106 protein-coding genes, 2 tRNA genes and 2 pseudogenes are annotated in these 112,806 nt (G+C 60.0%); 54 read left to right on the forward strand and 56 right to left on the reverse strand.

What is annotated here, in order from left to right; genetic code table 11:
* Positions 1 to 160: 160 nt before the first annotated feature.
* From hutH to hutC, 8 genes are all read right to left on the reverse strand, one after another.
* Positions 161 to 1,684, reverse strand: coding sequence for a histidine ammonia-lyase (hutH, locus tag ACLD1X_RS17350; protein WP_429369705.1), 1,524 nt, complete (start codon positions 1,682 to 1,684; stop codon positions 161 to 163).
* Between the two features lie 168 nt (positions 1,685 to 1,852).
* Positions 1,853 to 2,683, reverse strand: coding sequence for a quaternary amine ABC transporter ATP-binding protein (locus ACLD1X_RS17355; protein ID WP_008018926.1), 831 nt, complete (start codon positions 2,681 to 2,683; stop codon positions 1,853 to 1,855).
* A complete protein-coding gene (locus ACLD1X_RS17360; protein ID WP_008018927.1) occupies positions 2,680 to 3,531 on the reverse strand; it encodes an ABC transporter permease in 852 nt (283 codons plus the stop codon). Before ACLD1X_RS17360 ends, ACLD1X_RS17355 begins: the two co-directional genes overlap by 4 nt.
* Before the next feature lie 70 nt (positions 3,532 to 3,601).
* Entirely contained in the window at positions 3,602 to 4,570 is a 969-nt protein-coding gene (locus tag ACLD1X_RS17365; protein ID WP_111286787.1) for an ABC transporter substrate-binding protein, read from the reverse strand.
* 69 nt (positions 4,571 to 4,639) lie between these two features.
* On the reverse strand, positions 4,640 to 6,112 hold the full coding sequence (locus ACLD1X_RS17370) for a purine-cytosine permease family protein (protein WP_429369708.1): 1,473 nt from the start codon (positions 6,110 to 6,112) through the stop codon (positions 4,640 to 4,642).
* A gap of 181 nt (positions 6,113 to 6,293) precedes the next feature.
* Positions 6,294 to 7,976, reverse strand: coding sequence for a urocanate hydratase (hutU, locus tag ACLD1X_RS17375; protein ID WP_008018930.1), 1,683 nt, complete (start codon positions 7,974 to 7,976; stop codon positions 6,294 to 6,296).
* 476 nt (positions 7,977 to 8,452) lie between these two features.
* A complete protein-coding gene (locus tag ACLD1X_RS17380) occupies positions 8,453 to 9,022 on the reverse strand; it encodes a HutD/Ves family protein (RefSeq protein ID WP_429369710.1) in 570 nt (189 codons plus the stop codon).
* Complete coding sequence (hutC, locus tag ACLD1X_RS17385; RefSeq protein ID WP_162135916.1) at positions 9,019 to 9,729, reverse strand: histidine utilization repressor; 711 nt, start codon at positions 9,727 to 9,729, stop codon at positions 9,019 to 9,021. Before hutC ends, ACLD1X_RS17380 begins: the two co-directional genes overlap by 4 nt.
* A gap of 146 nt (positions 9,730 to 9,875) precedes the next feature.
* Between hutC and ACLD1X_RS17390 the strand changes: the two genes are divergently transcribed.
* Positions 9,876 to 11,240, forward strand: a complete 1,365-nt coding sequence (locus tag ACLD1X_RS17390) for a formimidoylglutamate deiminase (protein WP_429369712.1) — start codon at positions 9,876 to 9,878, stop codon at positions 11,238 to 11,240.
* A 110-nt stretch (positions 11,241 to 11,350) separates the two neighbouring features.
* On the opposite strand, the gene ACLD1X_RS17395 is transcribed toward ACLD1X_RS17390, so the two are convergent.
* The gene (locus tag ACLD1X_RS17395) at positions 11,351 to 11,920 is read right to left on the reverse strand and encodes a lipocalin family protein (protein WP_429369714.1); all 570 of its coding nucleotides are present in this window, start codon (positions 11,918 to 11,920) and stop codon (positions 11,351 to 11,353) included.
* A gap of 30 nt (positions 11,921 to 11,950) precedes the next feature.
* On the reverse strand, positions 11,951 to 12,205 hold the full coding sequence (locus ACLD1X_RS17400; RefSeq protein WP_056725770.1) for a hypothetical protein: 255 nt from the start codon (positions 12,203 to 12,205) through the stop codon (positions 11,951 to 11,953).
* 295 nt (positions 12,206 to 12,500) lie between these two features.
* Here ACLD1X_RS17400 and ACLD1X_RS17405 point away from each other — a divergent pair.
* Positions 12,501 to 13,526: pseudogene (locus ACLD1X_RS17405) on the forward strand (HAMP domain-containing protein); the annotation flags it as partial.
* 90 nt (positions 13,527 to 13,616) lie between these two features.
* Entirely contained in the window at positions 13,617 to 14,381 is a 765-nt protein-coding gene (locus tag ACLD1X_RS17410; RefSeq protein WP_371318464.1) for a methyl-accepting chemotaxis protein, read from the forward strand.
* A gap of 117 nt (positions 14,382 to 14,498) precedes the next feature.
* Here ACLD1X_RS17410 and ACLD1X_RS17415 read toward each other — a convergent pair whose 3' ends face one another.
* The 5 genes from ACLD1X_RS17415 to ACLD1X_RS17435 all read right to left on the reverse strand — a co-directional run bounded on the left by ACLD1X_RS17415 (position 14,499) and on the right by ACLD1X_RS17435 (position 23,688).
* Entirely contained in the window at positions 14,499 to 15,101 is a 603-nt protein-coding gene (locus tag ACLD1X_RS17415) for a DUF924 family protein (protein ID WP_429369716.1), read from the reverse strand.
* 3 nt (positions 15,102 to 15,104) lie between these two features.
* The gene (locus ACLD1X_RS17420; RefSeq protein ID WP_223503431.1) at positions 15,105 to 16,115 is read right to left on the reverse strand and encodes a class 1 fructose-bisphosphatase; all 1,011 of its coding nucleotides are present in this window, start codon (positions 16,113 to 16,115) and stop codon (positions 15,105 to 15,107) included.
* A gap of 305 nt (positions 16,116 to 16,420) precedes the next feature.
* Positions 16,421 to 17,794 carry a DUF3999 domain-containing protein gene (locus ACLD1X_RS17425; protein ID WP_429369719.1) on the reverse strand — a complete coding sequence of 458 codons (1,374 nt, stop codon included), beginning with the start codon at positions 17,792 to 17,794 and terminating at the stop codon, positions 16,421 to 16,423.
* Positions 17,791 to 20,973, reverse strand: coding sequence for a DUF2339 domain-containing protein (locus ACLD1X_RS17430; protein WP_429369721.1), 3,183 nt, complete (start codon positions 20,971 to 20,973; stop codon positions 17,791 to 17,793). The genes ACLD1X_RS17425 and ACLD1X_RS17430 overlap by 4 nt, the downstream gene beginning before the upstream one ends.
* A 264-nt stretch (positions 20,974 to 21,237) precedes the next feature.
* Positions 21,238 to 23,688: a glycogen/starch/alpha-glucan phosphorylase gene (locus ACLD1X_RS17435; protein WP_429369723.1), complete on the reverse strand. Its 2,451-nt coding sequence runs from the start codon at positions 23,686 to 23,688 to the stop codon at positions 21,238 to 21,240.
* A 256-nt stretch (positions 23,689 to 23,944) separates the two neighbouring features.
* On the opposite strand from ACLD1X_RS17435, the gene ACLD1X_RS17440 reads away from it, so the two are divergent.
* Entirely contained in the window at positions 23,945 to 24,382 is a 438-nt protein-coding gene (locus tag ACLD1X_RS17440) for a YkgJ family cysteine cluster protein (RefSeq protein WP_429369725.1), read from the forward strand.
* A gap of 145 nt (positions 24,383 to 24,527) precedes the next feature.
* On the opposite strand, the gene typA is transcribed toward ACLD1X_RS17440, so the two are convergent.
* Both typA and thiI read right to left on the reverse strand, forming a co-directional pair.
* Positions 24,528 to 26,348 (reverse strand): translational GTPase TypA, encoded by a 1,821-nt coding sequence (typA, locus tag ACLD1X_RS17445; protein WP_429369727.1) that lies wholly within the window; start codon positions 26,346 to 26,348, stop codon positions 24,528 to 24,530.
* Between the two features lie 139 nt (positions 26,349 to 26,487).
* Entirely contained in the window at positions 26,488 to 27,942 is a 1,455-nt protein-coding gene (gene thiI, locus ACLD1X_RS17450) for a tRNA uracil 4-sulfurtransferase ThiI (protein WP_322617630.1), read from the reverse strand.
* Positions 27,943 to 28,270: 328 nt separating this feature from the next.
* Between thiI and glnA the strand changes: the two genes are divergently transcribed.
* The 6 genes from glnA to ntrC all read left to right on the forward strand — a co-directional run bounded on the left by glnA (position 28,271) and on the right by ntrC (position 34,184).
* Positions 28,271 to 29,677 carry a type I glutamate--ammonia ligase gene (glnA, locus tag ACLD1X_RS17455; RefSeq protein ID WP_429369729.1) on the forward strand — a complete coding sequence of 469 codons (1,407 nt, stop codon included), beginning with the start codon at positions 28,271 to 28,273 and terminating at the stop codon, positions 29,675 to 29,677.
* A gap of 177 nt (positions 29,678 to 29,854) precedes the next feature.
* Positions 29,855 to 30,277, forward strand: a complete 423-nt coding sequence (locus tag ACLD1X_RS17460; protein ID WP_429369731.1) for a cupin domain-containing protein — start codon at positions 29,855 to 29,857, stop codon at positions 30,275 to 30,277.
* A 25-nt stretch (positions 30,278 to 30,302) separates the two neighbouring features.
* A complete protein-coding gene (locus tag ACLD1X_RS17465; protein ID WP_429369733.1) occupies positions 30,303 to 30,818 on the forward strand; it encodes a DUF4124 domain-containing protein in 516 nt (171 codons plus the stop codon).
* Positions 30,815 to 31,435 carry a DUF4124 domain-containing protein gene (locus tag ACLD1X_RS17470; protein ID WP_429369735.1) on the forward strand — a complete coding sequence of 207 codons (621 nt, stop codon included), beginning with the start codon at positions 30,815 to 30,817 and terminating at the stop codon, positions 31,433 to 31,435. The genes ACLD1X_RS17465 and ACLD1X_RS17470 overlap by 4 nt, the downstream gene beginning before the upstream one ends.
* A 230-nt stretch (positions 31,436 to 31,665) precedes the next feature.
* On the forward strand, positions 31,666 to 32,751 hold the full coding sequence (gene glnL / locus ACLD1X_RS17475) for a nitrogen regulation protein NR(II) (protein ID WP_008018951.1): 1,086 nt from the start codon (positions 31,666 to 31,668) through the stop codon (positions 32,749 to 32,751).
* The gene (gene ntrC, locus ACLD1X_RS17480) at positions 32,748 to 34,184 is read left to right on the forward strand and encodes a nitrogen regulation protein NR(I) (protein ID WP_429369737.1); all 1,437 of its coding nucleotides are present in this window, start codon (positions 32,748 to 32,750) and stop codon (positions 34,182 to 34,184) included. Before glnL ends, ntrC begins: the two co-directional genes overlap by 4 nt.
* 490 nt (positions 34,185 to 34,674) lie before the next feature.
* Here the strand turns inward: ntrC and ACLD1X_RS17485 are convergent, their stop codons facing one another.
* Positions 34,675 to 35,115 (reverse strand): hypothetical protein, encoded by a 441-nt coding sequence (locus tag ACLD1X_RS17485; RefSeq protein ID WP_429369739.1) that lies wholly within the window; start codon positions 35,113 to 35,115, stop codon positions 34,675 to 34,677.
* On the opposite strand from ACLD1X_RS17485, the gene ACLD1X_RS17490 reads away from it, so the two are divergent.
* Positions 35,114 to 35,569 (forward strand): tRNA (cytidine(34)-2'-O)-methyltransferase, encoded by a 456-nt coding sequence (locus tag ACLD1X_RS17490; protein WP_429369741.1) that lies wholly within the window; start codon positions 35,114 to 35,116, stop codon positions 35,567 to 35,569. The genes ACLD1X_RS17485 and ACLD1X_RS17490 overlap by 2 nt on opposite strands.
* Before the next feature lie 132 nt (positions 35,570 to 35,701).
* On the opposite strand, the gene secB is transcribed toward ACLD1X_RS17490, so the two are convergent.
* The 3 genes from secB to ACLD1X_RS17505 are packed head-to-tail and all read right to left on the reverse strand — an operon-like array spanning position 35,702 to position 36,913.
* A complete protein-coding gene (gene secB, locus ACLD1X_RS17495; protein ID WP_057397192.1) occupies positions 35,702 to 36,187 on the reverse strand; it encodes a protein-export chaperone SecB in 486 nt (161 codons plus the stop codon).
* A gap of 56 nt (positions 36,188 to 36,243) precedes the next feature.
* Positions 36,244 to 36,498 carry a glutaredoxin 3 gene (gene grxC, locus ACLD1X_RS17500; protein WP_008018956.1) on the reverse strand — a complete coding sequence of 85 codons (255 nt, stop codon included), beginning with the start codon at positions 36,496 to 36,498 and terminating at the stop codon, positions 36,244 to 36,246.
* 1 nt (position 36,499) lies between these two features.
* The gene (locus ACLD1X_RS17505; RefSeq protein WP_007989216.1) at positions 36,500 to 36,913 is read right to left on the reverse strand and encodes a rhodanese-like domain-containing protein; all 414 of its coding nucleotides are present in this window, start codon (positions 36,911 to 36,913) and stop codon (positions 36,500 to 36,502) included.
* Between the two features lie 153 nt (positions 36,914 to 37,066).
* Between ACLD1X_RS17505 and gpmI the strand changes: the two genes are divergently transcribed.
* The 4 genes from gpmI to ACLD1X_RS17525 all read left to right on the forward strand — a co-directional run bounded on the left by gpmI (position 37,067) and on the right by ACLD1X_RS17525 (position 42,252).
* Positions 37,067 to 38,596 carry a 2,3-bisphosphoglycerate-independent phosphoglycerate mutase gene (gene gpmI, locus ACLD1X_RS17510; protein WP_429369744.1) on the forward strand — a complete coding sequence of 510 codons (1,530 nt, stop codon included), beginning with the start codon at positions 37,067 to 37,069 and terminating at the stop codon, positions 38,594 to 38,596.
* Positions 38,597 to 38,826: 230 nt separating this feature from the next.
* Positions 38,827 to 40,122: a murein hydrolase activator EnvC family protein gene (locus ACLD1X_RS17515; RefSeq protein ID WP_429369746.1), complete on the forward strand. Its 1,296-nt coding sequence runs from the start codon at positions 38,827 to 38,829 to the stop codon at positions 40,120 to 40,122.
* A 31-nt stretch (positions 40,123 to 40,153) separates the two neighbouring features.
* Positions 40,154 to 41,473, forward strand: a complete 1,320-nt coding sequence (locus ACLD1X_RS17520; RefSeq protein WP_429369748.1) for a S41 family peptidase — start codon at positions 40,154 to 40,156, stop codon at positions 41,471 to 41,473.
* Between the two features lie 2 nt (positions 41,474 to 41,475).
* On the forward strand, positions 41,476 to 42,252 hold the full coding sequence (locus tag ACLD1X_RS17525) for a divergent polysaccharide deacetylase family protein (RefSeq protein WP_429369750.1): 777 nt from the start codon (positions 41,476 to 41,478) through the stop codon (positions 42,250 to 42,252).
* Positions 42,253 to 42,381: 129 nt separating this feature from the next.
* On the opposite strand, the gene ACLD1X_RS17530 is transcribed toward ACLD1X_RS17525, so the two are convergent.
* From ACLD1X_RS17530 to ACLD1X_RS17560, 7 genes are all read right to left on the reverse strand, one after another.
* Positions 42,382 to 43,137, reverse strand: a complete 756-nt coding sequence (locus ACLD1X_RS17530) for a substrate-binding periplasmic protein (RefSeq protein WP_429369752.1) — start codon at positions 43,135 to 43,137, stop codon at positions 42,382 to 42,384.
* 78 nt (positions 43,138 to 43,215) lie between these two features.
* On the reverse strand, positions 43,216 to 43,986 hold the full coding sequence (gene hisF, locus ACLD1X_RS17535; RefSeq protein WP_007897430.1) for an imidazole glycerol phosphate synthase subunit HisF: 771 nt from the start codon (positions 43,984 to 43,986) through the stop codon (positions 43,216 to 43,218).
* Positions 43,987 to 43,995: 9 nt separating this feature from the next.
* Positions 43,996 to 44,733: a 1-(5-phosphoribosyl)-5-[(5-phosphoribosylamino)methylideneamino]imidazole-4-carboxamide isomerase gene (hisA, locus tag ACLD1X_RS17540; protein ID WP_007972753.1), complete on the reverse strand. Its 738-nt coding sequence runs from the start codon at positions 44,731 to 44,733 to the stop codon at positions 43,996 to 43,998.
* 42 nt (positions 44,734 to 44,775) lie between these two features.
* Positions 44,776 to 45,033: a DUF2164 domain-containing protein gene (locus ACLD1X_RS17545; protein WP_007989200.1), complete on the reverse strand. Its 258-nt coding sequence runs from the start codon at positions 45,031 to 45,033 to the stop codon at positions 44,776 to 44,778.
* Positions 45,034 to 45,672 (reverse strand): imidazole glycerol phosphate synthase subunit HisH, encoded by a 639-nt coding sequence (gene hisH, locus ACLD1X_RS17550; RefSeq protein ID WP_007989198.1) that lies wholly within the window; start codon positions 45,670 to 45,672, stop codon positions 45,034 to 45,036.
* Entirely contained in the window at positions 45,672 to 46,265 is a 594-nt protein-coding gene (gene hisB / locus ACLD1X_RS17555; RefSeq protein WP_003186751.1) for an imidazoleglycerol-phosphate dehydratase HisB, read from the reverse strand. The genes hisH and hisB overlap by 1 nt, the downstream gene beginning before the upstream one ends.
* A gap of 283 nt (positions 46,266 to 46,548) precedes the next feature.
* Positions 46,549 to 48,213, reverse strand: coding sequence for an OFA family MFS transporter (locus tag ACLD1X_RS17560; protein ID WP_429369756.1), 1,665 nt, complete (start codon positions 48,211 to 48,213; stop codon positions 46,549 to 46,551).
* A gap of 231 nt (positions 48,214 to 48,444) precedes the next feature.
* On the opposite strand from ACLD1X_RS17560, the gene panM reads away from it, so the two are divergent.
* From panM to ACLD1X_RS17590, 6 genes and pseudogenes are all read left to right on the forward strand, one after another.
* Positions 48,445 to 48,849: an aspartate 1-decarboxylase autocleavage activator PanM gene (gene panM / locus ACLD1X_RS17565; RefSeq protein WP_429369758.1), complete on the forward strand. Its 405-nt coding sequence runs from the start codon at positions 48,445 to 48,447 to the stop codon at positions 48,847 to 48,849.
* 78 nt (positions 48,850 to 48,927) lie between these two features.
* Positions 48,928 to 51,162, forward strand: a complete 2,235-nt coding sequence (locus tag ACLD1X_RS17570) for an AsmA family protein (protein WP_429369760.1) — start codon at positions 48,928 to 48,930, stop codon at positions 51,160 to 51,162.
* Positions 51,159 to 52,226: an A/G-specific adenine glycosylase gene (gene mutY / locus ACLD1X_RS17575; protein ID WP_429369762.1), complete on the forward strand. Its 1,068-nt coding sequence runs from the start codon at positions 51,159 to 51,161 to the stop codon at positions 52,224 to 52,226. Before ACLD1X_RS17570 ends, mutY begins: the two co-directional genes overlap by 4 nt.
* On the forward strand, positions 52,223 to 52,495 hold the full coding sequence (locus ACLD1X_RS17580) for an oxidative damage protection protein (RefSeq protein WP_007972770.1): 273 nt from the start codon (positions 52,223 to 52,225) through the stop codon (positions 52,493 to 52,495). Before mutY ends, ACLD1X_RS17580 begins: the two co-directional genes overlap by 4 nt.
* Before the next feature lie 103 nt (positions 52,496 to 52,598).
* Positions 52,599 to 52,674, forward strand: a tRNA-Phe gene (locus ACLD1X_RS17585).
* A 174-nt stretch (positions 52,675 to 52,848) separates the two neighbouring features.
* Positions 52,849 to 53,208, forward strand: a pseudogene (locus ACLD1X_RS17590) (Arm DNA-binding domain-containing protein); the annotation flags it as partial.
* 94 nt (positions 53,209 to 53,302) lie between these two features.
* Here ACLD1X_RS17590 and ACLD1X_RS17595 read toward each other — a convergent pair.
* The 4 genes from ACLD1X_RS17595 to ACLD1X_RS17610 form a co-directional block, all read right to left on the reverse strand.
* Positions 53,303 to 54,316: an alpha/beta hydrolase gene (locus ACLD1X_RS17595; RefSeq protein ID WP_429369764.1), complete on the reverse strand. Its 1,014-nt coding sequence runs from the start codon at positions 54,314 to 54,316 to the stop codon at positions 53,303 to 53,305.
* A 32-nt stretch (positions 54,317 to 54,348) separates the two neighbouring features.
* Complete coding sequence (locus ACLD1X_RS17600; RefSeq protein ID WP_057715327.1) at positions 54,349 to 54,768, reverse strand: organic hydroperoxide resistance protein; 420 nt, start codon at positions 54,766 to 54,768, stop codon at positions 54,349 to 54,351.
* A gap of 206 nt (positions 54,769 to 54,974) precedes the next feature.
* The gene (locus ACLD1X_RS17605; RefSeq protein WP_429369766.1) at positions 54,975 to 55,376 is read right to left on the reverse strand and encodes a helix-turn-helix domain-containing protein; all 402 of its coding nucleotides are present in this window, start codon (positions 55,374 to 55,376) and stop codon (positions 54,975 to 54,977) included.
* 164 nt (positions 55,377 to 55,540) lie between these two features.
* Entirely contained in the window at positions 55,541 to 56,227 is a 687-nt protein-coding gene (locus tag ACLD1X_RS17610) for a hydrolase (RefSeq protein WP_429369768.1), read from the reverse strand.
* A gap of 259 nt (positions 56,228 to 56,486) precedes the next feature.
* Here ACLD1X_RS17610 and ACLD1X_RS17615 point away from each other — a divergent pair, with 259 nt between their 5' ends.
* Positions 56,487 to 56,948 (forward strand): RidA family protein, encoded by a 462-nt coding sequence (locus tag ACLD1X_RS17615; protein ID WP_008020169.1) that lies wholly within the window; start codon positions 56,487 to 56,489, stop codon positions 56,946 to 56,948.
* Positions 56,949 to 56,968: 20 nt separating this feature from the next.
* On the opposite strand, the gene ACLD1X_RS17620 is transcribed toward ACLD1X_RS17615, so the two are convergent.
* Positions 56,969 to 57,937 carry a LysR family transcriptional regulator gene (locus ACLD1X_RS17620; protein WP_008020168.1) on the reverse strand — a complete coding sequence of 323 codons (969 nt, stop codon included), beginning with the start codon at positions 57,935 to 57,937 and terminating at the stop codon, positions 56,969 to 56,971.
* Positions 57,938 to 59,401: 1,464 nt separating this feature from the next.
* On the opposite strand from ACLD1X_RS17620, the gene ACLD1X_RS17625 reads away from it, so the two are divergent.
* Entirely contained in the window at positions 59,402 to 60,481 is a 1,080-nt protein-coding gene (locus ACLD1X_RS17625; RefSeq protein WP_429369771.1) for a hypothetical protein, read from the forward strand.
* A 71-nt stretch (positions 60,482 to 60,552) separates the two neighbouring features.
* Positions 60,553 to 61,359 carry a TSUP family transporter gene (locus ACLD1X_RS17630; RefSeq protein WP_429369773.1) on the forward strand — a complete coding sequence of 269 codons (807 nt, stop codon included), beginning with the start codon at positions 60,553 to 60,555 and terminating at the stop codon, positions 61,357 to 61,359.
* A 48-nt stretch (positions 61,360 to 61,407) separates the two neighbouring features.
* Here ACLD1X_RS17630 and ACLD1X_RS17635 read toward each other — a convergent pair whose 3' ends face one another.
* The gene (locus tag ACLD1X_RS17635; RefSeq protein WP_429369775.1) at positions 61,408 to 61,857 is read right to left on the reverse strand and encodes a carboxypeptidase regulatory-like domain-containing protein; all 450 of its coding nucleotides are present in this window, start codon (positions 61,855 to 61,857) and stop codon (positions 61,408 to 61,410) included.
* Positions 61,858 to 62,111: 254 nt separating this feature from the next.
* Between ACLD1X_RS17635 and ACLD1X_RS17640 the strand changes: the two genes are divergently transcribed.
* From ACLD1X_RS17640 to vapB, 5 genes are all read left to right on the forward strand, one after another.
* Positions 62,112 to 63,170 carry a PDDEXK nuclease domain-containing protein gene (locus ACLD1X_RS17640; RefSeq protein WP_429369777.1) on the forward strand — a complete coding sequence of 353 codons (1,059 nt, stop codon included), beginning with the start codon at positions 62,112 to 62,114 and terminating at the stop codon, positions 63,168 to 63,170.
* A 68-nt stretch (positions 63,171 to 63,238) separates the two neighbouring features.
* Positions 63,239 to 64,201, forward strand: coding sequence for an alpha/beta hydrolase family protein (locus tag ACLD1X_RS17645; protein WP_429369779.1), 963 nt, complete (start codon positions 63,239 to 63,241; stop codon positions 64,199 to 64,201).
* A 38-nt stretch (positions 64,202 to 64,239) separates the two neighbouring features.
* On the forward strand, positions 64,240 to 64,656 hold the full coding sequence (locus tag ACLD1X_RS17650) for a hypothetical protein (protein WP_429369781.1): 417 nt from the start codon (positions 64,240 to 64,242) through the stop codon (positions 64,654 to 64,656).
* 6 nt (positions 64,657 to 64,662) lie between these two features.
* Positions 64,663 to 65,115, forward strand: coding sequence for a hypothetical protein (locus ACLD1X_RS17655; protein WP_429369783.1), 453 nt, complete (start codon positions 64,663 to 64,665; stop codon positions 65,113 to 65,115).
* Positions 65,116 to 65,277: 162 nt separating this feature from the next.
* Positions 65,278 to 65,508 carry a type II toxin-antitoxin system VapB family antitoxin gene (vapB, locus tag ACLD1X_RS17660; protein ID WP_429369785.1) on the forward strand — a complete coding sequence of 77 codons (231 nt, stop codon included), beginning with the start codon at positions 65,278 to 65,280 and terminating at the stop codon, positions 65,506 to 65,508.
* 94 nt (positions 65,509 to 65,602) lie between these two features.
* On the opposite strand, the gene gabP is transcribed toward vapB, so the two are convergent.
* Entirely contained in the window at positions 65,603 to 66,994 is a 1,392-nt protein-coding gene (gabP, locus tag ACLD1X_RS17665) for a GABA permease (RefSeq protein WP_429369787.1), read from the reverse strand.
* A 562-nt stretch (positions 66,995 to 67,556) separates the two neighbouring features.
* Between gabP and ACLD1X_RS17670 the strand changes: the two genes are divergently transcribed.
* The 7 genes from ACLD1X_RS17670 to ACLD1X_RS17700 all read left to right on the forward strand — a co-directional run bounded on the left by ACLD1X_RS17670 (position 67,557) and on the right by ACLD1X_RS17700 (position 73,085).
* Complete coding sequence (locus tag ACLD1X_RS17670) at positions 67,557 to 68,330, forward strand: ABC transporter ATP-binding protein (RefSeq protein WP_007972784.1); 774 nt, start codon at positions 67,557 to 67,559, stop codon at positions 68,328 to 68,330.
* A 13-nt stretch (positions 68,331 to 68,343) separates the two neighbouring features.
* Positions 68,344 to 69,093, forward strand: coding sequence for an ABC transporter substrate-binding protein (locus tag ACLD1X_RS17675; protein ID WP_429369790.1), 750 nt, complete (start codon positions 68,344 to 68,346; stop codon positions 69,091 to 69,093).
* Between the two features lie 78 nt (positions 69,094 to 69,171).
* Positions 69,172 to 69,867 (forward strand): ABC transporter permease, encoded by a 696-nt coding sequence (locus ACLD1X_RS17680; protein WP_429369792.1) that lies wholly within the window; start codon positions 69,172 to 69,174, stop codon positions 69,865 to 69,867.
* The gene (locus tag ACLD1X_RS17685; RefSeq protein ID WP_085717864.1) at positions 69,864 to 70,553 is read left to right on the forward strand and encodes an ABC transporter permease; all 690 of its coding nucleotides are present in this window, start codon (positions 69,864 to 69,866) and stop codon (positions 70,551 to 70,553) included. The genes ACLD1X_RS17680 and ACLD1X_RS17685 overlap by 4 nt, the downstream gene beginning before the upstream one ends.
* Complete coding sequence (locus tag ACLD1X_RS17690; RefSeq protein WP_429369794.1) at positions 70,534 to 71,763, forward strand: methyltransferase; 1,230 nt, start codon at positions 70,534 to 70,536, stop codon at positions 71,761 to 71,763. The genes ACLD1X_RS17685 and ACLD1X_RS17690 overlap by 20 nt, the downstream gene beginning before the upstream one ends.
* A gap of 343 nt (positions 71,764 to 72,106) precedes the next feature.
* Entirely contained in the window at positions 72,107 to 72,931 is an 825-nt protein-coding gene (locus ACLD1X_RS17695; protein ID WP_008019013.1) for an FkbM family methyltransferase, read from the forward strand.
* 78 nt (positions 72,932 to 73,009) lie between these two features.
* Positions 73,010 to 73,085 (forward strand) — tRNA-Thr (locus tag ACLD1X_RS17700).
* A 64-nt stretch (positions 73,086 to 73,149) separates the two neighbouring features.
* On the opposite strand, the gene ACLD1X_RS17705 is transcribed toward ACLD1X_RS17700, so the two are convergent.
* The 10 genes from ACLD1X_RS17705 to ACLD1X_RS17750 all read right to left on the reverse strand — a co-directional run bounded on the left by ACLD1X_RS17705 (position 73,150) and on the right by ACLD1X_RS17750 (position 83,052).
* Positions 73,150 to 73,860, reverse strand: a complete 711-nt coding sequence (locus tag ACLD1X_RS17705) for an SDR family NAD(P)-dependent oxidoreductase (protein WP_429369797.1) — start codon at positions 73,858 to 73,860, stop codon at positions 73,150 to 73,152.
* A gap of 44 nt (positions 73,861 to 73,904) precedes the next feature.
* Positions 73,905 to 74,561, reverse strand: coding sequence for a DsbA family oxidoreductase (locus ACLD1X_RS17710; protein ID WP_429369799.1), 657 nt, complete (start codon positions 74,559 to 74,561; stop codon positions 73,905 to 73,907).
* Positions 74,558 to 74,779 (reverse strand): tautomerase family protein, encoded by a 222-nt coding sequence (locus ACLD1X_RS17715; RefSeq protein WP_111286693.1) that lies wholly within the window; start codon positions 74,777 to 74,779, stop codon positions 74,558 to 74,560. Before ACLD1X_RS17715 ends, ACLD1X_RS17710 begins: the two co-directional genes overlap by 4 nt.
* 217 nt (positions 74,780 to 74,996) lie before the next feature.
* Positions 74,997 to 75,281: a helix-turn-helix domain-containing protein gene (locus tag ACLD1X_RS17720; RefSeq protein WP_057399227.1), complete on the reverse strand. Its 285-nt coding sequence runs from the start codon at positions 75,279 to 75,281 to the stop codon at positions 74,997 to 74,999.
* Positions 75,271 to 75,588, reverse strand: a complete 318-nt coding sequence (locus ACLD1X_RS17725) for a transcriptional regulator (protein WP_429369802.1) — start codon at positions 75,586 to 75,588, stop codon at positions 75,271 to 75,273. Before ACLD1X_RS17725 ends, ACLD1X_RS17720 begins: the two co-directional genes overlap by 11 nt.
* Positions 75,589 to 75,833: 245 nt before the next feature.
* On the reverse strand, positions 75,834 to 77,120 hold the full coding sequence (locus ACLD1X_RS17730; protein ID WP_429369804.1) for an OprD family porin: 1,287 nt from the start codon (positions 77,118 to 77,120) through the stop codon (positions 75,834 to 75,836).
* A gap of 260 nt (positions 77,121 to 77,380) precedes the next feature.
* Positions 77,381 to 78,052 (reverse strand): DsbA family protein, encoded by a 672-nt coding sequence (locus ACLD1X_RS17735; protein WP_429369806.1) that lies wholly within the window; start codon positions 78,050 to 78,052, stop codon positions 77,381 to 77,383.
* Positions 78,053 to 78,281: 229 nt separating this feature from the next.
* On the reverse strand, positions 78,282 to 78,494 hold the full coding sequence (locus ACLD1X_RS17740) for a hypothetical protein (protein WP_108216139.1): 213 nt from the start codon (positions 78,492 to 78,494) through the stop codon (positions 78,282 to 78,284).
* A 244-nt stretch (positions 78,495 to 78,738) separates the two neighbouring features.
* Positions 78,739 to 79,845, reverse strand: a complete 1,107-nt coding sequence (gene aguA / locus ACLD1X_RS17745; protein WP_429369808.1) for an agmatine deiminase — start codon at positions 79,843 to 79,845, stop codon at positions 78,739 to 78,741.
* A gap of 294 nt (positions 79,846 to 80,139) precedes the next feature.
* Positions 80,140 to 83,052, reverse strand: a complete 2,913-nt coding sequence (locus ACLD1X_RS17750; protein ID WP_429369810.1) for an aminotransferase — start codon at positions 83,050 to 83,052, stop codon at positions 80,140 to 80,142.
* Between the two features lie 190 nt (positions 83,053 to 83,242).
* Here ACLD1X_RS17750 and rfbC point away from each other — a divergent pair, with 190 nt between their 5' ends.
* The 4 genes from rfbC (at position 83,243) to ACLD1X_RS17770 (ending at position 87,576) form a co-directional block, all read left to right on the forward strand.
* Positions 83,243 to 83,788 carry a dTDP-4-dehydrorhamnose 3,5-epimerase gene (gene rfbC, locus ACLD1X_RS17755; protein ID WP_429369812.1) on the forward strand — a complete coding sequence of 182 codons (546 nt, stop codon included), beginning with the start codon at positions 83,243 to 83,245 and terminating at the stop codon, positions 83,786 to 83,788.
* Between the two features lie 92 nt (positions 83,789 to 83,880).
* Entirely contained in the window at positions 83,881 to 85,689 is a 1,809-nt protein-coding gene (locus ACLD1X_RS17760; protein ID WP_429369814.1) for a sensor histidine kinase, read from the forward strand.
* The gene (locus ACLD1X_RS17765) at positions 85,686 to 87,080 is read left to right on the forward strand and encodes a sigma-54-dependent transcriptional regulator (protein ID WP_429369816.1); all 1,395 of its coding nucleotides are present in this window, start codon (positions 85,686 to 85,688) and stop codon (positions 87,078 to 87,080) included. The genes ACLD1X_RS17760 and ACLD1X_RS17765 overlap by 4 nt, the downstream gene beginning before the upstream one ends.
* 40 nt (positions 87,081 to 87,120) lie before the next feature.
* On the forward strand, positions 87,121 to 87,576 hold the full coding sequence (locus tag ACLD1X_RS17770) for a YiiD C-terminal domain-containing protein (RefSeq protein ID WP_008003181.1): 456 nt from the start codon (positions 87,121 to 87,123) through the stop codon (positions 87,574 to 87,576).
* A gap of 108 nt (positions 87,577 to 87,684) precedes the next feature.
* Here ACLD1X_RS17770 and cysQ read toward each other — a convergent pair whose 3' ends face one another.
* Both cysQ and nudE read right to left on the reverse strand, forming a co-directional pair.
* On the reverse strand, positions 87,685 to 88,512 hold the full coding sequence (cysQ, locus tag ACLD1X_RS17775; protein ID WP_429369818.1) for a 3'(2'),5'-bisphosphate nucleotidase CysQ: 828 nt from the start codon (positions 88,510 to 88,512) through the stop codon (positions 87,685 to 87,687).
* A complete protein-coding gene (nudE, locus tag ACLD1X_RS17780) occupies positions 88,509 to 89,075 on the reverse strand; it encodes an ADP compounds hydrolase NudE (RefSeq protein WP_008019034.1) in 567 nt (188 codons plus the stop codon). The genes cysQ and nudE overlap by 4 nt, the downstream gene beginning before the upstream one ends.
* Positions 89,076 to 89,163: 88 nt before the next feature.
* Here nudE and yrfG point away from each other — a divergent pair, with 88 nt between their 5' ends.
* On the forward strand, positions 89,164 to 89,826 hold the full coding sequence (gene yrfG / locus ACLD1X_RS17785) for a GMP/IMP nucleotidase (RefSeq protein WP_429369821.1): 663 nt from the start codon (positions 89,164 to 89,166) through the stop codon (positions 89,824 to 89,826).
* Between the two features lie 125 nt (positions 89,827 to 89,951).
* Here yrfG and lysM read toward each other — a convergent pair whose 3' ends face one another.
* Complete coding sequence (gene lysM / locus ACLD1X_RS17790) at positions 89,952 to 90,392, reverse strand: peptidoglycan-binding protein LysM (protein ID WP_429369823.1); 441 nt, start codon at positions 90,390 to 90,392, stop codon at positions 89,952 to 89,954.
* A 128-nt stretch (positions 90,393 to 90,520) separates the two neighbouring features.
* Between lysM and ACLD1X_RS17795 the strand changes: the two genes are divergently transcribed.
* The 4 genes from ACLD1X_RS17795 (at position 90,521) to ACLD1X_RS17810 (ending at position 95,497) form a co-directional block, all read left to right on the forward strand.
* The gene (locus tag ACLD1X_RS17795) at positions 90,521 to 91,408 is read left to right on the forward strand and encodes a LysR family transcriptional regulator (RefSeq protein WP_429369824.1); all 888 of its coding nucleotides are present in this window, start codon (positions 90,521 to 90,523) and stop codon (positions 91,406 to 91,408) included.
* Between the two features lie 92 nt (positions 91,409 to 91,500).
* Complete coding sequence (gene fdhD / locus ACLD1X_RS17800; RefSeq protein WP_429369825.1) at positions 91,501 to 92,340, forward strand: formate dehydrogenase accessory sulfurtransferase FdhD; 840 nt, start codon at positions 91,501 to 91,503, stop codon at positions 92,338 to 92,340.
* Positions 92,337 to 94,685: an FdhF/YdeP family oxidoreductase gene (locus ACLD1X_RS17805; RefSeq protein ID WP_429369827.1), complete on the forward strand. Its 2,349-nt coding sequence runs from the start codon at positions 92,337 to 92,339 to the stop codon at positions 94,683 to 94,685. The genes fdhD and ACLD1X_RS17805 overlap by 4 nt, the downstream gene beginning before the upstream one ends.
* Before the next feature lie 326 nt (positions 94,686 to 95,011).
* Positions 95,012 to 95,497 carry a glycine zipper domain-containing protein gene (locus ACLD1X_RS17810; protein WP_429369829.1) on the forward strand — a complete coding sequence of 162 codons (486 nt, stop codon included), beginning with the start codon at positions 95,012 to 95,014 and terminating at the stop codon, positions 95,495 to 95,497.
* Between the two features lie 75 nt (positions 95,498 to 95,572).
* On the opposite strand, the gene ACLD1X_RS17815 is transcribed toward ACLD1X_RS17810, so the two are convergent.
* From ACLD1X_RS17815 to ACLD1X_RS17825, 3 genes are all read right to left on the reverse strand, one after another.
* The gene (locus ACLD1X_RS17815) at positions 95,573 to 95,995 is read right to left on the reverse strand and encodes an acyl-CoA thioesterase (protein ID WP_429369831.1); all 423 of its coding nucleotides are present in this window, start codon (positions 95,993 to 95,995) and stop codon (positions 95,573 to 95,575) included.
* A 172-nt stretch (positions 95,996 to 96,167) separates the two neighbouring features.
* Positions 96,168 to 97,394: a 3-hydroxyacyl-CoA dehydrogenase NAD-binding domain-containing protein gene (locus ACLD1X_RS17820; protein ID WP_429369833.1), complete on the reverse strand. Its 1,227-nt coding sequence runs from the start codon at positions 97,392 to 97,394 to the stop codon at positions 96,168 to 96,170.
* Positions 97,395 to 97,626: 232 nt separating this feature from the next.
* On the reverse strand, positions 97,627 to 99,561 hold the full coding sequence (locus tag ACLD1X_RS17825; protein ID WP_429369835.1) for a RecQ family ATP-dependent DNA helicase: 1,935 nt from the start codon (positions 99,559 to 99,561) through the stop codon (positions 97,627 to 97,629).
* Positions 99,562 to 100,115: 554 nt separating this feature from the next.
* On the opposite strand from ACLD1X_RS17825, the gene ACLD1X_RS17830 reads away from it, so the two are divergent.
* From ACLD1X_RS17830 to ACLD1X_RS17850, 5 genes are all read left to right on the forward strand, one after another.
* Positions 100,116 to 100,406: a hypothetical protein gene (locus ACLD1X_RS17830; protein ID WP_429369837.1), complete on the forward strand. Its 291-nt coding sequence runs from the start codon at positions 100,116 to 100,118 to the stop codon at positions 100,404 to 100,406.
* Positions 100,407 to 100,810: 404 nt separating this feature from the next.
* Positions 100,811 to 101,110: a hypothetical protein gene (locus tag ACLD1X_RS17835; RefSeq protein WP_429369838.1), complete on the forward strand. Its 300-nt coding sequence runs from the start codon at positions 100,811 to 100,813 to the stop codon at positions 101,108 to 101,110.
* A gap of 194 nt (positions 101,111 to 101,304) precedes the next feature.
* The gene (locus tag ACLD1X_RS17840) at positions 101,305 to 101,553 is read left to right on the forward strand and encodes a type II toxin-antitoxin system RelE/ParE family toxin (RefSeq protein WP_429369946.1); all 249 of its coding nucleotides are present in this window, start codon (positions 101,305 to 101,307) and stop codon (positions 101,551 to 101,553) included.
* Positions 101,554 to 101,555: 2 nt separating this feature from the next.
* The gene (gene nadS, locus ACLD1X_RS17845; protein ID WP_429369839.1) at positions 101,556 to 101,843 is read left to right on the forward strand and encodes a NadS family protein; all 288 of its coding nucleotides are present in this window, start codon (positions 101,556 to 101,558) and stop codon (positions 101,841 to 101,843) included.
* A gap of 101 nt (positions 101,844 to 101,944) precedes the next feature.
* Positions 101,945 to 102,298: a DUF1493 family protein gene (locus ACLD1X_RS17850; RefSeq protein WP_429369841.1), complete on the forward strand. Its 354-nt coding sequence runs from the start codon at positions 101,945 to 101,947 to the stop codon at positions 102,296 to 102,298.
* Positions 102,299 to 102,356: 58 nt separating this feature from the next.
* Here ACLD1X_RS17850 and ACLD1X_RS17855 read toward each other — a convergent pair whose 3' ends face one another.
* The 3 genes from ACLD1X_RS17855 to ACLD1X_RS17865 form a co-directional block, all read right to left on the reverse strand.
* Positions 102,357 to 103,898, reverse strand: a complete 1,542-nt coding sequence (locus ACLD1X_RS17855) for a phosphoenolpyruvate carboxykinase (protein ID WP_429369843.1) — start codon at positions 103,896 to 103,898, stop codon at positions 102,357 to 102,359.
* Between the two features lie 180 nt (positions 103,899 to 104,078).
* Positions 104,079 to 104,981, reverse strand: a complete 903-nt coding sequence (hslO, locus tag ACLD1X_RS17860; protein ID WP_429369845.1) for an Hsp33 family molecular chaperone HslO — start codon at positions 104,979 to 104,981, stop codon at positions 104,079 to 104,081.
* A gap of 215 nt (positions 104,982 to 105,196) precedes the next feature.
* Positions 105,197 to 105,601, reverse strand: coding sequence for an RNA-binding S4 domain-containing protein (locus ACLD1X_RS17865; protein WP_429369847.1), 405 nt, complete (start codon positions 105,599 to 105,601; stop codon positions 105,197 to 105,199).
* 233 nt (positions 105,602 to 105,834) lie between these two features.
* Here ACLD1X_RS17865 and ACLD1X_RS17870 point away from each other — a divergent pair, with 233 nt between their 5' ends.
* Together ACLD1X_RS17870 and rimK are read left to right on the forward strand one after the other, a co-directional pair.
* Entirely contained in the window at positions 105,835 to 106,296 is a 462-nt protein-coding gene (locus tag ACLD1X_RS17870; RefSeq protein WP_196373714.1) for an ATP-dependent zinc protease family protein, read from the forward strand.
* A complete protein-coding gene (gene rimK / locus ACLD1X_RS17875; RefSeq protein ID WP_007972871.1) occupies positions 106,293 to 107,198 on the forward strand; it encodes a 30S ribosomal protein S6--L-glutamate ligase in 906 nt (301 codons plus the stop codon). Before ACLD1X_RS17870 ends, rimK begins: the two co-directional genes overlap by 4 nt.
* 155 nt (positions 107,199 to 107,353) lie before the next feature.
* On the opposite strand, the gene ACLD1X_RS17880 is transcribed toward rimK, so the two are convergent.
* Positions 107,354 to 108,667, reverse strand: coding sequence for an ATP-binding protein (locus tag ACLD1X_RS17880; protein WP_008003227.1), 1,314 nt, complete (start codon positions 108,665 to 108,667; stop codon positions 107,354 to 107,356).
* A gap of 115 nt (positions 108,668 to 108,782) precedes the next feature.
* On the reverse strand, positions 108,783 to 109,523 hold the full coding sequence (gene ompR, locus ACLD1X_RS17885) for a two-component system response regulator OmpR (RefSeq protein ID WP_007972873.1): 741 nt from the start codon (positions 109,521 to 109,523) through the stop codon (positions 108,783 to 108,785).
* 361 nt (positions 109,524 to 109,884) lie between these two features.
* Here ompR and ACLD1X_RS17890 point away from each other — a divergent pair, with 361 nt between their 5' ends.
* Positions 109,885 to 112,209, forward strand: coding sequence for a Tex family protein (locus ACLD1X_RS17890; protein WP_429369850.1), 2,325 nt, complete (start codon positions 109,885 to 109,887; stop codon positions 112,207 to 112,209).
* On the forward strand, positions 112,209 to 112,592 hold the full coding sequence (locus ACLD1X_RS17895) for a PaaI family thioesterase (protein WP_007972875.1): 384 nt from the start codon (positions 112,209 to 112,211) through the stop codon (positions 112,590 to 112,592). The genes ACLD1X_RS17890 and ACLD1X_RS17895 overlap by 1 nt, the downstream gene beginning before the upstream one ends.
* Positions 112,593 to 112,806: the final 214 nt, after the last annotated feature.

Consider the following 112,806-nt stretch of genomic DNA (forward strand, 5'->3'; position numbering starts at 1 on the left):
TTGGGCGAGGCTCAGTTGGCCGGGGATCAGGTTTAGCGCAGTCATTTTGTGCTCCTTTTGAGAGTGGTCATTAACTCACCAGACGCTCCGGAGATGTCCGTTGTCCGTCGCGTCTGCCTTTTGAGGAGCCGCGCCTTGGCACGTTGGTGTTGTGTGGAAATCAGTGCAAATTCGGCAAGGCTTTGTGCAGCAAGGCCGGGTCTTTCAAAACGCCCGCCGCAGCGGCGATGTCCGGTGCCAGCCAGCGGTCCTGGTCGTAAGCCGGAACGCGCTCGCGCAGCAGGCGCCACGCCGCATCGGTGCCGGCGCCAAAACGTTGCGCTTTGAGGAACTCGAACGCCTGGGCCGCCAGCAGGTACTCGATGGCGAGGATCTGCGTGCAGTTTTCCAGTGCGCGGTGCAGCTTCAGCGCGGCGTTGGTGCCCAGGCTCAGGTGATCTTCCTGCAGGCCCGAAGTCACGTAGTTATCCAGCACCGCCGGTTGCGCCAATTGACGGTTCTCCGCGCACAGCGACGCAGCCACGTATTGCACGATCATCATCCCCGAGTTTACTCCCGGGTTGGCCACCAGGAAGGCCGGCAGACCACTGACGTGCGGGTTGATCAAGCGGTCCAGGCGACGCTCGGCGATGGAGCCGATTTCCGCCATGGCAATCGCCAGCAGGTCCGCCGCCATTGCCACGGACTGGCCATGGGGGTTGGCCTGGGACACCACGCGGTAATTGTCCGCGGTGCCCAGCACCAGCGGGTTGTCGGTGGCACCGTTGAGTTCGGTTTCGATCTGCTTGATCGCGTGTACCAGTTGGTCGCGGGCGGCGCCGTGCACCTGCGGGATCGAACGGATGCTCAGGGCATCCTGCGTGCGAATGCCTTTGCTCTGGGCGATCACTTCGCTGCCGTCGAGCAAGGCCCGCAGATTGATCCCGACCTGCTGCATGCCCGGGTGCGGCTTGAGCGCGATGATCTCGGCGTCGAAGGCGTCAATCTGACCGCGTTGAGCTTCGAAGCTCATGGCGCCAATCACGTCGGCCCATTCCAGCAGGCGCGAGGCATCGGCAATGGCCAGGCAGCTCAGGCCAGTCATGCAGGGCGTACCGTTGACCAGGCACAAGCCGTCCTTGGCGCCGAGGCGAACCGGTTGCAGGCCTTCTTCAGCGAGGGCCTGCTGCGCGGAAACGACCTGGCCGCGATAGCTGACATTGCCAACACCCAGCAGCGCGATGCCGATGTGCGCCATGTGGGTCAGGTAGCCCACGGAACCCTGGGACGGCACTTGCGGGGTGATACCACGGTTGAGCAGTGCCAGCAGCGCTTCGACGACCTGACGGTGCAGGCCGGATTTACCGTGGCTGTAGTTGACGATGGCCGCGCACATGATCGAACGGGTCTGCTCGTCGCTCAATGGCGCGCCAACGCCACAGGCGTGGCTGAGCAAGGTATTGCGCGACAACTGGCTGAGTTGTTCGTCCTGCAGCGAGACGTTGCACAGCGCGCCCAGGCCGGTGTTGATGCCATAGGCACGTTCGCCGCTGGTGACGATGCGCTGGACGATGGCCTGGGCGTTTTCGATGCGCGCCCAGATCGGCGCCGACAGCTCAAGCTGTGCGCCATGACGCGCCACGGCGACCACATCCCGCCAAGTGACCTGCGCCTCGGTGATAACGATTTTTTCGGCCTGGGACATCTTCAACCTCATCGTACAAACCTGAATATAGATGCAGCTTCACTGACGCCTTCGCGGGCAAGCCCGCTCCCACAGTGGTTGCTGGTGTACTCAAAACTGGTGTTCGACACAGATCCTTGTGGGAGCGGGCTTGCCCGCGAAAGGGCCGGCCCAGCTACCACAACTTTCTCAGACCACCGCCGCCCGACGCTGCACAAAGCGGTCGACGTATTCATCTGCCGGCGAGTGCAGGATCTCTCTCGGCGTGCCGACCTGGATCAGGCGGCCGTCCTTGAGGATCGCGATGCGGTTGCCGATGCGCACGGCCTCGTCGAGGTCGTGGGTGATGAAGACGATGGTCTTGTGCAGGGTCTTTTGCAGCTCCAGCAACTGGTCCTGCATCTCTGCGCGGATCAGCGGGTCGAGGGCGCTGAACGCTTCGTCCATGAGGATGATGTCGGTGTCCGCCGCCAGAGCGCGGGCCAGACCCACACGCTGACGCATACCGCCGGAGAGCTGATGCGGGTATTTGTTTTCGTAGCCCTTGAGGCCCACGGTGTTGATCCAGTGCAGCGCGCGCTCGGCGCACATGGCTTTGCTTTCGCCACGGATTTTCAGGCCGTAGGCGACGTTCTCCACCACAGTCTTGTGCGGCAACAGGCCGAAGCTCTGGAACACCATGCTGATCTTGCGCCGACGAAATTCGCGCAGGGCTTCCATGTCGTATTGCAGGATGTCCACGCCGTCCACCAGGATCGCGCCGCTCGTCGGGTCGATCAGGCGGTTGAAGTGGCGTACCAGGGTCGACTTGCCGGAGCCGGACAGGCCCATGATCACGAAGATCTCGCCGCTGCCAATGCTCAGCGACAGGTCGTTCACGCCGACCACGCAGCCGGTTTCGGCCAGCACCTGGTCCTTGGTCTTGCCCTGGCCGACCATGGCCAGCGCGTCCTTGGCGCGGTTGCCGAAAATCTTGAAGACGTTCTTGACTTCGATCTTGCTCACGGTTGCGTTGTTCATTTGCTCACCTCATGCCGTGCGCGACCGTACGCCTGTGTAATGCGGTCGATCACTACAGCCAGAATCACGATCGCCAGACCGGCTTCAAGACCACGTCCGACGTTGAGGGTCTGAATCCCCACCAGCACGTCTTCACCCAAGCCACGGGCACCGATCATCGAGGCGATCACCACCATCGACAGGGCCATCATCGTGGTCTGGTTGATCCCGGCCATGATGCTCGGCAGGGCCAGCGGCAGTTGCACGCCAAACAGTTGCTGCCAGCGGTTGGCACCGAAGGCGTTGATCGCTTCCATCACTTCACCGTCGACCTGGCGAATGCCCAGGTCGGTCAGGCGGATCAGCGGTGGTGCGGCGTAGATCACCGTGGCGAAAATCGCCGGAACCTTGCCCAGGCCAAACAGCATCAGCACCGGGATCAGGTACACGAAGCTCGGCATGGTCTGCATGATGTCCAGCAACGGCATCAGCACCGAACGCAGGCGATTGCTGCGTGCCGAGAGAATGCCCAGCGGAATGCCGATCAACACCGAGATGATCGTCGCCACCATCATCAGCGCCAGGGTCTGCATCAGCTTGTCCCAGAGGCCGACCGCACCCACCAGGAACAGCAGGCCGACGATCACCGCCGTGGTCACGACTTTGCGGGTTGCGTGCCAGGCCACGCCCGCCACGATGGCCAGCATCAGCCACCAGGGCGCTGCGCGCAGTAGCCCTTCAAGATTGACGATGGCCCACAACAGGGTGTCGGAGATGTGCCGGAACACGTCGCCGTAGTTGGTGACCAGCGAATCGACCCAACTGTTGACCCAGTCGGCGATGGAAAAGGTAAAGCTTTCGGGAAACATAAGAGACTCTCAATCAAGGGGTTGTGATCAAGCATCCGACTGCCGCTACCGGCAGCCGGAGAGGCCCAACCTACAAGGCCGCGTCGATTTTCTTGGCTGCGTCGTCGCTCACCCATGCGTGCCAGACTTCAGGATGTTCCTTCAAGAAGATCTTGGCCAGTTTTGGCGACTCGATCCGCTCTTTGGTCATGCGTCCCAGGTTCTGGTTCAGCAGGTCGATTGGCAGGTTGACCTTTTCCAGCACGGCCACCAGTTCCGGGGCTTCGTCGTGGAAGGTCTTGGACAGGCCGACCTTGATGGTCACGGTCTTGTCCACGCCTGGTTTCTCTTCGAGTTTCACCACGTCGACCTGGCCCATCAGCGGGGTTGGCGACCAGTAGTAGAACAGGATCGGCTCGCCACGCTTGTAGCTCGACAGCACGGCGGCATCCAGCGCCGGGCCGGTGCCTGGACGGAAGTTGGTGTAGGTGCTTTCCAGACCGTAGCTTTTCAGCATTTCGCTGTTGTCCAGCTCACAGGTCCAGCCAGCCGGGCAGTTGTAGAAACGGCCCTTGGAGGGTTCTTCGGCGTCCTTGAAAATCGCCGAGTACTTGCCCAGGTCAGCAATGTTCTTGAGGTCCGGCGCCTTGGCTTCCAGCTTGCGCTTGGCGTCGCCTTCGATCACGTAGCGCGGTACGTACCAGCCTTCGACGGCACCCACCACTGGCGCGCCGACACCGACGACCTTGCCGGCCTTCTCGGCCTTGTTCCAGACTTCGCTGCGGCCGACCCACTCTTCGGCAAACACCTGGATGTCGTTGCTGCTCAGGGCGTTTTCCATGGTGATGGAGTTGCCTGGCAGGCTGTCGGTCTTGCAGTCGTAGCCTTTCTCCAGCACGACTTGCAGAACGTCGGTCAGGAGCATGGCGCTTTCCCAGTTCAGGCCGGCGAATTTCACCGGTTTGCCCGATTCGCACCAACCCGCCGCCTGAGTGGCGCCAGCGCTGGCCAGCAGGCCCATGGAAAGCAATGTGGTCAGCAGGGTCTTGTTCGATTTCATTGTTGTGACGCTCCTAATCATGAATTGGCTTACGGCAGTCAAGAGGCATCCAGCCCTGTCCACGTCCAATCAGGCCTGCGCCGCAGCGCGACCAGCCTTGCTTGTTTTAGGTTGTACAACACTGTCCTGCTCGACCGGCAGAATCAGTTGATCGGGCACTGTGCCGTGCCATTTTTTTGCACACAGGTAATACAGGGCTGCGGGAATCACCAGGCCGATGATCCAGGAAATATCCACATCACCCAGAGCGGCTACCAGCGGACCGGTATAGAACTTGGTAGAGATGAACGGCAGCTGCACCAGCACACCGAACACATAGACGCTGATACCGAGAAGGTTCCAGCGACCGTAGCGACCGTTCGGATCGGCCAGCGCCGGTACGTCATAGCGCTCGCGAGTGATGCAGTAGTAGTCCACCAGGTTGATCGCGCTCCATGGCGTGAAGAACGCCAGCAGGAACAGGATGAAGGACTTGAACGCGCCGAGGAACGAGTGCTGACCGAGCAACGCCATCAGGGTCGCAGCACCGACGATGACCAGCACGAAGACCAGGCGCTGCAAGCGCGATACCTTCAGGTCACCACGGAAACCGCTGATGATGGTGGCGATGCACATGAAGCTGCCGTAGGAGTTCAGCGTGGAGATGGTGACCTTGCCGAATGCGATGCTGAAGTACAGCAGCGCAGCAGTGGCACCAGTACCGCCCAGACCCACGATGTAGGCCACTTCGTGGCCGGCGAATTGCCCGTTGGCCGAAGCGGCTGCGAACACGCCGAGGACCATCGCCACCTGTGCACCAATGACCGAACCTGCGCCTGCGGCAAAAAAAGTTTTCACCGAGGAAATCTTGCTCGGCAGGTAGCGGGAATAGTCAGCCACATAAGGGCCGAAGGCGATCTGCCAGGATGCCGCGAGCGACACCGCAAGCAAGAAACTGCTCCAGCTGAAGTGGCGGATTTGCAACAGTGCGCCAACGTCCACCTGGCTCATCAGACGGCTGAACAGGTAAACAAAGGCAATCACGCCAATGATGCTGGCAACACGGCCGATCCAATGGATCACCCGATAACCGAGCACCGTGACCAGCACGATGACACTGGCAAAAAGGAGGATGCCGACGGTGTCACTGACACCAAACAACTGGCCCAGCGCCTGACCGGAAAGCACGGTGCCCGTCGCGGTGAAACCGAGGTACATCAGACAGACCAGCACGATCGGGATGGCTGCGCCATAGACGCCGAACTGCACACGACTGGAGATCATCTGCGGCAGGCCAAGCTTGGGACCTTGCGCGGCATGCAGCGCCATGACGCCACCGCCGAGCAATTGCCCGATCAGCAGACCGATCAACGACCAGAACACATCACCGCCCAGCACCACGGCCAGGGCCCCGGTGACAATCGCGGTGATTTGCAGGTTGGCACCCATCCACAGGGTGAATTGGCTAAACAGACGACCGTGTCTTTCCGCTTCCGGGATGTAGTCGATCGAGCGTTTCTCGATCAACGGTTTGCTGCCTGCACGCTCGCTGTTAACAGCCATGGTTCAACCTCTGTGGATTGTTATTGGAATTCGCTGTGAAACCGCTTTGTGTGGAACTGCTTTTTTGTGGGAGCGGGCTTGCTCGCGAAAGCGATGTGTCAGCCAGCACAGATGTTGAATGTGCCGGCCTCTTCGCGAGCAAGCCCGCTCCCACAGGTAAAGCGGTGCCACAGGCTTGGCGTTACTTGCCGGTAATCATCGGCAGGTTCAGCCCTTGTTCCTTGGCGCAGTCGATGGCGATCTGGTAACCGGCATCGGCGTGACGCATGACACCGGTGGCCGGGTCGTTGTGCAGGACGCGAGCGATACGCTCGGCCGCTTCGTCAGTACCGTCGCAGACAATCACCATGCCCGAGTGCTGGGAGAAGCCCATGCCGACGCCGCCGCCGTGGTGCAGGGACACCCAGGTCGCACCGCTCGCGGTGTTGAGCAGGGCGTTGAGCAGTGGCCAGTCGGACACGGCATCGGAACCGTCCTGCATCGATTCGGTTTCGCGGTTCGGGCTCGATACCGAACCGGAGTCCAGGTGGTCGCGGCCGATCACGATTGGTGCGGACAACTCACCGCTGCGCACCATTTCGTTGAACGCCAGGCCCAGCTTGGCACGCAGGCCCAGGCCAACCCAGCAGATACGAGCCGGCAGACCCTGGAAGCTGATGCGCTCGCGAGCCATGTCCAGCCAGTTGTGCAGGTGGGCGTCGTCCGGGATCAGCTCTTTTACTTTCGCGTCGGTCTTGTAGATGTCTTCAGCGTTGCCCGACAGTGCCGCCCAACGGAACGGGCCGATACCGCGGCAGAACAGAGGACGGATGTAGGCCGGTACGAAGCCAGGGAAGTCGAATGCGTTTTCCACGCCTTCTTCTTGCGCCATCTGGCGGATGTTGTTGCCGTAATCGAAGGTCGGGATGCCTTGCTTCTGGAATTCCAGCATCGCCTTGACGTGCACGGCCATCGATTGCTTGGCGGCCTTGATCACAGCTGCCGGCTCGGTCTTGGCACGAGCGCGGTACTCTTCCCAGGTCCAGCCAGCCGGCAGGTAGCCGTTGAGCGGGTCGTGGGCGCTGGTCTGGTCGGTGACCATGTCCGGACGCACACCGCGACGGACCAGTTCCGGCAGGATTTCTGCCGCGTTGCCCAGCAGGGCGATGGAAATCGCTTTGCCTTCTTTGGTGTATTTGGCGATGCGGGCCAGCGCGTCGTCGAGGTCTTTGGCTTGCTCGTCGACATAGCGGCTTTTCAGACGGAAATCGATGCTGACCTGCTGGCATTCGATGTTCAGCGAGCAAGCGCCGGCCAGGGTTGCAGCCAGTGGCTGGGCACCACCCATGCCACCCAGGCCAGCGGTCAGTACCCACTTGCCGGTCAGGTTGTCGTTGTAGTGCTGGCGACCCGCTTCGACGAAGGTTTCGTAGGTGCCCTGGACGATGCCCTGGCTGCCGATGTAGATCCAGCTGCCGGCGGTCATCTGGCCGTACATGGCCAGGCCTTTGGCGTCCAGTTCGTTGAAGTGTTCCCAGCTCGCCCAGTGCGGTACCAGGTTGGAGTTGGCGATCAGCACGCGCGGGGCGTTGCTGTGGGTCTTGAACACGCCGACCGGCTTGCCGGATTGCACCAGCAGGGTCTCGTCGTCGTTCAGGTTGGTCAGGCTTTCAACGATCTTGTCGTAGCATTCCCAGTTACGTGCCGCACGACCGATACCACCGTAAACCACCAGTTCCTTAGGGTTCTCGGCAACTTCCGGATCGAGGTTGTTCATCAGCATGCGCAGCGGCGCTTCAGTCAGCCAGCTCTTGGCGGTCAGCTTGTTACCGCGGGCAGCACGGATTTCAACGTCACGAAACTTAGTAGGTTTATTGTCAGTCACGAAAAGAACTCCTCAGCAATCAATCCAAACCAACCCAGGCAGTGGGCGAGCAAGCCAATGGGCATCAGTGCACACCGGCGAATCAGTGGACGATGGTTGAGTCCTCGTGACTCATACACATACGTCTTTACTTGTACATACAAGCATATGCAATCAAGCGGCCAACTTGTTGGATGCGCATTCAAGAAAAATCCGGAAAGGGCTGCAGAGCGCCTGGAACAAGGGTTTTGGCGTAGATGAATTTTTTCGGGGGGATTTTTTGGAGGATGGGCTGGTTGTTACTTGAGCGTGGTTTTGCGCCACGCTGGGGCGTTCGGTAACAAAGTGGTGCGCGGAGGGAAACGGAATTGAGTACTGCTTTTGTGGCGAGGGGGTTTACCCCCGTCGGGTCGCGAAACGGCCCCAAAAAATAGGGCTGCTACGCAGCCCAACGGGGGTAAACCCCCTCGCCACAAGATGTCCGATTAGCAGGAAAATCAGCGTGCAGTCAGTTCGATCACGCAGCAGGCGGCATTGCTGGTGACGTCCAGCAGGCCCGTGTTACCGACAAGTTGCAGGCAATCATGGCGACCCAGCTGCGAAGCATTGTTACCGACCTTCACCTCAAGCGCATCGCTGACGCTGAACACCAGCACAGTCCCGGCCTCGCTGAAAAACCGCTGCTCACCGCTCAGCCATTGCAGCCGTGCGCTGTAACGCTGTGGTGCGTAGATCAGGTTGAAGTCGCGGATCGGCCCACCCAGCAAGGTGCAGGACACCTGGCTTTCACCGCTGAAGGCAAACGGGTCCAGCGGTAACAACGACCGCGTGACCTGACCATCCACGGACAAGGTCATGCCATCGCCCTGTAACACGGTGATGATCCGCTCGTAACCGGCGAAGGTGGAAAATCCGCCCGACTCGCCGATGTCGGCAATCGACAGGCGCCAGCCAAACCCGTCCAGACCAGTGCCGGCATCGCGGGTGATTTCTTCAGTGCTGCCGCCGCCGTTTTTCCAGGGCATGCGCGGGTAATCGACTGCTCTTAAAACCTTCAGGCTACTCATTTGTGAAACCGACCTTCCAGACGATGACGGGAACCGGGGTGGATCAAGCGGGCGGCGGTCACCGGCTGGCGACCGGACCAGGTGCGGCGACGGATCAGCAGGCACGGCTCGCCCTTTTCAATCTGCAGCAACTTGCACTCGGACGGCTCAGCCAGGATCGCCTCGACCACGTGCTCGCCTTCGGTCAGCGGCGCGACCTGGTTGAGATAGGCGTATGGCGTTTGCAGGGTAAAGTCCTGCTTGAGATAGTCCGGCGCCACCAGCGCATTGACGAAACGGTCTTCGATTTGCACCGGAATATCGTTTTCGAAATGCACGATCAGCGAGTGGAACACCTTCTGCCCTTCGCGCATGTCCAGGGCCAGGGCGCGCTCGGAGCCGGCAGCCTCTTCTTCAAGGGTGATGACCTTGCAGGTGTGGCGATGACCGCGAGAGGCGATTTCATCGGCGATGTTGTGCACTTCGAACAGCGCGGACTGGCTTTTCGGCTCGGCGACGAACGTGCCGACGCCTTGCATGCGCACCAGCAGACCGTCGGCAGTCATCTCGCGCAGCGCGCGGTTGATGGTCATGCGACTGAAGCCAAGCTGGCTGACCAGCTCGCTTTCCGACGGCACGCGGTAGTGCGGCGGCCAGTTTCCACTGTCGATTTGCTGGGTGATCATTTGTTTGACGCGGGCGTACAAGGGCGCCGGACTGTCGCCCATGTTCGCGGCCAACGGAGAAACTGGAGGCGGAGTCGGCACGGTTAATCCTTGTTCGTTGAAAAGAGATTGCTAGCTTGCCGGAGTTTACCGGGCAGGCAAACGTCTGTATATGTATATACAAATAACACACGATGGGGTGCTGAACCATGTCCGCCTTCTTTGCCGAACGCGCGCTGCTGCCTAGTGGATGGGCCAACAATGTACGTCTTGAGGTCAGCGCCGATGGCGTATTGACCCATATCCAGGCCGATTCCCATGCAGATGGCGCCGAGCGGTTGAGCGGCCCGCTGCTGCCGGGCATGCCGAATCTGCACTCCCACGCCTTCCAGCGGGCCATGGCCGGGCTGGCGGAAGTGGCGGGAAATCCGAACGACAGTTTCTGGACCTGGCGCGACCTGATGTATCGCCTCGTCGGAAAAATCAGCCCGGAGCAACTCGGCGTCATCGCCCGCCAGCTGTACATCGAAATGCTCAAGGCCGGTTACACCTCGGTGGCAGAATTTCACTATGTGCATCACGACAGCAACGGTCAGCCTTATGCCGATCCGGCCGAACTGGCCCTGCGTATCAGCCAGGCTGCCAGTTCGGCCGGTATCGGCTTGACCCTGCTGCCGGTGCTCTACAGCCACTCCGGTTTCGGCGGCCAGGCGCCGAACGACGGCCAGCGCCGTTTTATCAACAGCACTGAAAACTACCTGAAGCTGCAATCGCGCCTGCAACCGGTCCTGGCGCAGCAACCGGCGCAAAGCCTGGGTCTGTGCTTCCACTCGCTGCGCGCGGTCACGCCGCAGCAGATCAGCGAAGTGCTGGCGGCCAGCGACAAGCAATGCCCGGTGCACATCCATATCGCCGAGCAGCAGAAAGAAGTCGACGACTGCCTGACCTGGAGCGGTCGTCGCCCGCTGCAATGGCTGTACGAAAACATCGATGTCGATCAGCGCTGGTGCCTGGTCCACGCGACCCACGCCAACCCGGAAGAAGTCACGTCGATGGCCAAGAGTCGCGCCATTGCCGGCCTGTGCCTGACCACCGAAGCCAACCTGGGGGACGGGATTTTCCCGGCAGTGGATTTCCTCGCCCAGGGCGGTCGCATGGGCATCGGTTCCGACAGCCATGTGTCGCTGAGCGTGGTGGAAGAGTTGCGCTGGCTGGAATACGGCCAGCGCCTGCGCGACCAGCGGCGTAATCGTTTGTATGGCGCGGATCAGCCAATGGTCGGCCGCACATTGTTCGATGCGGCGCTGGATGGCGGCGCTCAGGCGCTGGGCCAGCCGATTGGCGCACTGCAAGTCGGCAAACGCGCCGACTGGCTGGTGCTCGACGGCAACGATCCGTATCTGGCGACAGCCAACGGCGACGGGATTCTCAATCGCTGGCTGTTTGCAGGTGGCGATCGTCAGGTGCGCGATGTGCTGGTGAACGGCCAGTGGGTGGTGCGGGATGGGCGGCATGCCGATGAGGAAGAAAGCAGCCGCGCCTTCACCCAGGTACTGCGTGACCTTCTAGGCTGACACCGAAACAATACTGTAGGAGCGAGCTTGCTCGCGATGGAGTGTCAGTCGGCACCAATGCGCCTGATACACCATCGCGAGCAAGCTCGCTCCTACAGGGAATGATGCTGCTAGTCCGAGGTCTTGGCCATCTGCTGTTCCGACGCCCGCCAGATCAGCCGCGTGGTGTCGTAACCCTGCTGACGCGCCTTGCTCAGCAGTTCCTCACGCACCACACCGTTCACGGTCGGCGTGCGCGACAACAGCCACAAGTACTTGCGGCTTGGATCGCCGACAATGGCGGTCTTGTAGTCATCGCTGACGTACAGCACCCAGTATTCGCCCTTCGCCGTACCCGGGATCAGCCTGGAGAACCAGGTATCGAATTCGACCCACAGCTTGTCGTTCTTGCCGGGTTCCTGCGGAAAAGCCGTGCCCTTGACCTCTTCCCATTGCCACTGCGCCGTCAGGCAGCGGTTCAACACGGCAACGTTGCCGTCAGGCTTGAGCGTGTAATGGGCTTCGGATTGCGCGCAGTCGCGCTGGAAGTACATCGGCATGCGGGCCAGCTCGTACCAGGTGCCCTGGTAGCGCTTGAGATTGACGCTTTTGACCGTCTTGGGGGCCAATGAGTCCTGGCCAGGCGTGGCACAGCCGGCCAACATCAGGCCGGCAAAAAGGATGATCAATAACTGCTTCATTATTTTTCTCCCGTGGGCAAACGCCCCGGTTTACTTCAGGCCTTGGCCGGAAAACATCAGCACTTTGTCACCGGCGAACTGCACGCTGATAAAGCTGTTCTTGTCGCCCCAGGTGCAGCTGGACATGCCGAGCGCGCCTGAACAATCGGCGGGTTTGCCCAACAGGGTTTCCACTTCGGCCTTGGCCATGCCGGCCGAGAGCTTCGAGTAGTTTTCCTGATTGACCTTGCTGCAGGCAGCGAGCAACACGCAGAACGAAAGCAGGGCGATGGAACGCAACGACATGGTGAAACTCCGGGGGGCGTAGGGGGTTGGCATGGCTGCCAAGCTGAAGCTTAGAAGAGAAAACCCCTGTGAGGTTCCGTGCCCGGCAGGCTATTTATCGGGCCACTCGTCTACCTTTTGCCGAAAATCAGCCACTTTGCCTGTCAATCGGGTATTTCGTCGTTTTTCAGTAAATCCGCCTAATCTTTGGCGCCGCTCAGTCGACATACAGGCAACGCAAAGCCACGTCGCTGGCATTTGCTCCCCCCTTTTTGTAGACCAGATCCTCTGCGGTAGCTCATCCATGACCAGAAACATGAAGTTCAGCCACAAGATATTGCTGGCTGCCGCCCTCGTGGTGGCCGTCGCATTCGCTTGTTTCATCCTGTTCAACGACTATCGCCAGCGCGAAACCTTGCGCAACAGCACCGAAGCCTCGATGCAGGAACTCGGCAGCCTGACCACCAGCAACATCCAGACCTGGCTGGATAGCCGCATGCAATTGCTGCAGTCCATGGCCCAGCAGATCACCGCCGATGGCAACGCCCCCGCAGGCCTGAAACGGATCATCGACCTGCCCGCCTACACCGGCAATTTCCAGCTGAGCTACTTCGGTGGCGCCGACGGCGTGATGTTCTCGGTCCCGGCGGGCAACCGCGCGGCGGACTACGATCCACGCGCCCGTGGCTGGTACAAGGCGGCCAATAGCGCCCAGCAGACCATCGTCACCGAACCGTACATTGCCGCGTCTTCCGGCAAGCTGGTCATCACCGTGGCCACCCCGGTGCAGCACCAGGGCCAAATGATCGGCGTCGCCGGCGCCGACATCGACCTGTCCAGCGTCAGCGCGATCATCAATTCGCTGAACTTCGGCGGCCACGGTCATGCGTTCATCGTCAGTGCCGACGGCAAGATCCTGATTCACCCCGACAGCAAGCTGGTGCTCAAGAGCCTGGCCGAGGCCTATCCGGGCGACACCCCCAAAGTCAGCCCGGGCATGAAAGAAGTCGAGATCGACGGCAAGCGTCAGTTCATCTCTTTCACCCACGTCAACGGCGTGCCATCGGCGGACTGGTATGTGGCGCTGGTGCTCGACCAGGACACCGCGTTCTCGATGCTCAGCGAGTTCCGCACCTCGGCGATCATCGCCATGGTGATTGCCGTGGTGATCATCATCGCCCTGCTGGGCATGCTGATCAGCCTGCTGATGCAGCCGCTGCTGACCATGGGCCGCGCCATGCACGACATCGCCGAAGGTGAAGGTGACCTGACCAAACGCCTGGTCATTCACGGCCACGACGAATTCGGCGCGCTGGGACTGTCGTTCAACCGCTTCGTCGAGCGCATTCATGCCTCGATCATCGAAGTGTCCTCGGCCACCGGCCAGGTCAACGAGGTGGCGTTGCGCGTAGTGGCCGCGTCGAACTCGTCGATGTTCAACTCCGACCAGCAAGCCTCACGCACCAGCAGCGTCGCCGCCGCGATCAACCAGCTCGGCGCCGCCGCCCAGGAAATCGCCCAGAACGCCGCCCTGGCCTCGCAACATTCCAGCGATGCCCGCAGCCTGGCCGAAGACGGCCAACAGGTGGTGGACAAGACCATCGCAGCGATGCAGCAACTGTCGGCCAAGATCAGCGATTCGTGCGGCAACATCGAAACCCTCAACAGCAACACGGTCAACATCGGGCAGATCCTGGAAGTGATTACCAGTATCTCCCAGCAAACCAACCTGTTGGCACTGAATGCTGCCATCGAAGCGGCGCGAGCCGGTGAAGCCGGTCGTGGTTTTGCCGTGGTGGCCGATGAGGTGCGCAACCTCGCTCACCGCACCCAGGACTCGGCGCAGCAAGTGCAGACGATGATCGAAGAGCTGCAAGTCGGCGCCCGGGCAGCGGTGGGCATCATGACCGACAGCCAGCGTCAGAGCGAAAGCAGCGTCGGTATCGCCAACCAGGCCGGCGAACGCCTGGGCAGCGTGACCCAGCGCATCGGTGAGATCGATGGCATGAACCAGTCGGTTGCTACCGCGACGGAAGAGCAGACGGCGGTGGTGGAGTCGATCAACGTCGACATCACCGAGATCAACACGCTGAACCAGGAAGGTGTGGAGAACCTGCAGTCGACCTTGCGCGCGTGTGCCGATCTTGAGCAGCAGGCGGCACGGTTGAAGCAGTTGGTAGGTAGTTTCAGGATCTAGGGCGCTCTTGCGGGCCCCTTCGCGAGCAAGCCCGCTCCCACAGTGGATCTGTGTCGTTCACGAATCCCTTGTGGGAGCGGGCTTGCTCGCGAAGACGGCATCAGCCGCAAAGAAGAGCTAGAACCTTGAACCGGGTTTCGACAGAAACGCCAATTCCTCAGCCGTAGACTCCCGCCCCAACACCGCATTGCGATGCGGAAAGCGTCCAAAATGCGCAATCACCTTCTGATGCCGCTCGGCATAGTCCAGATAGTCGCTGAACAGCGCCCGATCAGTCTCCGGTTGCTGCGCCACCAATTCGATATAGCGCGAGACGCCTTCGTTCTGCACCGCGAGGTCTTCGCTGTGCTCGAACACCAGGAAGATGAATACCCGCTGAATCGGCTGCAATTGCCGGTCGAAATCCGCGGCAATGCCTTGGGCTACCAGCTTCTGCGCCCGGAGGTCGCCTGCAAAGGCTTTGGGAGTATCGCGAAAGATCATTCGCGGGATTTGATCGAGCAACAGCACCAGGGCCAGCCAACCTTCGGGACGTTGCATCCACTCGGTCAATCCGCCGGCCAGTGCCTGCTCGGTCCAGTCCCCGAAACGCTCGCGCGCTTCGAGGTCCTGGCTGTCGCGCTTGCCGAACCATAACCTGCCCTTCTGCGCCGCCACTTCGCTCGCCGATCCGGAGTTTCCGAACCACCAATCAAGCAACGGCTGCCAGGGCGCGGTCATGGTTTATTCCTTGTGGTAAGCCGTGACGCGGGCAACTTCTTCTTTCGAACCGAGGAACACCGCAACACGCTGGTGCAGGCCGTCCGGCTGGATGTCGAGGATGCGCTGGTGACCGTCGGTGGACGCGCCGCCCGCCTGTTCCACCAGGAACGACATCGGGTTGGCTTCGTACATCAGGCGCAGTTTGCCCGGTTTGGATGGCTCGCGGCTGTCGCGTGGGTACATGAACAGACCGCCGCGGGTCAGGATGCGGTGCACGTCGGCGACCATCGCAGCGACCCAGCGCATGTTGTAGTTCTTTTTCAGCGGGCCTTCATCGCCTGCCAGCAATTCGCTGACGTAGCGTTGCACCGGTGCTTCCCAGTGACGCTGGTTGGACGCGTTGATGGCAAATTCCTGGGTGGATTCAGGAATGGTGATGTTTTCGTGGGTCAACACGAAGCTGCCCATTTCACGGTCCAGGGTGAAACCTTTCACGCCGTCGCCCAGGGTCAGGATCAGCATGGTCTGCGGACCGTAGATCGCGTAACCGGCAGCCACTTGCTGGGTACCTGGCTGCAGGAAAGCCTTTTCATTCAAGGGCTCGTTCTGGCTCAGGTATTCGTTCGGGCAACGCAGTACCGAGAAGATGGTGCCGACCGGGGCGTTGATGTCGATGTTCGACGAACCGTCCAGCGGGTCGAATACCAGCAGGTAGGCGCCTTTCGGGTATTTGCCCGGGATCTGATAGGCGTTGTCCATTTCTTCGGACGCCATGCCGGCCAGGTGACCGCCCCATTCGTTGGCTTCGAGCAGGATCTCGTTGGAGATCACGTCGAGCTTCTTCTGCACTTCGCCCTGGACGTTTTCAGTGCCCATGCTGCCCAGAACGCCACCCAAGGCGCCTTTGGACACGGCGTGGTTGATCTCCTTGCAGGCACGCGCCACCACTTCGATCAGGAAGCGCAGATCGGCAGGAGTGTTGTTGCTGCGGGTCTGCTCAATCAAATAGCGACTCAAGGTAACGCGGGACATGGACGGCTCCGGTGGAATGGGGGGCTAAAAACCCGCGCAGTTTAACGCGAGTCGAGGCGCATTTCCTCCTATCAGACGTGATCGGCTGAAGAGAGTTCATGCGCGGGGATGAGCGTAGTTGGAAAAGGCTCGTGCGTTGAGCTCGGATGGGTAGCAAATTTCGATATCTTCGGTGACCGGCAGACCGTATTCGCGAGCAAGCCCGCTCCCACATTTGACCAGCTGTGCACACACCATTTGTGCCACGAAGCAGATCCAGTGTGGGAGCGGGCTTGCTCGCGAATGGCGTGCAGCGCCAGCCTTTTTCAGGATTTGGCAGGAGGCTTGCGTAGCAAGCTGAACGCCATCGCCACCAGGAACACCACGCAGAGCAACAACACCGCCCACAAGCCGAATTTCTTCCAGCTGGTGTCAATCGGTGCAGTCGTGGTGCCTGTCGACGGCTTTGATGCCACCGCCCCGACATCCACCATGGCCCGGCCCAGGGTCGCGAGCTTCGCCGGGCTGTAATCCGGGATCAGCGTCGACAGCGGCAGGTTCGCCGCCTTCGCCGTCGAACTCCCCACCGCCAGCGTGTAAGGCCCTGGCCCGCGCGCCAGAAACACCAGTTGCGTGGCGCGCACGGCAAACTTCAGCGTCGGCGCCTGATCACCCAGGCCGCCACCGCGCTCGTCCACGGACAGCTTCAATTGCTGCACGATTTGCCCTGACAACTGCAATTCGTTTTGCACCACGTCCTGACCGTTCTGGGCCAGGCGATAGAGCAGGCCGCTGCTCATCGGCTGCCATGGCAGGCTGCTGTCGCGCCGACCGGACAAGCTCACCGGCGCCAGGCTGTTGGGTTGGCTCAACTCGACCTGCACTCGCTCGACATTCAGCCCCATTGGCAACTGCCAGGTGTATTCACCTGCCTTCACACTGCTGCCGGCCAACGCCTGGGACCAGACCAACGGCAACGGCAGGCTGCGGGTACTGGCGCTTTGCAGTTGCGCCGAGGTCAGCGTCGGCGCCGAATGCGGCGTGATCCACAGCAATCGCAAGTAGCGCGCCGGCTGGCCCGGCAGGCTGACTTCATGCTGTTCGACCCGCTCGTCGGAAAAGGTCAGGCGCGCCACCTGCCCTTCGCCCCAGGACTGCCAATGCTGCAAATCGTCGCTGGCTTCGAGGGTGAAACGCTGGAAACCGTCGCGCTCGCTGGTCCAGTCGATAATCAATTGCTGCAACGGCGCCTTGATCGCGGACGCATCGAGCAGCCAGCCTCGCAACTCTTCTTCACCCGCCTCCAGCTGACTGGAAGGCTGCACTTCGATCAAGGTGCCATTGGTGTTCGATTGCACTCGCACGCTCGGCGCGGTTTCAGTGGCGTCCACCGAGCTGTACAACGGAAACCATTTCACCTCGTTCAAGGTGCGGGTTTCGCTGCTCTGCGCCGCCTCCCGGGCCAAGGCATAAGCCTGGACATCGCCCACGGCATTGAACACGCGCACATCGCTCAGGTCCGCCTGCCGTGCATTCAGTTGTACGCTCAGGGGCAGTTCAAGACGATACCAAGGGCCTTCGCCCGCCACCGCCAAGGGCACCTGGGTGGTGAAGTCCGCGGTTTTTTCCTGAGCAACCGCCAGCACCACCACACCCATTGCAACAATGCCCAGCAATCCCAGCTTCAGCTTCTGACTCAAGACGACACTCCTTCGGATTCCGGGGCCGGTTTCTCGGTATCCGGCACGGCTTCAGCGCGTTTTGGCGGCAGCGGGGCAAAATAACCCACTACCAGCAGCAACACGCCGACACCGATAAACGACACGATTCGCGCCAGCCCGCCGCGATTGCTCAATTCAACAAAGAACAGCTTGGCCACGACCACGCCGATCAAGACAGCACCGATCAGCCAGACTTCACGGCGGCGACGCAAATGGCCACCGATCATCAGGCTCAGGGCCATCAAGGTCCAGACGATGGACAGGCCGGCCTGCACACGCATCGACTCCAGCAACGGACCCAGCTCGAACGGCACCCCGCTCCAGTGGTGCGCCGTACGCATGACCAAGGCGGTAAAGAACAGGAACAGCGAGGCACCTGCGACCCCTTGCGTGATGTTACTGGCGTAATGCTCGGGGACCGCCAGTTGTGTCATTGCACTGCGGGACCAGACATAGACGCCGAACAACGCAAACAACAGGCCCAGCTCCAGCGGGTTGATCAACGGCACGTAGGGCAGTGGCTCGGCGTTGCCGTCACTGGCGACATTCGCCAGCCAGAACCAGCCGAGCATCAGCAAAGCCAGCGGTGCGGCAGCGTATACACGATATTCCCTCGAATACGTCGACACTGGCCACGGCCACGCACGAGGTGCCGCCGCCAACAGCAGATAAAGGCTTGGCAGAATCGCCCAGCCCAGCCAGCGCCAGGCATTGTATTGCTCGGACAACACCAGCAAGCCATAACGCAACTCCAGAGCCAGCACCCCCATCAATAGCCAGCAGCCGAGCACGTGGGCGACGCTTGGCACAAGCGCCGGCAGCATGGCCGCCAGACGTCGCAGGGACATGAAATGCACGACGAACACGGCCGCCCACGCCAGCCAGCCGAAGTTGGCCGCCGGGTGATAACGCGGGTGCCAGGCCGCGAGCAGCACCAGCGCCGCCGCTGGAATCAACACCGTGCAGAGCACTCCCAATGACGGCCAATTCAGGCGCAGCGCCAACACCGTCCACAGCGCAACACTCACGGCAGCGATGCTCAACAACAAGGTCGCCTGCATCGGCAACGACGCAAAATGCAGGACTTCGATGACCCAGGCCAACGCCCACCAGCCTGCGCCCCACACCAGCAACGCCTGGGACAACAGCGACAGGCTCGCCCCCGCCAGCGCTCCACGCCCATGACCCACCTGCAAACGCCAGGCCCCGACCATCGCGGCCAGCCCCAGCACCAGCGGCGCCCAGAACCCGCCATGGGCCAGGGGGCGCAGGTCGTCACTGAACTGCGGTCCTGCCGTCAGGAACAGCGCGCCACCCAACAGTTGCACAGCAAGCGCGGTGTACAAGAACGTGCGCGATGCCAGTCGCAAGCCAGCAAACAGCGTCAGCACCCCGGCCAAGGCCCAACTGATCACCGTACCGTGGCTAAAGAAAAACAACGGTGCCAGCAAATAGAGAAACGCCAGCCCCAGGCATGCCAGCACTGGCAGGCCTTTCGGTTCCCAAGGCCTGATCTGTTCCGGCAAGGCTTTACGCAACTGGTAGAAGCTGAACAGCAACGCGACGCCCAGCAACAACGCGCCTAACGGAACACCGCCGAGCAGGCTGCTCTCGCTGCTGTGCAACTCGCCGAGAAACGCCAGCGCCGCCGCCAATTGCAGCAGCAAGGCAAAGGCCCGGGCCAGGGGCCTTTGCTGGCGCAGACCGAGCCAGTAGATCCCTGCGCCCTCCACCGCCCACGCCGCCGTCGTCCAGCGCGCATCGAGCCCCAGCGGAATCGCCAGACTGGTGAAGATCACGCCCAGGGCCAGGCAGGTTTCCCCCAGCAACAGGGTGCGCCCGGCCATCAGCCAACGGGCGAGCCCCATGTAGATCATGCCCAGCGCCAGGGCACTGAACGCCGCCGCGAATTCCAGATGCTGCACCAGTGCGAACTGCAAGCCGAAACCCACCAGCGGCGGGCCGAACAGCAACGTGCCGTCGACGTAATCCCCCTTGCGCGCCGACCACTGCAACAGCGCTTCGCGACTGCCCTCTGCCGGGGCATCGCTCAGCTCCATCAGCTTGCGCCGGGCGAACAGCAGACCAATGGCCAGGTACATCAGGAAAAACACAATCAGGAACGGCTCGGTGCTCCACAGCAACTCCGGCGAGTAGGAACGCAGGCCCCAGGCGAAACCGATGCCGAAGGTGCCGGTGAACCCGATGACATTCAACGGCCGCCAGGCCTTGAACCAGGCAATGGCGAGGATGCCGGCGTTGAGCAGGACAAAGTAGCTGAACAGCGCGACATGGCTGCCGGCACCGGTGGAGGCCAGGATGGGCGCGGCGAATCCGCCCAGTGCGGCAGCGGCGGCCAGCCCCAGGGAGTCCTGGGTAATGGCGAGAATCGCCGAACAGACGGTCACCGCCACCAGCAGGCCGAACGCCGCCGAAGGGTCGAGCAACGGATGCAGGCGCATTGCGGCAAACACCGTCAGGTACAACACGGCAATCCCCGCGCCTTGCAGGATCAACGCGTAACTGCTGTTGCGGGCCCTCAACCACCAGCCCAGTCCGAGCAAGCCCAAGGCTGCGGCTCCCACGCCGGCGTAGCGCAATTCAAGCGGCACCACCATGCCTTCGGTGGCATAGCGCAGCAGAAAGGCCAGGCCGAGGAACAGCAACACCACGCCGACCCGCAACACGGTATTGCCGCCGAACAGCCAGGCCCGTGCGCGGCTGATGGCGCGATCGATAAGGTTCGGGCCACGTGGTGTGACAGGCGGTTGCACCTGGCGAGCGGTCGGCCCGGATCTCCAGGCATCGACGATCGGGGGACTGATTTCACTGGCCGCTGCGGGGATCGGCTCGAGTTCGGGCGGCAGCTCCCAGACCAATTCCGGGGTTGCTGCAGGGGCATCATCAAGGAGGGTTTCAGGCGATGCAGGCGATTCGTGGGTTTCCGGCGCCTTGACGCCCGTGGCTTCGAGCACCGCCAGTCGTTGCTCGACCGCTTGTAGCGCACGTTGCTGCTCGGCTGCCCGAATGTCCATACGAGCAATTCGAACGGCCTGGCCGATACCCAGTCCGAGTAATGCGCCCAACAGTGCGGCACTGAATGACTCGTCGAGCATCCAGCCGAGCACCAGCCCCGTCAGCATGAAAATCCATTGCATGGTCGATATCCCTAAGCGGCCCTGAATCAGGGCATATCCGGTGATTCAGACTAGTAAACAGTCACCCGGAATCCAATGTGGGCACAAATTCCATTTGCCCCATAAATCCACTGTGGGAGCGGGCTTACTCGCGAAGAGGTCATCACATTCGACAATTGTGTCGAAAGTCAGTCCGCATTCGCGAGCAAGCCCGCTCCCACAGGGATCAGTTGCCACTCAGTATATCGATCAGACCCGCTAGTCGCCGGGCATTCTGGCTGAAAACTACTCCAGTGCCTTCCAGATTTCCGTGGCGTACTCGCGAATGGTCCGGTCCGACGAGAACCAACCCATCCGCGCCGTGTTCAACACTGCTGAACGCCACCATTCCTTGGAATCGTGCCAATGGGCTTCGACGCGCATCTGTGCGTTCCAGTAGGAGTCGAAATCGGCGCAGACCAGGAAGCGGTCGTAATCCACCAGCGAGTCGATCAACCCGGTGTAACGGGACGGATCATCCGGGGAGAACACCCCGCCTCGAATCGCTTGCAGCACATCGTTCAGGCGATGGGACGCAGCGATGTCCGGTACGGCACTGAACTCATGGTTCTGCTTGCGCGCTTCCACCTGCTGCGCGCTGAGGCCGAAGATGAACATGTGCTCGGCACCGATGCGTTCGCACATTTCCACGTTGGCCCCGTCCAGGGTGCCGATGGTCAGCGCGCCGTTCAGGCCGAACTTCATGTTGCTGGTGCCTGACGCTTCGAAACCGGCGGTGGAGATCTGCTCGGACAAGTCCGCCGCCGGAATGATGCTCTCCGCCAGGCTGACGTTGTAGTTGGGCAGGAACACCACTTTGAGCATGCCGCGCACGGTCGGGTCGTTGTTCACTACCCGGGCGATGTCGTTGGTCAGCTTGATGATCAGTTTGGCCTGGTGATAACTCGCGGCAGCCTTACCAGCAAAAATTTTCACCCGTGGCACCCAGTCGATTTCAGGCTCCGCACGGATCGCCTGGTACAGCGCCACGGTGTGCAACAGGTTGAGCAACTGGCGTTTGTATTCGTGGATCCGCTTGACCTGCACGTCGAACATCGCCGCCGGGTTGACCGCGACACCCAGCCGCTCATGGATCAGGTACGCCAGGGCTTTCTTGCTATGCAGGCGTTGCTCGGCAAACGCCTTGCGAAAGGCACTTTTCTCGGCGAACGGTTCGAGGGCGAGCAAACGCTGTTCCGGGTTGTCCAGCACCTCGGGGCCCAGGGTATCGACCAGCATCGAGGTCAGCTCGGGGTTGGCCTGGTACAGCCAGCGGCGGAAGGTGATGCCGTTGGTCTTGTTGTTGATTCGTTCCGGGTACAGCTTGTGCAATTCGGAGAACACCGTCTTGCGCATCAGTTGGGTGTGCAACCCGGACACACCGTTGACGCTGTGGGAGCCGAGAAACGCCAGGTTGCCCATGCGCACCCGACGACCGTTGTCTTCCTCGATCAGCGACACGGCGCGCAATACGTCAAAGTCGTGAATGCCCTTGGCCCGCAAGGAGTCGATGTGGTGGGCGTTGATCAGGTAAATGATCTGCATGTGCCGCGGCAGCATGCGTTCCATCAAGCCGACCGGCCAGGTTTCCAGCGCTTCGGGCAGCAATGTGTGGTTGGTGTAGGACAGCGTATCGACGGTGACCTGCCACGCCGCATCCCAAGCCACGTCATAGACGTCGACCAGTTGCCGCATCAGTTCCGCCACGGCAATCGAGGGGTGAGTGTCGTTGAGCTGGATCGACGCGTGGTCGCCCAGGGTCAGCACCGAGGTGTGCATGTTGCGATGGCGGCGCAGCAGATCCTGCAATGAGGCGGCGACGAAGAAGTACTCCTGGCGCAGGCGCAGCTCCTGGCCGGCCTCGGTGCTGTCCGCCGGGTACAGCACCCGGGAGATACTTTCGGCCCGGGCCACTTCGGCCACGGCGCCCAGGTGGTCACCGGCGTTGAAACGCTCCAGATGCAGGTCTTCCATGGCCCGGGCACGCCACAGGCGCAGCGTGTTGACGCTTGCCCCGCGCCAGCCGACCACCGGCGTGTCATAGGCAATCGCCCGTACGGTTTCCGCCGGGTGCCAGACTTGCCTGGACTTGCCGTTTTCATCGGTCACGGTTTCAACGCTGCCGCCAAAACCGATGGGGTACACCACTTCCGGCCGCTCGAACTCCCACGGGTTGCCGAAATCCAGCCAGTGTTCGGTCTGCTCCTGCTGCCAGCCGTCGACAATCGCCTGGCGGAACAACCCGTGTTCATAACGGATGCCGTAGCCATGACCGGCGATGCCGAGGGTCGACATGCTTTCCAGGAAACACGCCGCCAGGCGCCCGAGGCCGCCGTTGCCCAAGGCCGCATCGGGCTCCAGCAAGCGGATGCGCTCAAGGTCGACACCCAGTTCGGTCAGGGCTTCGCGGGCCACGTCGAGCAAGCCGAGGTTACTCAGGCTGTCGAACAACAGCCGGCCGATGAGAAATTCCAGGGAGAGGTAATAGACGCGCTTCTGACCTTTGCGGTAGATCTGCCGCGTGTGGTCCATCCAGTGCTCGACCATGTGGTCCCGCGCGGCCAGGGCGATGGCTTCGAACCAGTCATGGTCGAAGGCGTGATCCGGGTCTTTACCCACTGCATAAGTGAGTTTGGTCAAGACGGCGTCGCGGAATGCGGCCACCTCTGCTTCGCGAACAAGTGGTTCTTGAGTCATCGATAGGACCTCGAGCGAGCTTGGAGTTGTCTGAGCCTAGACGGTCTGACAGGCGGTAGAGGCTCTGGTTCGGCAGTTTTTCCCTTGAATACGAGCTGGATCGACAATGTCGCGTCATGTGCCTGAATGAATGCAGGGCCCGTGCCGATTTTCCGGTTGTTTGTGCCGTCTGTGAAAAAAACTGGCGAAAGGTTGTTCAAAAATCCACCAGTCCCGGTATGATCGCGCGCCCTGATGCACACGCTGGTAACAAACCATGATGAAGCCGAACCTGATCGCTGCCGCAGAGATCGACCGCCTCGATACCTGGGCCAAGTACTCTGCCCCGATGTGCGGCTCGTGCATGTCCAGCTGCTGCACCCTGCCTGTCGAGGTCAAGATCAAGGATCTGATCCGCATCGGCGTGGTCGACGAGTTCGAGCTGGGCGATCCGCCGAAGAACATCGCCAAACGCCTGCAAAAGGAAGGTTTGGTCGAGCGCTTCAACCAGAAGTCCGGAATCTTTACCCTCCAGCGCATGAGCAACAACGATTGCCTGTACCTGGATCGTAAGAGCCGTCTGTGCACTATTTATGAAAAGCGCCCGGATACTTGCCGCAATCACCCGAAAATCGGCCCGCGGCCGGGGTATTGCGCTTATAAGCCAAAAGAAGTGGAGCGCGAGCGCAGTTCGCGGAGTATCGAGGGGTTCTGATACCTCCCGAAATTTTTGGCGGCTGACCAGCCGTCATCGCTGGCAAGCCAGCGATGAGGCCGACACAAACACCGCACAAATCGCAGACAAACAAAAACGCCCCCGGTCTCTCGACCGGGGGCGTTTTTTTAAGCCTGGCTAAATCTTATGCCTTGGCTTTCTTGGCAGCGCGGGTACGCTCGCTTTCGTCCAGGATCTTCTTGCGAAGACGGATGGACTTAGGAGTCACTTCACACAGCTCGTCGTCCTGAATGAATTCCAGAGCCTGTTCCAGGGTGAAACGAACAGGTGGAACCAGGGCGATGGTTTCGTCTTTACCCGAAGCACGCATGTTGTCGAGCTTCTTGCCCTTGGTAGGGTTGACGCCCAGGTCGTTGTCACGGCTGTTCAGGCCAACGATCTGACCGTTGTAGATTTCCTGACCGTGTTCAACGAACAGCTTGCCACGTGCCTGCAGGGTTTCCAGGGAGTAGGTCAGAGCCTTGCCGGTTTCAACCGAAACCAGAACGCCGTTCTGACGGCCGGACATGTCGCCGGACTTCATCACGTCGTAACGGTCGAAGATCGAGGTCAGGATGCCAGCACCGTTGGTCAGGGTCAGGAACTGGTTACGGAAACCGATCAGACCACGAGCAGGGATGTTGTATTCCAGACGTACACGGCCCTTGCCATCCGGCACCATGTTGGTCAGGTCGCCCTTACGCAGGCCCATCTCTTCCATCACCTTGCCCTGGGATTCTTCCGGCAGGTCGATGGTGACGTTTTCGTACGGTTCGTGCTTCACGCCGTCAACCAGACGGATGATCACTTCCGGACGGCCTACAGCCATTTCGAAGCCTTCGCGACGCATGGTTTCGATCAGTACCGAGAGGTGCAGTTCGCCACGGCCGGAAACCTTGAACTTGTCAGCCGAGTCGCCTTCTTCAACGCGCAGTGCAACGTTGTACAGCAGCTCTTTGTCCAGACGCTCCTTGATGTTACGGGAGGTCACGAACTTGCCTTCTTTACCGCAGAATGGCGAGTCGTTTACCTGGAAGGTCATGGAAACGGTTGGCTCGTCGACGGTCAGAGGCTTCATCGCCTCCGGGGTGTCCAGCTGGCACAGGGTGTCGGAGATGAACAGCTCGTCCATACCGCTGATGCACACGATGTCGCCTGCTGCAGCTTCTTCAACGTCTACACGGTGCAGACCATGGTGACCCATCAGCTTCAGGATACGACCGGTACGCTTCTTGCCGTCGGCGCTGATGGCAACAACCGGAGTGTTCGGCTTGACGCGACCACGAGCGATACGGCCAACGCCGATAACACCCAGGAAGCTGTTGTAGTCCAGTGCGGAGATCTGCATCTGGAACGGACCTTCACGGTCAACAGCCGGCGCCGGTACGTTGTCGACGATCGACTGGTACAGCGGGGTCATGTCGTCAGCCATTTCGTTGTGGTCCAGACCGGCAATACCGTTCAGGGCCGAGGCGTAGACGACTTTGAAGTCCAGTTGTTCTTCGGTGGCACCCAGGTTGTCGAACAGGTCGAAGATCTGGTCCAGAACCCAGTCCGGACGCGCGCCTGGACGGTCAACCTTGTTGATGCACACGATCGGACGCAGGCCGGCTTCGAAAGCCTTCTTGGTCACGAAACGGGTTTGCGGCATAGGGCCGTCTTGAGCGTCAACCAGCAGCAGAACGGAGTCGACCATCGACATTACGCGTTCAACTTCACCGCCGAAGTCGGCGTGGCCCGGGGTGTCCACGATGTTGATGTGGTAGCCGTTCCAGTTGATGGCGGTGTTTTTCGCCAGAATGGTAATACCGCGCTCTTTTTCCTGGTCGTTGGAGTCCATCACGCGCTCGTCGTTGAGCTCGTTGCGCTCCAGGGTGCCGGATTGACGCAGGAGTTTGTCTACCAGGGTGGTTTTACCATGGTCAACGTGGGCAATGATGGCGATGTTGCGTAGATTTTCGATCACTTGTGTATCTCGATCAGAGGATTCGGTGTGCTGACAAGTCTTGGCAGCGATTAACAGTAGCGTCCGTGAAAGCCGTTACAGCTTGACGGCGGCATCGGGGGGCCGGTGACGCAAGCCACAGGCAAACAGCCCCGGGCACTTAGCTCGGTCGATAAACGCGCACATTGGCATGCCCCTCACTGAGCAAATGGTGGGCATGCAGGCGACTCATCACGCCTTTGTCGCAATACAGCAGGTACTGGCGAGTAGGGTCCAGTTCCTTGAAACGAGCGTTCAGTGCATAAAACGGCATCGTTTGTACCTCGATGCCAGCAAGGTCCAGCGGGTCGTCTTCAGCGGCATCCGGGTGACGGATGTCGATGACGATCTGACCGGCCAGCGCTTCGCTGACTTCTTCAATCTGCAAGTCCTGGCCCAATTCGTCGATCACGCGATCGATCGGCACCAGCTTGGCGTTTTCGAGCGCACGCTCGAGCACCGCCATATCGAATTCTTTCTCTTCGTGCTCGACACGGTAGCGTTTGGCGGCCGTCTTCGGATTGACCGAGATGACGCCGCAGTACTCCGGCATGTGTCGGGCGAAATCGGCGGTGCCGATCTCGTTGGCCGTGTCGATGATGTCCTGCTTGTGGCTGGCGATCAGCGGGCGCAAGACCAGTTTGTCGGTCACGCAATCGATCACGGACAGGTTCGGCAGCGTCTGGCTCGACACCTGGGAGATCGCCTCACCGGTCACCAGCGCTTCGATGTGCAGTCGATCGGCAATCCGGGAGGAAGCGCGCAACATCATACGCTTCAATACTACGCCCATATGACTGTTATCGACTTTGCCGAGAATTTCTCCCAGCACTTCTTCGAAAGGCACACTGACAAATAACACGCGTTGGGAGCTGCCGTACTTCTTCCAGATGAAATGCGCGACTTCCATGACGCCCAGTTCGTGGGCACGTCCGCCCAGGTTGAAGAAGCAGAAGTGCGCCATCAGGCCGCGGCGCATGATCTGGTAGGCCGCAACGGTGGAATCGAAGCCGCCGGACATCAGCACCAGCGTCTGCTCCAGGGCACCCAGCGGATAGCCGCCGATGCCGTTGTGCTGGCTGTGGATCACGAACAACCGTTGGTCGCGAACTTCGATGCGGACTTCGATTTCCGGCTTTTTCAGGTCGATCCCGGCGGCACCGCACTGACGGCGCAACTGGCTGCCGACATATTTCTCGATATCGATCGAGCTGAACGGGTGCTTGCCGGCGCGCTTGCAACGCACCGAGAAGATCTTGCCGGCCAGCGCATCACCGTAGTGCTGCTTGCATTTTTCAACGATGTCGTCGAAATCGCCCAGCGGGTACTCGTCGATTTGCAGGAAGTGCGCGATACCCGGCATGCAGCTCAGGCGCTCGCCCATCTCTTTCAGGGCCTTGGGGTCGCTGACGCGGGTTTCCAGCTCGAGGTTGTCCCACACGCCGTTCACCACCACAGCCGGGTCCAGATCGCGGAGCACGGCACGGATGTTCTTGGCCAACTGGCGGATGAAACGCATCCGTACCGGGCGGCTCTTGATGGTGATCTCTGGAAAGACTTTTACGATTAATTTCATGGAAACAGCGCGCGCGAGGCCTGCCGAAAAAGGGGGGCGCGGATTATAGCGGAAATTGCTCAAGGTTTAACCAATTAATGTGCAGAAGGTTTCGAGCGCACCAAAACAGGTCACTTCGCAATTTCGACGCCACATTGTAGGGCGGGATTTTCCGCTTTAAGGTGCTTTTGCGTCTTATAAGCGTGAATTTGGAGCAAAAAACCCATGCTGGGGCACTGGCATGCAATTTGCTCCCTTGTGAGGCAGGTTGCCTTGGCAGAGTATTCGCGCCGGCATCACAAACATTAAGGGCATCCACTACCCGCCCTAATCCACCCCGGAGGACAGTATGTCGAAGTCGGTTCAACTCATCAAAGATCATGACGTCAAGTGGATTGATCTGCGCTTCACGGACACCAAAGGCACTCAGCACCACGTGACCATGCCGGCTCGCGACGGGCTGGATGAAGACTTCTTCGAAGTCGGCAAGATGTTCGACGGCTCCTCCATCGCTGGCTGGAAAGGCATCGAAGCTTCCGACATGATCCTCATGCCGGACGACAGCACTGCCGTACTGGACCCGTTCACCGAAGAGCCGACCCTGATCCTGACCTGCGACATCGTCGATCCTTCGAGCATGCAAGGCTACGATCGCGACCCACGTGCTATCGCCAAGCGCGCTGAAGAGCATCTGAAAGCCTCCGGCATTGGCGACACCGTATTCTGCGGCCCGGAGCCAGAGTTCTTCATCTTCGACCAGGTGAAGTTCAAGTCCGACATCTCCGGTTCGATGTTCAAGATCTACTCCGAACAAGGTTCGTGGATGTCCGACCAGGACGTGGAAGGCGGCAACAAGGGCCACCGTCCAGGCGTCAAAGGCGGCTACTTCCCGGTTCCACCGTTCGACCACGACCACGAAATCCGTACCTCCATGTGCAACGCACTGGAAGAAATGGGCCTGACCGTCGAAGTTCACCACCACGAAGTGGCAACTGCCGGCCAGAACGAAATCGGCGTCAAGTTCAACACCCTGGTGAAGAAAGCCGACGAAACCCAAACCCTGAAGTACGTCGTGCACAACGTTGCCGATGCCTACGGCCGTACCGCTACCTTCATGCCTAAGCCGCTGTACGGTGACAACGGTTCGGGTATGCACGTACACATGTCGATCTGGAAGGATGGCAAGAACACCTTCGCAGGCGAAGGCTATGCCGGCCTGTCCGACACTGCCCTGTACTTCATCGGCGGCATCATCAAGCACGGTAAGGCCCTGAACGGCTTCACCAACCCGGCGACCAACTCCTACAAGCGTCTGGTTCCAGGCTTCGAAGCTCCAGTGATGCTGGCCTACTCGGCTCGCAACCGTTCCGCTTCGATCCGTATTCCTTACGTGTCGAGCCCTAAAGCCCGCCGTATCGAAGCACGCTTCCCGGATCCGGCTGCCAACCCGTACCTGTGCTTCGCCGCACTGATGATGGCTGGCCTGGACGGTATCCAGAACAAGATCCACCCTGGCGACGCCGCTGACAAAAACCTGTACGACCTGCCGCCTGAAGAGGCCAAAGAGATCCCACAAGTTTGCGGCAGCCTGAAAGAAGCCCTGGAAGAGCTGGACAAAGGTCGTGCGTTCCTGACCAAAGGCGGCGTTTTCAGCGACGATTTCATCGACGCTTACATCGCCCTGAAAAGCGAAGAAGAAATCAAGGTACGTACCTTCGTACACCCACTGGAATACGAGCTGTACTACAGCTGCTGATCCGGTAGCGCCTGCGCAAGCGGCGTGACAAAAAGAGGCCTCCTTCGGGAGGCCTTTTTTGTGGGCAACTTCTCACGCAAGGAGTCCATGTTTCCCCGGGCATTCACGGCAACGTCCGGCTTAAAAAAATATGAGCCACCCGTAGCCTGTACCGTCTTGAAATCAAAGGACGGAAACATGAAGCGATCCATGCTCCCCCCGCTGCTTGCCACCCTCATCACTGTTGCGCTACAGGGCTGTAGTAACTCAACGCCCACAGCAGCGATTGAGCGCAAAGTCCTGTTGCAAAGCAGCACATCCTGGGACAGCACGCCTTACACCCATTACCCTTACGCCGAACCAGAACTGTCAGTGCTCAAACTGAAAATTCCGGCCAATACACAACTTCCATGGCATACCCATGCCATGCCAAATGCGGCGTATATCCTCAGCGGCGAGCTGACGATAGAGAGCAAGGACAGTGGCCAGATCCGCCGCGTCAGGCAAGGCGAAGCAGTGGCCGAGATGGTCAATATCACCCACCGCGGAGTCACCGGTGATGAACCGGTAGAACTTGTTGTGTTCTATGCTGGCAGCGAGGGTATTCCATTGGCGGAGTAGTCTTTGCTTCACACAGGGAGTCTGAATGCGGCCACTTTTATTTCTTCTACTGCTGTCCTTCATGTTTCCTGTGATGGCCCAAATCTACAAATACACCGATGCCGCCGGCAATACCGCCTACAGCAATCAACCGCCCAATGGCATTGACGCCCGGGCGGTTGATTTGCCACCGATCAACAGCATCGAGCGTCAACCGCCCATCGATCCGGCGCAACCTCTGTCAGGCGATGACACCGAGCCGGCCCACCGCGCCTACGAAAAACTGGAACTCACCGGCCTGCCCACCACAGAAGCGTTACGCGCCAACAATGGCACCTTCACGATCAACGTAATGATCAAACCGCGCCTGCAAGGCTCCCATCTGTTGCGCCTGCTGCTGGACGGTCAGCCCTACGGCCAGCCAGGCAATGTGCCGATCCTGCAACTGGTGAACATCGATCGCGGCGAACACCGCCTCGCCGTGCAAGTGATCGATGGCGAAAAAATAGTGCAGCAAAGCCCAACCACGACCTTCACCGTGCAACGGGCACACTCGCCTTGAAAACCTGGTTGCTGATCGCCTGCTTCATCGCGCTGCCCGCGTCGGCGGAGGTCTTCACTTACGTTGACCCCCAAGGCAACCGGGTTTTCACTGACCACCCCAAACCCGGTAACACCAGGCCTGTACCGCTGACAAAGAGCAATCGAATAGCGGCCAACCCCGCCCCTGCAACGCCGTTGATTGCCCAGGGCAGCCCTGAAGTACAAGTGCCGTTCCACTATGACGTGCTGCGCATCCTGGTCCCGGAACCCGACGCAACCATCCGCAACAACACCGGCGAACTCATCGTCAGCGTCACCAACGAGCCCGGCCTGCAACCCGGTCATCGCTACCGGTTGCTGCTCGATGGCGAGCCTACCGCCGAACCCGGCTTGAGCCCGGTATTCCCGTTGAGCAATATCGATCGCGGCAGCCATACCCTGTCCGTGGAAATTCTCGATGAGCAGGGACGCATCGTCGAACGCACCGCCAGCCAACCCTTCCACGTGCAGCGCACATCTATCGCCCAGAAGCGCAAGATCAAGCCCTGCACCCTCGATGACTACGGTGAGCGGCCGGAATGCCCCCTCAGCGACAAGCCCGCTGAAGAAAAAAATCCGTTCCTGCGACTTTTCTAACCTCGTTCAGGTTTGCGCACTATATTGGTGCAAACATATGCACCGTACTCACATTCCAACCCATTTTGGTTCGAAACTACCCGCGAAAGCTGGCAAAGCGCCACGCAAACGAGCGTCAAACGCCTGTTTCAGGCGCCGAACGCTTCTTTTCGGAGCCTTGGTTTGGTTTTTGCATTTTGCCCGTATCAGCGCTGTTTTCTTGCGCATGCTCTGCCCTAAAAGAGGTCCCGATGACCATTAGCGACGCACTCCACCGTTTGCTACTCGATAACCTCACCACCGCCACCATCCTGCTCGACGCCGAACTGCGCCTCGAGTACATGAACCCGGCGGCGGAGATGCTGCTGGCTATCAGCGGCCAGCGCAGCCATGGGCAGTTCATTAGTGAGTTGTTTACCGAATCGGCCGAAGCGCTGAATTCGTTGCGCCAGGCTGTCGAACAAGCGCACCCGTTCACCAAGCGCGAAGCCATGCTCACCGCCCTCACCGGCCAGACCCTGACCGTTGACTACGCCGTAACGCCGATCCTGAGCAATGGCGACACGATGCTGCTGCTCGAGGTCCACCCTCGAGACCGCTTGCTGCGGATCACCAAGGAAGAAGCGCAGCTGTCCAAGCAGGAAACCAGCAAGATGCTGGTGCGTGGCCTGGCCCATGAAATCAAGAACCCCTTGGGCGGGATCCGCGGCGCGGCGCAATTGCTGGCCCGCGAACTGCCGGAAGAAAGCCTGCGCGACTACACCAACGTCATCATCGAAGAAGCCGACCGCCTGCGTAATCTGGTGGATCGCATGCTCGGCTCCAACAAGCTGCCGTCACTGGCCCTGTGCAATGTCCACGAAGTGCTGGAGCGTGTCTGCCAACTGGTGGAGGCTGAAAGCCAGGGTTGCATCACTTTGGTGCGCGACTACGACCCAAGCATCCCCGACGTGTTGATCGACCGTGAACAGATGATTCAGGCCGTGCTGAACATCGTGCGCAACGCGATGCAGGCCATCAGCAGCCAGAACGAACTGCGCCTGGGTCGCATCAGCCTGCGCACCCGGACCATGCGTCAGTTCACCATCGGCCACGTGCGCCATCGCCTGGTGACCAAGATCGAGATCATCGACAACGGTCCGGGCATCCCTGCGGAGCTTCAGGAAACCATTTTCTTCCCCATGGTCAGCGGTCGTCCGGACGGTACCGGGCTGGGCCTGGCCATTACCCAGAACATCATCAGCCAGCACCAGGGCCTGATCGAATGTGACAGCCACCCCGGCCACACCACCTTCTCGATCTTTCTGCCACTGGAACAAGGAGCCACATCGACATGAGCCGTAGTGAAACCGTGTGGATCGTCGATGACGACCGTTCTATCCGTTGGGTCCTGGAAAAAGCCTTGCAACAGGAAGGCATGACCACGCAAAGCTTCGACAGCGCCGATGGCGTGATGAGCCGCCTGGCGCGCCAGCAACCGGACGTGATCATTTCCGACATCCGCATGCCCGGCGCCAGCGGCCTGGACCTTCTGGCGCGGATTCGCGAGCAGCATCCACGGTTGCCGGTCATCATCATGACCGCTCACTCCGATCTGGACAGCGCTGTCGCGTCCTATCAGGGCGGCGCCTTCGAGTACCTGCCCAAGCCGTTCGACGTCGATGAAGCGGTTTCCCTGGTCAAGCGCGCCAATCAGCACGCCCAGGAACAACAAGGCCTGGAAGTCGCCCCGACCCTGACCCGCACCCCGGAAATCATCGGTGAAGCACCGGCGATGCAGGAGGTGTTTCGCGCCATCGGCCGCCTGAGCCACTCCAACATCACCGTGCTGATCAACGGCGAATCCGGTACCGGCAAAGAACTGGTGGCCCACGCCCTGCACCGCCACAGCCCGCGGGCAGCGTCGCCGTTCATCGCGCTGAACATGGCGGCGATCCCCAAGGACCTGATGGAATCCGAACTGTTCGGCCATGAAAAAGGCGCGTTTACCGGCGCAGCCAACCTGCGTCGCGGACGCTTCGAACAGGCGGACGGCGGTACGTTGTTCCTCGATGAAATCGGCGACATGCCGGCCGATACCCAGACCCGATTGCTGCGCGTACTGGCCGATGGCGAGTTTTACCGCGTCGGCGGTCATGTGCCGGTGAAGGTCGATGTGCGCATCATCGCTGCGACTCACCAGAACCTGGAAACCCTTGTGCATGCCGGGAAATTCCGTGAGGACCTGTTCCATCGCCTCAACGTGATCCGCATCCACATCCCGCGCCTGTCGGATCGTCGCGAAGACATCCCGACCCTGGCCAGGCACTTCCTCAGCCGCGCCGCCCAGGAGCTGGCCGTCGAGCCGAAGTTGCTGAAAAACGAAACCGAGGAATACCTGAAGAACCTGCCGTGGCCCGGCAACGTGCGGCAACTGGAGAACACCTGCCGCTGGATCACAGTGATGGCTTCGGGTCGCGAAGTGCACATCGGCGACCTGCCGCCGGAGTTGCTGAGCCTGCCGCAGGATTCGGCCCCCGTGACCAACTGGGAACAGGCCCTGCGCCAGTGGGCGGACCAGGCGCTGGCCCGCGGTCAGTCGAGCCTGCTCGACAGTGCCGTGCCGGCCTTCGAGCGGATCATGATCGAGACCGCGCTCAAACACACCGCCGGTCGCCGCCGCGATGCCGCGGTTTTGCTGGGCTGGGGACGTAACACCCTGACCCGCAAGATCAAGGAATTGGGGATGAAGGTAGATGGTGGGGATGATGATGAGGGGGATGAGGGCTGATCCGCCTTTGGTTCTTCGCTGATCATTAGATCCAATCGCGGGCAAGTCGAATCGTCGCACCGCCGCTCCCACAGTGGGCTTCGGTGTTTTCACGATTGCGTGAACACCACTGACCTTGTGGGAGCGGGCTTGCCCGCGATGCTTTTAAGGGTCGGAGTGCACCGCCTGAATGCACCGTGAACCGCAATCGCGCACAGCAACCGATCCAAAACCCCGCCTGCGTTCACAATCGAACCCCTATCGAAAAAACACGAAAGCCCCGGATTACGGGGCTTTCGACGTTTTGAGGCGTTATTTTGTTGCGCATTGTTAAAACCTGGCACGCCCCCTGCAATAACCCTTTCAGGTGAATCAGTTCACCTGACCGGTTTCGGGGACCTTGGTACAGGCAGGCCGGGGATTCCCCTCTTTTACACCAGGCTCACACCGCACTCGCGACGAGCCTCCCGTTTCGGGAACCTTGGTACAGGCAGGCCGGGGATTCCCTCTTTTATTGCTCCCGCAGATGGATCTCCAGCCGCCAGCGGTCGTCGATCTCGCTACCCGCCCACTCGCCCTGCAGGGGCCGGGCCGCGACCAGTGTCAGCAACACCCCGCCATCGCTCAAGCGTACCCGCCAGTTCACGTCCTTGCCATCGAGCTTGAGCTGGCCTTTCTGCGCCTTGCCCTCGGCGCCAAACAGCAGCGCGACACTGCCGTCGACGATTTCGCCGTGGGTCTTGGGCTCGTTGTTGAACCACACCACCAGCCCGTCGTTCGTCACCTCGACCTGCTGCAACTGACTGGGGTCTGGCGTGGTCAGGCGACCGATCATCATCCCGACCATCACCCCGACAATCGCCAGCGAGCCCATCACCGGCAGGAATAGTTTCGAACGCACGCCTTCCGGCGGCGTAGAATGCGCGTCATCTTTACCTTCGGAGCCGTGCATGTTTCACGTCATCCTTTTCCAACCAGAAATTCCGCCGAACACCGGCAACGTTATCAGGCTGTGCGCCAACAGTGGCTGCCACCTGCATTTGATCGAACCGCTGGGCTTCGAGATGGACGACAAGCGCCTGCGCCGCGCCGGTCTTGACTACCACGAGTATGCCACCCTGCAACGCCATGCGGACCTGGCCAGCTGCCTGGAAAGCCTGGGCAACCCGCGGGTGTTTGCCTTCACCACCAAAGGCTCGCGTCCGTTCCACGACGCCAGTTTCGTCCCCGGTGATGCATTCCTGTTCGGCCCGGAAAGCCGTGGCCTGCCTGCCGAGGTGCTGGACGCCTTGCCCGCTGAGCAACGCCTGCGTCTGCCAATGCGCGAGGGCTGCCGCAGCCTGAACCTGTCCAATACCGTGGCTGTGGCTGTTTACGAAGCCTGGCGCCAGAACGACTTCACGTAACAGCGCATAACAAATGTGGGAGCGGGCTTGCTCGCGAAGGGGTCATCAGCTTCAACATGAATGTTGACTGAAAAACCGCTTTCGCGAGCAAGCCCGCTCCCACATTGGACTTGCTTCGACGCTCAGAAGTGCTTACTGAACGGTCGGAGTCTCGCCAGCAGCCTGCATGCGTTGCAGCTCTTGTGCGTACAGCGCATCGAAGTTCACCGGGGCCAGCATCAGTGCCGGGAACGAACCACGGGTGACCAGGCTGTCCAGGGTTTCGCGAGCGTACGGGAACAGGATGTTCGGGCAGAACGCACCCAGGGTGTGGCTCATCGAAGCGTCATCCAGGTTCTTGATCAGGAAGATCCCGGCCTGTTGCACTTCGGCGATGAACGCCACTTCGTCACCGTTTTTCACGGTAACCGACAGGGTCAGCACAACTTCGTGGAAGTCGGCTTCCAGGGTCTTTTGACGGGTGTTCAGATCCAGCGCGACGCTCGGCTCCCACTGCTGGCGGAAGATCGCCGGGCTTTTCGGAGCTTCGAAGGACAGGTCACGCACATAAATGCGCTGCAAGGAGAATTGCGGTGCAGTTTCTTCTTCGTTCGCAGCAGTGTTCTGTTGGTCAGTCATCGCAGATCCTTCTTGATCCAGGGTTCTTGTAGGTTTGCTTGTTTGGGGTATTGCCGTCAGGCCTTGAGCAGCGCGTCGAGCTTGCCGGCGCGCTCCAGGGCGAACAAATCATCACAACCGCCGACGTGGGTGCTGCCGATCCAGATTTGCGGCACGGACGTGCGCCCGGCCTTCTGGGCCATCGCAGCGCGCACCTGCGGCTTGCCATCGACCTTGATCTCTTCGAAGGCCACGCCTTTGTTCTCGAGCAGGTACTTGGCTCGCGAGCAGTAAGGGCAGTAATCGCTGGAATAGACGACGACGCTGCTCATATCACTTCACCAACGGCAGATTGTCGGCTTTCCAGCTGGAAATACCGCCGGACAGCTTGGCGGCGGTGAAGCCGGACTTCATCAGTTCGCGGGCGTGGGTGCCGGCGGTCTGGCCCATGGCGTCGACCAGGATGATGGTCTTGGCCTTGTGCTTTTCCAGTTCGCCAACACGGGCGGCCAGTTTGTCCTGGGGAATGTTCACCGCACCGACAATGTGACCGGCGGCAAAATCCTTGCTCGGACGAATGTCGACCACGACACCCGCGTCCTTGTTGACCAGGCCGGTCAGTTCGCCGGTGCTCAGGCTGCGGCCACCGCCCTGCATTTGATAGGCAATCAGCAACGCCAGCAGTACGACGAAGATACCGACGAGAATGTAGTGGTTAGTGGCGAATTCAATCAGGTGAGCAACCATCGAAGGAGGTTCCAGGGCGTTAAAATGTCGGCCAGTATACACAGCCACTATGGTGGGCCAAACCCCGTCCGGCGGTGACGTGGCCGGAACTTCGCTTTAAACTGCGACTCCCTTTTTTCATTACCCCTTTTACCTCAGCCACGAGTGGATTCCATGACTACCACGCCTAAACCTTTGGTCCTGATGATTCTCGACGGCTTCGGTCACAGCGACAGCCCCGAATCAAACGCCATTTTCGCGGCGAAGAAGCCTGTACTGGACCGCCTGTGGGCTACTGTGCCGAACGGCCTGATCTCGGGCAGCGGCATGGACGTCGGCTTGCCGGACGGCCAGATGGGCAACTCCGAAGTCGGCCACATGAACCTGGGCGCCGGCCGCGTGGTGTATCAGGACTTCACTCGCGTCACCAAATCGATCCGCGACGGCGAGTTCTTCGAGAACCCGACCATCTGCGCTGCCGTGGACAAGGCCGTCGCCGCCGGCAAAGCCGTGCATTTCATGGGCCTGCTGTCCGATGGCGGCGTGCATAGCCACCAGGATCACCTGGTCGCCATGGCCGAACTGGCCTTCAAGCGCGGCGCCCAGAACATCTACCTGCACGCCTTCCTCGATGGCCGCGACACTCCGCCGAAAAGCGCGCAATCGTCGATCGAACTGCTCGACGCGACCTTCCAGGCCTTGGGCAAAGGCCGGATCGCCAGCCTGATCGGCCGTTACTACGCCATGGACCGCGACAACCGTTGGGACCGCGTGTCCCAGGCCTACAACCTGATTGTCGACGGCCAGGGCGAATTCAACGCCGCCACCGCCCAGGAAGGCCTGCAAGCGGCCTACGAGCGTGGCGAGAGCGACGAATTCGTCAAAGCCACCTCCATCGGTGAGCCGGTCAAAGTCGAAGACGGCGATGCCGTGGTGTTCATGAACTTCCGCGCCGACCGCGCCCGCGAACTGACCCGCGTGTTCGTCGAAGACAACTTCAGTGAGTTCGAGCGTGCCCGCCAGCCGAAACTGGCCGGTTTCGTCATGCTGACCCAATACGCCGCCAGTATCCCCGCGCCATCGGCCTTCGCCGCCGGCAGCCTGGAAAACGTGCTGGGCGACTACCTGGCGAAAAACGGCAAGACCCAGCTGCGCATCGCCGAAACCGAAAAATACGCCCACGTGACCTTCTTCTTCTCGGGCGGCCGTGAAGAACCGTTCCCGGGCGAAGAGCGCATCCTGATTCCATCGCCGAAAGTCGCCACCTATGACTTGCAGCCGGAAATGAGCGCACCGGAAGTTACCGATCGCATCGTCGACGCCATCGAAAACCAGCGTTACGACGTGATCGTGGTCAACTACGCCAACGGCGACATGGTTGGCCACAGCGGTGTGTTCGAAGCGGCGGTCAAAGCCGTCGAGTGCCTGGATCAGTGCGTTGGCCGCATCGTCGATGCCCTGGAAAAGGTCGGCGGCGAAGCCCTGATCACCGCTGATCACGGTAACGTCGAGCAAATGTCCGACGCCTCCACCGGCCAGGCGCACACCGCGCACACCACCGAGCCGGTGCCGTTCATTTATGTCGGCAAGCGCGACCTGAAGGTCCGCGAAGGCGGTGTATTGGCAGACGTGGCGCCAACCATGCTGAAGTTGCTGGGCCTGGAACAACCGGCGGAAATGACCGGGACTTCGATTCTGGTGTAACCGGGATATCCCGAACACTGAAAAACCTTGTGGGAGCGAGCCTGCTCGCGAATGCGTAGTGTCAGCCAACAGCAATGTTGCCTGAACCACCGCTTTCGCGAGCAGGCTCGCTCCCACACTGGTTTTCAGTGTTTTGCAGGCCAGTTATCACACAGTCAGAAATGGGCATTTTTTTTGCCGCCCATGGCGGGCATACTAGGCCGTCCCTTTCCCTGGTGCCGCCCGCCCCTATGCTTCGCGTCCTGATAGCCCTAGCTCTGACATGCCTGCTCCAACCGGCCTTTGCTGACGAGCGCGCAGAAACCCAACAACAGTTGGACGCCACGCGTCAGGACATTGCCGAGCTGAAGAAACTGCTGGGCAAGCTGCAGGAAGAGAAGTCCGGTGTGCAGAAGGAGCTCAAGGGCACCGAAACCGAAATGGGCAAGCTCGAGAAGCAGGTCGAAGCCCTGCAAAAAGAGCTGAAGAAAAGCGAAGCCGAGCTACAGCGCCTCGATGCAGAGAAAAAAAAACTCCAGAGCGCGCGCACTGAACAGCAACGACTGATCGCCATGCAGGCCCGCGCGGCCTACCAGAACGGTCGCCAGGAATACCTCAAGCTGCTGCTCAACCAGCAAAACCCGGAAAAATTCGCCCGTACCCTCACCTATTACGATTACCTGAGCCAGGCTCGCCTGGAGCAGTTGAAGAGTTTCAACGAAACCCTGCGCCAACTGTCCAATGTCGAGAAAGACATCGCCATGCAGCAGGCGCAACTGCTGGTGCAGCAAAGCAGCCTCGACACCCAGCGTGACGAGCTCGAGAAAGTCCGCAAGGAGCGCCAGCAAGTCCTGGCCAAGCTCAATGACGACGTAAAGGCTCGCGATCAGAAACTGGCGGCGCGCGAGCAGGATCAGGCAGACCTGTCTAAAGTCCTTAAAACCATTGAAGAAACCCTGGCCCGCCAGGCCCGTGAGGCAGAGGAAGCGCGGCAAAAAGCGCTGATTGCCCAGCAGGAAGCCGAAAAAAAGCGTTTACGTGAGGCCCAGGCGCTGGCAGATGCCAACGACGACGCCCCACGCAAACCGGTCAAGTCGACTCCCGGCGCACTGGTTTCCAGTTCCGGCGAGACCTTTGGTGGCCCGTTTGCATCAACCCGCGGCAAACTTCCCTGGCCTGTCGATGGTCGACTGCTGGCGCGCTTCGGTGAAAACCGTGGCGATGATGCCCGGACCAAGTGGGATGGCGTAATGATCGGCGCGTCCGCCGGCAGTGCGGTGCATGCCGTACACGGTGGTCGCGTGGTGTTCGCCGACTGGTTGCGCGGTGCCGGGCTGCTGGTGATTCTCGACCACGGCAACGGTTATTTGAGTCTGTACGGTCACAACCAGACGCTGCTCAAGTCTGCGGGTGACGTTGTAAAAGCCGGTGAGCCTATTTCCACTGTCGGTAACAGTGGCGGGCAGGACACACCAGCGCTGTATTTCGCAATTCGTCAGCAGGGTCACCCGAGTGACCCGGCGCAATGGTGTCACGCGCAAGGATAAGCGCGTCGCCTAATTCAGGAGTTCGTTCGACATGCTGCATTTGTCCCGCCTTACCTCGCTGGCCCTGACGATCGCCCTGGTGATCGGCGCGCCTCTGGCGTTTGCCGCTCAACCAGCGCCGGCGGTTGCGCCTGCAGGCACTGCTGCGACCACCAAGGCGCCTTTGCCGCTGGATGAGTTGCGCACCTTTGCCGAGGTGATGGACCGGATCAAGGCCGCGTATGTCGAACCGGTAGACGACAAGACCCTGCTGGAAAACGCCATCAAGGGCATGCTCAGCAACCTCGATCCGCACTCCGCCTACCTCGGCCCTGAAGATTTCGCCGAGTTGCAGGAAAGCACCAGCGGGGAATTCGGCGGCCTGGGCATCGAAGTCGGCGCCGAAGACGGCTTCATCAAGGTGGTGTCGCCAATTGACGACACGCCTGCCTCCAAGGCCGGCATTCAGGCCGGGGACTTCATCGTCAAGATCAACGGCCAGCCCACCCGTGGCCAGAGCATGACCGAAGCGGTCGACAAGATGCGCGGCAAGATCGGCCAGAAAATCACCCTGACCCTGGTGCGCGACGGCGGCACGCCGTTCGACGTGACCCTGGCCCGTGCCGTTATCCAGGTCAAGAGCGTGAAGAGCCAGTTGCTGGAATCGGGCTACGGCTACATCCGCATCACCCAGTTCCAGGTCAAGACCGGTGAAGAAGTCTCCAAGGCCCTGGCCAAGCTGCGCAAAGACAACGGCAAGAAGCTCAAGGGCATCATTCTCGACCTGCGCAACAACCCGGGCGGGGTGTTGCAGGCGGCGGTGGAAGTGGTCGACCACTTCATCACCAAGGGCCTGATCGTTTACACCAAGGGCCGCATCGCCAACTCCGAGCTGCGTTTCTCAGCCACCGGCAAGGACGAAAGCGAAGCCGTGCCAATGGTCGTGCTGATCAACGGCGGCAGCGCCTCGGCTTCGGAAATTGTCGCCGGCGCCCTGCAGGACCAGAAACGCGCCGTGCTGATGGGCACCACCAGTTTCGGTAAAGGTTCGGTGCAAACCGTGCTGCCACTGAACAATGACCGCGCATTGAAGATCACTACGGCGCTGTACTACACGCCGAACGGCCGCTCCATCCAGGCCCAGGGCATCGTCCCGGACATCGAAGTGCGCAAGGCCAAGATCACCAGCGAGCAGGACGGCGACTACTTCAAGGAAGCTGACTTGCAGGGTCACCTGGGCAACGGTAACGGCGGCGCCGATAAACCGACCGGCTCCGGCAGCAAAGCCAAGCCGATGCCACAGGACGATGATTACCAGTTGGCCCAGGCCCTGAGCCTGCTCAAAGGGCTGAGCATCACGTCCGGCCGTTAAGGATGCGCCTGCGGTACGTTCTCGGTCTGCTTTGCTGCCTGGCGGGTGTTGTTCATGCAACGCTCGCCTCGACCGCGCCACAAAAAGCCTACCTGACACTGATCATCGATGACCTGGGGCAGAACCTGCCCCGGGATCGCCGCGTGCTGGCCCTGCCCGGCCCAGTGACCACGGCAATCATGCCCGACACGCCCCATGCCACCGAATTCGCCCGCGAAGCCCATCGCGCCGGCAAAATCGTCATTCTGCACATGCCCATGGATCCGGCCACCGGACCGTTCGCCTGGCACCCCGAACTGCCTATCGACGAGCTGGAAAAGCGCCTGAACGCCGCGTTCAAGATGGTCCCGTACACCAGCGGCATCAACAATCACATGGGCAGCCGCATGACCGCACAACCCGCCGCCATGGCCTGGCTGATGGCGGACTTGCAACGACGGCACAAGTTCTTCGTCGACAGTCGCACCAGCGCGCAGACCGTGGCCGCTGCCGAAGCACAGAAGATCGGTCTGGCGAGCGTGTCCCGGGATGTGTTTCTCGACGATGAACGGACTGAAGCCGCGATCTTCACCCAGTTGCAGACAGCGATCAGCCTCGCGCACAAGCAAGGTTCGGCAGTGATGATCGGGCACCCCTATCCACAGACGCTAGCGGTGCTGGAACGCGAACTACCCAAGCTCAAGGCTCAGGGGATCGACTGGATCGACATCAAGCAGATGATCAGCGTGCGCGGCAATCGGGCGACGGCCGCGCATGGGAAGGACGGCGTATACCGCTAATCCGCTACACCGCAGAACAAATGTGGGAGCGGGCTTGCTCGCGAAGAGGGCGTGTCAGTCAACATCATTGTTGCCTGGTACACCGCTTTCGCGAGCAAGCCCGCTCCCACACTAGTATGTGCAGGATCGTTAGAGATACTGCGCCATGATCTCGTCCACCCGCCCTTCCTTGCGCATCTGGTCCAGCGCTGCCTGGAGCTTGGCCACCGTCTCGTCCGGCACGTCCTTGTTCAGTGCCAGGTACAGTTCGGCACTGTTGAAGCGCAGGACGGTTTTCAACCCGTTAACCCCTTCCTGGCGCGCCAGGTAGCGCCCGGCCGGGTCACCAGTGGCCCACAGGTCGATCTGCCCGTTGACCAGCTTCTTCGCATTGTCCTGATCGCGCAGCACGACAATCGGATTGAGTCCCTGCTTGGCCAGCGTCTCGGCGATTGCGTCGCCCTTGTAGGCGCCAATCTTGTATTTGCGTGCGTCATTCAGGGTTTCGAGGGTGATCTTGCTGTCAGCCTTGGCCAGCATGATCCAGTCGTCCGGGCCGATCGGACCGACCCACTTGAAGAGTTTTTCGCGGTCCGGCAGCCGCGCCATGACGAATACGCCATAACCGGGTTTCTCGAGGGTGAGTTTGTAGATCCGCTCCCAAGGGAAACGCAGCGTCAGGCTGTAGGTAATGTCGGCGCGCTTGAAAATCTCGCGGACGATATCGGTGGCGATGCCATTGATGTTCTCGTCCTGAGCGAAGTTCTTGCCGTTCTTCGCCATGTTGTACGGCGGGAAGTTTTCCGTCAGCAACACCATGTCGGTATCGGGACTGTCTTTGGCGTGCGCCCCGGTGACCAACAATAGAGAAGCACTGGCGAGGGCTAGAAGAAGGCGTCTAAGCATGTCTGGCTACCGAAATCCATGGCGTACCCAAGAGTGCCTTGAGCCCGCCATGATGTCCACTGGCCTGTATTGGATTGTCTAACGCATCACAATGCCGCGATGGGCCATGTAGGCCTTGGCTTCCTGCACGGTGTATTCGCCGAAGTGGAAAATACTCGCCGCCAATACCGCACTGGCGTGGCCTTCAAGGATGCCGTCGGCCAGGTGTTGCAGGTTGCCGACACCGCCGGAGGCGATCACCGGAATGCCCAGCGCATCGCTGATGGCGCGGGTAACGCCCAGGTCGAAACCGTTTTTCATGCCGTCCTGGTCCATGCTGGTCAGCAGGATCTCACCGGCGCCCAGGCCTTCCATCTTCTTCGCCCACTCAACGGCGTCGAGGCCGGTAGGCTTGCGCCCGCCGTGGGTGAAGATTTCCCAGCGCGGAGTTTCGCCCGGCCCGGAAACCTTCTTCGCGTCGATGGCAACCACGATGCATTGCGAACCGAAATGCTGCGCGGCTTCGCCGACAAACTCCGGGTTGAACACCGCGGCGGTGTTGATCGAAACCTTGTCCGCGCCGGCATTGAGCAGGTTGCGGATGTCCTGCACGGTGCGTACGCCGCCGCCCACGGTCAGCGGGATGAACACCTGGCTGGCCATGCGCTCTACGGTGTGCAGTGTGGTGTCGCGGCCGTCGACGCTGGCAGTGATGTCGAGAAAGGTAATTTCGTCGGCGCCCTGCTCGTCGTAACGACGGGCGATTTCCACCGGGTCACCGGCGTCGCGGATGTTTTCGAATTTCACACCCTTGACCACCCGGCCGTTATCCACGTCCAGGCAAGGGATGATGCGTTTGGCCAGCGCCATGGTCAGTCCTCAGCCTTTGTACGAGTCGCAGAAAGCTTGCGCTTCAGCGACGTCGAGGGTGCCTTCGTAGATCGCCCGGCCGGTGATCGCGCCAATGATGCCTGGCGCCTTGGCGTCGAGCAGGGTCTTGATGTCACCCAGGTTGTGAATGCCACCGGAAGCGATCACGGGGATCTTCGTGGCAGCAGCCAGCGCGGCGGTGAACGGCACGTTGCAGCCCTGCATCATGCCGTCTTTGGCGATGTCGGTATAAACGATCGCGGACACGCCGTCGGCTTCGAACTGTTTAGCCAGGTCGATCACCTGAATGGTGCTGATTTCAGCCCAGCCGTCGGTGGCGACGAAACCGTCCTTGGCGTCCAGGCCGACAATCACCTTGCCCGGGAACGCGCGGCAGGCTTCGGCGACGAAGGCCGGATCTTTCACGGCCTTGGTGCCGATGATCACGTAGCTCACGCCGGCTTTCACGTAGTGTTCGATGGTTTCCAGGGAACGGATACCGCCGCCGATCTGGATCGGCAGGTTCGGGTAGCGCTTGGCAATGGCGGTGACCACTTCGCCGTTGACCGGCTGGCCTTCGAAGGCGCCGTTCAGGTCGACCAGATGCAGACGGCGGCAACCGCCCTCCACCCACTTGGCAGCCATGCTCACCGGGTCATCGGAGAACACTGTGGAATCTTCCATGCGGCCCTGGCGCAGACGAACACAGGCACCGTCTTTAAGATCGATAGCGGGAATAATCAGCATCTGGCAAACCTTCAAAATTGAATGTTCAGCTTGGCTCGGAAATCAGTTTTTCTCGAGCGCCCACAGGTCGCTTTCGATGCTTTCGAACCTCTCTTTGAGGTGCGCCTGCACATCGAAAATCGCCCTGTTGTAATAGTGCGGAGCAATTTCGCGGGTAAACAGCTCAAGAATCTCGGCCGCTTCGAACGAACCCAGGTCCAGTTCGAAGCGATCCTCCATGAACCGCTTGATCTTGCGATTGGCCTCGCTCTCCTGTTCAGGAGTGAGGGTCAGGATCGGCGGCTTCTTCTTGACGGCCATTTACCAGCGACCGTCCCACGCCGCGAAGTTCTGCAGCAATTGCAGGCCATGGGTATGGCTCTTCTCCGGGTGGAACTGCACGGCAAAACGCGAGCCTTCGGCCAGCGCTGCGGCGAAATCGACACCGTAGTGACCGCCACCCACCACCTGCCGCGCGTTGGCGGCAGCGATGTAGTAGCTGTGCACGAAGTAGAACCGCGCCAGGTCCGGGATGTCGTGCCACAGCGGGTGACTCACCTTCTGCTTCACTTCGTTCCAGCCCATGTGCGGGACTTTCAGGTGTTCGCCGTCCTCGACCAGATCCTTGCCGAAGAACTTCACCTGGCCCGGGAACAGGCCGATGCAGTCGACGCCGTCGTTCTCTTCGCTGGTGTCGAGCAAGGCTTGCATGCCCACGCAGATACCAAGGAACGGACGGTCCTGGCTGACTTCACGTACCAGCGAATCGAAGCCGAGGCGACGGATCTCCGCCATGCAATCGCGAATGGCGCCAACGCCTGGGAAAACCACCCGGTCGGCCTCGCGAATCACGTTCGCATCGCTGGTGATCAGGACCTTGCCGGCACCGACGTGCTCGAGGGCCTTGGCCACCGAGTGCAGGTTGCCCATGCCGTAATCGATAACCGCGACTGTCTGCATTACAGCACGCCCTTGGTCGAAGGCATTTGCCCGGCCATGCGGTCATCGAGCTCGACGGCCATGCGCAGGGCGCGGCCGAAAGCCTTGAACACGGTTTCGATCTGGTGGTGGGTGTTGTGCCCGCGCAAGTTGTCGATGTGCAGGGTGACATTGGCGTGGTTGACGAAGCCCTGGAAGAATTCCTGGAACAGGTCAACGTCGAAGCCGCCGACGGTGGCACGGGTGTACGGAACATGCATCTGCAGGCCTGGGCGGCCGGAGAAGTCGATCACCACGCGCGACAGCGCTTCATCGAGCGGCACGTAGGCGTGACCGTAGCGACGGATGCCTTTCTTGTCGCCGATGGCTTTGGTGAAAGCCTGGCCGAGGGTGATACCGACGTCTTCCACGGTGTGGTGGTCATCGATATGCAGGTCGCCCTTGCTGACAATATCCAGGTCGATCAGCCCGTGACGGGCGATCTGGTCCAGCATGTGCTCAAGAAAAGGAACACCGATATCGAATCGGGCCTTTCCGGTGCCATCGAGGTTGATCGAGGCTTTGATCTGGGTTTCCAGAGTGTCGCGCTCGACAGACGCCTTACGTTCGGCCATCACCAGCTCCGCAAAATCATTGGGCGAAAAAGGCAGCCATTATAGGCGTGCGGGCGCCAAACAGAAACACGGGAGGTGATATCGCTGACGGAATGAATCCGGGGGCGTCGGCGATGTACATGTCCATACAAGCCATTTTAAGGCCACATAAAACCAATGTGGGAGCGGTGGTGCGGCAATCCGACTTGCTCGCGAAGGCGGTGTGTCAGTCAACATAAATGTTGAATGTGACGGCCTCTTCGCGAGCAAGCCCGCTCCCACAGGTTTTGTATTTACCTTGGTGTTAGTGGAACAGGACCGCAGTCTTCTGCAGGGTCACCCAAACACCCCACGCCAGCGGAATGCCCACCACCAGCCACGCCGCAACCGCCAGCGGCTTGGTACCGGCAGCCGCTTTCCACTCCAGCACGGTGCTGCTGTCAGCGCCCTTGTCATGACCCAGCGCCTGTTCGGCGGCCAGTTCGGCGTCGGTCATGAAGTACTTGTCGGCCACCGGACGCACCAGCAGATTGCACAGGAAACCCACCACCAGCAGGCCGGCGAGGATGTACAGGGTGATGTCGTATGCCGCTGCGCGCTCGACGCCGATGCTCAACTGATATTCACGCAGGTAGTTCACCAGCACCGGGCCCAGCACGCCGGCAGCTGCCCAGGCGGTCAGCAGGCGACCGTGGATCGCACCGACCATTTGCGTACCGAACAGGTCCGCCAGATACGCCGGAACGGTTGCAAAGCCACCGCCATACATCGACAGGATGATGCAGAACGCCGCCACGAACAGCGCGATGCTGCCCAGATGACCAAGGTTCGGAATCAGTCCGTACAGGGCAAAGCCCAGGGCGAAGAACACGAAGTAAGTGTTTTTGCGGCCCAGGTAATCCGAGAACGAAGCCCAGAAGAAACGCCCGCCGATGTTGAACAGGCTCAGCAAACCGGTGAAACCGGCAGCGATGGCAGCAATTGAAGCAAGCTGCGAGGCGTCGAGCTGACCGAACGCCAGGTCATTGCCCAGCAACTTGCCGCCGAACACTTCCTGCAGCAGCGGCGACGCCATGCCGAGGATGCCGATACCGGCGGATACGTTCAGGCACAGCACCAGCCACACCAGACGAAATTGCGGCGTCTTCCAGGCCACATTCACGTGGACATGACGATGAGTGATCATCGCGTTCGAGGCTTTTTTCACCGGGGCGGTCCAGCCTTCCGGCTTCCAGCCGGTTGGCGGGACGCGGTAGGACAATGCGCCACCGATCATGAACACGAAGTAGATCGCGGCCATCACCAGGAAGCTCTGCCACACGCCGACGCTGGTTGGCGAAGCGAAATGCCCCATCAGCGCCGCCGCCAGTGGAGCACCGACCATTGCGCCGCCACCAAAGCCCATGATCGCCATGCCGGTCGCCATGCCGCGCTTGTCCGGGAACCATTTGATCAGGGTCGACACTGGCGAGATGTACCCCAGGCCCAGGCCGATACCGCCAATGACCCCGGAGCCGATCCACATCAGCCAGATCTGGTGGGTATACACCCCGAGCGCCGAAATCAGCAGGCCGCCGCACCAGCACAGAGCCGACACAACGCCAGCCTTGCGCGGTCCGGCATGTTCCAGCCAGCCACCCCAGATGGCGGCCGAACAACCCAGGAAGATGAAAAACAGGGTGTAGATCCAGCCGAGCATCGAGATCGGCCAGTCACACTGGGACGAAAAGACTTGTGCGATAAAACCCGTGTCTGGCGCGCAGGCTACCGGAGCGGTAATGCCCAGCGCCTTGGACAGCGGCAGCCAGAACACCGAAAAACCGTAGGCCATGCCGATGCACAAGTGGATGGCCAACGCGGCCGGTGGTACCAGCCAGCGGTTGAATCCGGGCCTGGCGATGATCCGTTCCTTGGACAGGAACGCAGGCGGGCTGGCATTGAAGCCGTCTGCCGTGATGCTCGTAGTCATTGTGTTTCCCCCAATTATCAGTAGGGTTCGCCAGCCACGGTTCACTCCCGGCCTTTTTGCACGCAGGCATGACCGTTTTTTCGGCGGAGCGCCTTGCTGTGCGACAACATGTCGCAGAAGGGCGGACGAACGGGCAAAGGTTACCATCTGCCCGTGACAGAAAAACCAAACTGACATCACCTTTTGTACGTCATCCGATCTCTTTCGCCTCATGACCTCACAGGAATCATCATGCCGATCATCGTCGAGCTGCTGAACCAAGCCACGCCCCAGGATCGGCAGGATCTGCAGAAGATCTACCGCGACGCTCCAGACGGGTTGTTCGCTCCGTTTTCCGGGGAAGCGCAGTTGATCGAAGACTGTTTGCGCGACGGCACACTGATTGCCGCGCGTTTCAATGATCGCCTGCTGGGCGCGGCCCGTTTGCAAAGGCACCAAGACGCCTGGCACTTGTCACAAATTTGTGTGCGGAAAATTACCCGTCGCCGTGGTGTTGCCGAGCGGCTGGTGGCCGAAGCCCTGAAAATGGCCGCTTTATCGGGCATGCCCCTGCGTCTGCTCGCGCCTGCCGGGCACCTGGAGGCACAGGCACTGGCCGCCAAGCTGAAACTGCCGCTGGATGTACTGGCGCAGTGATCGCTGACCGGTCGTCCGTTCCGGGGCGCTATACTCCTCGGCTAAATTTTGAATTCGACTAAATACAAGGACTCGCCCATGAAAGCGTTCGGCAAAATCCTGGGTCTGGTACTTCTCGGGCTGTTGCTGATCATTGTGGCGCTGGGGTTTGCCCTGACCCACCTCTTCGATCCCAACGACTACAAAGACGAGATTCGCCAGATTGCCCGCGACAAGGCTCACATCGAGCTGACGCTCAATGGCGATATCGGCTGGAGCCTGTTCCCGTGGCTGGGCCTGGAACTGCACGACGCCAGTGTCGCGACCATGGTCAAACCGACCGAACCGTACGCCGACTTGCAGATGCTCGGCCTGTCGGTGCGCGTACTGCCGCTGCTGCGCCGTGAAGTGCAGATGAGCGACGTGCGCGTCGAAGGCCTGAACCTGCGCCTGAACCGCGACAAGGATGGTCATGGCAACTGGGAAGACATCGGCAAGCTGCCAGCAACGGCCAACACCGGCGCGGCGACCGGCACCCCGCCAGCCGCTGCCGAGCCTGCGCCCGAAGCCAGCGTCGCGCCAGAAAAACCGCCTCAGCCGATCCGCCTGGACATCGACAGCCTGACCGTGAACAACGCACGGGTTGAATACACCGACGAACGAACCGGCAAGAGCTTCAGCGCCGAAAGCATTCAGTTGAGCACCGGTGCGGTTCACGACTCCGTCAACATTCCGCTCAAGCTCACGGCTTTCCTGTCCGCCAACCAGCCGGCACTGCGGGTTCGCACCGAGCTCAGTGGCGAGGTGCGTATCGCGCGTGCCCTGCAGCGTTATCAGTTCGAAGACATGAAGTTGTCCGGCGAAGTGACCGGCGACCCGCTGCAAGGCAAGACCATGACGTTCTCCGCCCAGGGCCAGCTGGTGCTGGACAAGGCCGCCAACGTTGCCGAGTGGACCGGTATCAAGATCTCCGCCAACCAACTGCGGGCGCTGGGTGAACTGAAGGTCAACGACCTGGACAAGACCCCACAAGTCAGCGGCGGCATCTCGATTGCCCAGTTCGACCTGGCGAAATTCGTCGACAGCATCGGCCAGAAACTCCCGGCCATGGCCGAAGGCAGCCTGAGCAAAGTCGAGCTGGTCAGCCGACTGGCCGCGACACCGACCAGCCTGGCGCTCGACGACCTCAACCTGAAAGTCGACGACAGCACCTTCAGCGGTCGCATTGCCGTCGAAGACTTCACCAAGCAATCGCTGCGCGCTGTGCTCAAGGCCGACACCTTCAACGTCGACCGTTACCTGCCGCCGAAATCCGCCGAGGCCAATAGCGCCACGCAGGTCCGCCAGGCCGAAGTCGCCAGCACCGAAGCCACTGCCATCGCCGGCGCGGGCAGCACACCCCTGCCACCGGCACCGACCAAGGAGGCATGGAGCAGCGAGCGTCTGTTGCCAGTGGAACGCTTGAGCAAGCTCGATGTGGACGCCGACCTGACCTTCGGCCAGTTGACCCTGCAAAAACTGCCGATCCATAACGCTGCGCTCAAGGCCACCGGCCAGGGCGGCCTGCTGACGTTGGCCAATCTGCGCGGCGATCTGTACGAGGGCAACTTCGAAACCAGCGGTACGCTCGATGTGCGCCAGGCAGTGCCGGCGCTGAGTCTGCAGACGAAGGTCAACCGTGTACCGGCTGAAAAAATCCTCGAAAGCCAGGGCAAGAATCCGCCGGTCAAAGGCCTGGTCACACTCAACAGCAACCTGACCGGCAACGGCAACAGCCAGAAAGCGTTGATCGAAACCCTCAATGGCAACGCCAGTATCGTCATCAACAATGGCGTGCTGCTCAATGCCAACCTTGAGCAACAGCTGTGCAAAGGCATCGCCACGCTCAATCGCAAAAGCCTCAGCGGCGAGCCGCGTGGCAAGGACACACCGTTCCAGGAGCTCAAGGGCAACCTGACCTTGCGTAATGGCGTGGCCAGCAACCCGGACCTGAAAGTGCGCATCCCGGGCATGGCCGTCAACGGTGACGGCGACATCGATCTGCGAGTGCTGGGCATGGACTACCGCGTCGGCATCATCGTCGAAGGTGATACGAGCGCCATGCCGGACCCGGCCTGCCAGGTCGGCGACAAGTTTGTCGGTATCGAGTGGCCACTGCGCTGCCGCGGCCCGCTGGAACTGGGCGCCAAGGCTTGCCGCGTGGATAACGAACGCATGAGCCAGGTCGCGACCAAGGTGGCAGGCGACAGGATCAGCGAAAAAATCGAGGAAAAATGGGGCGACAAGGTCGACCCGAAACTGAAAGACGCACTCAAGGAACTGTTCAAGCGATGAGAGCCGAGCAGTTTTCTACGGCGGTGCTGGACTGGTTCGACCGCCACGGCCGTCACGACTTGCCCTGGCAGCAGGACATCAACCCGTATCGGGTATGGGTCTCGGAAATCATGTTGCAGCAGACCCAGGTCAGCACCGTGCTGAACTACTTCGACCGCTTCATGGCCTCGCTGCCAACGGTCGAAGCCCTGGCGGCGGCACCGGAAGACGAAGTGTTGCACCTGTGGACGGGCCTGGGTTACTACACCCGTGCGCGCAATTTGCAGAAGACCGCGAAAATCGTCGTTGAGCAGTACGGCGGCGAATTTCCCCGGGACGTGGAAAAACTCACTGATCTGCCGGGCATCGGCCTGTCCACCGCGGGTGCGATTGCCAGCATCAGCATGGGGCTGCGCGCGCCGATCCTCGACGGCAACGTCAAACGGGTGCTGGCGCGCTTTACCGCGCAAGAGGGCTACCCCGGCGAGCCCAAGGTCGCGAAACAGCTCTGGGCCAACGCTGAGCGCTTCACACCGCACGACCGGGTCAACGCCTACACCCAGGCGATGATGGACCTCGGTGCCACGCTCTGCACCCGCAGCAAACCGAGTTGCCTGTTGTGTCCGCTGGAAAAGGGCTGCGAGGCGCACATGCTTGGCCTGGAAACCCGCTACCCGATCCCCAAGCCGCGCAAGGCCATCCCGCAGAAGCGCACGCTGATGCCGATGCTCGCCAACGCCGAGGGCGCCATCCTGCTTTACCGTCGCCCCTCCACGGGGCTGTGGGGCGGCTTGTGGAGCCTGCCGGAACTCGACGACCTCGACGACCTGCCGCACCTGGCAGCGCAGCATTCGCTGGAACTGGGCACACAACAGGCATTGCCGAGCCTGGTGCACACCTTCAGCCATTTTCAGTTATCCATCGAACCCTGGCTGGTTCAGGTCCAGGAGACCGGCCATCTCGTGGCCGAGGCTGACTGGCTCTGGTATAACCTCGCCACCCCGCCGCGCCTGGGCCTTGCCGCCCCGGTCAAGACCTTGCTCGAACGCGCGGCCGCCGTATTGAACGCAGGAGAGTCGTCATGACCCGCACCATCATGTGCCGCAAGTACAAAGAAGAATTGCCAGGCCTGGAGCGCGCTCCCTTCCCGGGCGCCAAAGGCCAGGACATTTTTGACCACGTCTCGGCCAAGGCCTGGGCCGACTGGCAAAAACACCAGACCCTGCTGATCAACGAAAAACGCCTGAACATGATGAACGCCGAAGATCGCAAATATCTGCAGGGCGAGATGGACAAGTACTTCTCCGGCGAGGATTACGCCAAGGCCGAAGGCTACGTGCCGCCGTCGGAATAACCCCGATTTTTCGGGGGTCGGAACGTAAGCGACGGTAATAATTAAATTTTTTTTGAAAACTTGCTTGACGACCCCCTGAAAAACCCGTTTAATGCGCCCCGTTGCCCAGATAGCTCAGTCGGTAGAGCAGGGGATTGAAAATCCCCGTGTCGGCGGTTCGATTCCGTCTCTGGGCACCACTAATTAATTTCAGGTGGTGCCAACACCACCCGAAAGCCCACAAGAAGCCCGCCTAGTGCGGGCTTTTTGTTGTCTATGGTTGCCCAAACTGACCTAGGCAGCCCAACGTTTTGGGGGCAGAGTTGGAGGCATGGCCGGTTCGGTCATCTCGCATGCCCCCAACATGGTGCTCCATGGCCCTGAAAGTCACGCCCCTGAGCGATTCCCTTCTCGAAGCAGCCAAGCCCAAAGAGAAGCCTTACAAGCTTACCGACGGCGAAGGCCTGTATCTCGAAATCATGCCCACCGGCTCAAAGCTCTGGCGCCTCAAATATCGTCACCCTGGCAAAGAAAACCGATTGGCATTTGGCTCCTACCCGGAAGTGACGTTGGTGCAAGCTCGCAAAAAGCGATCTGAGGCACGACAACTGATCTCAGAGGGCAAAGACCCTTCGCATGAACGCAAATCCACCAGACGAGCACAGAAGGTGGATGGGCTGACATTTGAGACGCTTGCACGGGAGTGGTTTGCTTACAACGCACCCCGCCGGGCGTGAAGGTGCCCTTGGCGGAGGGCTGCCAACGCTACACCGGAAACGAAAAAGCCCGCTGTTTAGCGGGTTTTTCGTTTCCGGTCTTGAGTGGGGGTCACTTCAAATGAACTTTCAGCTCTTCGCAAGCCTGCAGCATTGCAGAGCGTACCGCCGGAACCTGGCTGACCACGTTCAGCAAGCCGTAGTCATGGATCATGCCGTTGTAGCGCACCGCAGTGACCGGCACGCCGGCTTGGTCCAGTTTGCGAGCGTAGGCTTCCCCTTCGTCACGCAGCACATCGGCACTCGCGGTCTGGACCAGCGCTGGCGGCAGGCCTTTCAACTGCTCAGTGGTAGCGCGCAGCGGCGAGGCGTAGATCTCGGCACGTTGCTTGGGGTCGGTGGTGTAGTTGTCCCAGAACCACTTCATCATGTTCCTGGTGAGGAAGTGCCCCTCGGCGTACTGGTTGTACGACGCTGTCTCGAAGTTGGCGTCGGTCACTGGCCACAGCAGCACCTGGTACTTAATGGCCGGGGTACCTTTATCCTTGGCCATCAGGCTGACCACGGCTGCCATGTTGCCACCGACGCTGTTGCCCGCTACCGCCAGGCGCTTACCGTCGACATTGATTTCCTTGCCGTGCTCGGCCACCCATTTGGTTGCCCCGTAGGCCTGGTTGATCGCCGTCGGGTAGTGCGCTTCAGGGGACGGGGTGTAATTGACGAACACCGCCACCGCCCCGGACCCGACGACCAGATCGCGCACCAGGCGCTCATGGGTCGGGAAGTCGCCGAGCACCCAGCCACCGCCGTGGAAGTACATGAACACAGGCAAGGTCCCCTTCACACCCGCCGGACGCACGATGGTCAAGCTGATGTCCTGGCCGTCGACGGTGATGGTCTTCTCGCTGACATCCGCCTTGGGCAGTGTCAGTTTTACCCCGGCCTGAGCGCCGGTCAGTACCGCGCGGGCGTCCTTCGGCGAAAGCTGCTCGATGGGTTTACCACTGCCTGAGTTCAATGCATCGAGGAATGCCTGGGTGTTGTGTTCGACGCCAGAGTCAGCGAATGCGTTACCGATCGACAAGGCAAGGAGCGAGCCGACGAGTGTTTTGGTCAAAACGTTCATTTCATATCTCCTGTTTCTGGTGAGGCGGGAAGTTAGACGGTGACGTGCAGACGGACATCGACGTTGCCACGGGTTGCGTTGGAGTACGGGCACACTTGGTGGGCCGCCTCCACCAACGCTTGTGCATCGGCGTGCTCCAGGCCTGGCAGGTTGATGTTCAGGTCGATATCCAGGCCAAAGCCGCCTGGGATCTGGCCAATGCCGACCCGCGCAGTGATCGAGGCGTCGGCTGGAATGCTGCGTTTGCTCTGGCTGGCGACGAACTTCAGTGCACCGATGAAGCAGGCCGAGTAACCAGCGGCGAACAGTTGCTCAGGGTTGGTGGCATCACCACCGGCACCGCCCAATTCCTTCGGAGTGGCCAGTTTCACGTCGAGGTTCTTGTCGCTGGAGATGGCTCGGCCATCACGACCGCCGGTTGCGGTTGCGACTGCGGTGTAGAGAACTTTCATGGCTTTCCTCACTTTTGAATGTCTTCGAGGGATTCTGTTAGCGATTTAAATGTTTGCGTTATAACAATGCGCAGTAAATTGCCGCCCAATAATTTAGCGCGCAAGTTTTTTAAAAAATCGTCTGTAGCTGCAAGAAATTGATTTTCAAGGGGGTTACACCTCAGTCCGCTTGGGCTCGCCCGCGCGTTGATGCGGGCCTTACCGTCTCAAGCAACGACCGGAATCGGGCAGATTGCTTGTTGCTGCCAAGCCTTCGGTGTCATGCCTTCAGCCTTCACGAATGTACGGCAGAAGTGAGATTGATCGCTGAAGCCGCATTCCTGCGCGATCTCTGTGAGCAACATCGTGGAGGCCTTCATTAACTCTCTGCTCTTCATGACCCGCTGCTCACGCAGCCATCGCTGCGGGGACATCCGGGTGCTTTCCTTGAACCTGCGTGAGAAGTGACTGCGCGACAATGCGCAAGCTTCGGCTAGTTCAGTCACTGAAATGCCGGTATCCAGCCTGTCCAGCATCAGTTGTTTGGCAGTTCTTATCTGCCAGGATTTGAGCTGCCCTGTCGAAGCCAGTGTGAGAGTCGCCAGCACGGTAGATTTGTCCTTGTTCATACACATCCATTAATCCAGGTAACAGGATGCGAGCGCCTGACTCGAACAGCGCTGGGCATTGGAAATCCTCAGAGGTTCCAGGCCTGGCTCGTTGACTCGGTTCAGTCGACTGCGCACCCTTCGCAAGTCTGTGAACAGCCCCCAGGGCAGGGGCTGGCGATGGCTCAGACAGATGCAGCGACAGGCGCCAGGGTGGGGCCATGCTGAACGCGCTCAGGCGCCTTGTGCACCATGGTGTAGGCGTAGTCGACGCCCATGCCATATGCACCGGAATGTTCCTTTACCAGTTCCATTACGGCGTCGTAGGTGTCGCGGTTCTTCCAGTCCCGTTGCCATTCCAGCAGCACCTGCTGCCAGGTCACCGGTACCACGCCGGCCTGGATCATGCGCTGCATGGCGTAATCGTGGGCTTCTTTGGTGGTGCCGCCGGAGGCGTCTGCAACCATATAGATTTCATAGCCGGCATCGTTCATTGCCGACAGGGCGAAGGTGGCATTGCAGACCTCGGTCCACAAGCCGGAGACGATGATCTTGTTGCGACCATTTCTCTTGAGTGCGTCGCGTACCTTCTGATCATCCCAGGAGTTCATGGAGGTGCGCTCCAGCAGCGGGGCGTCCGGGAACACAGCGAGTAGCTCGGGGTAGGTGTGACCTGAGAAGCTTTGTGTCTCAACCGTGGTGAAGGTGGTGGGGACATTAAAAATCTTCGCTGCCTTGGCCAAGGCAACGGTATTGTTTTTCAGCGTTTGCCGGTCAATGCTCTGAACGCCGAAGGCCATCTGTGGCTGCTGATCGATGAAGATCAGTTGGCTATTCAGCGGAGTCAGGACTTCAGTTTTAGGATTGCTCATTTTTGTTTCCTTTCGGCTTGATGATGTTCAATCGCACAAGTCTCGGGGCCCGCACCTTGCAGGCATTACCGTAGCCACGAGTGCACTCCTCAGCGTCAGTGCTTGAGGACGAGCAAAAGATAACGAAACAAGGCGCTTTTCGGTGGCGCATTTTTGCGCCCCTGCCGGCTCATTTATGCGCCATAAAATGCGCGATCGCGCTGCTAGCATTCGCCCATCCATTCGGATCAAGCCGGTCCCTCATGTGCAGGAGAATGCAATGGCAGCTTCACAACCGTTCAACAAGCAGACCGCCTACTGGGGCGTTTCCTGGGAGGAGGCGTATGGCTATCCGCAGGCACGGCGGGTAGGAAACGAGATCTACGTATCAGGTCAATTCAACCATGATGAGGCAGGCAATCTGGTAGCCCCGGCGCCGCTCAACGCCGACGGTAAGCCCAGTGATTTCTCTTCGATGGGAGAGCAGATGCGGGTCTCTTACGACAACATTTCGAAGCTGCTCGCCTTGTATGGCGCAACTATGCAAGATGTTGTCGAGGAAACGCTTTATGTGCTGGACATGGACGCTGCGTTCGCGGTGGTCGGCAAAGTGCGCAAGGCGGCCTATGGCACTGAGCGGCCTCAGTGCGCGAGCAATATCATTGGGGTGTCGAGACTTGCCCAGCGTCCGCAGCTGATTGAGATCGTGTGCAAGGCCGTGATTGGCGCCCGAGACATCTGAGTTGCACTCCCGGTTTCGATCTAGGTGACCGGGAGTATCAATTGCCCCTCGACCAAGGGCTTTTGACTGGCCACGGCAGCAGCGCAGAAGGTCATGAATGCTTTGACTCGCCACGATTTTCGAATGTCCTGGTGAGTCAGCAGCCACAACTCATCCTGAAGCTCTGGCACTACCGGGCCGGCGCGTACCAACCCTGGGGTTATGTCGCCCAACATGCAGGGAAGGAATCCAAATCCCAGACCCGCCGCGATTGCAGCGCTTGCTGCTGCAACAGAATCGGTGCGGTACGCTATGCGCTCAGCAGCGACTCTGCTTTCGACATAGCTTGTCGCCTTCAAACCGCAGAGCGCTGAGGAGTATGACACCCATGCCTGGCCCTCTTCGAAAAGGGGCAAGGCAGTCATCTGCTTGGCACAGCAGTAAGGTGCCCAGGCAATATTCGCCAGTTTACGGCCCACCAGGCTTTCTGCAGGTTTTCTCGTCGCTCGAATCGCGATATCCGATTCATCCCGGGCGAGGCTAAGGGTTTCATTGCCCACCAGCACCTCGATGGAGATCCCCTCGTTCAGGGCCTTGAAGTCCGCGATGATGGGGGTGAAGAAGTACAGCAGCAGCGAGTCGCTGGTGGTAATTCGAAGTTTCCCGAGGGGGCCTTGGCCTGAACGTGAAACACGCCGCGTGACGCTGACGATATCCAGCTCCACTCGCTCGGCGAGTGCTCGCAATTCAGCACCCTCGGCGGTGAGCAGATACCCTGATTTGCGGTGATCGAACAGCGCGATGCCGAGCGTTCGCTCAACTTGAGCAACTCGGCGCGAAACGGTGGATACATTGATGCCAAGTTTCTTGGCTGTAGCCGAACGATTGCCGCAATCACTGAGCGTCTTGATGATGCGCAAGTCGTCCCACGAGAGCTGATTGACAGCCTCGCCTACGTCCCACTTCGTCCCATCAGGGGCAGCCGGAGCTTTTCCAGTTGGCGATTTCACACAGTTCGTTCCAGATGCAAAGGCGCTGATGATACGAGAAGGGGTTGGGTGAAGCAGCCACATTGTTCCGGCGATGGGTTGAAAACTTATGCCGACTGGCTGCTATGGATCGGTAAATGCCTTTGGGCGAAACGCACAGTGCTTCGCTAAATCGCAGCGCTGCTTCCCCACAACACGCCGGGGCCCCTGGCAATTTGGTCGAGAGACGGGTGCGAGGGCTCGCGTAAATTCGTTAGCGGCACCCCGTCAAAGTTAGTTAACTGGTTAACTCGGTTGGTTAACTCGGCTGAAAGCCTTACCGGCCGTGGCTTGTAGCCCGGTTAACTAAGCACTGACCTGGATAATTCGGCTATTCGCCATTCTCTACCGGTGATAGCTCGCTCCTGCGTTTTAAGCTCAGAGGTGATCCGTCATTTCATCTCGGCCAAAGACAACGGGAGTAGAAGGGGTGTCATTCCTCAAAACGCCCCCCACCAACATGGAGACTGCGCCGCATTTTGGTCCGCTGATCTGGCTATTGCTGTTCCCCCAAAAAAACACTGGGGTACAAGTTCCCCCGCTCAAGCCCCCGGAAACATTGGCTGTTCCCACTGTTCCCCCGTTCCCCCGTTTTTTGAAATCAGTCACACATTGGATGACGGACAATCGAACGGTGCGCACCTGTTCGAATTGCTAGCGCGGATAGCGAGAAGACCGACCGCAAGCTAGAGTCATGTTGCTGGCGACTTGCTAGCCAACACAGGCAAAAAACATGGAGCGTTACAAAAACCTTAGCGGTCAATCGAACGTCATTGCGTACTCGTTCGGGCCTGATTCGATCACAGTGCAGTTTGCCTCCGGCGCCTACCGAAACTACGTCTACAACTCTATTCGCCCTGGAGCCGGAATCGTAGCTCAGATGAAGGATTTGGCTGTTAAGGGTATCGGCTTGAACAGCTTCATCGGTCGAGTTGTGAAGGCAAACTACGTAAGTCGATACTGAGTTAGCCTTACCGCCAATCGAGACGTATTTGACCTTCCAAAATTGAGCGTTTAGCGAGCACCATAGATTTTTGGGGGCAGATTTGGGGGCAAGCAAACCACCCAAACCACTAACCCCCTTTATTTACATGGCCTACAACCAAGTGTTCGATTCCGTCTCTGGCACCAAATACCGAAAACCCTGAATCGCAAGATTCAGGGTTTTTTTATGCCTGCGATTTGATCAGGCACCGATCCAGCCACCTTCGAAGCGACAACTCCCCACCTCCAATCACCGTACCCACAGGCATCCGGAACGGTTGCCAGGGCCGATTCCTGAAAAGTTTTCGACATTGAAAATCATCCCTTCCTGGCAGTATCTGGCCTGTAGGAACGTTCCGTATGCTTTAACGGAAACGGATGACATACGCCCATCATCGGCTTGTGCAGAATCGGAGGAGGAGCTGCCAGATAACCGGGAGCAGATTCGCAACAAGGAAGAAAATGACTGAGGCCATTCAACCAGACGTCGAAACCGCTGAGTTTTTTACCGAACAAGAAATCAGAACTTTCAGCTTTGATATTCAGCAGTCAACACTGCTTCACAAGTTCGCCAAAAAACTGGCCGCCACCGGCGGGCCGCAGGCACCAGGAGCCAGGCCCACAGCATCCCTGGCAGCGACCGGATTGAAGCTCTCGTTTTCGAAAAGCCAATGTGAACTACTGGCCGCCTATTCCGATGGCCTTGTCTCCGTGTTGATTTTCGAAGGGCTGCAGAAAATCACCGATGTCGGCCCTCCAAATGAACTGCCAGATCTGGCATCCCTGGAAAATCGTTACGACGTACTTTGTCTGGCCGCCCGCAATCAGATTTTGTTGGAGCTGGTGGACAACACAGCCTTTGCCTATGACATGGACAATGAAGGAAAACTGGTTCGACTGGTGGCCAACTTCAAGGGCGGCGGACTGACCAAAATCCCTGCCGAGCCGGACATCAAAGAACTAAGCTCCCATTCCGGCCTCGCGCTTGGCCCGCATACAGAAGCGCCTTACTGGTGCGCCGTGAATGCGAAAGACGGGCACTCGCCCTCTCCATCGTCGCTCATACTTTCCGCCTTGTGGAACCCGAGCCTGGAGCCTACGCGAGTCATTCCGCTGCCTCCGATACTTGAAAAAATTGGCGTCACCAACTGCCTCGCCCTGACCTCGGATAACTTCCGGTTCACTCGTAGTGACTCCTTTGTCAGTGGCAAAGGGGAAGATGGCCGCAACGTTTCCATTCTGGAGTTCGACGACAAGACAGGGTTCGCCGCCCGCTTTAACTCGTATCGCTTTTCGGTCAATGACAACGTCTCGACTTTTGTGAAAACGGCTTACACCGCCCTTTGCCAGAGCGTGGATGAGGCAACTCCGGTCGAATACACGCTGACCCAGGAATCGGCCATGGTCATCAACAACATCCGGACTCTGCACTGTCGCGATGTCATCAAAGACAACAGACGGGTCCTGGTTCGCATTTTCGGACTTTCAAAGTTTTCTTCCCCCCTCGTTGTTTCAGAGGACCCGCTTGTGCTGCAGGGCTGATTTTCATGTGATCAGGCTGTTGAGCGGCCTGTCATGTGATTACTGGTCAATAACCATAAAGAGAGAATGCAATGTCCTGGGATGTAATTGGCATGTTGGCGCTCGTCGCTTTTTGCGCCGGCTTTTTTGATGCGATTGCCGGTGGTGGCGGCTTGATCACCTTGCCTGCATTGTTCCTGGCAGGCATGGATCCGATCAGTGCAATTGCCACCAACAAATTCCAGGCGGCATCGGCAACTGTTTCGGCAACTGCAACCTTTGCTCGCAAAGGAATGATCGAGTGGCGCGAAGGCCGTTTCCTGGTTATCTGCGGATTTATTGGCGGTGCCAGTGGTGCTTTGCTGGTCAGCTCTATCGATAAGCGCTATCTGGAAGTCTGCGTGCCCATCATGCTGATTCTGGTAGCCATCTATTTTGCACTCTCTCCAAAGTTGGCCAACGAAGATCGACGCAAGAGAATCGGTGTTCTGTTTTTTTCGTTTAGCGTGGCGCCGATCCTGGGCTTTTACGACGGCATATTTGGCCCCGGAGTGGGCTCATTCTTTATTGTCGGATTTGTCCTGCTCTGCGGTTTCGGCATGATGCGGGCCATGAGCTTTACCAAACTTGCCAACGCCTCATGCAATCTAGGCTCTCTGTCGGTCTTCATTACCAAAGGTGTGATTATCTGGCCGATAGCCATAGCCATGGCTTTGGCTGCCTTCGTCGGCGCTCAACTGGGCGCACGGGCCGCTGTCCGGGTCGGACCACGGTTGATCAAACCCATGTTGATCGTGGTCTGCTGCGCCTTGGCCATCAAGCTGCTGAGCGTAGAAACCAACCCTTTACGCGCTGCACTCATCCAAGTGTACGCGGGTGTTAAAAACGAAAAACCCTGAATCGCAAGATTCAGGGTTCACTTGCGCACCATGGCTCAGAGCCTCTCGCTAACTCGCATCCTTCCAGTGGAAAACCAGGCTACGGGCTGCACCACTGCCAACATCGGCAACGTCATGCCGTGTTTCGCCGTTGCGCGTGGCAATGACCGTGTATTTGCCGACAGGCAGTTTCACGTAAACCAGCGGGCCGGCGTCATTGAGCGTCAGCACGGGTTGCCCCGGCGCTTTCTGAATAACGACGCTCACGTCAGGAATGTATTCATTTCCCGTCCCGACAGAGAACGTCATGTGCAGGTTATAGCCCGCGGTCCGCTGAATGGCCTTCGACTCATCCTGACCGATACCACCGGACAGGTAAGCGATGCCGTTTTGCTCCTGGTGCTGCACCTGTACGCCAGCGCTGGCGACTGGATCAAGGCTGGCGGCAGGCGACATCGATGGAAACATCAGCACACCGACGGCAGTCAGAGGCAACAGGAGTGAATGGAGGGGTTTCATGATGACGCCTCCCGGGTTCCGCAGAACCCAATGGTTACATTCATTGGATTTCCGGGTGGAGGGAGGCGTTTTAGATTGATTGGACCTGAGTACGAAACGTACTACACCATTTGTTCCTCCGCCCTCGTCCGGATTTAGACCCGTCCTGCCGAAGAGCCCGGTATTTCCTGCCTGTTATTCAGTAACTCCCGGCATCTTCGAAGGGTGCTCACTTGTCATGCTCTTTCGCTGCTCAATCTGCTGCGGAAGACCTCATGACGACCCTCACATCCAATGACACTCAAGACCCACAACTCGCATCACTACTCGGCAACCTTGGCGAATTGATCCGCCAGGCACGCCAGAAGGTGCTTCGGGCGGTCGATACCGTTCAAGTGCAAACCTGTTGGCAGATCGGTCGGCACATCGTCGAGTTCGAACAGAACGGCGCGCGACGGGCGAGGTATGGCAAAGAGTTACTGTCGACCTTGGCAAAAGTGCTGACTGAAGAATTCGGAAAAGGATTTGACGCCTCCAACCTTCGTTACATGCGTCTGTTCTATCAAGCCTTTCCAATTCGTGACGCACTGCGTCACGAATTGAGCTGGACCCACTACCGCCGCCTGCTTCGGGTCGACAACGACAGCGCCCGTCTCTGGTACATGAACGAATCAGCCACCCAAAACTGGTCAAGCCGCGCCCTGGAACGCCAGATCAACACCCTGTACTACGAACGCCTGCTGGCAAGCCGCGATCGCTGCGGCGTCAAGCAGGAGGCCGCTACCAACATCCAGAACATGAAAGCCAGCCCTCGGGATTTCATCCGTGATCCGGTCGTGCTGGAGTTTCTTGGTCTACCCAATGCCGGAAAGCTTCAGGAAAGCGAGATCGAACAAGCGTTGATCGAACAACTGCAAGGCTTCTTGCTGGAGCTGGGCAAGGGCTTCGCGTTCATTGCCCGTCAGCAACGCATCAGTACGGACAGCAAAGACTTCTACATCGACCTGGTGTTCTACAACTACCTGCTCAAGTGTTTCGTCATCGTCGATATCAAGCGCGGCGAACTGACCCATCAGGGTGCAGGGCAGATGGACATGCATGTGCGCATGTACGACGACCTCAAACGCGGCGCGCAAGACAGCCCCACCGTCGGCATCATTCTCTGCGCGAGAAAGGATGAATCCGTGGTGCGTTACACAATGCAGGAAGGAAACGAGCAACTGCTCGCCAGCAAGTACAAGCTTGTCCTGCCGAGTGAAGAGGAACTCCGTAACGAACTGGATCGGGAACGGGCGGCTCTTGAAGAACGACTGCTCGATCAACCACTGCGTTGAGACCAATGGATTGTTCGTCAACGCCATGAAGACTATCGTTGGCAGCTACCCGCAAAGGACTGACGCCAATGAATTTGCAGGACACGCCTTCACTGGCCCCCACTCCCGTCGAGTTGCAGCGGCCGACTGCCACGCCCGGCAAACCGTTCAAGGAAACCGCCGCGGACGGCTTCATCCTCGGCGGCTTCACCTGGCGGCACCCTTCACAGGACGCTGCTCGCCCGGTCGTTATCATCAATGCCGCCACCTCGGTCCGTTGCCGTCATTACTCGCGCTTTGCCGATTACCTGTTCGCCCACGGCTTCGATGTCATCACCTATGACTACCGCGGCATCGGCGAGTCGCGGCCAGCATCGCTCAAGGGCCTTGAGGCCTCATGGTCTGATTGGGGAGCCCTGGATTTCGAGGCGATGCTCAAGCGCGCACAGCGCGAATTCCCCGAGCAGCCGATCAATGTGGTCGGCCACAGCTTTGGAGGCTGCGCAGCGGGCCTGGGAGCCTCCGGGCACCTGATCCGGCGCCTGGTGACGGTTGGCGCACAATTCGCTTACTGGCGTGACTATGCGCCCGCTCATCGCTGGAGGATGTTCGGCAAGTGGCACGTGGTGATGCCGCTGGTGACGATGCTGTGCGGCTACTTCCCCGGCAAACGGCTCGGCTGGCTGGAAGACACACCTGCCGGCGTAGTCCGTGACTGGAGCACGCCCACCGCTCGCTACGAAAAGCGCCCCAGTGGCCAGGGCATCCATGTCAGAAACTTCGCCTCCGTCACCGCAAAAGCCCTGGCCATCAGCATCAGTGACGATCCCTATGGCACGGTTCCGGCGATCGAACGCCTGCTCGCCTACTTCACCGGCAGCACAAACACCCACCTGCGCATTGCTCCCGAAGACATCGGCGAAAAAGAAGTTGGGCATTTCGCCTTTTTTCGCAGCGCATACCAAGCCACACTATGGCCCATTGCATTGTCCTGGCTGCAAAACGGCGAGCTGGCCCCCGGCACACCCGGGCGAACGGTGCCACGCCGCTGAGCCACCCGCCCCTTTCAACGAATTACGGAACGACGCCCATGGCCTCCGCCAACAAGCAGCAAAAACGCGCCTCCCGCGCCAAGGCCAAGGCCAAGCAGAACCGCACCCAGCGGGCTGCCGCGCCGGTCGAACCGGACCCGAACGATGACCGCATCGACTTCGAATCGGTGGACCTGACCGAACTGTTCAAGAAAATGATCGACGCCGAAAAGACCAGCCAGCAAGCCATGTGCACGGCCTTCCTCGAAGACCCGTTGCTGGAGCTGGTGTACGAGCAGGAAGGCGAAGAAGGCGCGATGGACTTCATCCTTGCCGCGCTGATCGAGTATCGCCAGTGGTCCACTGAAACCGACGAGGCCGGCGCCCTGGCGTGGATCGAATCACCGGCCTTCCAGGCCGACTACGTGGCAGCGTCCGACGCCATTGCCGCGCAAACCCAACAGAAACCGGACTGAGTTCCCATGGCCTCCCTGAACAAGCAACAGAAACGCGCCAAACGCGCAAAAGCCAAAGCCAAGCAAATCCGCATGGTCGGCAGGAAACCTGTCGGGCTGGACGATGATCTCGGCCACCTCGCCGAGCCGATCCCGGAATACACCCTGGCGATGTTCAGCAAAATGCGCGACGCGGAAGCCATCAGCCGCAGCGAAATGCTCTCCGTACTGCTGACGAATCTCGCCTTCATCATCATCGACCATCCAGAACTGCTGGACATGGAAAACGCCGACGACGAAGGCATGGCCGCCACCCACCTGGCCGCCGACATGCTGATCGATTACCGCATGTGGGCCGACGGCATGGACCGCGACGCCGCCCAGGCATGGCTGAGCGAGCCGCAGTTCATCGCCGATTTCGGCGCTGCACTGGATGTCTACCGCGAGTCGCTGGAAGCGTCGGAAGAAAAAGCCGAGTAAGGGTTACGGCTCAAATAAAAACGGCCGCTTGTCATCACTGACAGCGGCCGTTTTATTTATTACGTGCAAGACGACGCGCATCCGCCGAAACGTATACTCCCACCGACTTCCTATCTGGAATCTATCCTTTTTCAGTACTCATAATGATTCAAGAGGCTAAATATGGAGCAGACCACCCTTTTCATGAGCAAAAAGAGTCAGGCTATTCGCTTTCCAAAGGCCGTTGCGATGCCTGGCGACGTCAAACGGGTGGATGTTATGGCCATTGGCAGAGCACGCATCATCACACCCGCCGGAGAAAGCTGGGACAGTTGGTTCGATGGAGACAGCGTCACTTCAGACTTCATGAATGATCGCGAACAACCCGTCGTTCAGGAACGGGAAGCGTTCTGATGATTGAATTCAATCCCGAGTAAGTCCGCCCCAGAAAACCAAAACGGCCGCTTGTCATCACTGACAGCGGCCGTTTTGCGTTACGCGGTATGAATCAGTTCAACACCACCGCGCCACTTTTTTCCAGCTTGCGACGGCGAGCAACCAGCAAGCCGGTGGCAACCACCACGATGCTGAGCAGACCGGTCGCGAGGATTTCCACGCGATGGGCTTCCTGGAACAGCATGATGGTCAGGGCACCGACGATGAACGCGATCACCGCGTAGGTCAGGCCCGGGAACAGCCACATGCTGAAGACGATTTTCTCGCCGCGAGCCATACGCTGTTTGCGCATGCGCAGTTGCGAAATCGCGATCACCAGGTACACCAGCAGCGCGATGGCGCCGGAGCTGGCCAGCAGGAACTCGAACACCGCCGCCGGAGCCACGTAGTTGGCGAAGGTCGCCAGGAACGCTGCACCAGTGGACAGCATCACCGCCCAGTATGGCGTGCCGCTTTTGTTGGTGCGGGTGGACATGGCCGGCGCATCGCCGCGCTTGCCCAGGGAGAACAGCATCCGCGACGAGGTGTAGAGCGCCGAGTTCAGGCAGCTGGTCACGGCAACCAGTACCACGATGTCGACGATCATCTTGGCGTTAGGGATGCCCATGCGCTCAAGCACGGTCTGGTAGGAACCCAGGCTTGCCAGAACAGGGTCGTTCCACGGCACCAGGGCCACGACGATGAAGATCGATACGAGGTAGAACAAGCCGATCCGCCAGATCACCGAGTTGGTGGCCTTGGAGATTTGCTTGCCAGGGTTCTTCGATTCCGCGGCCGCGATGGTCACGATCTCGGTACCCATGAAGGAGAACATGGTGGTCAGGATGGCACCCAACACCGCGCCCATGCCGTTTGGCAGGAAGCCCTGGGTGTCGAACAGATGGGAAACGCCGCTGACCTGGCTGCCCGGCAGGAAGCCGAAGATCGCCATGACGCCCAGAACGATGAAACCGATGATGGCCAACACTTTGATCAGGGCGAACCAGAACTCGAATTCACCGTAGTTCTTCACGCTGAACAGGTTGGTCACGGTCAACAGCATGGTGATGACCAGGGCGAAGGCCCAGATGTCCACGCCAGGGAACCAGGCATGCAGGATGGTCGCGGCGGCGTTGGCTTCCAACGGGATCACCAGGACCCAGAACCACCAGTAGAGCCAGCCGATGGTGAAACCGGCCCAGTGACCGATCGCGCGATCGGCATAAGTCGAGAAGGAGCCGGTGTCTGGCGAGGCAACAGCCATTTCACCGAGCATGCGCATCACCAACACCACCAGCATGCCGGCGGCAGCGTAGGCCAACAGCACAGCCGGGCCTGCGGCCGCGATGGCGTGACCCGAGCCGACGAACAGGCCGGCACCGATAACCCCGGCAATCGACAGCATGGTCACATGACGCGGTTTGAGCCCCTGTTCGAGGCCGTTAGAGCTTTGGGTACTGCTCATTGAAACTACCTTTGTAAGGAAAAGCGAATGCGTGCATCCCGTTTCGATTTCTCTCTTGTAAAAAGAAACCAACGGGCTGTTCCGGAATCTGCACGCAATATTTGCGCCAAAATGTTTCAAAAGCGTCTACCCCGGCGATTTCGACCTGACCGGACAGTCATCGCAAGCCATTGAAATTAATGGCACTTTGCCAGAACGTTACCCTGCGACCCACTTTGGGAACGAAATTGCGCACCGGAAACACATCTAAAAACGACACGACGCACGATAAAAGTGCGGATCTGCCACGTTCGGCCGGATAGCGCTTCCAACCCCCCGCCAAAGCTGGCAACATCGCGCCTTTTTTTGCGACAGCCACCGCGCTTTTATCGACAGGCAAGGTTCAAACGGCTGTTCGGTTGTTGATGGGGCGACAGTCTGCTGTGCCGATGCGACAACCTGCCACACGCCAGCCGTTTACCGTCCGTAGCGCTGTTGGCTGCCATTGAAACGCTATGCTAGGTTGGCCGCCTCGCCAGGAAGGCCGGCAACAGCAGGAGCGCAACATATATGAGGAACGCACATGGCTGAGGCCACGCCCGCGCTTGAAATCCGCAACTTGCACAAACGCTACGGTTCGCTGGAGGTGCTCAAGGGCATCTCGCTGACCGCCCGCGACGGCGACGTGATCTCGATCCTGGGTTCCTCCGGCTCCGGCAAGTCCACGTTCCTGCGTTGCATCAACCTGCTGGAAAACCCGCATCAGGGCCAGATTCTGGTCGCCGGCGAAGAACTCAAGCTCAAGGCCGCGAAGAATGGCGAACTGGTTGCCGCCGACGGCAAGCAGATCAATCGCCTGCGCAGCGAAATCGGTTTTGTGTTTCAAAACTTTAACCTGTGGCCGCACATGAGCGTGCTCGACAACATCATCGAAGCCCCGCGCCGCGTGCTCGGCCAGAGCAAGGCCGAAGCCATCGAAGTTGCCGAAGCCCTGCTGGCCAAGGTCGGCATCGCCGACAAGCGCCACGCCTACCCTGCGCAACTGTCCGGCGGCCAGCAACAACGGGCGGCGATTGCCCGCACCCTGGCCATGCAGCCCAAAGTCATCCTGTTCGATGAGCCGACCTCCGCGCTTGACCCGGAAATGGTCCAGGAAGTACTTAATGTCATCCGCGCACTGGCCGAAGAAGGCCGCACCATGCTGCTCGTGACCCACGAGATGGGCTTTGCCCGCCAGGTTTCCAGCGAAGTGGTGTTCCTCCACCAGGGCCTGGTAGAAGAGCAAGGATCGCCACAGCAGGTGTTTGAAAACCCGCTTTCGGCGCGCTGCAAACAATTCATGTCCAGCAACCGCTAACGGAGCTACCCACATGCAGAAGTACAAGAAGGCCTTCCTGGCCGCCGCCGTCACCCTGGCGTTCAGCGCCGGTGCCATGGCCGAAAACCTGAAGATGGGCATCGAAGCGGCTTACCCGCCGTTCAACAATAAAGATGCCAGTGGCAACGTCGTCGGCTTCGACAAAGAGATCGGCGACGCCCTGTGCGCCAAGATGAAGGTCGAGTGCACCGTGGTCACCTCCGACTGGGACGGCATCATCCCGGCCCTGAACGCCAAGAAGTTCGACTTCCTGATCTCCTCGATGTCGATCACCGACGAGCGCAAGCAAGCGGTGGACTTCACCGACCCGTACTACTCCAACAAGCTGCAGTTCATCGCCAAGAAAGACATCGACTTCAAGACCGACAAGGCTGCGCTGAAGGGCAAAGTGATCGGCGCCCAGCGCGCGACCCTGGCTGGCACCTTCCTGGAAGACCACTTCGGTGATGACATCACCGTCAAGCTCTACGACACCCAGGAAAACGCCTATCTCGACCTGACTTCCGGTCGTCTGGACGGCATCCTGGCTGACAAGTACGTCAACTACGAGTGGCTCAAAAGTGACGCTGGCCGCGACTACGAGTTCAAGGGCGACCCGGTGGAAGAAAGCGACAAGATCGGTATTGCCGTGCGCAAGAAGGACCCGATCCGCGAGAAGCTGAACGCCGCGCTGAAAGAAATCGTCGCTGACGGCACCTACAAGAAGATCAACGACAAGTACTTCCCGTTCAGCATCTATTGATACTGACCTGCCGGACCGGCGTCGCCCTCTGACGGTGCCGGTCCCCGGCCTTGCCTGCCGCGATTTGAAAAGAAATCCATGATTATCGACCTCTACGGATTCGGCCCGGCGCTCGCCGCTGGCGCGCTGATGACTGTGAAACTGGCACTCTCGGCCCTGTGCCTGGGGCTGGTGCTCGGCCTGCTCGGCGCCTTGGCCAAGACTTCCCCGTACAAGCCGTTGCAATGGCTTGGCGGCACCTATTCGACCCTGGTTCGCGGCATCCCGGAATTGCTCTGGGTGCTGTTGATCTACTTTGGCACGGTCAACCTGATGCGTGCCCTGGGCGAGTTCTTCGGCAACCCCGACCTGGAACTCAACGCCTTCGCCGCCGGCGTGATTGCGCTGGGCCTGTGCTTTGGCGCCTACGCCACGGAAGTGTTTCGTGGCGCGATCCTCGCCATTCCCAAAGGGCATCGTGAAGCCGGCGTGGCCCTGGGCCTGTCGAAGTGGCGCATCTTCACCAAGTTGATCATGCCGCAGATGTGGCGTATTGCCCTGCCCGGCCTGGGCAACCTGTTCATGATCCTGATGAAGGACACCGCGCTGGTGTCGGTGATCGGCCTGGAAGAAATCATGCGTCACGCGCAAATCGGCGTGACCGTCTCCAAACAGCCGTTCACCTTCTATATGGTGGCCGCGTTCATGTACCTGGGCCTGACGGTGCTGGCGATGACCGGCATGTACTTCCTGGAAAAACGTGCCGCTCGCGGCTTCGCGAGGAGCGCCCAATGAACTGGGAAGTCATCATCAAGTGGCTGCCGAAGCTGGCCCAGGGCGCGACCCTGACCCTGGAACTGGTGGCCATCGCCGTGATCGCCGGTTTGCTGCTGGCCATTCCGCTGGGCATCGCCCGTTCGTCGCGCCTGTGGTGGGTGCGGGCATTTCCCTACGGCTACATCTTCTTTTTCCGGGGTACGCCGCTGCTGGTTCAACTGTTCCTGGTCTACTACGGCCTGGCGCAGTTCGACGTGATCCGTAACAGTTCGATGTGGCCGTACCTGCGCGATCCGTTCTGGTGCGCCACGGCAACCATGACCCTGCACACCGCCGCCTACATTGCGGAAATCCTGCGCGGTGCCATACAGGCGATTCCACCGGGCGAGATCGAAGCGGCACGGGCGCTGGGCATGTCCAGACCCAAGGCGCTGTTCTACATCATGCTGCCGCGCGCCGCGCGCATCGGCCTGCCGGCCTACAGCAACGAAGTGATCCTGATGCTCAAGGCCAGTGCCCTGGCCAGCACCGTGACCTTGCTGGAACTGACCGGCATGGCCCGCACCATCATTGCCCGGACCTACCTGCCGGTGGAGATCTTCTTCGCCGCGGGCATGTTCTACCTGCTGATGGCCTATGTGCTGGTGCGTGGCTTCAAGTTGCTGGAGCGCTGGTTGCGCGTCGATGCCTGCCAAGGGCGTTGATAGCTGCGTGTTGACGGGCGAGGCGCTACTCGCCCGCTTCACTGCGCTGGATGCTTTTCTCACAGCGCATCAGGCGTTGTGGAAACCTCGCCCGTTCACCTATCTGCAGCTACCTTGGGAAACCTCCTACCCGGAGCTGGCCGCATGGCTACGCGGGCGAACGCTGGAAGACGCCGAAAACGCTCACAACCAGCCGACTCTCCTGCACGCACCCGAACCCTTTGCATCGCTGGCAATGATGTCCGCTGCTTTAAGTGCTGTGGATGAATTGCCCGCTCGCACACTCGAAGCGGCAGGCCATCGATTGAACGTCGATGTGCCGGGACGCAAATGGCAACAGATCGAAGCGTTCGCCAGCCGGTTGCAGTTTTCCGAGGCACCGCTGCATTGGCTGGACTGGTGCTCGGGCAAAGGACACCTGGGGCGTCGCCTGCTGCAACCGGGGCAGCAACTGACATGCCTGGAATACGACCCGGCCCTGGTAACCGGCGGCCAGGCACTCAGCCAACGCCATCACCTGCACGCGCTGCATATTGAACAGGATGTGCTCGCGGCAGATGCAGCCTCTTTACTGAGTGCGCAACACACGCCCGTCGCGCTTCACGCCTGCGGTGACTTGCATGTGCGGCTGATTCAACTCGCCAGCGCCAAAGGCTGCAAGCAACTCGCCATTGCGCCGTGCTGCTACAACCGGATCAGTCTTGCCCAATACTCGCCGATTTCCTCGGCCGCCCAAGGCTCCGGCCTACAGCTTTCCCTCGACGACCTCGCGTTACCCATGAGCGAAACCGTTACCGCCGGCGCCCGCGTGCGACGTCAACGCGACACCTCCATGGCCCGGCGCCTGGGCTTCGACTTGCTGCAACGGCAACTGCGCGGCATTGACGAGTACCTGCCAACCCCTTCCCTGCCCAGTGCCTGGCTGGACAAACCCTTCGCCGACTACTGCCATCACCTGGCCGCACTCAAAGAGTTATCCACAATCGGCCAGCAAGACTGGCCAGCCCTCGAAGCTGCCGGTTGGCAGCGACTGGCCGAGGTGCGCAACCTCGAGCTACTACGCGGACTTTTCCGACGTCCGCTGGAACTTTGGCTGGTTCTTGACCGGGCTCTTTTCCTCGCCGAACAGGGCTACCGCGTCCGCGTCGGAACCTTCTGCGAAACCCCGCTCACGCCGCGTAATTTCCTGCTCCTGGCCGAACGCGCTTAAATACGCCCAGCCTGTGGATAACTCTGTTGATGGAATTATCGTGGATCCAAGATTCATGCCAGTTTCAGGGCAAAAACAAGACTGTTCATTTTTTGTACACACGTATAAAAAATTGAAAAAACAGGCATTTGCAGAAAAATGAGAACAGATCCACAAATTCAGCCTAAACCCAGTGCGCTTCCAATGGCATTGTGCATAAGCATTTAATGAAAACGACATATACGCCGAATTCCGGACCGCGGACAGGGGGATTTGCGCCGTTCCATTACTCTTGTTATACACACACGCAAGGGCGCCAACAGCGCGGCCACGAACAAGAACATTCTTCCGACAGGATGCGCCAGTGACGTTCATTTCCTACGCACAGAACTTCGAAGACATACGCCTGTGGCGCGCCCTGAAAACCGTCGAGAACGGCTTCTACATCGACGTCGGGGCAAACGATCCCACCCATGACTCGGTCACCAAGGCGTTCTATGACCATGGCTGGACCGGCATCAACGTCGAACCGATGCCCAACTACTACCAGGCCCTGTGCCAGCAACGCCCCAAAGACACCAACCTGCAGTGCGTGGCCGGCGAAAGTGCCGACAGCCTGACCTTCTACGGCATCGCCGGCACCGGCCTCTCGACCGCTGACCCTGCCATGGCGCAGATGCACAAAGACGCCGGCATGGACGTGCGCAGCCAGACCGTCCAGTCCCGCACTCTGACTTCCATCTGCGAAGAGCACGCCCGGGGACGCGATATTCACTTCCTGAAGATCGACGTCGAAGGCCACGAAGAGACCGTCCTGCGCGGTATGGACTTCACCCGGTGGCGGCCATGGGTGATCCTCATCGAAACCCCGTGGGAGCGCGACCAGACCTGGGAAACCCTCGTCACCGGCGCCGGCTACCAGTCCATCCTGTTCGACGGCATCAACACCTACTACCTCGCCGAAGAACACCTGAACCTCAAACCCGCCTTCGACATCCCGCCGTGCAACCTGGACGAGTTCCAGTTCTGCAAAGGCCACAACTTCAGCCACCCCGTCGGCGACGCCGAACACCAACTCGCCGCCGCCCTGCAACGCGCCGAACAGGCCGAAGCACAGCTGCGCGCAATGCAAAACAGCCGAGCCTGGAAAGCCATTCAGAAACTCAAGAAAACCCTGCTGCGCGCCTGACCGGAAGCCCGCGCAAAAATAGTCAGAATTCAGGGGTTTACAGAAGCCAGCCAATCGCTATAATCGTCGCCCTGACACGCCGGTATAGCTCAGATGGTAGAGCAACTGACTTGTAATCAGTAGGTCCCGGGTTCGATTCCTGGTGCCGGCACCATACAAAACAAAGCCCCTGCAGAACTGCAGGGGCTTTGTTGTTTCCGGGCTTTGAAAAAGCGCTTTTAGTGTCCCGCGCTCTGACCACCATCCACGTGCAGGATTTCGCCAGTGACGAACTTGGCGCCGTCCAGGTACACGACCGCTTGCGCAATGTCTTCGATCTCGCCCATGTGCCCGACCGGGTGCAGGCTGCCCAGCGCTGCGTGGGTTTCTTCGCCGTGCATCGGGGTCTTGATGATGCCCGGGCTGATCGCGTTCACGCGAATCCCGCGCTTGGCGTATTCGATGGCCAGGGATTTGGTTGCCGCGTTGAGGCCGCCCTTGGTCAGCGAGGCCAATACCGATGGCACGCCGTCGATGGCGTGGTCCACCAGGCTGGTGGTGATGTTGACGACGTGGCCGCTGCCCTGTTTTTCCATCTCGGCGATGGCGAGCTGGGTGATGTAGAAGAAGCCATTGACGTTCACCGACAGCACATTGGCGTAGTCTTCTGCGGTGTACGCGGTGAACGGCTTGGCGATGAAGATCCCGGCGTTGTTGACCAGGGTATCGATGCGGCCGAAACGGGACATCGCTTCACGGATGACACGTTGGGCGGTTTCCGGTTCGCCGATGTCGCCGGCCACGGTCAGAATGTCCGGATCGGTGGACGGCTTGATCGAGCGCGAAGTGGCGACGATGCGGTAGCCGAGTTCACGGAAGGCTTTGACCATGCCGTCGCCGAGACCCTGGGATGCGCCGGTGATTACGATGACTTTTTTCGAAATGCTCATGATGAAGACCTCTGACAATAAAAAGTGGGGTAGAAAATCTGTAATCAGGCTTCGGCCGGGGCGTTCGCCATTTGCCGCAACATCTGTTCGTAGTACTCGATCGATTGCGAACCGGACACCAGGTGGCGACCGTTCAGCACCATGGCCGGGACCGAATTGATGCCGCGCTGCCGGTAGTACGCTTCAAGTTCTCGCACCTCTTCTGCGAACGCGCCGGACGCCAGCACCTCTTGTGCACTTGCTCCATCCAGCCCCGCTTCAGTCGCCAGACGCACCAGCGTCGACTGATCACTCGGGTTCTGGCCTTCGCTGAAGTAGGCCTGCAGCAGCACCTTCTTCAGCTCGACCTGCCGCCCTTCCTGCAACGCCCACGTCAACAATCGGTGTGCATCGAAGGTGTTGTAGAAGTGCGTGCGCTTCTCCAGATCGAATTTGAAGCCGATGGCCTCGCCGCGAGCGATCTGCATGGCTTTGCCGGCGGCGACGTCGGCGGCCGTTCTCCCGTATTTGCGCATCAAGTGCTCGACCGCTTGCTCACCTTCGGCCGGCATATCCGGGTTCAACTCGAACGGCTTGTAGGTCAGCTCAACCGAGATGTCCCCGGCCACGTTCTCGATCGCTTGCTCCAGCGCCGTCGCTCCCAGTGCACACCAGGGGCACACCACATCGGAGATGAAATCGATGGTGACGGAGGACGTCATGATTTCCCCTCCGCCTCGGCCAGTTGCTTGCGGTACTGGGTGGTGGTGATTCCGGCGTAACCCCAGTTATCGGTGTCGACTTCTTCGATCACGATGTGGGTCAGGTCAGGGCGTTTGTTGAGGACGCGTTCCAGTGTTTCAGTGATCTCGGCAATCACCTGAGCTTTCTGCTCAGTGGTAACGCCATCGCGGGTGATGCGTACGGATACGAAAGGCATGAGGGAAACTCCAGTGACCTTCCCGTCGGGATGATGGGAGAGGCGTTGGAGCTCAATTTATGGAGTTTGCTGGAGGGGATAAAGGTGGGGGCGGGAACTTCATTCGTTACGTAGTGTAATTAATTACAAAGAGGGTATACAAACTACTCGCGCCCATCGAACGACTTGGAGACTTCTCAATTTCGGCGAGTGTTGAGCAGAAAGTTTGCCTTCTTGGCTAAATCGCTTGAAGGTCGCGCAGTGCCTCAGGATGCTGACTCGCCACGCGCAACAGCGTCTGCGCCGCTCCCGTCGGTTGCCGTCGCCCCTGCTCCCAATCCTGCAGCGTTCGCAAACTGACTCCAATCAGCTCGGCGAATGCACTTTGAGACACCCCCACTTTGGCCCGTGCTTCAGCAGCCGCAGACAGCGGCACCTCAGTCACCCGAGCAGCTTTGCCTGCTTTCATTTGACGCACAGAGTCCAGCAAGTCCTGCTGGAACTGCTCCAGTTCATTGACCATTGCCGATTTCCTCCTTCAGCTGCTTAAGGAAGGCCGCGGGTAAATTGTCGAATTTCGCCTTGGTGTAAGCGATTAACAACCAGATAGAGCCTTCAGAAAGCGTGTTGTAGTAAATGACACGAGTACCACCTCGTTTGCCCATCCCGCTACGGGACCAACGAACCTTACGCAGACCGCCGCTACCAGGAACCACATCGCCGGCCAACGGATTCGCCGCCAGCCAGGTAATGAATTCATGACGTTCGCCATCGTCCCAGATGGATTCAGCATAACGCTTGAAAATTTCGGTTTCGATAATCGTGAACATAGGCAGAACTATACGGCATTGCCGTATATTCGAGCAATCGATGTGGAGCGCTAAGACGTGTCGCAATTTTCCACTTTTTGCGACGCGTCATCCAAACATGTCGCCGCGGACGACACGTTCTCAAGACGTGTTGCCAAAATCGTGTTTCGGCGACATGAGCAATTCAACCGCAAAAAAAAGCCCCGAACCAGTCGGGGCTTTTCCTTTCTCAGCCTTTGATCAGGCCTCAACACCGCAACCCATCATCAGAAGACGTTGATCGGGTAGTCCACGAACACACGCACTTCGTTGCCGCTGACGTTGTACTCGCTCGACTTCTGCGACACGCGCAGGACCGAGCTGCGCAGTTTCACGCTGAGATCTTTGGCCGGGCCGCTTTGCACGACGTATTTGATCTGGTTGAAGATCTCGCGCTCGGTGCCGCCTTCGCTGGTGGAGGTGGTGATGTTGTCACCGCGCACGTAGGCCACGTTGTAGGTCAGGCCCGGTACACCGAAGGTGCTGAAGTCCAGGCCGTAGCCGACTTGCCAGCTGCGTTCGTCTTCGGCGTTGAAGTCGGACCAGTAGGAGTTCGCCAGGTAGATGGTGTTGCCACCGTCACCGATGCGGCCTTGGTCTTTCTGGTAGCCGCCGTAGGCGTAGCCCAGGTTGCTGTCGCCGGTGCTGCGCTGGTGCGCGAGGGTGAACGAGTGCGGACCGGTGATGAAGGTGGCGGCCAGGCTCCAGATCTTGTTGTCGTCGCCGGTGATACCGTTGTCGCGGACGTAGGAATCTTCCAGCTTGGTGCGGTAGCCGTTGAAGTCCAGGGTCAGGGACTGATCCTTGTCGATCGGGAACACATAGTTGGCGTTCACGTATTGTTTCTTCAGCACGTCTTCGACGTCGGAAGCGTACAGCGCGGCCTTGAATTGCTCGGTGAACTGGTAGCTGCCGCCCAGTACGTTGATCGACTTCAAGCCACCGCTGTCACGACCTTCAGCACTTTTGCGCGATTCGGCGGTGAAGCGCCCGGCGTCCAGTTGCAGGCCTTTGATCTCTTTGGAGGTGATCAAGGTACCGGTATAGCTTTCCGGCAGCAGGCGCGAGTTGTCGTAGTTCAGCACCGGCAGGGCCGGCATCTGGTCGCCGTAGGTCAGGGTGGTGCTGGACAGACGGAACTTGATCGCTGCGCCGCCCTTGGACAGGTCGTCAGCCGGCTGGCCGCTGTCACCCTTTTTGAAAAAGTCGATGCCTTGTGCGCCGCTACGGTCTTCGCTGCGTTCCAGGTTCAGAGCGTACAGCCCGAAAGCGTCCACACCTACACCGACGGTGCCTTGGGTAAAGCCGGACGAGAACGTGCCGATGGCCGCCTGGCCCCACTCGGATTTATCCGGGTTGCCGTCTTTGAAGTCACGGTTCATGTAGGCGTTGCGCAACAGCACTTTGAGACTGCTGTCTTCAACAAACCCCTTGGATTCGGCCTGGTCGTTCGCCATGGCCTGTGTAGCACTCAACATCCCCAGAGCGATCAGGCTGATTCGCTTGTTCAACATTTTGTTTTTTTCCTTGATTCGGTTGATACGCGCTGTGTCGAACGGCCGAAATGGCGCTATCGCGCTCTTGTTTCAGTGCAAAAACAAAAAGGCCCGCCCACGATTTCTCGCGGCGGGCCTTTTATTGTTTTTGAGTCGTGGCGGTCGGCCACAGGCGTTGGGCCGAATCGTAGCCGCGCCCTCAATGATGTGTCAATTTCGTGAATCTTCTACAAATAGGCAAAAATTGTCTAAGAAACTGCTTTACGTGGCAGGAATATTCAATCGGTGCAACCTTCGAGGCCACAGGCTGCTACGGAACTGGATGCTTCTTGATCGGGCAGTGACTGACTCAGCCACTGCGCAAACGCCTGGGGTTTGCCCAGCCATGGCCCGATATCGATCAGGGTGAATTGGTCATTGTCCTCAAGCACCAGGGTCGGAAAACCCTGCCCGCCCACCCTGGCCAGGAAAGCCCGGCTGTTGCGGATATGGCCTTCGGTGTCGGCCGCCCTGAAGGCTGTTTCGAAGGCTTGACCGTCCAGCCCCATGCCGTGGGCCAGTTCAAACAGTACCGATTTGTCGGCGATGCGGCGCCCCTCGACGTAGTGAGCACTTTGCAAACGCCCCAGCAACTCCAGCCCGCGACCTCCCATTTGTTCGGCAGCCAGCACGGCAGCGATAGGTGGAGCCGAGTCGAACACGGCGGTGTGATCACGCAGCAAACCTTCGAAATAGGCCTCACCGAACGGCTGCCCGCTGTATTCGGCAATGCGCCGGTCATGGGGCATGACGTAACTGCGCAGTTGTGGCGAAACCTTTTGCCGATTGGCCCCCGTCATCATGCCGCCGCCGTGGGCAATCACGGGCAGCACGGCCTGGGCGGCCTGCACCAGCGGTTTGGCACCGTAGCACCAGCCGCACAATGGGTCGTAGATGTAATGCAGGATCATGGAAAAGCTCCGACAGCAATTCAGGAAAATTCGATGTCGGCAGATTAGTGCCGCAATGGCCCTGGAAAAACGCCGGATTGGTTTTCAGTCTGTTGCTTGAATCGGTCGAATGGCAGGGTTAAGACAGTTGCTTCCACAATGTTCAGTGGTGAATGCAAAAATCCGTAAGCAAAAAAAAGCGCTGCCATCCCGGCAGCGCTTTTTTTTGATCAATCCGTTGTTGTTCTTCTTATCCTTCCATCACATCCCACAACGCATCCAGTTCCGCCTCGCTGAATAAACCAGCAGGGTAACGCTCGATCATCGTCCGGCGCGGATCAGTTTCGCTGATCTGACGCATTCCATTGGACTTGAACCAGTGCGCCAGAATCTGGAGCGATTCGCTGTTGACTGCCAGGGGATGCAACGCCTTGTCGCTCACTATGTTCACTTCGGCGTTCATTTCAGCGCTCTCTCCCGGTTTGTGAGCGGCTAACTTATCCAAGGTTTATGACAGAACATCGAAGTCCTCCCCCTCCCCGAGTTACAACAGCAGGGATACAAGAGCTGTGCCAAGGTTTCTGAAGTGTGACCAAACGGATACAAAAAAGCCCGCAGCCCTTCAGGGCTGCGGGCTCTGTGCAATTGAGCGGGCTGATCGACAGCCTGAGGAATTTCGCAATCAACTCAAGCTGTTACAACCGCACTCACTCCTTGTGCGGCGCCGGTTGTTGCTGGGTAAGGCAGTGAATATTGCCGCCCCCCAGTAACAGTTCGCGACCAGGCACCATGACCACTTCGTGCTGCGGGAACAGGTTCTGCAAGATTTCCTTTGCCGGGCCATCCTGCGGGTCGTCAAAGCTCGGCGCGATGATGCCGCCGTTGACGATCAGGAAGTTCACGTAGGAACCGGCCAGACGAACAGTCGGGTTACGTTCCTGAGTACCGTCCACCGGATCGACACCGGCACACTCTTCTTCGGTCGCAAACAGCGGCCCCGGAATCGGCATCTTGTGCACCGTGAACGGGCGGCCCTTGGCGTCGGTGCTGCCTTGCAGCACTTTCATCGCGGCCTGGCAGCGCGGGTAGTTCGGGTCCTGTGGATCATCGGTCCAGGCCAGCAACACTTCGCCCGGGCGCACGTAGCAGCAGAAGTTATCCACATGGCCATCGGTTTCGTCGTTGAACAAGCCATCCGGCAGCCAGATGATTTTATCCACAGCCAGGTTCGCACTCAGGACCGCTTCGATTTCCGCGCGATTCATGTGCGGGTTGCGATTGCGGTTGAGCAGGCATTCTTCGGTGGTGATCAGCGTGCCTTCGCCGTCGACGTGAATCGAGCCGCCCTCGAGCACGAAGCCTTCGGTGCGGTAGCGCTGGCTGCGTTCGATCTCGAGGATCTTGCCGCCGACCTGCGAGTCACGGTTCCACGGCGAATACAGGCCGCCATCAAAACCGCCCCAGGCATTGAAGTCCCAGTTCACGCCACGGACTTCGCCACTGTTGTTGATGACAAAGGTCGGACCGGAGTCGCGAACCCAGGCGTCGTCGCTGGACATTTCCACCACACGAATATTCGGCACGTCCAGACGGGCACGGGCGTTTTCGTATTGGCCGGCGGAAACACACACGGTCACCGGTTCGAAACGGGCGATGGCTTTGGCCACTGCCACGTGCGCGGCTTGGGCCGGCTTGCCACCCAGGCGCCAGTTGTCCGGACGCTCGGGCCAGATCATCCAGGTCTGGGTTTGGGGTGCCCATTCGGCTGGCATGTAGAAGCCGTCGGCGCGAGGGGTGCTGTTCAACGTGGTCATGGCTCAGGACTCCGGAGTGGCATTGATACCTGACAGAAATGGAAGCGTATGTGTAAACGCCGTGGGCTGTGGCGACTTTATATCCGATAAATATCGGCTTTTAAAGCACCATCAATCCGTGGTTACAAAAATGATCGACAAAATGCCGATATCAATCGAACTAAAACCACCTTTCATGTGGGAGCGGGCTTGCTCGCGAAAGGGTCGTGTCAGTCAAACGAGATGTCGACTGACAGTCCGCTTTCGCGAGCAAGCCCGCTCCCACATTGGCCCGCATTCATTTGGTGGATCGGTTTACAAACCTTCCGCCAGCACCTTCGACAGCATGTCCACGAAGAAATCCACGCTCTGGCGCGAAGTGACCATCGGCGGCTTGATCTTGAGGATGTTCAGGTAATCGCCGGTCGGCTGCATGAAGATCCCCAGTTCACGCAAGCGATCGCACAGTGCGGTGGTTTCTTCGGTGGCCGGCTCCAGGGTTTCGCGGTTGCGGATCAGTTCGACGCCCAGGTAGAAGCCGGAACCATGCACCGCGCCCACTAACGGATGAATATCGATCAACGCTTCGAGGCGCTTCTTGAAGTGCCCGCCAACGACCTGGGCGTTCTCCCAGAGTTTTTCCTCTTCCATCACATCCAGCACGGCCATGCCGACCTGGCAACTGACCGGGCTGCCGCCGGCGGACGAGAAGAAGTAACCCTCGGCCTCCAGCGCCTCGGCGATTTCCCGGCGAGTGATCACCGCGCCCAATGGCTGGCCGTTGCCCATGCCCTTGGCCATGGTGATGATGTCCGGCACCACGCCCTGCTCTTCGAAGCCCCAGAAGAAATCGCCCATGCGCCCGTAGCCGACCTGCACTTCGTCGGCGATGCACACGCCGCCCTGGGCCCGAACCATTGCATAGACTTGCTGCAAATAGCCCGGTGGCAGCGAAATGCCGCCGGCATTGCCGTACACCGGTTCACAGATGAACCCGGCCAGTTGGCGCTTCTGCCCGGCGATTTTCGCCAGGTTGTGTTCGACGCTTCGCACATAGTCCGGCGCGCTGTCCGGCCCGCGGAACTCACCGCGATAGGTATTTGGCGCGGTCACCGGGTGCACCCAGTCCGGGCGGCTGCTCAAGGCCCTGGGGTTGTCGGCGATCGAGGTCGACACCGAGTCGGCCCCCACCGTCCAGCCGTGGTAGGCCTCCAGCACGCTGAGCATGTCGCGGCCGCCGCTGTAGGCCCACGCCAGGCGAATCGCCAGGTCGTTGGCTTCGCTGCCGCTGTTGACCAGGAACACACGGTCCATGCCGTCCGGGGACAGTTTCAGCAAACGTTCGGAGAACTCGGCCACGGCCGCATAGTTAAAGCGCGAGTTGGTGTTGAGCAACGACCACTGGCGACTGGCAACCGCCGCCATGCGCGGGTGTCCGTGGCCCAATACCGCAACGTTGTTGAGCATGTCGAGGTAGGAACGCCCCTGCATGTCGATCAAATGGTTGCGCCAGCCACGCTCGATGCGCGGCGGGTCGACGTAATAATGCTTTTGCGTGCGGGCGAAACTGGCGTCACGCCGGGCCAGCAAGGTCGCGCCATCAAGTTCTGCTTCGGCGTCACACGCCAGCCCCAGCAGCGCGGCAGGTGATGGGCACAGCGCCTGCCAGGCGGCGGCGCGCGAGGGCGTGCAGAACAATGGCGCATTGATCGAGCCGCCACGGCACAACTGCACGATCAACGGCCCGCTGACCGAACCCAGCACCTGGCCTTTGACCAGTGCCGCACCACTGTGCAGCGACGGCGTGACACCCCACAGCCGAACACTCAATTGCGGGCCGTCCAGTTGCAGCACGCCGGCGGAGGGGTGATGCACCACCCCGGCAAACGGCGCCTCGACCGCCGTGCCCTGAGGTACGCGCAACTCGACGTGCAACGGGCAAGTATCGGGCTCGGTGGCGCTGTCCGGGCGGGTGCGGGACAAACGGTATTGTCCGTAGCGACTGGCCGCCAGGCCATGTGCCGCAGCCGCTTCATCCAGCAGGCGCTGATCGACGCCCTCCTGCTCCCAGTTCCCGGCCTCGAAATGCGGGCTCAGGACACCCAGGTCGATCAAGGCGAACTCACGCCCCACCAGGCTCGGTAACAGCGGTGCAAAGCCTTCGCTGCCAATGGCCGGAAGATTCTGGCCGACGGCCGTGAGGATCGCCGCCTCCATCAACGCCAACGGCACCGACGTGGCCACACGGAAGATTTCCCACTCATGAAGCAGGTTATCGCGACTGTAGGTATTGCCCGGATCGATGCTGACCTGCTGTTCGCCACTGAGCACCAGCACCGCCGCACGAGCAACGATCAGCGGCCACAGCGCCAGTAGTTCTTCGTGTTGTAACGGATTGACCGCGTGATACGCCTGTATCGCTGGCAAGATGCAGAACGGATCGCCCTCGCCATGATGCAGCAGCGCGGCGCAGGTCACCGACAGATCGGTAATGCGCCAGGTGCGCACCAGGTCGCCGAAGTCGATCACGCCTTGCAGCTGCCAGTGGCGTTGCGCATCGCGCTGCCACACCACGTTGTCGTCGGTGATGTCCATGTGAATGGCCTGCACCGGCAATTTGTCTTCCAGTGCCTGCAAATGCCGCTCGGCTTGCCCGGACGCTTCGACGATCAGTTTGCGCTGGTCTTGATCCTTGATCACCGGCAGCAAGTGCGCGATCAGGGCGTGAGCATGGCGGGCGTCCCACTGCAGGGTTCGCACCAGGCCCGGATGGTCGAAATCCGCCAGGGCAAGGTCCATTTCACCGCACAGGCGACCGAAGCCGGACACCACCGTCGGGTTGAAATGGCCGAGGCTCGTCAGCGGCTGTCCTTCGATGTAATCGAGCAGGCGAACGTGCACTGCCTGGCCACCCACGTCCAGAGACAGCAGGTCTGCACCGTTTTTTGCCGCGATGACACGCGGCACATGGACATCGGGATGCCCGGCCAAGTGCTTGAGCCCGGCATGTTGTGCCTCAAGCTCGAGTACCGAGTAGTCGCCACGGCAGATTTTCAGGACGAAACGCCCCCGCTCGCTGTCGACGCGATAGTTCAGGTCTTGCTGGCTGCCAAGCGCCTGCAGCTTGCCGCTGAACCCGTAATGTTCTTCCAGCAGCTCTAGCGCCTGCTGCGCAGATACCTGCGGGCTGGGCAAACTGGCGCGATGAATCAACGTGGCGAGCGGCATACAACGACCCCTGAAATTTTATTAGGCGCCTATATCGCCACTGCTTCGGGCGATACGCAACCCCCCGGGGCCGGTACTCGTCGTATACAGGGGCTGGAGCAGGCCGGCAGATTTTTACCTGGGCACTCGCCCCCGTCGGCGCTTTGCGCAAGAATGGCGGCCATCAAACGCAAATTGCTGGAGAGCCACCATGAATGTAGTGACCACCGACCTGCCCGGTGTTCTGATCCTCGAACCCAAGGTCTTTGGTGACGAACGTGGTTTCTTCTACGAGAGCTTCAACGCCAGGGCTTTCAAGGAAGCCACCGGTCTGGATACTCAATTCGTTCAGGACAACCACTCCCGCTCACAAAAAGGCGTGCTGCGCGGCCTGCATTACCAACTGCAGAACACCCAGGGCAAACTGGTCCGGGTAACCGCAGGTGAAGTACTCGATGTGACCGTGGACATTCGCCGCAGCTCGCCGAACTTCGGCAAATGGGTCGCCGTGCGCCTGTCTGCCGACAACCATCGCCAACTCTGGGTACCGGAAGGTTTTGCCCACGGTTTCGTGGTGCTGAGCGACTACGCCGAGTTTCTTTACAAGACCACTGACTACTACACACCGTCCGCCGAGCGCAGCATTCGCTGGGATGACCCGGACCTGGCCATCGACTGGCAACTGGAAGGCACGCCGCAGCTGTCGGCGAAAGATCAGGCCGGCGCACTTTTCAAGGACGCCGAGGTCTTTGCCTGAAAAGCCTGCGCAGGTGCTCTAACCAGATGCACCTGACCCAAGGTGCGCAAGCCTAGGCATAATGCGCCTGTACCCACAGGCGCATGCTGCTCATGAAACCGACTCTCCCTCCCAGACCCCGTTGGCGCAGCCTGGCCCTGCTGGCACTGTGCCTGGCGCCGTTGCTGTGGCCGCTGGAGCATCTCGCCGAGCGTTATTACCGCAGTGAGCTGGCCAGCCAGAATCGCCAGACCCTGGACCTCTACGTCGCCAACCTGCTGGGTACCCTGCACCGCTATGAAGTGTTGCCGCAGATCCTCGGCGACCTGCCGGCCCTGCGCGCCGTTCTCGGTGCACCGGACGATGGCGTCACCCAGGGCAATGCCAACCGCCTGCTGAAAAACATCGCGACCCAGACAGGCGCCGAAGTCATGTACCTGATGGATGCCACCGGCAAGACCCTGGCCGCCTCCAACTGGGACAAGCACGACAGTTTCGTCGGGCGCAATTTTTCCTTCCGGCCGTATTTCAGCGAAGCCATGGCCGGACGGCTCGGGCGCTTTTTCGGCCTGGGCACCACCTCCGCCAAGCGCGGTTACTTCTTCGCCGCCGGTGTGCGCGATGGCGAAAAAATCGTCGGTGTGCTGGTGGTCAAGGTCGACCTTGACCACACCGAGAGCCTCTGGGGTAAAACCCCGGAACAACTGCTGCTGACCGACCACAACGGCGTGGTCATTCTCACTTCGCGGCCGGAGTGGCGATTCCGCTCGACCCGCCCGTTGAACGAGGAAGAAAGCAAAGCCATCACCGCGATTCAACCCTACCCGACCCGCGAGCCCCAACCGCTGAAGCTCAATCCCAATGCCTGGTTGACCCAGACCCAACAGATCGCCGAAACCGGCTGGGATGTCAGCATCCTCGCCCCGCGTACCCTGATCGACCGCCCGGTGCGCACGGTGGTGGCCATTGGCGGTGCAACGCTGCTGGTATTGATGCTGTTGCTGGGCCTGATGATGCAGCGCCGTCGCCATTACCTCGAACGCATTGCCTTCGAAGCCAAGGCCCGCCGCGAACTCGAGGGTCGGGTCGCCGAGCGCACCAGCGACCTCGAAGGCCTCAACCGGCGCCTGAAACAGGAAGTGCTGGAGCGCGAGCAGGCCCAGCAGGAACTGGTACGCGCCCAGGATGACCTGGTGCAGGCCGGCAAATTGTCGGCACTGGGCACCATGTCGGCGAGCATCAGCCATGAACTCAATCAGCCGCTGGCAGCGATTCGCAGCTACGCGGAAAACGCCGAAGTACTGCTCGATCACCAGCGCACCGACGATGCCCGCGGCAACCTCAAGCTGATCAGCGAATTGACCGGCCGCATGGCCTCGATCATTGCCCACCTGCGCGCTTTCGCCCGGCGCGATCGTCACGCCCCGGAAAGCGTCGCCCTGCAACCGGCGCTGGACGATGCCCTGGCCTTGCTGGCCAAGCGCCGGCGCAGCATGGACGTCGAACTGATCCGCGACTTGCCCGCCGCCACCCTGTGGGTCGAGGCCGGGGAAACCCGCCTGCGCCAGGTACTCGGCAATCTGCTGGCCAACGCCCTGGATGCCCTGACGGAAAAAGGCCCGCCTCGTAAACTCTGGCTGAGTGCCCAATCCACTCCCGAAGGCGTCAACCTGTACATTCGCGACAACGGCCCGGGCTTTTGCATGGAAGCCCTTGGGCGCGCCAGCGAGCCGTTCTACACCACCAAGACCCGCACCCAGGGCCTGGGTCTGGGGCTGGCGATTTGCGAAACCCTGATGCGCGCCTTCGGCGGCGAGCTGTCGTTCGCCAATCACAAGGAAGGCGGCGCCCTGATTACCCTGAAGCTGCGCGCAGGCGCACCGGGCGTGAGCCTGCAACCGTCCGAGGACCGAAGTGCATGACCATCGACAACCGCATTCAGGTCGTGTTGATCGACGACGATCCCCACTTGCGCCAGGCCTTGAGCCAGACACTGGATCTGGCGGGTCTGAAAATCCTGCCGCTGGCCGAAGCCAAGGGCCTGGCCGCGCAGCTGGAGCGCGACTGGCCGGGCGTGGTGGTCAGTGACATCCGCATGCCCGGCATGGACGGCCTGGAATTGCTGACCGAACTGCACGCCCAGGACCCCGAGTTGCCCGTGCTGTTGATCACCGGCCACGGCGACGTGCCGCTGGCCGTGCAGGCCATGCGTGCCGGTGCCTACGACTTCCTGGAAAAGCCGTTTGCCAGTGACGCCCTGCTCGACAGCGTGCGCCGCGCGTTGGCCCTGCGTCGGCTGGTGCTGGACAACCGCAGCCTGCGATTGGCCTTGAGCGACCGCAATGAGCTAAGCGCCCGTCTGGTTGGCCATTCACCGTCGATGCTGCGCCTGCGCGAGCAGATCGGCGCCCTGGCCGCGACCAGGGCCGATGTGCTGATCCTCGGCGAAACCGGTGCAGGCAAAGAAGTCGTGGCCCGGGCGCTGCACGATTTATCGAGCCGCCGCAACGGACCGTTCGTGGCGATCAACGCTGGTGCCCTGGCCGAATCCGTGGTCGAAAGCGAGCTGTTCGGCCACGAGCCCGGTGCCTTCACCGGGGCGCAGAAGCGCCGCATCGGCAAGTTCGAGTTCGCCAATGGCGGCACCTTGTTCCTTGATGAAATCGAAAGCATGAGCCTGGATGTGCAGGTCAAATTGCTGCGCTTGCTGCAAGAGCGGGTGGTCGAACGCCTGGGCGGCAATCAACTGATCCCGCTGGACATCCGCATCATCGCCGCCACCAAGGAAGACCTGCGCCAGGCAGCGGACCAAGGACGTTTCCGTGCCGACTTGTATTACCGCCTGAACGTCGCGCCATTGCGGATTCCACCGCTGCGCGAACGGGGCGAAGACGCGCTGATGCTGTTCCAGCATTTTGCCGATGAGGCCAGTGCCCGCCACGGTTTGCCAGCCCATGAACTGCAACCGGGGCAACGCGCCTTGCTGCTGCGCCACACCTGGCCCGGTAACGTGCGCGAGCTGCAAAATGCGGCCGAGCGTTTTGCCCTCGGGCTGGAACTGGCCCTCGACAACAGCACGCCCGATGGCAGCGCCAGCAACAGGGTCGAAGTGGTCAGCGGAGGTTTGAGCGAGCAGGTGGAGAACTTCGAAAAAACCCTCATTGCCGCCGAACTGGCACGCCCGCACAGCTCGGTGCGCAGCGTCGCCGAAGCCCTCGGCGTTCCGCGCAAGACCCTGCACGACAAACTGCGCAAACACGGCTTGAGCTTCTCAGACAGTGGTGCCCCGGCCCACCCTGACGATCTCGACTGAGCTACCGTCCAATCATCCACTTCAAGCAAGAGGCCCCTGAATGAGCCGCGACAGTCGACAACTGGAATCAGTCCTCCATCACGACATTCCCCTCACCCGGGACATGGGCCTCAAGGTGCTCGACTGGCATGACCAGCAACTGCGCCTGCACTTGCCGCTGGAAGCCAACGTCAATCACAAGAGCACCATGTTCGGCGGCAGCCTGTATTGCGGCGCGGTACTGGCCGGTTGGGGCTGGCTGCATTTGCGCCTTAAAGAGGAAGGCATTACAGACGGGCACATCGTGATTCAGGAAGGGCAGATCAGTTACCCGCTGCCGGTAACGGGCGATGCCAACGCCATTTGCCAGGCGCCGGATCCGGTGATCTGGAAGAAATTCCTCACCACGTTCCAGCGATACAGCCGAGCGCGGTTGACGCTGCATACGCGGGTCGTCAATGAAGGCCGAGATGAAGATGCGGTGAGGTTTGTCGGGCAGTACGTGCTGCACCGCTAAGCGCCACTACCTCTGTAGGAGCGAGCACGCTCGCGATGGTCGTCAACGATAACGCGGGCAACCTGACACCCCGCGGTGCCTGGTCTTCCCTCGCGAGCGTGCTCGCTCCTACAGGGTAGCGAGCGCCAGCAGTTTCTCCCGCCACGCCGCCTTGGCCGGCAACGCCAGAAAGAACGGGTTCAACAGTGATTCCCGCGCCGGATAGCTGAATGGCTCGCCGCTCAACTCCAGCACCTCACCGCCGGCGCCTTCCAGCACGCCTTGCGCTGCTGCCGTGTCCCACTGCGAAGTCGGTGCCAGGCGCGGATAGCAATCCGCGGCCCCTTCGGCCAGCAGGCAAAACTTCAGCGAACTGCCGATATTGGCCAGTTGCAGCTCGCCGAGGCTGGCGCTCAAACCGGCCAGCAAACGCTCCTGCTCCGGGCTCGAATGGCGACGGCTGGCCACCACGGTGAACGGCTCGCCCGGCGCCAACGCATCACGCACCTGAATCGCCACAGGCGTGCCAGCTTTATCGCCACGCCAGGCACCGAGGCCGGCGCCACCGACATAAAAACGGCCGCTGGTCGGCATCGACACGACACCGAACACCACTCGACCGTTTTCGATCAGGGCGATGTTGACGGTGAACTCTTCGCTGCCGCTGATGAACTCCTTGGTGCCATCCAGTGGATCGACCAGCCACCAGCGCTGCCAGCCGGCGCGAACGCCTTGGGGAATGTTGGCATCCTCTTCGGAGAGCACCGGGATGCTCGGGTCAAGCGCCGTCAGCCCGGCCAGAATCACATGGTGCGCAGCCAGGTCAGCAGCGGTCACCGGCGAATCATCAGACTTCGCCGTAACGGCCGTGCCTGTGCGCCAGAACGGCAGGATCGCTTCACCCGCCTGCAAGGCCAGCTCGATGACCGGTGCCATCAGTGGATGTGGGAATTTCATGGCTGGAACGCTCCGCGTTGAGTCAAAAGGTCTCGGGCCAGGTACAGCGCCGCCAAGGCACGGCCTTCGGTAAATTGTGGATTTTGCGCCAGCGCCGAGAGTTCACGCAGATTGACCTTGTCTACCCGCATCGGTTCGGGTTCGTCGCCCTCCAGGCGCTCTTCGTAGAGGTCAGTAGCCAGCACCACTTGTATCTTCTGGCTCATGTAACCGGGGGACAACGACAACTCGGTCAGGTGTTCCAGCTGCCGCGCGCCGAACCCGGCCTCTTCCTTGAGCTCACGCTCGGCTGCCGCCAACACGTCTTCACCCGGCTCGATCAAGCCCTTGGGCAATGACATTTCATATTCATCCGTGCCGCCGCAATACTCCTCGACCAGCACCGCATGCTCGGCATCGAGCATCGCCACGATCATTACCGCGCCGTACCCGGCACCTTTGCCGACCAGGCGCTCATACGTGCGTTCCACGCCATTGGCAAAGCGCAACTTCAGCTCCTCCACGCAGAACAATCGACTGGTGGCGACAATTTCGCGGGCGAGTATGGTGGGTTTCTGGCGCATGCAAAGCTCCTGGGCGTGAACGCGCTACTATAACGCGGCTTTCCCGATTGTTTACGCCAGAAATCTTTCTATTGCCCGAGACGTTGCCATGCCTTCATTACCCTGGTCCGACATCGATACCGTTCTGCTGGACATGGACGGCACGCTGCTGGATCTGCATTTCGACAATCATTTCTGGATGGAGCACCTGCCTCGGCGTTACGCCGAACTGCACGGGGTCAGCCGGGCCATGGCCGAGATGGAATTGCAGCCATTGTTCGAGCGCAATGCCGGTCAGTTGCAGTGGTACTGCCTGGACTTCTGGAGCACCGAACTGAAGCTGTCGGTGCGCGACCTGAAACTGGAAACCGCGCACCTGATCGCCCTGCGCCCGGACGCCGACACTTTTCTGGAAGCGATCAAACGGGCCGGCAAGCGCGTGGTGCTGATCACCAATGCCCATCGGGATGCATTGTCGTTGAAGCTGGAAAAAGTCGAACTGGCGCCTTACTTCGAACGCTTGATCAGCTCCCATGACTACGGCTTCCCCAAGGAAAACCCGCAGTTCTGGGATGCACTGCAAGCTGATATCGCGTTTGATCCGGCGCGCAGCCTGTTCATCGACGACACCTTGCCGATCCTGCGTAGCGCACGGGACTTTGGCGTGGCGCACTTGCTGGCCGTGCGCGAGCCGGACAGCCACAAAGGGCCGAGGGATACGGCGGAGTTTGCAGCGGTTGAGGGCTATCGGGATTTGATTGCAGGACTCTAGACCGCGTTGCCTGCATCGCGGGCAAGCCCGCTCCCACGGATCTGCGTCGTTCGCATTCTTCGTGAACGGCTCAGATCCTGTGGGAGCGTGGCTTGCCCGCGATGCAGGCAACGCGGTTTGAAGTATTACTCAGGAATCCGCAACGTCTGCCCCGGATAGATCTTGTCCGGGTGCGACAGCATCGGTTTGTTGGCTTCGAAAATCTTGTTGTACTGGTTGGCACTGCCATACACGGCCAAAGAGATGGCGCTGAGGGTGTCGCCCTTCTTCACGACCACAAAACGCGCGGCAGCAACTGCAGGCCCGGTCACGGTAATCTGATCATCCACGCTGCCAACCCCGGCAATATTGCCCACCGCCAGCAGGATCTTTTCCTTCTCTTCCTGGCTCGCCACCTCACCGGTCACCGTCACCTTGTCACCATCGACCGTCGCCTGCACATTCGGGTTACCCAGGCCGACTTTGCTGATGTGCTCCTTCAACTGCTCACTGGCATTGGCATTGCCTGGCGTCAGCAGATCCAGCAGTTTTTCGCCTGCTTCCTTCACAAAGCTCAAAAGACTCATGGTGCACTCTCCTTGGGTTTGAGGTTCCAGACGTCAAAGCCTAGACCACGGCCGTCACTTGCGATTCCAACCCGACCAATGACCCCGCTTGCGATAGAATCGCCCCCTTCCCGCGCCCAGGAGCGAAGATGGACATCAAGCAGCTGAAATTCCTCATCGCGCTCGACGAAACCCGCCATTTCGGCCAGGCCGCCGCACGCTGCCACATCACCCAGCCGACCCTGTCCATGCGCCTGCGCAGCCTCGAAGAAGAACTCGACCTGCCGCTGGTCAATCGCGGGCAGCGCTTTGAAGGCTTCACCGCGCCGGGTGAACGGGTGCTGGCCTGGGCACGCACGGTGCTGGCAGCCTATGACGGTTTGTACGCCGAAGCCGCCGCCTGTCGTGGCAACCTGGTCGGCACCTTGCGCCTGGGCATGGTACCGCTGTCGAGCTTCGATCCGCTGCCGCTGCTGCAACGCCTGCACGGGGAACATCCGAACCTGCGCTTTGAACTCTCGGCACTGAGCTCCGAGCAGATCCTCGAACAGCTGGCGAACAATCGCCTGGACCTCGGTGTTTCCTATCTGGAACGCCTCGACGCCGAACATTTCGACTCCCTGGCCTTCAGCGAAACACGCATGGGCCTGCTCTACGACCAACGCTTCTTCACCTTTGGCGAGGCGCCGCTGAGTTGGGAGTCATTGATCGAATTGCCACTGGGCATGCTCACCAGCGGCATGCACTTTCGCCAATCCATCGACCATAACTTCCACAGCCGTGGCCTCACCCCGCAACCGTTGCTGCAGACCGACGCCGTCCATCAATTGTTACAAGCTGTGCACGGCGGCCTGTGTTGCGCCGTAATGCCATTGGACGGTGGCCTTGAAGGGCTGACCGATCACCTGCGCCTGCAACCGATCGAGAACGCCCAGACCCTTGGCCGCCTGGGGCTGATCATGCGTCGCAGCGCGCCACGCTCGGCTCTGGCGGAGGCCTGTTTCGCGATCTATCGGCAATCGCAGACGACCTCTTGATCGACGGTATCTATCGGTAGATCAGTAATAGCGATTAGACGCGACAAGTTGCCGCGCCTAGTCTTAAAGCTGATCAATCCATCGGTGATGCCATGAACGCCAAGCGCCCAGCCTGCGCGGCGCCTGCCCTCCAAACGCCCGCGCCCGCCGCCAGCCAGACGTACAGCTACAGCAACCTTCAATACTCGGAATCGGACAGCACCGCGCTGGCCGAGGAAGTCGCGTTGGCGATTGCCTACAACGGCATCAGCCAGGCGGTCATGCTGGTGACGCCAACGGACCTTGAAGACTTCATCGTCGGTTTCAGCCTGGGCAGCGGCATCATCACGGACGCCACTGATATTTATGACCTGCAGCTCAGCGGCTCAGGGTCAGCGCAATACGCACAAGTGACCATCGCCAACCGCGCCTTCTGGAACCTCAAGCAGCAGCGTCGGCAACTGGCCGGCACCAGTGGTTGCGGGCTGTGCGGCGTGGAAGCGGTCGAGCAGGCATTGCCAGACCTTCAGGTATTGCCCGGCGCCCCGCTGCCGCCGGCCGAATGGCTCGATGGCCTGCGCCAGCGCATCGGCGCCTTCCAGCCTTTGGGCCAGCATTGCGGTGCGGTGCACGCGGCGGTGTTCATGAACGGTCAAGGCGAGTTGCTGCTGGGGCGCGAAGACATCGGCCGGCACAACGCCCTCGACAAACTGATCGGCGGGCTGATCCGGCAAAAAATCCCGACCGCTGGCGGGCTGGTGATTGTCACCAGCCGTTGCAGCCTCGAATTGATCCAGAAAGTCTTGCGCGCCGGCATCCAGACCCTGGTCAGCCTGTCGTCGCCCACCGGCCTTGCCGTGCAGTGGGCCCGCCGCCATAACCTCAACCTCATCCATTTGCCACAGAAGAATGCACCGCGGGTGTACAGCCCAACGTCGGAGAACCAAGCGTGAGTCAACACCGTCAAGCCGACCAGACACCTGTCCCTCGCTACAAACCCTACAAAGGCCCGGCCGGTGGCTGGGGCGCACTGATCAGCGTCGCCCAGGCCTGGTTGACCAGCGACAACGCACTGAAAAACCTGCGCATCATGCTCAAGACCAACCAGAACGGTGGCTTCGACTGCCCGGGTTGCGCCTGGGGCGATTCTCCGGAAAAGGGCATGGTGATGTTCTGCGAGAACGGCGCCAAGGCGGTGAACTGGGAAGCGACCAAGCGCCGGGTTGATGCCAGATTCTTCGCCAAACACAGCGTCACCTCGCTGCTGGAGCAAAGCGACTACTGGCTCGAGTATCAGGGCCGCCTGACCGAGCCGATGAGCTACGACGCCGAAACCGACCGCTACAAGCCGATCAGTTGGGACGACGCCTTCGCGCTGATCGCCAAACACCTGAACGGCTTGTCGAGCCCGGACCTGGCCGAGTTCTACACCTCGGGCCGCGCCAGCAACGAAGCTGCCTATCTCTATCAGCTGTTCGTGCGCGCCTATGGCACCAACAACTTCCCTGACTGCTCGAACATGTGCCACGAGGCCAGCGGTGTCGCGTTGTCGCAAAGCGTCGGCGTCGGCAAAGGCACCGTGACCTTCGATGACTTCGAACACGCCGATGCGATTTTCGTCTGGGGCCAGAACCCCGGCACCAACCACCCGCGGATGCTCGAACCACTGCGCGAAGCGGTGAAGCGCGGCGCTCAGGTGGTGTGCATCAACCCGCTCAAGGAGCGTGGCCTGGAACGTTTCCAGCACCCGCAGCACGCGATCGAAATGCTCACCAACGGCGACAAGCCAACCAACACCGCGTTCTTCCGCCCGGCCCTGGGCGGCGACATGGCGATCATGCGCGGCATGGCGAAATACCTCCTGCTGTGGGAGCGCGATGCACAGCGCAGCGGCGCCCCGGCGGTGTTCGACCACGACTTCCTCAATGAACACAGCGCCAATGTGCTGGAATACCTGGCGATCATCGACGAAACACCGTGGGAGCAGATCGTCGAGCAGTCGGGCCTGACGCTGGTAGAGATCGAACAAGCGGCGCGCATGTACGCCAAGGGCAAGAACGTCATCATGTGCTGGGCCATGGGCATCACCCAGCACCGCCATTCGGTGGCGACCATCCAGGAAATCGCCAACCTGATGATGCTGCGCGGTAACATCGGCCGGCCGGGAGCCGGTCTGTGCCCGGTGCGCGGCCACAGCAACGTGCAGGGCGACCGGACCATGGGCATCAACGAACGGCCGCCGGTGGCGTTCCTCGATGCCCTGGAGCGTCGCTTCCAGTTCAAGGTGCCACGCCACAACGGCCACAACGTGGTCGAGGCAATTCATGCGATGGCTGAAGGCCGGGCGAAAGTCTTCATCGGCCTGGGCGGCAATTTCGCCCAGGCCACGCCCGACAGCCCGCGCACCTTCCAGGCCCTGCAAAACTGCGACCTGACCGTGCAGATCAGCACCAAGCTCAACCGCAGCCATTTGACCCATGGCAAGGATGCGCTGATCCTGCCGTGCCTGGGTCGCACCGACATCGATATCCAGACCGAGGGCCCGCAAGCGGTGACCGTCGAGGACTCGTTCAGCATGGTCCACGCCTCCAATGGTCAGCTGCAGCCACTGTCGAACCAGATGCGCTCGGAACCGGCGATCCTGGCCGGCATCGCTGCCGCAACCCTGGGCAACCAGCCGGTGGACTGGAACTGGCTGGTGGCAGACTACAGCCGCATCCGCGACCTGATCGCCGAGACCATTCCAGGCTTCAAGGATTTCAATGAGAAGGTCAGCAATCCTGGCGGTTTCTACCTCGGCAACAGTGCTGGCGCACGCAAGTGGAACACCGCTTCAGGCCGCGCCAACTTCCGTCCGAACGCACTGCCCGAAGACCTGGTGCACGAACGCACCCGCGCCACCGGTGTGCTGCCGGACCTGATCATGCAATCGATGCGCTCCCACGATCAGTACAACACCACCATCTATGGTCTCAACGATCGTTATCGTGGGGTCAAGGGCCAGCGCGATGTGCTGTTCGTCAACGAAGCCGACATCATCCGCCTGGGCTTCAAGCCGGGGCAGAAGGCGGACATCGTTTCGCTCTGGGACGATGGCGTTGAACGTCGGGTGAAAGGCTTCACGCTGCTGGCGTTTGACATCCCGGCCGGGCAAGCGGCGGCCTACTATCCGGAAGTGAACCCGCTGGTGCCGCTGGAAAGCATCGGCGATGGCAGCCATACGCCAACATCGAAATTCGTGGCGATCCGCCTGGAAGCGGCAAGCGAGACCGGGTTGATCATGGCCAGGTCTGCGTAACACGTCGTTTGATCTGGCCTCTTCGCGAGCAAGCCCGCTCCCACATTGGAATGCGTTCCCCTGTGGGAGCGGGCTTGCTCGCGAATACGGTAGATCAAACAACAAACATTCCAGATTCAGTACTTTCCTTCCACCCACAAAAAAGGCCGTTCTCTCATGAAAACGGCCTTTGCGAAGTAGTAAAAGACCCGCAAAAAAACGTTAAGTTCCGCCCAAAAAACAGTAACTTGCAATATTGTATACAGGTCGTGTTATTCGTCGGATTTCGATTGTCACGCCCATTCCAGAGCCTCAGGATCGCGCCGTCATCCCCTAGAGGTTCCTCCATGAAGTACTCCTCGATTCTCTTGTTGTCCCTTGGCCTGGTCAGCGGTATCGCGTCTGCTGGCGGCACCACCGAAGCCGGTGTAGGCGGCGCATTGGGCGGGGTTCTAGGCTCGGTCGTCGGCCAGTCGCTAGGCGGCAGCACAGGTTCCACCATCGGCGCGGCCCTGGGTGGCGCGGGTGGTAGCGCCGTCGGCGCAAACAAACACAGCCGTGGCGAAGCAGCCCTTGGCGGTGCGTTGGGTGCTGCAGGCGGTAACGTGGTCGGCCGCAGCATGGGCGGCACCACCGGCAGCCTGATCGGCGCCGCAGCAGGCGGCGGTGCCGGTGGCGCGCTGGGTAACTACATGGGCAAAGAGTACGATGATGAGGACGGCGGTCGTCGTTACTATCGCGGCCATGACGATCGTCGCTACTACCGTGGCGGCCACCGTCACCACGGTCATGCCTATGGCCACCGCAAGCATCGCTGGCACGACGACGACTAAGGCATCCATCGCCTCGATCCTCGCTATAGCGGGTCCATCAAAAATCGCAGCCCAAGGGCTGCGATTTTTTTTGCCTTATTCAACCACCAGACGCTCCAGCGCCCCACGCAATCCGGAAGGAATCGACACGGGTTGATTCGACGCACGATCGACAAACACATGCACGAAGCGCCCCGCCGCACAGGCGTCATCTTCCCCTTGCTTGAACACGGCCAGTTCGTATTGCACCGAACTGTTACCCAACTTGCCCACCCGAAGACCGATCTCGATGCGGTCCGGGAAGGCAATGGAAGCAAAGTAATCACAAGCCGAGCTCACCACGAACCCCACCACCTCGCCGCCATGGATATCCAGGCCGCCGACTTCGATCAGGTAGGTGTTCACCGCCGTATCGAAGAAGCTGTAGTAGGTAACGTTGTTGACGTGACCGTAGGCGTCATTGTCGTGCCAGCGGGTGGTGATGGGCTGCAAGTGCGGGTAGTCGGTGCGTTGGGGCATCAGCGTTGATTCCTCAGTGGGTTCGCCAGTCTAAGGCGAAACCGCGTTGTATTCATCGCGAGCAGGCTCGCTCCCACATTGGATTTGTGTCGTACACAAATTCTGTAGGCAACAACGATCATCTGTGGGAGCGAGCCTGCTCGCGAAAGCGCCCTCACGGGCACCGCATCAATCACTTGTCAGAGAACCCCTTGCCGGCAGCCGCCAACTCCCCGATCAACCGCGCCGGCTGCCAGTGATCGCCCTGACGCGTTTCAAGGTCCATCAAGCGCCGATGAATATCCGCCAACCCTTGCTGGTCGGCCCAGGCCATCGGACCGCCCTTGTCCGCCGGGAACCCGTAGCCATTGAGATAAACCAGATCAATGTCATGAGCGCACCCGGCAATGCCTTCCTGCAGGATCTTCGCGCCTTCATTGACCAGTGCCAGCAAGCAACGCTCGAGAATTTCCTCAGGGCCGATCACGCGACGGTGGAACCCCAACCCTTCGCTGACTTCCAGCACCAGCGCATCCACCTGTGGATCATGTTCGGCCTGGCGACTGCCCGGCTCATAGTGGTAATAGCCATTGCCACTCTTCTGACCAAAGCGTTCCATCTCGCACAGTCGGTTATCCACCTGAACCTCTGGCGCGTCCTGCCCGGCACCGGACAGTTGCCGGGCGCGCCACTGCAGGTCGACGCCCACCACATCGAACATGCGGAACGGCCCCATGGCGAATCCGAACCCTTGCAGCGCTGCATCCACCTGATAGGGGTAAGCGCCTTCCAGCAGCATTTTCCGCGCTTCGAGCACATAGGTGTTGAGCATGCGGTTGCCAATGAAACCGTCGCAATTGCCCGCCACCACACTGACCTTGCCCATGCGCTGGCCGAGCGCCAGTGCCGTGTCGAGCACTGCAGGCGCCGTCTGTGCTCCGCGGACGATTTCCAGCAGCTTCATGATGTGCGCCGGGCTGAAGAAATGCAGGCCCAGCACTTGCTGCGGCCGACGTGTAACCGCCGCGATTGCGTCGATGTCCAGCGCCGAAGTATTGCTCGCCAGAATCGCTTCAGGTTTGAGCAGGCCATCGAGCTCGCGGAATATTTTCTGCTTGAGTTCAAGGTTTTCGTACACCGCTTCAATGACCAGGTCGACATCGCGGATGGCCACGTAACCATCTGCCGCCGTTATGCGCGCGACTCGGGCATCGGCCTCGCCCTGATCAATCCGGCCCTGGCGCACGTTGTGGGCGTAGGTGTCCGCCACGGTGGCCAACGCTTGCTCCAGCATTTGCGGATTGTTGTCGACCCACTGCACGGGCACTCCGGCGTTGGCCAGGCACATGACAATGCCACGGCCCATGGTGCCCGCGCCGATGACGGCGGCGCGCTGAATATTCGACGGTGTCTGGCTCATCTTTTGTTCTCTTGTTGGCGATCCGAAGACAGCGATCACCATAGTCAGCCACCGGGCTTTTTTGAAATTTATTCCTGTGATGAGCAACATTCAGCGGATGGATGTGCCCCGTTGAGTACGCCGCAAAATCCTGTGGGAGCGGGCTTGCTCGCGAAGGCGATCCATCAATTGGCCGTGATAGTGACTGACCCACCGCTTTCGCGAGCAAGCCCGCTCCCACAAGGGTTATGGTTCAACTTGCAAGATGCCGTTCGGCCCACTCGCGCACCTCGGCATACGGGTAATCCTCCAGCGCCGCAAACCCGGGAATCGCCCGCACCTTGAGCCTGGTGAACAGCGGCACGCTGATCCCGCACAGAAACCGTGTCACGCGTTCCGCCGAGGGCAAGTTGCCCGTGTGCTGCTCGTGCCTGTGGATAAAACCGCCACACAATGTTTCGAAATTTTTATCCACAAGCGCTGGCAACGCCGGTGGTGCCGGTAACTGCGCCACCTGCCCATGACACACCGAACAATGCCCGCATTGCTGCGGGGCATTGTGATCGCCGAAGTACTCGGCCAGGCGATAACCCAGGCATTGGTCGGTGGCGAACAGATCCAGCATCGCGTGAATCCGCGCGATCTCGGTGTGCTCATGGCGAGTGAAACCGCCGTGCAGTTCCTCGCTCAACGCGACGCTGTCGAGCCCGTTTTGCAGCACGCTGTAGACCTCGGTCATCTGCTTGCTTTCGAGCTCCACCCAGCCCTTCTCCTGGAAGTAATCCAGCGCCTTGACCACCCGAGTGCGCTCGGCCTGATACTGCTCGTACAACGCCTCGAAATTCACCGTTGCCCAGGTACGGGCGCGGCTGGAGGTCTGGATGATCGCCGCGACAAAATCCCTGCGCTCGCCTTCGAAATGCGCCAACAGTGCCTCGGGCTCCTGCACATATTTGAATCGGTACTCGGCGTAGTACGCATAGCGCGGGGCAATCAACCCGCGCAATTCGAGTTGCACCAGCAAGGTCTTGAGCGGCAACAGGCGAATATTGCTCTGATCGGCCAATGGCCCCAGCAGAAACTCCCACTGCCCTTCGGGGGCTGCGGCATGCATCTCGTCCAGCACGCAACGGATGCCATCCAGCTCGGGTGTGTCGCCGTAGACGAAGTTCTCCAGCACATTGAGGCTGTCGCGGTTGGCCAACACCAGGCAGTCCGACGGCTGCCCGTCACGCCCGGCGCGGCCGATTTCCTGGCTGTAGTTTTCGATGGATTTTGGCAGGTCGAAATGCACCACGTTGCGGATGTCGCTTTTGTCGATGCCCATGCCGAAAGCGATGGTCGCGACGATGCAATTGGACTGCCCGCCCATGAATCGACGCTGGATCGCTTCCCGTTGATCATGGGGCAAGCCGGCGTGATAGGCCTCGGCCTGAATGCCGTTGCGGTTCAGGTGTTCGGCGATGTGCTCGGCGGTTTTTTGCAGGGTGACATAGACGATGCTCGGCTGATCCGGACGCTGGCTCATCCACTCGACCAGGCGTCTGCGCTTGTCCGCTGCGCAAACCGGCTCCACCAGCAAATTCAGGTTCGGCCGATAGAAACCGGTGGTCACTACGTCTTCGGCAGCAATAGCGAATTTCGCCTGCATGTCGGCGATGACCTTGGGTGTCGCCGTGGCGGTCAGCAGCAGCACCTGAGGGACATTGAACTGGCGTTGATAGTCGGGAAGCTTGAGGTAGTCCGGACGAAAGTTATGCCCCCATTCGGAGATGCAGTGCGCCTCGTCCACCACCAGCAGCGAGATCGGCACTTGCTGCAGGAAATGGCGAAAACGCTCGTTCTTCAAGCGTTCCACCGAGATCATCAGGATCTTCAACTCGCCGGACCTGGCACGGGCCATCACATCGCTGGCGTCATCGCGGCTCTGGGCCGAATCGATACTGCCCGCCGAAATGCCATGGCGTTGCAGGAACGCCAGTTGATCCTGCATCAACGCCAGCAACGGCGAGACCACCAGCGTCAGGTGCGGCAGCATCACCGCCGGCAATTGGTAGCAAAGGGATTTGCCGGAACCGGTGGGGAAAATTGCCGCCGCCGAACGCCCGGCCAGCACGGCACTGATTGCCGCCTCCTGACCAGGTCGAAACTGTGGATAACCGAAAACCTGTTCCAGGGTGTTGTGCATAAGCTGTCACTCCGTTGACCGCCGCGGTGTAAACAGCCTGGCCGGCGATCGCAGCGAGTCGAGAAAAGGTCGGGGGCAAAAACGATACGCGATGATACAGCGGATGGCTGGAAAGGCTTGAGGAATCGGGGACCTGACAGATCGCTTTCGTCGGAGCGCCGCCCGGAGCAGGCTCGCTCCCACACCGATCTAAGTGTGAGCATCAGAATCCTGTGCACTGAAGATCAAATGTGGGAGCGAGCCTGCTCGCGAAGAGGCCAACAGACCCACCGCAAAACTCGAAACACCCGACATTGTCCGAGGCCCCGTCTACCGAGTTTGAGTGCGAAGCGACTGAAAACGCTGTAAGCATTTTTACCCTTGGCCATTTAACGTTGAAAACCCACCAACAACGTGTAGTCCCCTTCCTCTAATTATGACAAAACCCTTACAAAGTCTGTCGATCTCAGCTGTCTTGTCCCGCAACGCCATACCCTCCTATAGTTTCCAGCGCGGCTGAAAACAGTGTCTCGGCCTGCCGGGAACACTTGCCGATTTCGCACAGGACCCACTCAATGAAAACCCCCGACTCACTGACAGCCCGCTACCACCCACTCAAGACCCGCTACAGCGAAACCCCAGTGCTGGTCATCGATACCGAGGCCGACCCCTTCGAGATCCTCGACGCCGCCCGACAACGCATCCGCGCCGCCAGCGACCTCCTCGAAACCCTTTATTGCACGTGTTTCAACCAGGCCGAAGCGAGCGACATCCCCAGGATCGTCAGCGCCCTGTATCTGCTGACCCAGGATGGCAACGACCTGCTCGACATCGCCCGGCAGCGCCTGCCAAAACTCACCGGCTGAAAAACACCACAATCCCCTGTGGGAGCGAGCCTGCTCGCGAAGAACGATAACGCGGCGCACTGTGGATAACTCCATCAGCAACGACCTATGAAAGCTTCGGCAAGGTCCTACAAAACAAGACACCTTGTCGGCTATCGATGACCAGTGACCCAGACCTATAGTCCGGACTGTCGCTGCCAAATCAGCGACCGGGTTTGGTCACCCGAATAGGGAACTCATTTCGCTTCCAATGTATGCTGCGACACCTCAGTGTCTGCACGCTATATGGTGGCTGTGTTCGGGACGTCTTCGGGCGTACCGGCAATGTGAGTTCTCACCGGTTTGACCAACCCGAACACAGTCCGCCTCCCATCGTTTGGTCACGATAATGGCGGTTTTTTCTAAAGCACTTGAGAATTCTCACAATGAACAAATGGAGCCCGTTCACCAACGAACGCTATTTACCACTCCACACCAACCTCACCGATTCCCCACCCCTGATCATCGATACTGAAGCCAACCCGCAAGACATTCTCGAAGCCGCCCTGCAGCGCATACGGGCCTCCAGCGAACTCCTCAAAACCCTGCACTGCCAATGCTTCAAACACGGCGCCCTCGAAGATATTCCACACATCACCCACGCCCTCTACCTGCTGACCCAGGACGGCTGCGACCTGCTCAAAGTCGCCCAGCAACGCATGCTCAACTGGAAAGCGCCAGTCTAAGGTCGAGTGAACAGATCGTTCCCACCTTCTGCGTGAGAACGATCAAACACCTGCCGCAATTGACCAGATGAAAGTCCATTCAGTCTGATCAGCATTGCCCAAAAGTAAGCCATTGGCGTACATTGACGATGATTTTCATTGAGACCCCAATTTTCACCCGTCGAGCCAAAGAGCTACTGGATGACGATGCCTAAATCGCCTTGCAGAAGCTGCTGGTGTTGAACCCTTCGGCTGGCGACGTTATTGAAGGCACAGGCGGGATTCGCAAAATGCGGGTCGCTGCCAAGGGGCATGGCAAACGAGGCGGTGCCCGAGTGATTTACTACCATTTCGTCTCGGCATCGCAGATCGCTTTGTTGATGATCTACCCTAAAAATGAGCAACAAGACCTGACCGCCGATGAACGCAAAGCGTTGAAAGCCGTCATCGAACTCTGGAGATAGCCATGAGCAAATTTTTTGATGAGCTGATGGAAAGCGTGCAACAGATGGACGAGATCGTACGGGGCGAGCGTCGGCCTTCCCGCGAATTCCGGGTTGATGCGTTGCAAGTCAAAGAAATTCGTAAGGCTACCGGTTTGACTCAAGCCAAGTTTGCAGCATTGATCGACGTCCAACTTGGCACTCTACGCAACTGGGAGCAGGGCCGCCGTGAACCGACAGGCCCGGCCAAAGCCCTGCTGAAGGCCATCCACAATGACCCTGTCCATGTTTTAAATGCTTTAGCTGGCTGAGTACAACACTCGTCATGCTTCACAATGGCTGAATCGGCGCTAAGCATGCCGCGATATAAGGCTTAATCGAACTCTTCGACATGAGCCTACGGACACTCTCAATGAACCTCGCCCCCAACTTCCCCGACGACCACTCAATGCAGCAACTCATGCAACTGCTGCACGAAGAAATCGGCCTGCCCGAACGCAAAACCATCAGCCTTGCCACCTCGATCAATTTCGACCTTGGCTGCAACGGTGCCAATGCACAGCACCTGATCGAATGCCTGGAAGATCTATTCGCCATCGATTTCGTTGATTTCGACAGTTATCGCTACTTCCAGCCCGACGGCTTTGACGTGAATCTAAAGCGAAAAGCCAAGGGTCGCGGCGAGAAGTTGCCGTTGACAATCGGCATGCTCTACCGGGCCATCAAGGCCCAGCGCTGGGACACTCTGACGTTGGAAGGCCTGTAACGACGGGCACAAAAAAGCCGCCCCGAGGGGCGGCTTTTTCGTTAGCTCAAACCAGCACTTACAACTTTGGACCGGCAGCCTTGATCGCGTCGCTCACTTCGAACTTCTTGAAGTTCTCGATGAACAGGCCGGCCAGTGCTTTGGCGGCTTCGTCGTAGGCGGCCTTGTCGGCCCAGGTGTTGCGTGGGTTCAGCAGGCCAGTTTCAACGCCCGGTACGGCCACTGGCACGTCGAGGTTGATAGTGTCCAGGTGCTCGGTCTCGGTACCGATCAGTGCGCCGCTCTGGATCGCTGCGATCACTGCACGGGTGGTCGGGATGTTGAAGCGTTTGCCGACGCCGTAGCCACCGCCGGTCCAGCCGGTGTTGACCAGGTAGACCTTGGAGCCGAAGCCGCGGATGCGCTTGATCAGCAGTTCAGCGTATTCGCCGGCCGGACGCGGGAAGAACGGTGCGCCGAAGCAGGTGGAGAAGGTCGACTTGATGCCGCTGCCCGAACCCATTTCGGTCGAACCGACCAGCGCGGTGTAACCGGACAGGAAGTGGTAGGCCGCCTGTTCTTCGTTGAGGATCGACACTGGCGGCAGAACGCCGGTCAGGTCGCAGGTCAGGAAGATCACAGCGTTCGGCTCGCCACCGAGGTTCTTCTCGGAACGCTTGGCAACGTGCTCCAGCGGGTACGCGGCGCGGCTGTTCTGGGTCAGGCTGACATCGGCGTAGTCGGCGTGCTTGGCGTCGTCGATCACAACGTTTTCCAGGACCGCGCCGTGCTTGATGGCTTTCCAGATAACCGGCTCGTTCTTCTCGGACAGGTCGATGCACTTGGCATAGCAACCGCCTTCGATGTTGAACACTACGCCCTCGCCCCAGCCGTGCTCGTCGTCACCGATCAGGTAACGGCTTTCGTCGGCGGACAGAGTGGTCTTGCCAGTGCCGGACAGACCGAAGAACAGGGTCACGTCGCCCTCTTCGCCGATGTTGGCGGCGCAGTGCATTGGCAGCACGTCAGCGGCCGGCAGCAGGAAGTTCTGCACCGAGAACATGGCTTTCTTCATTTCACCGGCGTAACGCATGCCGGCGATCAGCACTTTCTTCTGTGCGAAGTTGATGATCACGCAACCGTCGGAGTTGGTGCCGTCACGCTCTGGCACGCACTCGAAGTTGGCAACGTTCAGCACTTGCCACTCTTCACGGCCGGCCGGGTTGTACTGGGCCGGGTTGATGAACAGGCAACGGCCGAACAGGTTCTGCCAGGCAGTCTGGGTGGTCATCTTCACGGCCAGGTAGTGGTCGGAAGCGGCACCTACATGCACGTGGGAAACGAAATGCTCTTGCGCGTTATTGAATGCCTCAACGCGAGCCCACAGGGCGTCGAACTTGTCGGCCGGGAACTTGCGGTTGATCGGGCCCCAGGCGATAGCGGCCTGGGTGCTTGGCTCTTCAACGATGAAACGATCGACTGGCGAACGGCCGGTACGGTGACCGGTACGAACAACCAGTGCGCCGGTATCGGCAAGCTCGCCTTCACCGCGGTTGAGGGCTTCTTTAACCAGATCATCAACACTCAGATCGGTGTACACGGCGTTATTGGCTTGCGTCATGAGGTTCCCCGTCGGCCAGTGGCCGAGTGCTCCAAACGTTTTTGTAGTAGAAAGTCGTGCACTACTACCGCGAAAAAAGTGGCCCGGATTATGCCAGAAAAGCCCAAAAAGAGTAGGCCCCTCCTGTCGTAACGGCGTTAATCCGGCGCAAGGCAGTGAATTTACCTGCGCTGAACCGTTTTAGTGACGGGTATCTGACGGCGTCTCGACACCCGCGCCGGCGAACAATTGGGTGACATCGGCGGCATCGAACAGGTAGCGCTGGTTACAGAACTGGCAGTCGATCTCGATGTTGCCACCGTGTTCCACGACCAGTTGCTGCGCGTCTTCCTTACCCAGACTGACCAGGGCATTGGCCGAACGTTCGCGCGAGCAGCTGCAGCGGAAACGCAGTTTTTGCACGTCGAACAAGCGCACCTGCTCTTCGTGATAGAGACGATGGAGCACGGTTTCGTTGTCCAGGCCCAGCAGTTCATCAGCGGTCAAAGTCGTGGCCAGGGCGGTGAGGTGTTGCCAGCTGGCGGCGCGTTCTTCTTCGTCCTTCAGACGGTCGGCGGGCAGTTGCTGCAACAACATGCCACGGGCGCGACGGCCATCGGCACAGAGCTTGATGCGCGTACCGATCTGCTGCGACATGACGAAATAGTTGGTGAAGCAGTCGGACAAGGTTTCACCGTCAAGATCGACCACGCCCTGGTAACGCTGGCCCTGTCTCGGGTCGATGGTCAGCGTCAACGAGCCATCCGGCATCAAATCGGCCAGGGTTGCATCGGCAGCGATGCGGTCCGCTTCGTAACGGGCCAGGCCACGGATGTCGCGCTCGCTGGAGCATTCGATCATCAGCAGCGGGATCGGGCCTTCGGAACGGGCTTGCAGAATCAGCAGGCCATCGAACTTCAACGTGCCGACCAGCAACGATGCGGCCGCCATCAGCTCGCCGAGCAGTTGCGCGACCGGCTCCGGATAGGCGTGCTTGGCCAGGACTTCAGCGTAGCTGAGCTCCAGCGAAACCAGCTCGCCACGGGTGTCGCTGTCATCGAAGATGAAGCGTTGGGTGAAGTCGTTATCCGGTAAGTCGGTCATAAGTCTGGTATCTGAAGTGGTGACAATAGTGGTTACAGAATTCGACGCTAGGCCTTGGCCATAGCGTATTGCTGCCTGGTTATGGCTTACAGGCCGGTGGCTGTGTGCGCTTTTCGACGAATGGCACAGGCACGACAGGCCAATTACCTCATATGGCTACGCGCGGGTGCAATTACAAGTCTTGTGCTGATCGATGTGATCAGCGGCCCCGGCAATCATTCGTTGCTGTTGCCACGAAACTTGAACAGGTCGCGGCGCTGTTTCTTGCTCGGTTTGCCATCGGTACTGACACCCAGGGCACCCGCCTTGCGCTCGGCCGCGGCATTTTCACGCTTGGCGATGCTGGCTTCGGTTTCGGCGTATAGCGTCTGCGCTTCGGGAGCACCACGACGTACGATCGACAGTGCCTGGACCACCACCGTGCGCTCATCGAAACCGGTGCGAATCACAAACTCATCGCCGACCCGTGGCTCTTTACCCGGTTTGCAGCGTTCGCCCCGGCAATGCACCTTGCCGCTTTCAATCGCCGCCTTGGCCAAGGCACGGGTTTTGTAAAAGCGAGCAGCCCACAACCATTTATCGAGGCGGACTTTGTCGTCCTCTTCGTTTTTTTGTGCCATGGAATTTCCTCATTCTGAAATATTGGTGAACTGTACTACCGTTTCTGTCGTACCAAGAATTTCACCGTCTCGGACTACAATGCTGACATTCCATAACCTCCCGGGGCATTGGAAATCCGGGCCGTAGATATCTGTCGCCTTTTAACCATTATTCTGCGTGAATACCGCGAATCTGGCCGCCTGCGGCCACCGCGGTTTCTACCGGTTGAGCAATTTTGAAGACATTTGACCATTTGACCGTTGTCGGTCTGCGCGAGTGGGTGGCTCTCCCGGATTTGGGAGTAGCCGGCCTTCGGGCAAAAATCGACACCGGCGCCAGCACCTCCAGCCTGCACGCCACCGACATCGAGACGTTCGAGCGCGATGGCGAGCCGTGGGTGCGCTTCACGGCGCACCTGGGCACCGTGGTGCAGTTGCGTCATCGCCGCTGCGAGGCGCCGCTAGTGACGAGAAAAACCATTAAAAGCTCCAACGGTCAGGCGCAGGTGCGATACGTGATCAGCACCACCCTGGCCCTTGGTGATCGGGTCTGGCGGGTCGAGTTCACCCTGGCCTGCCGAAAGTCCATGCGTTATCGCCTGCTGCTCGGTTCCAAAGCCCTGATCCATGGCCAGTTGGTGGTCAATCCGGGGATCAAGTATGTACAAGACAAGCCGGTGTTCCCGGTATCTACCTCCTCCACAGGTGTTGCATGAAGATCGCTGTGCTGTCGCGGAACCCGCGTCTGTATTCCACCCGCCGCCTGGTTGAAGCCGGTACCGAACGCGGCCATGAAATGGTGGTGGTCGATACCCTGCGTGCCTACATGAACATCGCCAGCCACAAGCCGCAGATCCACTACCGCGGCAAGCCGTTGGAGGGTTTCGATGCGGTGATTCCACGGATCGGGGCGTCCGTGACCTTTTATGGCTGCGCGGTGTTGCGTCAGTTCGAGATGATGGGGGTGTTTCCGCTCAACGAATCGGTGGCCATTGCCCGTTCACGGGACAAGCTGCGCTCGCTGCAATTGCTGTCCCGTCGCGGGATCGGCTTGCCGGTGACCGGGTTCGCCCACTCCCCCGATGACATTCCCGACCTGATCGAAATGGTCAACGGCGCACCGTTGGTGATCAAGGTGCTGGAAGGCACCCAAGGCATCGGCGTGGTGCTGTGCGAAACCGCCACGGCCGCGGAATCGGTGATCGAGGCGTTCATGGGCCTCAAGCAGAACATCATGGTTCAGGAGTACATCAAGGAAGCCGGCGGTGCGGACATTCGCTGCTTCGTCGTCGGCGACAAGGTGATTGCAGCGATGAAGCGCCAGGCCAAGCCCGGCGAGTTTCGCTCCAACCTGCATCGCGGTGGCAGCGCGAGCCTGATCAAGATCACCCCCGAAGAGCGCATGACAGCACTGCGCGCGGCAAAGGTCATGGGGTTGGCGGTGGCCGGGGTGGATATCCTGCGCTCCAATCACGGGCCGCTGGTGATGGAAGTGAACTCCTCGCCCGGGCTTGAAGGGATTGAAACCACCACCGGGAAGAATGTCGCGGGGATCATCATTGAGCATCTGGAGAAGAATGGCGGGCCGAACATGACCCGGACCAAAGGGAAGGGTTAACCTTCGGGCCTTGTGGCGGCAGTGAGGCCGCCTTCGCGGGCAAGCCCGCTCCCACAGTGGATAAATGTTGACCAATATTTTGCGGTCAACCGATAACCCTGTGGGAGCGGGCTTGCCCGCGAAAGGGCCATCAGCCCCACCGAAGATTTCAGCTCTTAAACCGCATCCCGCGGCAGCATCAACCCCAACGGCAACCGCACCCGCGCTTCAAGCCCCCCGCCCGAACGGTTACGCAGCTCAACGTTACCGCCATGCATCGAAGCAATCCGCTTCACGATCGCCAAGCCCAACCCGGTGCCCTTGCCACCCCGGGCACGATCACCACGGGTGAACGGGTTGAAGATCGCTTCCAGTTCCGACGGATCGATGCCGGCACCACGGTCCATGACACTCAGCACCACATACGGCGCGCTGGTATCCCCGGACACATACGCCGCCACCTCCACACCGCTGCCAGCATGATGCAGCGCGTTGCCGATCAGGTTGTTCAGCAGTCGCTTCATCGAAACGCGACGTAACGGAAACGGCTGAATCGGCTCCAGGCGCAGTCGCACTTTCTCTTCATTCTGGTTGTAGGGCGCCGCGACTTCGCGGACCAGGTCGCTCAAGTCAACTTCTTCCACCGACTCGTCGCGCCCGTCACGAATGAACGCCAGGAACTGATCGAGAATCGCATCCATGTCTTCGATGTCACGCACCATGTCGTCGGTCAGGTCGGTGCGATCACCCATCAACTCCAGGGACAGGCGCAAGCGGGTCAACGGCGTGCGCAAATCATGGGAAACACCGGCCAGCATCAGCTCGCGCTCGCGACCGGCCTGTTCGACGTCTTCGGCCATCTGGTTGAAGGCACGGTAAACCTCGGTCATCTCGCTCGGCGTATCACTGATAGGCAGGCGCACACTGCGCCCCTGGCCGAGTTGCCGCGCGGCATACACCAGACGCTTCAAAGGCTGATTGAGCTGGCTGACAAAGATCCAGGCCGAAGCGGTGGAAAGCAGGCCAATGGCGAGGAACCAGCCCAGCACGTTCCAGATTTTCTGTCCGCGCAACGGATGGGGATACAGCGGTACCTTCAGCCAGCCATCACCCAGGCTTGGCGCCCGAACCCACAGCGCCGGTGGCGAATGCATGCGCAACCGGACTTCCGTGTCGGCACCCAGCTCCGCCTGCATCTGCCGCTGGTAGATTTCGCTGTAAGGCCAGTGTTGTTCACCTTCCGGCACGCCGGCACCCACCACCCGGATCAGGGTCGCGGCCTCGGCGATCTTGCCGCGACTTTCTTCATCGGCAGCCCAATAGGCGCGCAGCGTCAGGGCGACACCGTGACTGTACTGACGGTCGACCAGCACGTCTTCGTTCATCAGCAGATAAACCAGGGTCAGCGCCTTGGAGAAGAGTACGACGATCAGCACCAGCCAAAGGGTGCGGGAGAAGAAGCTCTGGGGGAACCAAACGGGGGTCTTCATGGATAACCGTTACATACTTGCAAGAGCGAACGATGCTCGCATATTGCAGGTCGCGAGTCTGCGGGCGTGATCAATTGATCCCTTGCCCGCCGGACCCGTTCCTGCAAATCGCCAATCACTTGGTGGCGGTACCATCCGGAACAAACACGTAACCCACACCCCAGACAGTCTGGATGTAACGCGGCTTGGAGGGATCGGGTTCGATCATCCGGCGCAGACGGGAAATCTGCACGTCAATGGAGCGCTCCAGGGCGTCCCACTCGCGGCCACGGGCCAGGTTCATCAACTTGTCGCGGGTCAGCGGTTGACGGGCGTTCATCACCAAGGCCTTGAGCACAGCGAATTCACCGGTGGTGAGCATGTGCACTTCTTCGCCGCGCTTGAGCTCGCGGGTCGCCAGGGACAACTCGTAGTCACCGAAGGTCACGCTTTCGTCTTCGCTGCCCGGAGCACCCGGCACCGGCGCCGACTGACGACGCAATACCGCCTTGACGCGAGCCATCAGCTCATCGGGGTTGAACGGCTTGGCCAGGTAATCGTCGGCGCCCAGTTCCAGGCCCTTGATACGGCTCAGCTCGTCGCCCTTGGCGGTGAGCATGATGATCGGAATCTGGTTGTTCGCGTTGCGCAGGCGGCGGCAAGCGGTCAGACCGTCTTCACCGGGCAACATCAGGTCGAGGACGACCAGGTTGAACACTTCGCGTGCCAGCAGGCGATCCATTTGCTCGGTGTTCGGTACGGCGCGGGCGCGATAGCCCTTGCTGACGAAAAAACGTTCCAGCAGGCTGCTCAGCCCAGGATCGTCGTCAACGATAAGAATTTTTTCGCCTTCAGCAGTTTGTGCAGTGCTGCTCATTGGATGCTCCTTTGATCTCGGCGCGCATTATGGCGTAGCTGCCGTTATACGCACCGTGTGCATTGTTAGCAGATTTTTCCTCGAGCGCCAGAAAACCGGCCATTGCACTGGCAATCCGCGATGCCCCCGAATGCCGTAACGCTGGTTATAATGCGCGGCCTTTTGTGTCAGGCAACATCAGACAGGTACTACAGACAGACGTTATTTATTTTCATGGCGTCAGCAGTAATTGTTCGATTTCACGGGTCAACGCAATGCCTGTTGACCCAGGCAGCGGCGCTGGCCAGGCCGCTCAACCAGACTCGCCAAGGCCCTGTTTCAGCGCCTGCGAGCCTGCTTTCACAATTTGTCAGGTGGTTTTATGGACAGCATCAACAGCCGCATCGCCGAGGAACTCGGTGTACGCCCACAACAGGTCGAAGCGGCCGTCGCGCTACTCGATGAAGGCTCTACCGTTCCCTTCATCGCCCGTTACCGGAAAGAAGTGACCGGCAGCCTCGACGATACGCAATTGCGTCATCTGGAAGAGCGCCTGCGCTACCTGCGAGAACTCGACGAACGGCGTATCAGCATCCTTGCCAGCATCCAGGAACAGGGCAAGCTGACGCCGCAGCTGGAACGCGACATCAAGCTCGCCGATACCAAGACCCGTCTCGAAGACTTGTACCTGCCGTACAAGCAGAAACGCCGCACCAAGGGTCAGATCGCCCTGGAAGCCGGCCTCGGCGAACTGGCCGACGGCCTGTTCAACGACCCGTCCCTGAGCCCGGAAACCGAAGCGGCACGCTTCATCGACGCGGAAAAAGGCGTGGCCGATGTGAAGGCGGCCCTCGAAGGCGCCAAGTACATCCTCATGGAGCGCTTCGCCGAAGACGCAGGCCTCCTGGACAAGCTGCGCAACTACCTCAAGCAGGAAGCCACCCTCAGTGCCCGTGTGATTGCCGGCAAGGAAGAGGAAGGCGCCAAGTTCCGCGACTACTTCGAACACGACGAACCGCTCAAGAGCATGCCGTCGCACCGTGCGCTGGCGATTTTCCGTGGCCGCAACGAAGGCATTCTCAGCTCCTCGCTGAAAGTCGGCGACGAACTGCCGGGCACCATGCACCCGTGCGAAGGCATGATCGGCCAGCAATTCGGTATCCAGAACCAGAACCGCGCCGCCGACAAATGGCTGGGCGAGGTGGTGCGCTGGACCTGGAAGGTCAAGCTCTACACCCATCTGGAAACCGACCTGCTGGGCGAACTGCGCGACGGCGCGGAAACCGAAGCGATCAACGTCTTCGCCCACAACCTGCACGACCTGCTGCTGTCGGCCCCGGCCGGCCCGCGCGCCACCCTGGGCCTCGACCCGGGCCTGCGCACCGGTTGCAAGGTCGCGGTGGTCGATTCCACCGGCAAGCTGCTGGATCACGCCACGGTTTACCCGCACGTGCCACACAACAAGTGGGACCAGACCCTCGCCGTGCTCGCGGCGCTATGCGCCAAGCACTCGGTGGACCTGATCGCCATCGGCAACGGCACCGCCAGCCGCGAGACCGACAAGCTGGCTGCTGAACTGATTAAAAAATACCCAGCGATGAAAATGACCAAGGTCATGGTTTCCGAGGCTGGTGCATCGGTTTACTCGGCATCGGAACTGGCCTCCAAGGAATTCCCGGACCTCGACGTGTCGATCCGTGGCGCGGTCTCCATCGCTCGTCGCCTGCAGGATCCACTGGCGGAACTGGTGAAGATCGACCCGAAATCCATCGGTGTCGGCCAGTACCAGCACGACGTGTCGCAGCTGAAACTGGCCCGTGGCCTGGATGCGGTGGTCGAGGACTGCGTGAACGCCGTTGGCGTGGACGTGAACACCGCTTCCGTGGCGCTGCTGGCACGGATCTCCGGCCTCAACGCGACCCTGGCGCAGAACATCGTCAGCCACCGCGACGAGCACGGCGCGTTCAAAACCCGTGCAGCACTGAAGAAAGTCGCGCGCCTGGGTGAAAAAACCTTCGAACAGGCCGCCGGATTCCTGCGTGTCATGAACGGCGAAAACCCGCTGGATTCGTCGGCGGTTCACCCGGAAGCCTATCCGCTGGTGCAGCGCATTGCCGCCGAGACCGACCGTGACATCCGCTCGCTGATCGGTGACGCCGCGTTCCTCAAGCGTCTCGACCCGAAGAAGTACACCGATGAAACCTTCGGCCTGCCGACTGTTACCGACATTCTGCAAGAGCTGGAAAAACCCGGTCGCGACCCGCGTCCAGAGTTCAAGACCGCCGAGTTCCAGGAAGGCGTCGAAGATCTCAAGGACCTTGAACTGGGCATGATCCTCGAAGGCGTGGTGACTAACGTGACCAACTTCGGCGCTTTTGTCGATATCGGCGTGCATCAGGACGGTTTGGTGCATATCTCCGCACTTTCGGAGAAGTTCATCAAGGATCCTCGCGAAGCGGTGAAGGCCGGCGACGTGGTGAAAGTGAAGGTCATGGAAGTCGACATCCCGCGCAAACGCGTGGGCCTGTCGATGCGCATGAGCGACACCCCGGGCGAGAAGATCGACGGCGCTCGCGGCGCACGTCCGGGGTCGGCGCCACGCCAATCCCAGAACACTGCACCGCGCAAGGAAACCACGGCAGCAGCACCGGGCAACAACGCCATGGCTTCGTTGTTCGCCAACGCCAAGCAGTTGAAGAAACGCTGATGGACATTCCCGCCGGACTGACCGAAAGCGCGTTTTTCAAGCTGCTGGGCTGCCGCCTGCACAGCCTGGAAACCGGGGTGGCGCAAGTCGCCCTGGCGCTGGAGCCCGAGTTGCGCAATCGCGGCGGCAAGCTGCACGGCGGGGCCTTGTTCAGCCTGGTGGACATTGCCATGGGGCTGGCCTGTTCCAGCACCCACGGCTTTGACCAGCAGAGCGCGACCATCGAGTGCAAGATCAACTACATCCGCGCCGTCTCGGACGGCGAGGTGATGTGCACGGCGCGGGTGATCCACCCGGGTCGCCGCACGCTGGTAGTCGAAGCCGATGTGATGCAGGGCGACAAACTGGTCGCAAAAGCACAAGGCACGTTCGCTGTCCTGTAGCTAGTCGTCATCGATTTGAGTTAATTTCAGCGCAATGCCTTTCCCTGTAGGAGCGAGCATGCTCGCGATGGGCGTCAACGATGACGCTGGTAGCCTGACACCCAGCGGTGTTCTCGGGTCCATCGCGAGCATGCTCGCTCCTACAGGGGATCTGTGCAGTTTTTGATCAATCAGCGACAAAAACCAGGCGAAAACGCCAGTTTCAACTTCACCC

It is taken from the genome of Pseudomonas sp. 18173, assembly GCF_050432945.1.
Classification (GTDB): domain Bacteria; phylum Pseudomonadota; class Gammaproteobacteria; order Pseudomonadales; family Pseudomonadaceae; genus Aquipseudomonas.

Excerpts from the sequence above, each read along its gene's own strand:
- hutH (WP_429369705.1), bottom strand. The coding sequence starts at position 1,684 with ATGTCCCAGGCCGAAAAAATCGTTATCACCGAGGCGCAGGTCACTTGG.
- ACLD1X_RS17355 (WP_008018926.1), bottom strand. The coding sequence starts at position 2,683 with ATGAACAACGCAACCGTGAGCAAGATCGAAGTCAAGAACGTCTTCAAG.
- ACLD1X_RS17360 (WP_008018927.1), bottom strand. The coding sequence starts at position 3,531 with ATGTTTCCCGAAAGCTTTACCTTTTCCATCGCCGACTGGGTCAACAGT.
- ACLD1X_RS17365 (WP_111286787.1), bottom strand. The coding sequence starts at position 4,570 with ATGAAATCGAACAAGACCCTGCTGACCACATTGCTTTCCATGGGCCTG.
- ACLD1X_RS17370 (WP_429369708.1), bottom strand. The coding sequence starts at position 6,112 with ATGGCTGTTAACAGCGAGCGTGCAGGCAGCAAACCGTTGATCGAGAAA.
- ACLD1X_RS17380 (WP_429369710.1), bottom strand. The coding sequence starts at position 9,022 with ATGAGTAGCCTGAAGGTTTTAAGAGCAGTCGATTACCCGCGCATGCCC.
- hutC (WP_162135916.1), bottom strand. The coding sequence starts at position 9,729 with ATGGGCGACAGTCCGGCGCCCTTGTACGCCCGCGTCAAACAAATGATC.
- ACLD1X_RS17390 (WP_429369712.1), top strand. The coding sequence starts at position 9,876 with ATGTCCGCCTTCTTTGCCGAACGCGCGCTGCTGCCTAGTGGATGGGCC.
- ACLD1X_RS17395 (WP_429369714.1), bottom strand. The coding sequence starts at position 11,920 with ATGAAGCAGTTATTGATCATCCTTTTTGCCGGCCTGATGTTGGCCGGC.
- ACLD1X_RS17400 (WP_056725770.1), bottom strand. The coding sequence starts at position 12,205 with ATGTCGTTGCGTTCCATCGCCCTGCTTTCGTTCTGCGTGTTGCTCGCT.
- ACLD1X_RS17410 (WP_371318464.1), top strand. The coding sequence starts at position 13,617 with ATGTTCAACTCCGACCAGCAAGCCTCACGCACCAGCAGCGTCGCCGCC.
- ACLD1X_RS17415 (WP_429369716.1), bottom strand. The coding sequence starts at position 15,101 with ATGACCGCGCCCTGGCAGCCGTTGCTTGATTGGTGGTTCGGAAACTCC.
- ACLD1X_RS17420 (WP_223503431.1), bottom strand. The coding sequence starts at position 16,115 with ATGTCCCGCGTTACCTTGAGTCGCTATTTGATTGAGCAGACCCGCAGC.
- ACLD1X_RS17430 (WP_429369721.1), bottom strand. The coding sequence starts at position 20,973 with ATGCAATGGATTTTCATGCTGACGGGGCTGGTGCTCGGCTGGATGCTC.
- ACLD1X_RS17435 (WP_429369723.1), bottom strand. The coding sequence starts at position 23,688 with ATGACTCAAGAACCACTTGTTCGCGAAGCAGAGGTGGCCGCATTCCGC.
- ACLD1X_RS17440 (WP_429369725.1), top strand. The coding sequence starts at position 23,945 with ATGATGAAGCCGAACCTGATCGCTGCCGCAGAGATCGACCGCCTCGAT.
- thiI (WP_322617630.1), bottom strand. The coding sequence starts at position 27,942 with ATGAAATTAATCGTAAAAGTCTTTCCAGAGATCACCATCAAGAGCCGC.
- glnA (WP_429369729.1), top strand. The coding sequence starts at position 28,271 with ATGTCGAAGTCGGTTCAACTCATCAAAGATCATGACGTCAAGTGGATT.
- ACLD1X_RS17460 (WP_429369731.1), top strand. The coding sequence starts at position 29,855 with ATGAAGCGATCCATGCTCCCCCCGCTGCTTGCCACCCTCATCACTGTT.
- ACLD1X_RS17465 (WP_429369733.1), top strand. The coding sequence starts at position 30,303 with ATGCGGCCACTTTTATTTCTTCTACTGCTGTCCTTCATGTTTCCTGTG.
- glnL (WP_008018951.1), top strand. The coding sequence starts at position 31,666 with ATGACCATTAGCGACGCACTCCACCGTTTGCTACTCGATAACCTCACC.
- ntrC (WP_429369737.1), top strand. The coding sequence starts at position 32,748 with ATGAGCCGTAGTGAAACCGTGTGGATCGTCGATGACGACCGTTCTATC.
- ACLD1X_RS17490 (WP_429369741.1), top strand. The coding sequence starts at position 35,114 with ATGTTTCACGTCATCCTTTTCCAACCAGAAATTCCGCCGAACACCGGC.
- ACLD1X_RS17485 (WP_429369739.1), bottom strand. The coding sequence starts at position 35,115 with ATGCACGGCTCCGAAGGTAAAGATGACGCGCATTCTACGCCGCCGGAA.
- secB (WP_057397192.1), bottom strand. The coding sequence starts at position 36,187 with ATGACTGACCAACAGAACACTGCTGCGAACGAAGAAGAAACTGCACCG.
- grxC (WP_008018956.1), bottom strand. The coding sequence starts at position 36,498 with ATGAGCAGCGTCGTCGTCTATTCCAGCGATTACTGCCCTTACTGCTCG.
- ACLD1X_RS17505 (WP_007989216.1), bottom strand. The coding sequence starts at position 36,913 with ATGGTTGCTCACCTGATTGAATTCGCCACTAACCACTACATTCTCGTC.
- gpmI (WP_429369744.1), top strand. The coding sequence starts at position 37,067 with ATGACTACCACGCCTAAACCTTTGGTCCTGATGATTCTCGACGGCTTC.
- ACLD1X_RS17515 (WP_429369746.1), top strand. The coding sequence starts at position 38,827 with ATGCTTCGCGTCCTGATAGCCCTAGCTCTGACATGCCTGCTCCAACCG.
- ACLD1X_RS17520 (WP_429369748.1), top strand. The coding sequence starts at position 40,154 with ATGCTGCATTTGTCCCGCCTTACCTCGCTGGCCCTGACGATCGCCCTG.
- ACLD1X_RS17525 (WP_429369750.1), top strand. The coding sequence starts at position 41,476 with ATGCGCCTGCGGTACGTTCTCGGTCTGCTTTGCTGCCTGGCGGGTGTT.
- ACLD1X_RS17530 (WP_429369752.1), bottom strand. The coding sequence starts at position 43,137 with ATGCTTAGACGCCTTCTTCTAGCCCTCGCCAGTGCTTCTCTATTGTTG.
- hisF (WP_007897430.1), bottom strand. The coding sequence starts at position 43,986 with ATGGCGCTGGCCAAACGCATCATCCCTTGCCTGGACGTGGATAACGGC.
- hisA (WP_007972753.1), bottom strand. The coding sequence starts at position 44,733 with ATGCTGATTATTCCCGCTATCGATCTTAAAGACGGTGCCTGTGTTCGT.
- ACLD1X_RS17545 (WP_007989200.1), bottom strand. The coding sequence starts at position 45,033 with ATGGCCGTCAAGAAGAAGCCGCCGATCCTGACCCTCACTCCTGAACAG.
- hisH (WP_007989198.1), bottom strand. The coding sequence starts at position 45,672 with ATGCAGACAGTCGCGGTTATCGATTACGGCATGGGCAACCTGCACTCG.
- hisB (WP_003186751.1), bottom strand. The coding sequence starts at position 46,265 with ATGGCCGAACGTAAGGCGTCTGTCGAGCGCGACACTCTGGAAACCCAG.
- ACLD1X_RS17560 (WP_429369756.1), bottom strand. The coding sequence starts at position 48,213 with ATGACTACGAGCATCACGGCAGACGGCTTCAATGCCAGCCCGCCTGCG.
- panM (WP_429369758.1), top strand. The coding sequence starts at position 48,445 with ATGCCGATCATCGTCGAGCTGCTGAACCAAGCCACGCCCCAGGATCGG.
- ACLD1X_RS17570 (WP_429369760.1), top strand. The coding sequence starts at position 48,928 with ATGAAAGCGTTCGGCAAAATCCTGGGTCTGGTACTTCTCGGGCTGTTG.
- mutY (WP_429369762.1), top strand. The coding sequence starts at position 51,159 with ATGAGAGCCGAGCAGTTTTCTACGGCGGTGCTGGACTGGTTCGACCGC.
- ACLD1X_RS17580 (WP_007972770.1), top strand. The coding sequence starts at position 52,223 with ATGACCCGCACCATCATGTGCCGCAAGTACAAAGAAGAATTGCCAGGC.
- ACLD1X_RS17595 (WP_429369764.1), bottom strand. The coding sequence starts at position 54,316 with ATGAACGTTTTGACCAAAACACTCGTCGGCTCGCTCCTTGCCTTGTCG.
- ACLD1X_RS17600 (WP_057715327.1), bottom strand. The coding sequence starts at position 54,768 with ATGAAAGTTCTCTACACCGCAGTCGCAACCGCAACCGGCGGTCGTGAT.
- ACLD1X_RS17605 (WP_429369766.1), bottom strand. The coding sequence starts at position 55,376 with ATGAACAAGGACAAATCTACCGTGCTGGCGACTCTCACACTGGCTTCG.
- ACLD1X_RS17610 (WP_429369768.1), bottom strand. The coding sequence starts at position 56,227 with ATGAGCAATCCTAAAACTGAAGTCCTGACTCCGCTGAATAGCCAACTG.
- ACLD1X_RS17615 (WP_008020169.1), top strand. The coding sequence starts at position 56,487 with ATGGCAGCTTCACAACCGTTCAACAAGCAGACCGCCTACTGGGGCGTT.
- ACLD1X_RS17625 (WP_429369771.1), top strand. The coding sequence starts at position 59,402 with ATGACTGAGGCCATTCAACCAGACGTCGAAACCGCTGAGTTTTTTACC.
- ACLD1X_RS17630 (WP_429369773.1), top strand. The coding sequence starts at position 60,553 with ATGTCCTGGGATGTAATTGGCATGTTGGCGCTCGTCGCTTTTTGCGCC.
- ACLD1X_RS17635 (WP_429369775.1), bottom strand. The coding sequence starts at position 61,857 with ATGAAACCCCTCCATTCACTCCTGTTGCCTCTGACTGCCGTCGGTGTG.
- ACLD1X_RS17640 (WP_429369777.1), top strand. The coding sequence starts at position 62,112 with ATGACGACCCTCACATCCAATGACACTCAAGACCCACAACTCGCATCA.
- ACLD1X_RS17645 (WP_429369779.1), top strand. The coding sequence starts at position 63,239 with ATGAATTTGCAGGACACGCCTTCACTGGCCCCCACTCCCGTCGAGTTG.
- ACLD1X_RS17650 (WP_429369781.1), top strand. The coding sequence starts at position 64,240 with ATGGCCTCCGCCAACAAGCAGCAAAAACGCGCCTCCCGCGCCAAGGCC.
- ACLD1X_RS17655 (WP_429369783.1), top strand. The coding sequence starts at position 64,663 with ATGGCCTCCCTGAACAAGCAACAGAAACGCGCCAAACGCGCAAAAGCC.
- vapB (WP_429369785.1), top strand. The coding sequence starts at position 65,278 with ATGGAGCAGACCACCCTTTTCATGAGCAAAAAGAGTCAGGCTATTCGC.
- gabP (WP_429369787.1), bottom strand. The coding sequence starts at position 66,994 with ATGAGCAGTACCCAAAGCTCTAACGGCCTCGAACAGGGGCTCAAACCG.
- ACLD1X_RS17670 (WP_007972784.1), top strand. The coding sequence starts at position 67,557 with ATGGCTGAGGCCACGCCCGCGCTTGAAATCCGCAACTTGCACAAACGC.
- ACLD1X_RS17675 (WP_429369790.1), top strand. The coding sequence starts at position 68,344 with ATGCAGAAGTACAAGAAGGCCTTCCTGGCCGCCGCCGTCACCCTGGCG.
- ACLD1X_RS17680 (WP_429369792.1), top strand. The coding sequence starts at position 69,172 with ATGATTATCGACCTCTACGGATTCGGCCCGGCGCTCGCCGCTGGCGCG.
- ACLD1X_RS17685 (WP_085717864.1), top strand. The coding sequence starts at position 69,864 with ATGAACTGGGAAGTCATCATCAAGTGGCTGCCGAAGCTGGCCCAGGGC.
- ACLD1X_RS17690 (WP_429369794.1), top strand. The coding sequence starts at position 70,534 with ATGCCTGCCAAGGGCGTTGATAGCTGCGTGTTGACGGGCGAGGCGCTA.
- ACLD1X_RS17705 (WP_429369797.1), bottom strand. The coding sequence starts at position 73,860 with ATGAGCATTTCGAAAAAAGTCATCGTAATCACCGGCGCATCCCAGGGT.
- ACLD1X_RS17710 (WP_429369799.1), bottom strand. The coding sequence starts at position 74,561 with ATGACGTCCTCCGTCACCATCGATTTCATCTCCGATGTGGTGTGCCCC.
- ACLD1X_RS17715 (WP_111286693.1), bottom strand. The coding sequence starts at position 74,779 with ATGCCTTTCGTATCCGTACGCATCACCCGCGATGGCGTTACCACTGAG.
- ACLD1X_RS17720 (WP_057399227.1), bottom strand. The coding sequence starts at position 75,281 with ATGGTCAATGAACTGGAGCAGTTCCAGCAGGACTTGCTGGACTCTGTG.
- ACLD1X_RS17725 (WP_429369802.1), bottom strand. The coding sequence starts at position 75,588 with ATGTTCACGATTATCGAAACCGAAATTTTCAAGCGTTATGCTGAATCC.
- ACLD1X_RS17730 (WP_429369804.1), bottom strand. The coding sequence starts at position 77,120 with ATGTTGAACAAGCGAATCAGCCTGATCGCTCTGGGGATGTTGAGTGCT.
- ACLD1X_RS17735 (WP_429369806.1), bottom strand. The coding sequence starts at position 78,052 with ATGATCCTGCATTACATCTACGACCCATTGTGCGGCTGGTGCTACGGT.
- ACLD1X_RS17740 (WP_108216139.1), bottom strand. The coding sequence starts at position 78,494 with ATGAACGCCGAAGTGAACATAGTGAGCGACAAGGCGTTGCATCCCCTG.
- aguA (WP_429369808.1), bottom strand. The coding sequence starts at position 79,845 with ATGACCACGTTGAACAGCACCCCTCGCGCCGACGGCTTCTACATGCCA.
- ACLD1X_RS17750 (WP_429369810.1), bottom strand. The coding sequence starts at position 83,052 with ATGCCGCTCGCCACGTTGATTCATCGCGCCAGTTTGCCCAGCCCGCAG.
- rfbC (WP_429369812.1), top strand. The coding sequence starts at position 83,243 with ATGAATGTAGTGACCACCGACCTGCCCGGTGTTCTGATCCTCGAACCC.
- ACLD1X_RS17760 (WP_429369814.1), top strand. The coding sequence starts at position 83,881 with ATGAAACCGACTCTCCCTCCCAGACCCCGTTGGCGCAGCCTGGCCCTG.
- ACLD1X_RS17765 (WP_429369816.1), top strand. The coding sequence starts at position 85,686 with ATGACCATCGACAACCGCATTCAGGTCGTGTTGATCGACGACGATCCC.
- ACLD1X_RS17770 (WP_008003181.1), top strand. The coding sequence starts at position 87,121 with ATGAGCCGCGACAGTCGACAACTGGAATCAGTCCTCCATCACGACATT.
- cysQ (WP_429369818.1), bottom strand. The coding sequence starts at position 88,512 with ATGAAATTCCCACATCCACTGATGGCACCGGTCATCGAGCTGGCCTTG.
- nudE (WP_008019034.1), bottom strand. The coding sequence starts at position 89,075 with ATGCGCCAGAAACCCACCATACTCGCCCGCGAAATTGTCGCCACCAGT.
- yrfG (WP_429369821.1), top strand. The coding sequence starts at position 89,164 with ATGCCTTCATTACCCTGGTCCGACATCGATACCGTTCTGCTGGACATG.
- lysM (WP_429369823.1), bottom strand. The coding sequence starts at position 90,392 with ATGAGTCTTTTGAGCTTTGTGAAGGAAGCAGGCGAAAAACTGCTGGAT.
- ACLD1X_RS17795 (WP_429369824.1), top strand. The coding sequence starts at position 90,521 with ATGGACATCAAGCAGCTGAAATTCCTCATCGCGCTCGACGAAACCCGC.
- fdhD (WP_429369825.1), top strand. The coding sequence starts at position 91,501 with ATGAACGCCAAGCGCCCAGCCTGCGCGGCGCCTGCCCTCCAAACGCCC.
- ACLD1X_RS17810 (WP_429369829.1), top strand. The coding sequence starts at position 95,012 with ATGAAGTACTCCTCGATTCTCTTGTTGTCCCTTGGCCTGGTCAGCGGT.
- ACLD1X_RS17815 (WP_429369831.1), bottom strand. The coding sequence starts at position 95,995 with ATGCCCCAACGCACCGACTACCCGCACTTGCAGCCCATCACCACCCGC.
- ACLD1X_RS17820 (WP_429369833.1), bottom strand. The coding sequence starts at position 97,394 with ATGAGCCAGACACCGTCGAATATTCAGCGCGCCGCCGTCATCGGCGCG.
- ACLD1X_RS17825 (WP_429369835.1), bottom strand. The coding sequence starts at position 99,561 with ATGCACAACACCCTGGAACAGGTTTTCGGTTATCCACAGTTTCGACCT.
- ACLD1X_RS17830 (WP_429369837.1), top strand. The coding sequence starts at position 100,116 with ATGAAAACCCCCGACTCACTGACAGCCCGCTACCACCCACTCAAGACC.
- ACLD1X_RS17835 (WP_429369838.1), top strand. The coding sequence starts at position 100,811 with ATGAACAAATGGAGCCCGTTCACCAACGAACGCTATTTACCACTCCAC.
- nadS (WP_429369839.1), top strand. The coding sequence starts at position 101,556 with ATGAGCAAATTTTTTGATGAGCTGATGGAAAGCGTGCAACAGATGGAC.
- ACLD1X_RS17850 (WP_429369841.1), top strand. The coding sequence starts at position 101,945 with ATGAACCTCGCCCCCAACTTCCCCGACGACCACTCAATGCAGCAACTC.
- ACLD1X_RS17855 (WP_429369843.1), bottom strand. The coding sequence starts at position 103,898 with ATGACGCAAGCCAATAACGCCGTGTACACCGATCTGAGTGTTGATGAT.
- hslO (WP_429369845.1), bottom strand. The coding sequence starts at position 104,981 with ATGACCGACTTACCGGATAACGACTTCACCCAACGCTTCATCTTCGAT.
- ACLD1X_RS17865 (WP_429369847.1), bottom strand. The coding sequence starts at position 105,601 with ATGGCACAAAAAAACGAAGAGGACGACAAAGTCCGCCTCGATAAATGG.
- rimK (WP_007972871.1), top strand. The coding sequence starts at position 106,293 with ATGAAGATCGCTGTGCTGTCGCGGAACCCGCGTCTGTATTCCACCCGC.
- ACLD1X_RS17880 (WP_008003227.1), bottom strand. The coding sequence starts at position 108,667 with ATGAAGACCCCCGTTTGGTTCCCCCAGAGCTTCTTCTCCCGCACCCTT.
- ompR (WP_007972873.1), bottom strand. The coding sequence starts at position 109,523 with ATGAGCAGCACTGCACAAACTGCTGAAGGCGAAAAAATTCTTATCGTT.
- ACLD1X_RS17890 (WP_429369850.1), top strand. The coding sequence starts at position 109,885 with ATGGACAGCATCAACAGCCGCATCGCCGAGGAACTCGGTGTACGCCCA.
- ACLD1X_RS17895 (WP_007972875.1), top strand. The coding sequence starts at position 112,209 with ATGGACATTCCCGCCGGACTGACCGAAAGCGCGTTTTTCAAGCTGCTG.